At 69.0% G+C, this 115,343-nt stretch carries 103 protein-coding genes, 1 tRNA gene and 1 pseudogene (1 of these 105 running past the window's edge); 62 read left to right on the forward strand and 43 right to left on the reverse strand.

Annotation, left to right across the window (positions count from 1 at the left end; translation table 11 throughout):
• The first annotated feature begins 206 nt into the window (after window positions 1-206).
• The 4 genes from ACYX7E_RS15230 to ACYX7E_RS15245 all read left to right on the forward strand — a co-directional run bounded on the left by ACYX7E_RS15230 (window position 207) and on the right by ACYX7E_RS15245 (window position 4,815).
• Entirely contained in the window at window positions 207-1,334 is a 1,128-nt protein-coding gene (locus tag ACYX7E_RS15230; RefSeq protein ID WP_462081444.1) for an alpha/beta fold hydrolase, read from the forward strand.
• Window positions 1,335-1,448: 114 nt separating this feature from the next.
• A complete protein-coding gene (locus ACYX7E_RS15235; RefSeq protein WP_462081445.1) occupies window positions 1,449-1,904 on the forward strand; it encodes a (2Fe-2S)-binding protein in 456 nt (151 codons plus the stop codon).
• Between the two features lie 56 nt (window positions 1,905-1,960).
• Entirely contained in the window at window positions 1,961-4,147 is a 2,187-nt protein-coding gene (locus tag ACYX7E_RS15240) for a xanthine dehydrogenase family protein molybdopterin-binding subunit (protein ID WP_462081446.1), read from the forward strand.
• Between the two features lie 80 nt (window positions 4,148-4,227).
• Window positions 4,228-4,815, forward strand: a complete 588-nt coding sequence (locus tag ACYX7E_RS15245) for a hypothetical protein (RefSeq protein ID WP_462081447.1) — start codon at window positions 4,228-4,230, stop codon at window positions 4,813-4,815.
• Window positions 4,816-4,933: 118 nt separating this feature from the next.
• On the opposite strand, the gene rarD is transcribed toward ACYX7E_RS15245, so the two are convergent.
• The 6 genes from rarD to ACYX7E_RS15275 all read right to left on the reverse strand — a co-directional run bounded on the left by rarD (window position 4,934) and on the right by ACYX7E_RS15275 (window position 12,808).
• Window positions 4,934-5,872, reverse strand: a complete 939-nt coding sequence (gene rarD / locus ACYX7E_RS15250) for an EamA family transporter RarD (RefSeq protein ID WP_462081448.1) — start codon at window positions 5,870-5,872, stop codon at window positions 4,934-4,936.
• On the reverse strand, window positions 5,869-6,810 hold the full coding sequence (gene yedA / locus ACYX7E_RS15255) for a drug/metabolite exporter YedA (RefSeq protein ID WP_462081449.1): 942 nt from the start codon (window positions 6,808-6,810) through the stop codon (window positions 5,869-5,871). Before yedA ends, rarD begins: the two co-directional genes overlap by 4 nt.
• Before the next feature lie 1,219 nt (window positions 6,811-8,029).
• Window positions 8,030-10,219, reverse strand: a complete 2,190-nt coding sequence (locus tag ACYX7E_RS15260; RefSeq protein ID WP_462081450.1) for a carboxy terminal-processing peptidase — start codon at window positions 10,217-10,219, stop codon at window positions 8,030-8,032.
• A 436-nt stretch (window positions 10,220-10,655) separates the two neighbouring features.
• Window positions 10,656-11,708, reverse strand: coding sequence for a lipoyl synthase (lipA, locus tag ACYX7E_RS15265; protein ID WP_462081451.1), 1,053 nt, complete (start codon window positions 11,706-11,708; stop codon window positions 10,656-10,658).
• Window positions 11,709-11,837: 129 nt separating this feature from the next.
• The gene (gene lipB / locus ACYX7E_RS15270) at window positions 11,838-12,542 is read right to left on the reverse strand and encodes a lipoyl(octanoyl) transferase LipB (protein WP_462081452.1); all 705 of its coding nucleotides are present in this window, start codon (window positions 12,540-12,542) and stop codon (window positions 11,838-11,840) included.
• A complete protein-coding gene (locus ACYX7E_RS15275; RefSeq protein WP_462081453.1) occupies window positions 12,530-12,808 on the reverse strand; it encodes a DUF493 family protein in 279 nt (92 codons plus the stop codon). The genes lipB and ACYX7E_RS15275 overlap by 13 nt, the downstream gene beginning before the upstream one ends.
• A gap of 367 nt (window positions 12,809-13,175) precedes the next feature.
• Between ACYX7E_RS15275 and ACYX7E_RS15280 the strand changes: the two genes are divergently transcribed.
• The 3 genes from ACYX7E_RS15280 (at window position 13,176) to ACYX7E_RS15290 (ending at window position 15,873) form a co-directional block, all read left to right on the forward strand.
• Entirely contained in the window at window positions 13,176-13,862 is a 687-nt protein-coding gene (locus ACYX7E_RS15280; protein ID WP_462081454.1) for a TenA family protein, read from the forward strand.
• A gap of 3 nt (window positions 13,863-13,865) precedes the next feature.
• Window positions 13,866-14,528: a thiaminase II gene (gene tenA, locus ACYX7E_RS15285; RefSeq protein ID WP_462081455.1), complete on the forward strand. Its 663-nt coding sequence runs from the start codon at window positions 13,866-13,868 to the stop codon at window positions 14,526-14,528.
• A 367-nt stretch (window positions 14,529-14,895) separates the two neighbouring features.
• A complete protein-coding gene (locus ACYX7E_RS15290) occupies window positions 14,896-15,873 on the forward strand; it encodes a CsgG/HfaB family protein (protein WP_462081569.1) in 978 nt (325 codons plus the stop codon).
• A gap of 249 nt (window positions 15,874-16,122) precedes the next feature.
• Here ACYX7E_RS15290 and ACYX7E_RS15295 read toward each other — a convergent pair whose 3' ends face one another.
• The 8 genes from ACYX7E_RS15295 to ACYX7E_RS15330 form a co-directional block, all read right to left on the reverse strand.
• Complete coding sequence (locus ACYX7E_RS15295; protein WP_462081456.1) at window positions 16,123-17,352, reverse strand: D-alanyl-D-alanine carboxypeptidase family protein; 1,230 nt, start codon at window positions 17,350-17,352, stop codon at window positions 16,123-16,125.
• Between the two features lie 111 nt (window positions 17,353-17,463).
• Entirely contained in the window at window positions 17,464-18,744 is a 1,281-nt protein-coding gene (locus tag ACYX7E_RS15300; protein WP_462081570.1) for a septal ring lytic transglycosylase RlpA family protein, read from the reverse strand.
• A gap of 35 nt (window positions 18,745-18,779) precedes the next feature.
• Window positions 18,780-19,937 carry a lytic murein transglycosylase B gene (mltB, locus tag ACYX7E_RS15305; RefSeq protein WP_462081457.1) on the reverse strand — a complete coding sequence of 386 codons (1,158 nt, stop codon included), beginning with the start codon at window positions 19,935-19,937 and terminating at the stop codon, window positions 18,780-18,782.
• A gap of 77 nt (window positions 19,938-20,014) precedes the next feature.
• Window positions 20,015-21,127, reverse strand: coding sequence for a rod shape-determining protein RodA (gene rodA, locus ACYX7E_RS15310; RefSeq protein ID WP_462081458.1), 1,113 nt, complete (start codon window positions 21,125-21,127; stop codon window positions 20,015-20,017).
• Entirely contained in the window at window positions 21,124-23,169 is a 2,046-nt protein-coding gene (gene mrdA / locus ACYX7E_RS15315; RefSeq protein WP_462081571.1) for a penicillin-binding protein 2, read from the reverse strand. The genes rodA and mrdA overlap by 4 nt, the downstream gene beginning before the upstream one ends.
• 5 nt (window positions 23,170-23,174) lie before the next feature.
• On the reverse strand, window positions 23,175-23,657 hold the full coding sequence (gene mreD, locus ACYX7E_RS15320; protein WP_462081459.1) for a rod shape-determining protein MreD: 483 nt from the start codon (window positions 23,655-23,657) through the stop codon (window positions 23,175-23,177).
• On the reverse strand, window positions 23,654-24,751 hold the full coding sequence (mreC, locus tag ACYX7E_RS15325; protein WP_462081460.1) for a rod shape-determining protein MreC: 1,098 nt from the start codon (window positions 24,749-24,751) through the stop codon (window positions 23,654-23,656). The genes mreD and mreC overlap by 4 nt, the downstream gene beginning before the upstream one ends.
• Window positions 24,752-25,006: 255 nt before the next feature.
• The gene (locus tag ACYX7E_RS15330) at window positions 25,007-26,050 is read right to left on the reverse strand and encodes a rod shape-determining protein (RefSeq protein WP_462081461.1); all 1,044 of its coding nucleotides are present in this window, start codon (window positions 26,048-26,050) and stop codon (window positions 25,007-25,009) included.
• Between the two features lie 229 nt (window positions 26,051-26,279).
• On the opposite strand from ACYX7E_RS15330, the gene ACYX7E_RS15335 reads away from it, so the two are divergent.
• The 3 genes from ACYX7E_RS15335 to ACYX7E_RS15345 all read left to right on the forward strand — a co-directional run bounded on the left by ACYX7E_RS15335 (window position 26,280) and on the right by ACYX7E_RS15345 (window position 29,373).
• Window positions 26,280-27,212, forward strand: coding sequence for a carbohydrate kinase family protein (locus ACYX7E_RS15335; RefSeq protein WP_462081462.1), 933 nt, complete (start codon window positions 26,280-26,282; stop codon window positions 27,210-27,212).
• 40 nt (window positions 27,213-27,252) lie between these two features.
• On the forward strand, window positions 27,253-28,725 hold the full coding sequence (locus ACYX7E_RS15340) for an MATE family efflux transporter (RefSeq protein WP_462081463.1): 1,473 nt from the start codon (window positions 27,253-27,255) through the stop codon (window positions 28,723-28,725).
• Window positions 28,726-28,860: 135 nt separating this feature from the next.
• Entirely contained in the window at window positions 28,861-29,373 is a 513-nt protein-coding gene (locus tag ACYX7E_RS15345; RefSeq protein WP_462081464.1) for a hypothetical protein, read from the forward strand.
• Window positions 29,374-29,556: 183 nt separating this feature from the next.
• On the opposite strand, the gene ACYX7E_RS15350 is transcribed toward ACYX7E_RS15345, so the two are convergent.
• The 6 genes from ACYX7E_RS15350 to flgA form a co-directional block, all read right to left on the reverse strand.
• Window positions 29,557-30,345, reverse strand: a complete 789-nt coding sequence (locus tag ACYX7E_RS15350) for a hypothetical protein (protein WP_462081465.1) — start codon at window positions 30,343-30,345, stop codon at window positions 29,557-29,559.
• Entirely contained in the window at window positions 30,342-31,295 is a 954-nt protein-coding gene (locus tag ACYX7E_RS15355) for an alpha/beta fold hydrolase (protein WP_462081466.1), read from the reverse strand. The genes ACYX7E_RS15350 and ACYX7E_RS15355 overlap by 4 nt, the downstream gene beginning before the upstream one ends.
• A gap of 194 nt (window positions 31,296-31,489) precedes the next feature.
• Complete coding sequence (locus ACYX7E_RS15360) at window positions 31,490-33,532, reverse strand: M1 family metallopeptidase (RefSeq protein WP_462081467.1); 2,043 nt, start codon at window positions 33,530-33,532, stop codon at window positions 31,490-31,492.
• Window positions 33,533-33,740: 208 nt separating this feature from the next.
• Window positions 33,741-34,097, reverse strand: a complete 357-nt coding sequence (locus tag ACYX7E_RS15365) for a flagellar protein FlgN (RefSeq protein ID WP_462081468.1) — start codon at window positions 34,095-34,097, stop codon at window positions 33,741-33,743.
• Window position 34,098: 1 nt separating this feature from the next.
• The gene (gene flgM / locus ACYX7E_RS15370) at window positions 34,099-34,410 is read right to left on the reverse strand and encodes a flagellar biosynthesis anti-sigma factor FlgM (RefSeq protein ID WP_462081469.1); all 312 of its coding nucleotides are present in this window, start codon (window positions 34,408-34,410) and stop codon (window positions 34,099-34,101) included.
• Between the two features lie 359 nt (window positions 34,411-34,769).
• The gene (gene flgA, locus ACYX7E_RS15375; protein WP_462081470.1) at window positions 34,770-35,411 is read right to left on the reverse strand and encodes a flagellar basal body P-ring formation chaperone FlgA; all 642 of its coding nucleotides are present in this window, start codon (window positions 35,409-35,411) and stop codon (window positions 34,770-34,772) included.
• A 316-nt stretch (window positions 35,412-35,727) separates the two neighbouring features.
• Here flgA and flgB (ACYX7E_RS15380) point away from each other — a divergent pair.
• The 46 genes and pseudogenes from flgB (ACYX7E_RS15380) to ACYX7E_RS15605 all read left to right on the forward strand — a co-directional run.
• A pseudogene (gene flgB, locus ACYX7E_RS15380) lies at window positions 35,728-35,793 on the forward strand (flagellar basal body rod protein FlgB); the annotation flags it as partial.
• Window positions 35,791-36,099, forward strand: a complete 309-nt coding sequence (flgB, locus tag ACYX7E_RS15385) for a flagellar basal body rod protein FlgB (protein ID WP_462081572.1) — start codon at window positions 35,791-35,793, stop codon at window positions 36,097-36,099. The pseudogene flgB (ACYX7E_RS15380) and the gene flgB (ACYX7E_RS15385), both read left to right, overlap by 3 nt.
• A 13-nt stretch (window positions 36,100-36,112) precedes the next feature.
• Complete coding sequence (gene flgC, locus ACYX7E_RS15390; RefSeq protein WP_462081471.1) at window positions 36,113-36,520, forward strand: flagellar basal body rod protein FlgC; 408 nt, start codon at window positions 36,113-36,115, stop codon at window positions 36,518-36,520.
• Window positions 36,521-36,603: 83 nt separating this feature from the next.
• The gene (locus ACYX7E_RS15395; protein WP_462081472.1) at window positions 36,604-37,275 is read left to right on the forward strand and encodes a flagellar hook assembly protein FlgD; all 672 of its coding nucleotides are present in this window, start codon (window positions 36,604-36,606) and stop codon (window positions 37,273-37,275) included.
• A gap of 50 nt (window positions 37,276-37,325) precedes the next feature.
• Window positions 37,326-38,546, forward strand: coding sequence for a flagellar hook protein FlgE (gene flgE / locus ACYX7E_RS15400; RefSeq protein ID WP_462081473.1), 1,221 nt, complete (start codon window positions 37,326-37,328; stop codon window positions 38,544-38,546).
• Window positions 38,547-39,395: 849 nt separating this feature from the next.
• Entirely contained in the window at window positions 39,396-40,142 is a 747-nt protein-coding gene (locus ACYX7E_RS15405) for a flagellar basal body rod protein FlgF (protein WP_462081474.1), read from the forward strand.
• Window positions 40,143-40,171: 29 nt separating this feature from the next.
• The gene (gene flgG, locus ACYX7E_RS15410; protein ID WP_462081475.1) at window positions 40,172-40,960 is read left to right on the forward strand and encodes a flagellar basal-body rod protein FlgG; all 789 of its coding nucleotides are present in this window, start codon (window positions 40,172-40,174) and stop codon (window positions 40,958-40,960) included.
• Complete coding sequence (flgH, locus tag ACYX7E_RS15415) at window positions 40,960-41,703, forward strand: flagellar basal body L-ring protein FlgH (protein ID WP_462081476.1); 744 nt, start codon at window positions 40,960-40,962, stop codon at window positions 41,701-41,703. Before flgG ends, flgH begins: the two co-directional genes overlap by 1 nt.
• Window positions 41,704-41,716: 13 nt before the next feature.
• Complete coding sequence (locus ACYX7E_RS15420; RefSeq protein ID WP_462081477.1) at window positions 41,717-42,841, forward strand: flagellar basal body P-ring protein FlgI; 1,125 nt, start codon at window positions 41,717-41,719, stop codon at window positions 42,839-42,841.
• A gap of 10 nt (window positions 42,842-42,851) precedes the next feature.
• Entirely contained in the window at window positions 42,852-44,090 is a 1,239-nt protein-coding gene (flgJ, locus tag ACYX7E_RS15425; RefSeq protein WP_462081478.1) for a flagellar assembly peptidoglycan hydrolase FlgJ, read from the forward strand.
• Between the two features lie 22 nt (window positions 44,091-44,112).
• On the forward strand, window positions 44,113-46,005 hold the full coding sequence (gene flgK, locus ACYX7E_RS15430; protein ID WP_462081479.1) for a flagellar hook-associated protein FlgK: 1,893 nt from the start codon (window positions 44,113-44,115) through the stop codon (window positions 46,003-46,005).
• A 9-nt stretch (window positions 46,006-46,014) separates the two neighbouring features.
• Window positions 46,015-47,217: a flagellar hook-associated protein FlgL gene (gene flgL, locus ACYX7E_RS15435; RefSeq protein WP_462081480.1), complete on the forward strand. Its 1,203-nt coding sequence runs from the start codon at window positions 46,015-46,017 to the stop codon at window positions 47,215-47,217.
• A 497-nt stretch (window positions 47,218-47,714) separates the two neighbouring features.
• Window positions 47,715-48,884, forward strand: a complete 1,170-nt coding sequence (locus ACYX7E_RS15440; RefSeq protein ID WP_462081481.1) for a flagellin N-terminal helical domain-containing protein — start codon at window positions 47,715-47,717, stop codon at window positions 48,882-48,884.
• Window positions 48,885-49,096: 212 nt separating this feature from the next.
• Window positions 49,097-50,443, forward strand: a complete 1,347-nt coding sequence (fliD, locus tag ACYX7E_RS15445) for a flagellar filament capping protein FliD (protein WP_462081482.1) — start codon at window positions 49,097-49,099, stop codon at window positions 50,441-50,443.
• 8 nt (window positions 50,444-50,451) lie between these two features.
• Window positions 50,452-50,838 (forward strand): flagellar export chaperone FliS, encoded by a 387-nt coding sequence (gene fliS, locus ACYX7E_RS15450; protein WP_462081483.1) that lies wholly within the window; start codon window positions 50,452-50,454, stop codon window positions 50,836-50,838.
• Entirely contained in the window at window positions 50,835-51,194 is a 360-nt protein-coding gene (locus ACYX7E_RS15455; protein ID WP_462081484.1) for a hypothetical protein, read from the forward strand. The genes fliS and ACYX7E_RS15455 overlap by 4 nt, the downstream gene beginning before the upstream one ends.
• Entirely contained in the window at window positions 51,191-51,784 is a 594-nt protein-coding gene (locus ACYX7E_RS15460) for a PilZ domain-containing protein (protein WP_462081485.1), read from the forward strand. The genes ACYX7E_RS15455 and ACYX7E_RS15460 overlap by 4 nt, the downstream gene beginning before the upstream one ends.
• A 98-nt stretch (window positions 51,785-51,882) precedes the next feature.
• Window positions 51,883-52,518, forward strand: a complete 636-nt coding sequence (locus ACYX7E_RS15465; protein WP_462081486.1) for a response regulator — start codon at window positions 51,883-51,885, stop codon at window positions 52,516-52,518.
• Between the two features lie 621 nt (window positions 52,519-53,139).
• Window positions 53,140-54,543 (forward strand): RNA polymerase factor sigma-54, encoded by a 1,404-nt coding sequence (rpoN, locus tag ACYX7E_RS15470; protein ID WP_462081487.1) that lies wholly within the window; start codon window positions 53,140-53,142, stop codon window positions 54,541-54,543.
• Entirely contained in the window at window positions 54,543-56,039 is a 1,497-nt protein-coding gene (locus ACYX7E_RS15475) for a sigma-54 dependent transcriptional regulator (RefSeq protein ID WP_462081488.1), read from the forward strand. Before rpoN ends, ACYX7E_RS15475 begins: the two co-directional genes overlap by 1 nt.
• Window positions 56,040-56,096: 57 nt before the next feature.
• Window positions 56,097-56,468, forward strand: a complete 372-nt coding sequence (fliE, locus tag ACYX7E_RS15480) for a flagellar hook-basal body complex protein FliE (protein ID WP_462081489.1) — start codon at window positions 56,097-56,099, stop codon at window positions 56,466-56,468.
• A 148-nt stretch (window positions 56,469-56,616) separates the two neighbouring features.
• A complete protein-coding gene (gene fliF, locus ACYX7E_RS15485) occupies window positions 56,617-58,341 on the forward strand; it encodes a flagellar basal-body MS-ring/collar protein FliF (RefSeq protein WP_462081490.1) in 1,725 nt (574 codons plus the stop codon).
• Window positions 58,342-58,357: 16 nt separating this feature from the next.
• On the forward strand, window positions 58,358-59,344 hold the full coding sequence (gene fliG / locus ACYX7E_RS15490; protein WP_462081573.1) for a flagellar motor switch protein FliG: 987 nt from the start codon (window positions 58,358-58,360) through the stop codon (window positions 59,342-59,344).
• Complete coding sequence (locus ACYX7E_RS15495) at window positions 59,341-59,964, forward strand: FliH/SctL family protein (protein WP_462081574.1); 624 nt, start codon at window positions 59,341-59,343, stop codon at window positions 59,962-59,964. The genes fliG and ACYX7E_RS15495 overlap by 4 nt, the downstream gene beginning before the upstream one ends.
• A complete protein-coding gene (fliI, locus tag ACYX7E_RS15500) occupies window positions 59,964-61,409 on the forward strand; it encodes a flagellar protein export ATPase FliI (protein WP_462081491.1) in 1,446 nt (481 codons plus the stop codon). Before ACYX7E_RS15495 ends, fliI begins: the two co-directional genes overlap by 1 nt.
• Before the next feature lie 8 nt (window positions 61,410-61,417).
• A complete protein-coding gene (fliJ, locus tag ACYX7E_RS15505; RefSeq protein WP_462081492.1) occupies window positions 61,418-61,879 on the forward strand; it encodes a flagellar export protein FliJ in 462 nt (153 codons plus the stop codon).
• A 146-nt stretch (window positions 61,880-62,025) separates the two neighbouring features.
• Window positions 62,026-63,156 carry a flagellar hook-length control protein FliK gene (locus ACYX7E_RS15510; RefSeq protein WP_462081493.1) on the forward strand — a complete coding sequence of 377 codons (1,131 nt, stop codon included), beginning with the start codon at window positions 62,026-62,028 and terminating at the stop codon, window positions 63,154-63,156.
• A gap of 244 nt (window positions 63,157-63,400) precedes the next feature.
• Window positions 63,401-63,910, forward strand: coding sequence for a flagellar basal body-associated FliL family protein (locus ACYX7E_RS15515; protein WP_462081494.1), 510 nt, complete (start codon window positions 63,401-63,403; stop codon window positions 63,908-63,910).
• Window positions 63,910-64,926, forward strand: coding sequence for a flagellar motor switch protein FliM (gene fliM, locus ACYX7E_RS15520; RefSeq protein WP_462081495.1), 1,017 nt, complete (start codon window positions 63,910-63,912; stop codon window positions 64,924-64,926). The genes ACYX7E_RS15515 and fliM overlap by 1 nt, the downstream gene beginning before the upstream one ends.
• Window positions 64,923-65,258 carry a flagellar motor switch protein FliN gene (fliN, locus tag ACYX7E_RS15525; protein ID WP_462081496.1) on the forward strand — a complete coding sequence of 112 codons (336 nt, stop codon included), beginning with the start codon at window positions 64,923-64,925 and terminating at the stop codon, window positions 65,256-65,258. The genes fliM and fliN overlap by 4 nt, the downstream gene beginning before the upstream one ends.
• A 5-nt stretch (window positions 65,259-65,263) precedes the next feature.
• Window positions 65,264-65,890 (forward strand): flagellar biosynthetic protein FliO, encoded by a 627-nt coding sequence (fliO, locus tag ACYX7E_RS15530; RefSeq protein WP_462081497.1) that lies wholly within the window; start codon window positions 65,264-65,266, stop codon window positions 65,888-65,890.
• Window positions 65,887-66,741: a flagellar type III secretion system pore protein FliP gene (gene fliP, locus ACYX7E_RS15535; RefSeq protein WP_462081498.1), complete on the forward strand. Its 855-nt coding sequence runs from the start codon at window positions 65,887-65,889 to the stop codon at window positions 66,739-66,741. The genes fliO and fliP overlap by 4 nt, the downstream gene beginning before the upstream one ends.
• A gap of 109 nt (window positions 66,742-66,850) precedes the next feature.
• Window positions 66,851-67,120, forward strand: a complete 270-nt coding sequence (locus tag ACYX7E_RS15540) for a flagellar biosynthetic protein FliQ (protein WP_462081499.1) — start codon at window positions 66,851-66,853, stop codon at window positions 67,118-67,120.
• Between the two features lie 374 nt (window positions 67,121-67,494).
• A complete protein-coding gene (locus tag ACYX7E_RS15545; RefSeq protein ID WP_462081500.1) occupies window positions 67,495-67,632 on the forward strand; it encodes a hypothetical protein in 138 nt (45 codons plus the stop codon).
• Window positions 67,633-67,803: 171 nt separating this feature from the next.
• Window positions 67,804-68,592: a flagellar biosynthetic protein FliR gene (gene fliR / locus ACYX7E_RS15550; protein ID WP_462081501.1), complete on the forward strand. Its 789-nt coding sequence runs from the start codon at window positions 67,804-67,806 to the stop codon at window positions 68,590-68,592.
• 7 nt (window positions 68,593-68,599) lie between these two features.
• Complete coding sequence (flhB, locus tag ACYX7E_RS15555; RefSeq protein ID WP_462081502.1) at window positions 68,600-69,766, forward strand: flagellar biosynthesis protein FlhB; 1,167 nt, start codon at window positions 68,600-68,602, stop codon at window positions 69,764-69,766.
• On the forward strand, window positions 69,763-71,847 hold the full coding sequence (gene flhA, locus ACYX7E_RS15560; RefSeq protein ID WP_462081503.1) for a flagellar biosynthesis protein FlhA: 2,085 nt from the start codon (window positions 69,763-69,765) through the stop codon (window positions 71,845-71,847). Before flhB ends, flhA begins: the two co-directional genes overlap by 4 nt.
• 71 nt (window positions 71,848-71,918) lie before the next feature.
• Window positions 71,919-73,649, forward strand: a complete 1,731-nt coding sequence (gene flhF, locus ACYX7E_RS15565; protein ID WP_462081504.1) for a flagellar biosynthesis protein FlhF — start codon at window positions 71,919-71,921, stop codon at window positions 73,647-73,649.
• Window positions 73,639-74,496 carry a MinD/ParA family protein gene (locus tag ACYX7E_RS15570; RefSeq protein WP_462081505.1) on the forward strand — a complete coding sequence of 286 codons (858 nt, stop codon included), beginning with the start codon at window positions 73,639-73,641 and terminating at the stop codon, window positions 74,494-74,496. The genes flhF and ACYX7E_RS15570 overlap by 11 nt, the downstream gene beginning before the upstream one ends.
• On the forward strand, window positions 74,493-75,251 hold the full coding sequence (locus tag ACYX7E_RS15575) for an RNA polymerase sigma factor FliA (protein ID WP_462081506.1): 759 nt from the start codon (window positions 74,493-74,495) through the stop codon (window positions 75,249-75,251). The genes ACYX7E_RS15570 and ACYX7E_RS15575 overlap by 4 nt, the downstream gene beginning before the upstream one ends.
• Window positions 75,252-75,427: 176 nt before the next feature.
• On the forward strand, window positions 75,428-76,168 hold the full coding sequence (locus tag ACYX7E_RS15580) for a flagellar motor protein (RefSeq protein WP_462081507.1): 741 nt from the start codon (window positions 75,428-75,430) through the stop codon (window positions 76,166-76,168).
• A gap of 10 nt (window positions 76,169-76,178) precedes the next feature.
• A complete protein-coding gene (gene motD, locus ACYX7E_RS15585) occupies window positions 76,179-77,159 on the forward strand; it encodes a flagellar motor protein MotD (protein WP_462081508.1) in 981 nt (326 codons plus the stop codon).
• A 1-nt stretch (window position 77,160) separates the two neighbouring features.
• On the forward strand, window positions 77,161-77,934 hold the full coding sequence (locus ACYX7E_RS15590) for a ParA family protein (protein WP_462081509.1): 774 nt from the start codon (window positions 77,161-77,163) through the stop codon (window positions 77,932-77,934).
• Entirely contained in the window at window positions 77,931-79,382 is a 1,452-nt protein-coding gene (locus tag ACYX7E_RS15595) for a putative bifunctional diguanylate cyclase/phosphodiesterase (protein WP_462081510.1), read from the forward strand. Before ACYX7E_RS15590 ends, ACYX7E_RS15595 begins: the two co-directional genes overlap by 4 nt.
• A gap of 15 nt (window positions 79,383-79,397) precedes the next feature.
• A complete protein-coding gene (locus ACYX7E_RS15600) occupies window positions 79,398-80,054 on the forward strand; it encodes a sensor histidine kinase (protein ID WP_462081511.1) in 657 nt (218 codons plus the stop codon).
• 106 nt (window positions 80,055-80,160) lie between these two features.
• Window positions 80,161-81,213, forward strand: coding sequence for an HDOD domain-containing protein (locus ACYX7E_RS15605; protein ID WP_462081512.1), 1,053 nt, complete (start codon window positions 80,161-80,163; stop codon window positions 81,211-81,213).
• A 218-nt stretch (window positions 81,214-81,431) separates the two neighbouring features.
• On the opposite strand, the gene ubiE is transcribed toward ACYX7E_RS15605, so the two are convergent.
• The 16 genes from ubiE to ACYX7E_RS15685 form a co-directional block, all read right to left on the reverse strand.
• The gene (gene ubiE, locus ACYX7E_RS15610) at window positions 81,432-82,193 is read right to left on the reverse strand and encodes a bifunctional demethylmenaquinone methyltransferase/2-methoxy-6-polyprenyl-1,4-benzoquinol methylase UbiE (protein WP_462081513.1); all 762 of its coding nucleotides are present in this window, start codon (window positions 82,191-82,193) and stop codon (window positions 81,432-81,434) included.
• A gap of 7 nt (window positions 82,194-82,200) precedes the next feature.
• Window positions 82,201-83,748, reverse strand: a complete 1,548-nt coding sequence (locus ACYX7E_RS15615; RefSeq protein WP_462081514.1) for a TerC family protein — start codon at window positions 83,746-83,748, stop codon at window positions 82,201-82,203.
• A 100-nt stretch (window positions 83,749-83,848) separates the two neighbouring features.
• Complete coding sequence (locus tag ACYX7E_RS15620; protein ID WP_462081515.1) at window positions 83,849-84,277, reverse strand: hypothetical protein; 429 nt, start codon at window positions 84,275-84,277, stop codon at window positions 83,849-83,851.
• Between the two features lie 90 nt (window positions 84,278-84,367).
• Window positions 84,368-85,759: an ATP-dependent protease ATPase subunit HslU gene (hslU, locus tag ACYX7E_RS15625; RefSeq protein ID WP_462081575.1), complete on the reverse strand. Its 1,392-nt coding sequence runs from the start codon at window positions 85,757-85,759 to the stop codon at window positions 84,368-84,370.
• Window positions 85,760-85,992: 233 nt separating this feature from the next.
• Complete coding sequence (gene hslV, locus ACYX7E_RS15630; protein ID WP_462081516.1) at window positions 85,993-86,544, reverse strand: ATP-dependent protease subunit HslV; 552 nt, start codon at window positions 86,542-86,544, stop codon at window positions 85,993-85,995.
• An 82-nt stretch (window positions 86,545-86,626) separates the two neighbouring features.
• Window positions 86,627-87,805 (reverse strand): hypothetical protein, encoded by a 1,179-nt coding sequence (locus tag ACYX7E_RS15635; RefSeq protein WP_462081517.1) that lies wholly within the window; start codon window positions 87,803-87,805, stop codon window positions 86,627-86,629.
• Window positions 87,806-87,828: 23 nt separating this feature from the next.
• Complete coding sequence (xerC, locus tag ACYX7E_RS15640) at window positions 87,829-88,704, reverse strand: tyrosine recombinase XerC (RefSeq protein ID WP_462081518.1); 876 nt, start codon at window positions 88,702-88,704, stop codon at window positions 87,829-87,831.
• Between the two features lie 100 nt (window positions 88,705-88,804).
• A complete protein-coding gene (locus ACYX7E_RS15645; RefSeq protein WP_462081519.1) occupies window positions 88,805-89,500 on the reverse strand; it encodes a DUF484 family protein in 696 nt (231 codons plus the stop codon).
• Window positions 89,488-90,348, reverse strand: coding sequence for a diaminopimelate epimerase (gene dapF / locus ACYX7E_RS15650; protein WP_462081520.1), 861 nt, complete (start codon window positions 90,346-90,348; stop codon window positions 89,488-89,490). The genes ACYX7E_RS15645 and dapF overlap by 13 nt, the downstream gene beginning before the upstream one ends.
• Window positions 90,349-90,367: 19 nt before the next feature.
• Window positions 90,368-90,712 carry an LPS translocon maturation chaperone LptM gene (gene lptM / locus ACYX7E_RS15655; RefSeq protein ID WP_462081521.1) on the reverse strand — a complete coding sequence of 115 codons (345 nt, stop codon included), beginning with the start codon at window positions 90,710-90,712 and terminating at the stop codon, window positions 90,368-90,370.
• A 109-nt stretch (window positions 90,713-90,821) separates the two neighbouring features.
• A complete protein-coding gene (locus ACYX7E_RS15660; protein WP_462081522.1) occupies window positions 90,822-91,235 on the reverse strand; it encodes a YbaN family protein in 414 nt (137 codons plus the stop codon).
• 63 nt (window positions 91,236-91,298) lie between these two features.
• Window positions 91,299-93,605 (reverse strand): S9 family peptidase, encoded by a 2,307-nt coding sequence (locus ACYX7E_RS15665; protein ID WP_462081523.1) that lies wholly within the window; start codon window positions 93,603-93,605, stop codon window positions 91,299-91,301.
• 298 nt (window positions 93,606-93,903) lie between these two features.
• Entirely contained in the window at window positions 93,904-96,090 is a 2,187-nt protein-coding gene (locus ACYX7E_RS15670) for a prolyl oligopeptidase family serine peptidase (RefSeq protein WP_462081524.1), read from the reverse strand.
• Window positions 96,091-96,476: 386 nt separating this feature from the next.
• Window positions 96,477-96,848: a hypothetical protein gene (locus ACYX7E_RS15675; protein ID WP_462081525.1), complete on the reverse strand. Its 372-nt coding sequence runs from the start codon at window positions 96,846-96,848 to the stop codon at window positions 96,477-96,479.
• Between the two features lie 187 nt (window positions 96,849-97,035).
• Window positions 97,036-97,935, reverse strand: a complete 900-nt coding sequence (locus tag ACYX7E_RS15680; protein WP_462081526.1) for a patatin-like phospholipase family protein — start codon at window positions 97,933-97,935, stop codon at window positions 97,036-97,038.
• 150 nt (window positions 97,936-98,085) lie between these two features.
• Window positions 98,086-99,054, reverse strand: a complete 969-nt coding sequence (locus tag ACYX7E_RS15685) for a helix-turn-helix transcriptional regulator (protein WP_462081527.1) — start codon at window positions 99,052-99,054, stop codon at window positions 98,086-98,088.
• Between the two features lie 191 nt (window positions 99,055-99,245).
• Here ACYX7E_RS15685 and ACYX7E_RS15690 point away from each other — a divergent pair, with 191 nt between their 5' ends.
• The 6 genes from ACYX7E_RS15690 to ACYX7E_RS15715 all read left to right on the forward strand — a co-directional run bounded on the left by ACYX7E_RS15690 (window position 99,246) and on the right by ACYX7E_RS15715 (window position 107,021).
• On the forward strand, window positions 99,246-99,401 hold the full coding sequence (locus ACYX7E_RS15690; protein WP_462081528.1) for a hypothetical protein: 156 nt from the start codon (window positions 99,246-99,248) through the stop codon (window positions 99,399-99,401).
• A gap of 40 nt (window positions 99,402-99,441) precedes the next feature.
• Entirely contained in the window at window positions 99,442-102,366 is a 2,925-nt protein-coding gene (locus tag ACYX7E_RS15695) for a molybdopterin oxidoreductase family protein (protein ID WP_462081529.1), read from the forward strand.
• A 28-nt stretch (window positions 102,367-102,394) separates the two neighbouring features.
• Entirely contained in the window at window positions 102,395-104,209 is a 1,815-nt protein-coding gene (locus ACYX7E_RS15700; protein ID WP_462081530.1) for an SLC13 family permease, read from the forward strand.
• A 51-nt stretch (window positions 104,210-104,260) separates the two neighbouring features.
• Complete coding sequence (locus ACYX7E_RS15705; protein WP_462081531.1) at window positions 104,261-104,995, forward strand: 4Fe-4S dicluster domain-containing protein; 735 nt, start codon at window positions 104,261-104,263, stop codon at window positions 104,993-104,995.
• A gap of 36 nt (window positions 104,996-105,031) precedes the next feature.
• Window positions 105,032-106,006, forward strand: a complete 975-nt coding sequence (locus ACYX7E_RS15710; protein ID WP_462081532.1) for a dimethyl sulfoxide reductase anchor subunit family protein — start codon at window positions 105,032-105,034, stop codon at window positions 106,004-106,006.
• Window positions 106,007-106,316: 310 nt separating this feature from the next.
• Entirely contained in the window at window positions 106,317-107,021 is a 705-nt protein-coding gene (locus ACYX7E_RS15715; RefSeq protein ID WP_462081533.1) for a DUF481 domain-containing protein, read from the forward strand.
• A 282-nt stretch (window positions 107,022-107,303) separates the two neighbouring features.
• Here the strand turns inward: ACYX7E_RS15715 and hemC are convergent, their stop codons facing one another.
• The 7 genes from hemC to rpoD all read right to left on the reverse strand — a co-directional run.
• Complete coding sequence (gene hemC / locus ACYX7E_RS15720; RefSeq protein WP_462081534.1) at window positions 107,304-108,218, reverse strand: hydroxymethylbilane synthase; 915 nt, start codon at window positions 108,216-108,218, stop codon at window positions 107,304-107,306.
• 56 nt (window positions 108,219-108,274) lie between these two features.
• Window positions 108,275-109,015, reverse strand: coding sequence for a LytR/AlgR family response regulator transcription factor (locus ACYX7E_RS15725; protein ID WP_462081535.1), 741 nt, complete (start codon window positions 109,013-109,015; stop codon window positions 108,275-108,277).
• A 224-nt stretch (window positions 109,016-109,239) separates the two neighbouring features.
• Window positions 109,240-109,917, reverse strand: a complete 678-nt coding sequence (locus ACYX7E_RS15730) for an alpha/beta hydrolase (protein WP_462081536.1) — start codon at window positions 109,915-109,917, stop codon at window positions 109,240-109,242.
• A gap of 250 nt (window positions 109,918-110,167) precedes the next feature.
• Complete coding sequence (gene mdoH / locus ACYX7E_RS15735; protein ID WP_462081537.1) at window positions 110,168-112,102, reverse strand: glucans biosynthesis glucosyltransferase MdoH; 1,935 nt, start codon at window positions 112,100-112,102, stop codon at window positions 110,168-110,170.
• The gene (locus tag ACYX7E_RS15740) at window positions 112,099-113,610 is read right to left on the reverse strand and encodes an OpgD/OpgG family glucan biosynthesis protein (RefSeq protein ID WP_462081538.1); all 1,512 of its coding nucleotides are present in this window, start codon (window positions 113,608-113,610) and stop codon (window positions 112,099-112,101) included. The genes mdoH and ACYX7E_RS15740 overlap by 4 nt, the downstream gene beginning before the upstream one ends.
• A 284-nt stretch (window positions 113,611-113,894) precedes the next feature.
• Window positions 113,895-113,970: transfer RNA gene (locus tag ACYX7E_RS15745), tRNA-Ile, on the reverse strand.
• A gap of 77 nt (window positions 113,971-114,047) precedes the next feature.
• Window positions 114,048-115,343, reverse strand: partial view of an RNA polymerase sigma factor RpoD gene (gene rpoD, locus ACYX7E_RS15750; protein ID WP_462081539.1) — the 3' portion only. 561 nt of this gene lie beyond the right edge of the window; only the last 1,296 of its 1,857 coding nucleotides appear in the window; the start codon falls outside the window, past its right edge — the gene reads right to left on this strand; it ends in the stop codon at window positions 114,048-114,050.

Here is a 115,343-nt window from a genome sequence, read left to right on the forward strand (position 1 = left end):
TGACCGGCAAACGGTCATGTCGGCATGCCTGCGCGACGGCGCCAGTACCGAAAGTGAGGCCGATGGTGCCGTTTCCGCATGCTCATGCAGTCGTCGCACGGCCGCTTGATGTCGGTTGTCACCGGATTGTCATGCAGATGCGGTAGTCCCGCGCCGGCCCGCGCCCTACGCTGCGCGACCCTCTTCCTTCCTCCGGACCGCCTCCGATGCTGCGCGTGATGCTGGTGTGCTGTGCCTGCCTGCTGCTGGCCGGCTTTTCGTGGCCCGGTCCGACCGCCTCGCTGAGCGGGCGGCTGGTCGCGCCCGGTGGCGCCTCGCCGTTGCTGCAGGCCGGGCGCGTCGCGCAGGCCTTGACCCAGCTGCCACATCGCGACGGCCAGGTCGTCACCCGCGCCGGCGTGCCGATGTTCTGGCGCGTCATCGATCCCGGCGACTACCGGCTCGACTATCACTACCAGCCCGATGGCACGCCACGCGGCCGCATGGACTTCACGCTCGACTTCGCCGCGCCCGGCGCCCCGGTCAATGCGCCGCGCGGCACCGTGCTGCTGTTGCACGGCTGGATGATGGACGGCAGCTCGCTGCTGCCCTGGGCGCTGCAACTGGCGCAGGCGGGCTATCGCACGGTCAGCATCGACCTGCGCAACCACGGCCGTTCCGGCGCGGCCCCGGCAGGCTATGGCACGCGCGAGTCCGAGGACATCGTCGAGGTCGTGGCGGCACTGCGTGCCCGCGGCGAGATCAGCGGGCCGCTGCATGTCATGGGCGTGTCCTACGGTGCGGCGACCGCGATCTTCAGCGCGCGCGCACTCGGTGACGAGGTCCAGGGCGTGATCGCGATGGAGTCGTTCGAGAATGCCGGGCATGCGATCCGCGACATGGTCCCGCACATGCTCGACAGCGCGCCGGAGACCCTGGTGCAGCAGTTCAGCCTGCGGCTGATGCGCTGGCGCTTCGATGCGCAGGCGCTGGAAACCGCGATCTCCAGCGCCAGCGATACGCTGGCCCTGCCGCTGGACGGCGTCGACGTCGGCGGTGCGCTGGCCCAGGTCCCGGCCTGCGTGCTGCTGATCCACGGCGACCAGGACCGCCACGTGCCGGTCGCACATGGCCGCGCGCTGGCCGCCGCCGCGCCGCGCGCGCATTACCTGGAAGTCCACGGCGAGGACCACATCAGCCTGCCGATGCGACTGGACCTGCTGGGCCCGACGGTCATCGACTGGCTCGACAGCACCGGGCATGGCAGGGTCGGCCATGGCGGCGGCAACCCGGCCGGCGCCATCACGGCGGGCATGCCGCCCACCTACTGCGCCAATCCGCTGGCGATCGCCTGAGCGGCTGGCGCCAGTGTTCCTGCTCGCCGCTGATCAGGTGCCCCGCCCCGCGTCTGGCAATCCCGTAGCGACGCGACTACATTGAAGATCCCCAGCCGCCGCCAGGGAGAGACGATGAAACTGCACGTCAACGGATCCGAGCGCGACATCGACGCGCCACCGGACATGCCGCTGCTCTGGGTCCTGCGCGACCTGATGGGGCTGACCGGCACCAAGTTCGGATGTGGCATCGCCCAGTGCGGCGCCTGCACCGTCCACGTCGATGGCGAGCCGCGCCGCGCCTGCGTGACCCCGGTCTCGGCGGTCGAAGGCAGCAAGATCACCACCATCGAAGGCCTGTCGGCCAACGGCGACCACCCGGTACAGCAGGCCTGGGCCGAACTCGACGTGGTGCAGTGCGGCTATTGCCAGTCCGGGCAGATCATGTCGGCGGTCGCGCTGCTCGCGCAGGTGCCGTCGCCGACCGATGTCGATATCGATCACGCGCTCGCCGGCAACATCTGCCGCTGCGGAACCTACCAGCGCGTGCGTGCCGCCGTGCATCGCGCCGCCGAGCTCGGCAAGGCCTGACCGCCCGCGTCCCGGCGCAGGCCGGGGCACCCTCGCCATTCGACGGAGCCCACCCCGTGACCAGCGCAAGCAAGGTTTCCCGCCGCGACTTCCTCCGCACCAGCGCCCTGGCCGGCGGCGGACTGGTGATCGCGTTCGCCATCCCGGGCATGAAGCGCCTGGCCCACGCGCAAGCGACGCAGGGCGCCGCCGCCGCGGCCTTCGTCCCCAACGCCTTCCTGCGCATCGCCAGCGACGACAGCATCACCGTGCTGCTGGCGCATGCCGAAATGGGCCAGGGCATCTGGACCACGTTGCCGATGCTGATCGCCGAGGAGCTCGATGCCGACTGGTCGCGCATCCGCGTCGAACACGGGCCGGCCGACAAGGCCTACACCAGCCCGGTGTTCGGCATGCAGGGCACCGGCGGCTCGACGACCACCTGGTCGGAGTTCGACCGCTACCGGCAGGCTGGCGCCGTCGCCCGCGCGATGCTGGTGCAGGCGGCCGCGGCCGAGTTCGGCGTGCCCGTCGCCGACATCCGCACCGAACGCGGCGAAGCCATCGCCGGCACGCAGCGCCTGCGTTACGGCGCGCTGGCCGATGCCGCCGGCAAGCTGACGCCGCCCGATCCCGCCACGTTGACGCTGCGCGATCCGCGCGACTGGAAACTGATCGGCAAGAGCACGCAGCGCCTCGACACCCCGGAGAAAATCAGCGGCCGCGCGAAGTTCGGCATGGACGTGCAGTTCGAAGGCCTGATGACCGCGCTGGTCGCGCGCGCGCCGGTGTTCGGCGGCAAGGTCGCCAGTTTCGATCCCGCGGCCGCGCTGAAGATCGCGGGCGTGCGCAAGGTGGTGCAGGTGCCGACGGGCGTGGCCGTGGTCGCCGACCATTACTGGGCCGCCAAGCTCGGCCGCGACGCCCTGGTCGTCGACTGGGCACCGGGCGAACACGCAACGCTCGACAGCGCGACGATGCGCGCCGAATTCGCGCGCCTGGCCGCGACGCCGGGCGCAGCAGCGGTGCAGGCGGGCGACGTGGATGGCGCGATGGCCAAGGCCGTGCGCACGGTCGAGGCCGAATACGCCGTGCCCTACCTGGCGCATGCGGCGATGGAACCTTTGAACTGCACGGTCAGGATCAGCGACGAAGGCTGCGAGATCTGGTGCGGCACGCAGTTCCCGACCCTCGACCAGAACAACGCCGCACGCATCACCGGCCTGCCACCCGAACGCGTCAGCATCCACACGCCATTCCTCGGTGGTGCGTTCGGACGCCGCGCGACGCCGCAGTCGGATGTCGTCAGTGAAGCGGTGGAAGTCGCCAAGGCCGCGGGCCTGCCGGTCAAGACGGTCTGGACGCGTGAGGACGATACCCGCGGCGGCTATTACCGGTCGGCCTTCGTGCAGAAGGCGACGGTCGGGCTCGACGGCAGCGGACTTCCGGTGGCGTGGCGGCAGGTGCTGGTCGGGCAGTCGATCATGGCCGGCACCTTCATGGAAGCGATGATGGTCAAGGGCGGCATCGATACGACCTCGGTCGAGGGCGTCTCCGATTCGCCGTATGTGCTGGGCACGCCTGCGCACCGCGTGGGCCTGCATTCGCCGCAGACCGGGATCCCGGTGCTGTGGTGGCGCTCGGTCGGGCACAGTTACAACGGCTTCGTGATGGAAAGCCTGGTCGACGAGCTCGCGCATGCCGCCGGCCAGGATCCGCTGGCCTACCGGCGCCTGCTGCTGAAGGAACACCCTCGCCATCTGGCCGCGCTGAACCTGGCGGCAGAGAAGTTCGGCTGGGGCACGCCGGCCGCCCAGGGGCGCGGACACGGCATCGCCGTGCATGAGTCATTCGGCAGTTTCGTGGCGCAGGTCGCCGAGGTCTCGGTCGAGGCCGGTGCGATCCGCGTGCATCGCGTGGTCTGCGCGATCGACTGTGGCCCGGCGGTCAATCCGGGCGCGATCGCGGCGCAGATGGAATCGGGCATCGCGTTCGGACTGGCGGCCGCGCTGTATTCCAGGCTGACGCTGAAGGAGGGCCGCGTGCAGGAATCGAACTACCACGACTACCGCGTGCTGCGCCTGCCGGAGATGCCGCGCGTCGAAGTCCATATCGTGCCCAGCACCGGAAAAATGGGCGGCGTCGGCGAACCCGGCACGCCGCCGATCGCGCCAGCGGTGGCCAACGCGGTGTTCGCACTGACCGGACAGCGCCTGCGCGAACTGCCGCTGCAACTCACCGGGACGACGGCGGTGTCGTCATGAGCCGGCAGACAGCGCCCGGCAACAGGAAGCACCCCGAGAAGCACACGATGACCAGCCGGCAGATGGGGACGCAGACGCGCATGAACACCACACGCAAGGCCGCTTCGATCCTCACGCTCGCCACCTGCGGTCTGCTGGCCGCCTGCGGGTCGCGCATTTCGCCGGAACAGCAGGCGCAGGCGCTGACCGCATTCGCCACCGTCGAGCAGGTGCTGCAGCATCCACGCTGCAGCAATTGCCATATTCCCGGCGACAGCCCGCTGCAGTTCGACGCACAGACGCCGCACGCGATGCTGGTCGTGCGCGGAAAGGACGGCAAGGGCGCGCCCGGACAACCCTGCAGCGCCTGCCATGGCGAAGCCAACGCACCGGCCAGCTACGGACCGCATGCCCCACCGGGCGCACCGCATTGGCAGTTGCCGCCGGCCGACCAGAAGATGGCCTGGATCGGTGTGTCGCCGAAGGAGCTGTGCGAGATCCTCCAGGACCGCAAGCGCAACGGCGATCGCGACCTCGACGCCATGCTCAAGCATGTCCGCGAGGATGCCCTGGTCCTGTGGGGCTGGGAGCCGGGCGGCAATCGCACACCGGTGCCGGTCCCGCATGCGCAGTTCGTCGCCGCGTTCGCGCAATGGGCCGATGCCGGCGCGCCCTGCCCGCAATCCTGACCAGCATCGCCGACGGGCTATCCTGATCGGCATCGCCGATGGCGACCGACTGATCCTCGCATCGCGACGCGCCGCATGGCCGTCGCGCATCCGGTAGCGCTGGCCTTGAGCCTGCCGTTCAAGCCTGCTGCGCGACGATCCGCCGGCGCGATGCCAGGATGCCGTCGGCGGCGAATACCGCCAGCCCGGCCCAGATGAAGCCGAAGCCGATCGCGCGATCGGGACCGAAGGCCTCGCCGAAGAAAAACACGCCCAGCAGCAGCTGGATCGTCGGCGACATGTACTGCAGCACGCCGACGACGGTCAGCGACACGCGGCGCACCGCGTACGAGAAGCCGATCAGCGGGATCGCGGTCAACGCGCCGCCCAGCACCAGCATCGCATCGTTCCAGCCGCCCCAGCGCAGCGAGAAGAATCCGCCGCCACCATGGGTTTCGGTCCAGATCAGGAAGCCCAGCGCAGGCAGGAACACGATCAGGTTCTCGACGCCGAGACCGGTCACCGGATCCACGGCGGCAAACTTGCGGATCAGTCCGTAGAACGCGAACGACAGCGCCAGCGACAATGCGATCCACGGGAACGAGCCGTAGCTCAGCGTCAGCCACAGCACGCCGACCGCGGCCATGACCACGGCGACCCATTGCGGACGCGACAGCCGCTCGCGCAGGAACAGCACGCCGATGACGACGTTGAGCAGCGGATTGATGAAGTAGCCTAGGCTGGCCTCGACGACGTGGCCGGTACTGACCGACCAGACGTACAGGCTCCAGTTGAACGCGATCAGGGTGCCGGAGATCGCCAGCATGCCGGCCAGGCGCGGCTGCGACAGCACGGCGCGCAACCAGCCCCGCCCCTTGCTGATCGTGAGCCAGGCGCTAACCAGCAGGGCGCACCAGACGGCGCGATGCAGCACGATCTGCAACGGCGGCACGTCGCCCAGCGCGTGCCAGTACATCGGCATCACGCCCCAGACGATGAAGGTCGCAATGGCGATCCACAGCCCTGCCCTGACTTCGGCCGGTGTTGCCTGCGGTTGCTGGCTCCTGCCGCCGCTCATGGCGTGGTCTCCCCGTCGGCGACGGGGGCCGGCAGCGGTGCCTTCTTGGCCTTTGCCAGCGTGATCGCGACGACACCGAGCAGCACCACCGCCATCGCGCCGAAATCGTGCGCACTGAAGCGTTCGGCAGCCAGCCAGACGCCGAGCACGACTGCGATCACTGGATTGACGTAGGCATAGCTGCTGGCCAGCGTGGGCCGGACGTTGTGCAGCAGCCAGATGTAGGCGGTGAAGCCGATGATCGATCCAAAACTGGCCAGGTAACCCACCGACAGCGTCGCGCGCATCGTGGGCATGTCGTCGATGCGTTCGCCGAAGACAAGACCGGCCACCAGCATGAAGACGCCACCGCACAGCATCTGCGTGGCCGCGGTCATGAACGGTGACGGCAGGTCGCGCCCGCGGCTCCAGATCGAGCCGAACGACCACGCCAGCGGCGCGATCAGCAAGGCCACCAGGCCAACCGGTGTCGCGGTCAGGCTGCTGCCGGCGTTGAGCCACAGCACACCAATGAAGCCGATGCCGAGGCCGATCCATTCGAGCCGGCGCGGATGTTCGCCGCGCATCGCGGAGAACAGCCCCATCCACAGCGGCGCCGACGCGACCGCGACTGCGGCCAGGCCGGACGACACGGTCTGTTCGGCGATGCAGACCATGCCGTTGCCGAAGCCAAGCAGCAGCAGGCCCATGAACGCGACGTTGCGCCACTGCACCGGGGTCGGCGCGGCGATCTTGCGCCAGCGCAGTAAGGCATACATCAGGCCACCGGCAATGAGGAACCGTCCGCCCGCCATCAGCAGCGGCGGGTAGCCACCTTCGAGGGCGAATCGGATCGCGAGATAGGTCGAGCCCCAGATGACATACACCGCAGCCAGCGCGGAGGCGATGGCCAGCGGAGATGCGGAATGCGGAGCGTGCGACGCGTTGGCAGCGCGCATCGTGGGAAACCAGTCAGGGAAATAACGCAGGGCTACAGCGCAGGAAGCGCGACGGCCTGGAACAGCGACGCGGCGCGTGCAGGCATTCTACTCCTGCACCCGACACGCAGGCCACGGTCGCACCGGAACAAAGTGATGCCGATACGTGTGGTTTGACGTGGTTTTTTGCCGACATTGCAGGCGGGTCGTGCGGCCATTGTGATCGGGCCAGCCACGCATGAGGCTGGATCCGACATGTCACCCTGTCCATGGATGGCTGCTCGGCTCTGTCAGCCATGCATGACCGGCTCTCTGCAATCGCCGGCCGAGGCGACGCACTGACGTCGGATGGGCCGAGGTCTTCGATGGGATGCATGCGTAGATACGCCACCGAAGCCGCATTCCTGACACGCGCGGCAGTGGCGGGTCGGGCGGAGGCTGCGTGGAGCACGCCATGGATGGCGTGCGCCCGAGTCAGGGCAGGACGCCCTGACCGAGGGAAGAGCAGCCGCAGCCCGACCCGTCGCTGCAAGTCCGGGCTCAACGAATCTGCTTTTAAGTCCTGCTTTTCTCAGAGGTAAGAGCAAGGGCTTGGCTTCATCGGCTCCGGAGGCCGCGTCGCCCCGTCCAGGGATTACTCCTCGGCTCGGTCAGCCCTCGCCACTACGCGGCCCGGTCCGGCCCGGCGCAGCACGCCGGGCGTTCGCATGGGCTACGCGGCATGCCGCGCAAGCAGTCCCTGCTCACCCATGGCTGACTCGCCGCCGCGGGCCCGCTCTCCGCAATCCCCGGCCGAGGCGGCGCACTGAGGGCGGATAAGCCGAGGTCTTCGATGGAGAGGGCCCGCTAGACCTGCCGAGGCCGCAATCGTGACGCTCGCCGGCAGTGGCGGGTCGGGCGGAGGCTGCGTCGAGCACGCCATGGATGGCGTGCGCCCGAGTCAGGGCAGGATGCCCTGACCGAGGGAAGAGCAACCGCAGCCCGGCACGGTGCTGCAAATCCGGGTTCAGCGGTCTGCTTTTGAGCTCTACCTTTAACGGGACTGAGGGCAAAGGCTTGGCTTCGTCGGCTTCGGAAGCTACATCGCCCTGTCCAGGGATTACTCCCCGGCTCGGTCAGCCATCCATGGCCCGCGCTCCGCAATCAGCAGCGGGCAGATCCGAGATCAACACACTGGGCAAAGGCCAAAAAAACGGGGGCGATAACGCCCCCGTCTGATTGAGTCTGATGGTGCGCGCGCTTACTGCGCCCAGCGCCCCGGACCCGGCGACACCGGCAGCACCTGTGCGGCCAACTGCTTATCGTTGTTGAGCAGGCGCACCGCATCGGCCAGGATCGCCGCCGACTCGCGCAGCAGCGGATCCGGACGCTTCTCTGCCGCCTTCTCGCGTGCCGCATCCAGCGCCACGTTGCGCTCGTTGGCCTGCAGGCCGTCATCGTTGTCCTCGGCCAGAGGATCCAGATCCAGACCCAACTGCTTGCGCTCGGCCTGGCGCGCCGTACGCTTGGCAGCCTGACGGTCGCGCTCGCTGCGGCGCTCGGCCTCGTTCAACGAGACCCACTTGCGCTCGCGCTCGGCACGGAACTCGGCCACGTCCTCGGACCACCACTGGAATTCCTTGTCGCTGGCGATGCGGGTGTCGTGCAGCGCCTCCAGGCGCGGCAGCATCGCCGCGAAATTGCCGTAACGCACGTGCGGCACCGCCGCGATCCGCGTCCACGGCAACGCGTTGTCGTAGGTGCTCTCGCCAAACTCGCTCGCATCCACCGTCACCGGGAAATGGATGTCCGGCACCACGCCCTTGTTCTGCGTACTGCTGCCGCCCGGCAGGAAGAACTGCGCGATCGTCAGCTTGACCTGGCCGAAGCGCTTGCCTTCGTTGGCAGGCCAACGGTCGAGGTCGAACAGGTTCTGCACCGTGCCCTTGCCGAACGTCGTCTCGCCGATGACCAGGCCGCGGCCATAGTCCTGGATCGCGCCGGCAAAGATCTCCGACGCAGACGCCGAACCGCGATTGATCAGCACCGCCAGCGGACCTTCCCAGGCCACGCCCGGGTTGCGGTCGCTTTCCACGCTGACGCGGCCGCCGGATTCGCGCACCTGCACCACCGGGCCCTTGTCGATGAACAGACCGGTCAGTTCGACCGCCTCGTTCAACGAACCGCCGCCGTTGTTGCGCAGGTCCAGCACCACGCCGTCGACCTTGTCGGTCTTGAACTGCTCCAGCAGCTTGGAAATGTCGCGCGTGGCCGAGGCGTACTCGCCATTCTTGCTGCGACGGCCCTCAAAGTCCTGGTAGAACGCCGGCAGCTTGATGACACCGAAACGCTTGACCGCCGCGCCCTCGGTCGGCGCCGGCACGGTGATGATCTCGGACTTGGCGGCCTGCTCCTCGAGGCGCACGCGTGCACGGGTCAGCGTGATCCGCACCGGCTTGCTGTCGAGGGTAGCCTCGCCCGGCACCACGTCCAGCCGCACCAGGGTGCCCTTGGCGCCCTTGATCTTGTCGACGACATCATCGATGCGCCAGCCCACGACGTCTTCCATCGCGCCATCGGCGCCCTGGCCGACGGCGACGATGCGGTCGCCAGGCTTGAACTTCTCGCTGAGCGCAGCGGGGCCGCCGGCGATCAGCTCGCGGATCACGACGACGTCGTCCTGCTTCTGCAGCTGCGCGCCGATGCCTTCCAGCGACAGCGACATGCTCTGGTTGAACAGCTTGGCCGCGCGCGGATTGAAGTAGTCGGTGTGCGGATCGACGGTCGAGGTGTAGGCGTTGAGCACACTGCTGAAGGCGTCCTCGCCATTGAGTGCGCTGACAGTGTTGGACAGGTTCAGATAGCGGCGGTCGAGCGTCCTGCGGATCTCGTCGGGCTTCTTGCCCGCCAGCTGCAGGCGCAGCCAGTCGTTGCGCACCGACTGCCGCCACAGCGCGTCGAGTTCGGCGCCGCTGGCCGCCCACTTGGCGTCCTCGCGGTCGTATTCCCAGCGGTCGTTGCCGGTGAAATCGAAGATGTCCTGCTTCAGCAACTCGCGCGCGAAGGCCACGCGCTGTTCGACGCGCTGCTTGTAGGTCGCGAAGATCGCGTAGGCCGGCTCGAGCTCGCCGCTGCGCAGCGCCTGGCCCATCTGGCCGCTGTAGCGCGTGAAGCCCTCGACGTCGGCGGCCGAGAAGAACAGCTTGCTGCCGTCGAGCGCATCCAGGTACTGCTTGAAGATTTCCTGCGACATCGCCGCGTCCAGTGGCCGGGGCCGATAGGCATAGCGGCTGTCGGACAGCAGGTTGAACACCAGCTTGGACGTGGTCACCTGGTCAGCGCTGGGCGTGGACGGGATGCTGGTCTCGGTTTCCGCCCGCGCCATCAAGCCCAGCGGCACTGCCAGCGCCAGTGCGATCAGGGAGGCGGAAAGGACGCGGTTGGCTTTCATCTTCGATTCGATTCCTGCTGGACGCCCCCGCACGAGGGCCGGATGGATCAGATCAACATGGAGGCTACATGGAGCGGGTCAACATGGAACGGGCAACCTGGATCGGAGCGACCTGGAGCGTATGGTCCCGGGCCCATCATCGCCGACGACAAAACGAACCCGGACCGGGACACATGTCGCCATGGATGATGTCGCCCCGATGTGACGCCGTGACAGTGCTGAAAGTTGCATCACGGCGCACATCCGCGCCACCGGGTCCACTGTAAGGGGCGACCAGCACCGCAAGCTGAACGCGCCTGCAGCCAGAAGCCTGTGCCGGAAGCGCCCGCAAAACGTCCCGCCAACGCCCTGCGAACGCCAATCAACACGTCCCCATCTGCCGACGTCGCGCCGCTGCGCGTCCGTCCTGGGACGTCAGAGGCTCAGCCTACCGCCTTCACGCGGTGGCGACGCCAGCCTCCATCGCCTGGCGGTCGGCGTGGTACGACGAACGTACCAGCGGGCCTGAGGCGACGTGGCTGAAGCCCAGCGACATGCCGTAGATCTCCAGCGCCTTGTATTCCTCGGGCGTCCAGTAACGCAGCACCGGATGGTGGTGGTTGCTGGGCGCCAGGTACTGGCCGATGGTGATCATGTCGACGTCATGCGCGCGCAGGTCGCGCAGCGTGCCCTGGACCTGCTCCATGGTCTCGCCGAGGCCGAGCATGATCCCGGACTTGGTCGGCACGTTGGGGTGCTGGGCCTTGAACTTCTGCAGCAGGGTCAGCGACCACTGGTAGTCGGCGCCGGGACGCACGTTGCGGTACAGGTCCGGCACGGTCTCGACGTTGTGGTTGAACACGTCCGGCGGATTCTGCGCCAGGATCTCCAGCGCGCGCTCCATGCGGCCCTTGCCGCGGAAATCCGGGGTCAGGATCTCGATGCGGGTGGCCGGCGAGGTCTCGCGGATCTTGGCGATGCAGTCGACGAAATGCTGGGCACCGCCGTCGCGCAGGTCGTCCCGGTCGACGCTGGTGACCACGACGTACTTCAGGCCCATGTCGGCGATGGTGTTGGCCAGGCTGACCGGCTCATTGGCATCGGGCGGCTTCGGGCGGCCATGGGCCACGTCGCAGAACGAGCAGCGCCGGGTGCAGACCTCGCCCAGGATCATGAACGTCGCGGTGCCGTGGCTGAAGCACTCGTGGATGTTCGGGCAGCTGGCTTCCTCGCAGACCGTGACCAGGCGGTTCTCGCGCAACTTGGCCTTCAGCGCGGCGACGGCGCCATTGGACGGAATGCGCACGCGGATCCACGACGGCTTGCGCAGGACCGGGGCATCGGCGAACTGCACCGGCGAACGCGCGATCTTGTCGGCCGCGACCTGCTTGACGCCCTCCTGCAGACGCTCCGGCTGCGCCGCGGCGTTCAACGCGGCAACGCTGCTGTTGACGCTGTCGCTCAGCGTGGAAACGACCTGCAACGGAATGGCGCGTGCGGGGGAACTCATGGCGTCGGGCTCTGGAGGCAGGGTGTCATTGTAGACCTGTCGCCGCGGACTGGCCCGGGAATCGTCGAACGGCCCGGATGTCATCGGCAACGTCTCTGGTTTCCCGGACAAGGCCGTCAGGGGCAGCAGTCAGGGGAGAGCCGCATCGGCGGGCGCGAGCCGGAGGCCGAACTGCGCGGCCAGCTCGGCCAGCAGCACCGGCTTGACCGCGTCCAGGCTGGCCGGGCCGCCCAGATCGTCCAGCGCGGTGACCTGCAGGCCGGCGTAGCCACAGGGATTGATGCGCTGGAACGGGCCCAGGTCCATCGCGATGTTGAAGGCCAGGCCATGGAAGGTGCGGCCGTTGCGTACGCGGATGCCGAGCGCGGCGACCTTGGCGTCGCCGACATAGACGCCGGGTGCACCGGCCCGGCGCACGCCGGCGATGTTCCATTCCAGCAGCGTGTCGATGATGGCCTGCTCGATCCGGCAGACGTAGTCGCGCACGCCGACCTTCAGCCGCTTGATGTCCAGCAAGGGGTACACGACGATCTGGCCGGGGCCGTGGTAGGTCACCTGGCCGCCGCGATCGACGTGGATCACCGGGATGTCCCCAGCCATCAGCACGTGCTCGGGCTTGCCGGCCTGGCCCAGCGTGAACACTGGATCGTGTTCGACGACCCAGAGTTCATCGGGGGTGTCGACAGTACGGGCATCGGTGAAGCGCTGCATCGCGCGCCAGACCGGTGCATAGGGCTGCCGTCCGAGATCGCGCACATGCGTGGCACGGTCGACGGTGCCTGCGGGCGCGCCCTGCACGGGGCAGGCCGCATCGGTCGCGGTTACAGCGTCCACTTCACCTCGGGATGGCCACGCAGCGCGACATGGGCCGCGTCGTACTGGGCGCGATCCTCGGCGTGGATATGCAGCTTCACCGAGACATATTTGCCGGCGCTGGAAGGCCGTGCGCTGACGCTCTCGTCGACGACGCGGATGCCCGCCGCAGCGAGCAGGCGCGGGATCTCGCTGTCGAGATTGGCGCTGGCGGGGCCCATGGCGGTGATTTCGAACACGCCCGGGAACTGGAAGCCGTGGTCCGGATTGTCGGAAGTAATGTCCATGGAGGGGATTATCGGGGCGCGCGGCGGGAATCCCAAGCCTCGATCGCAGGCGGGCGCAAAACACTCCATTTCGCCGCCTGCCGTTGCCTGTCGCCCGCGACGGCGTGGACGCCCGTGGCGGCAGCGGGGACAATGCCGGCATCGGCGGGCCGCTCGGATGTCATGGCCGCCGGTGCAGGCATGCAGGCATCGCCGCCGACGTCGCGCTGTCCGCGCGGACAGCGGCGCGCCCGGACCGGCTGACCCCACGCGCCATCGATGTCGCCACCACCATCGCCACCGACGTCCCCCGCTGTCGCCAGGGCCGTGCCGGCATCCCTCCCCTTCGGGCACCCCTGCCCGCGCGTCTCCAGGAACCTTCTCCGCCATGAGCACACATGCTTCCCATGCCGCCCCGGCATCCTCGCCCACCGAGCGCTTCACCGACACGTTGCGCCAGGCCAGCGAGCCGACGTGGTCGCAGGCCGTCGGCCACCGCTTCGTCTCCGAATTGCTGGACGGCAGCATCGCCGACGGGGTCATGGCCGGCTACCTGGTCCAGGACCATCGTTTCCTCGACAGCTTCCTGACCCTGCTCGGCGCCGCGATCGCGACCTCCGACAGCTTCGACGCGCGCCTGCACTTGGGCCGCTTCGTCGGCATGGTCTGTGGCGAGGAGAACACGTATTTCCTGCGCGCGTTCGATGCGCTGGGTGTCAGCGCCACGCAGCGCGCGCAGATCCCCGACAGCGCGCCGACCGCCGGCTTCCAGGCGATCATGCGCGAGGCCGCGGCGACACGTTCGTATGCTGCCGCGCTGGCCGTGCTCAATGTCGCCGAATGGCTGTACCTGGAATGGGCCGTGCGTGCGCCGCAGCCGCTGCCATCCAACTTCGTGCATGCCGAATGGATCACGCTGCACGACAATCCGGACTTCCGCGATTTCGTGGCCTTCCTGCGCGCCGAACTCGATCGCGTCGGTCCGGCCGAAGCGGCATTGGCCGGCGACTTCTTCCAGCGTGCTGTCGCGCTGGAGCTGGCGTTCTTCGACGCCGCCTATGCCGATGCGGACTGAGTCATGAATGATCTCTTCGATCGCCTGAAACAGGCCGCCGCCGACGACTGGACACACTACGTCGATCACGCCTTCGTGCGTGCGATGGGCGACGGCTCGCTGCCGGAGTCCGCGTTCCGCACCTACCTCGTGCAGGACTACCTGTTCCTGATCCAGTTCGCGCGCGCCTACGCGCTGGCGACCTACAAGAGCCGCAACCTGGCCGACATGCGCGCGGCCAAGGCCGGGTTGTCGGCGATCCTGGATGTCGAGATCGACCTGCATGTGCGCCTGTGTGCACGCTGGGGGCTGTCGCCGGCGCAGATCGAAGCGACGCCCGAGCACCAGGCCACGGTCGCCTACACGCGCTTCGTGCTCGATGCCGGCATGTCCGGCGACCTGCTCGACCTGCACGTCGCGCTGGCACCCTGCGTGCTGGGCTATGCCGAGATCGCACGCACGCTGGCACCAAACGGCGTCGAGGCGCTGGCCGGCCACAAGTACCGCGAGTGGATCGGCGAATACGCCGGGCAGCCCTACCAGGACGTGGCGGCCGCCTCGAGCCGGCATCTCGACGACCTGGCCGCACGTGCGATGACCGGACAGCGCTTCGACGAACTCGCCAGGCTGTTCGCACAGGCCTCGCGGCTGGAAGCCGACTTCTGGCAGATGGGACTGACGGCGTAATCGCGAAAGCTCCTTGCACCGCGATACGGGTGCGCGGCCATGCCCGCACCTGTATGGCGTGCACGGAGGGCGATCGCCCGGAGGACGCACGCGCGAACACCCGGTCGCACGTCACAGATCGCCAGGGTCCGAGGCCTCGCCCACTCCACCTGCCAACGGCGCCAGAATCCACGCCGGATCAACAGGTTATGGGCGCGCCATGTGTTATTAAACCCATGTCGCGCATCGGCGGCGGCGCGCGAACTTTGTCTGGTCATCGCCACGCCCTTAGAATCCGCTGCAACAGGTATGGGAGCCTGTTTTTCGCCCTCTTCTACAACCTTCGGCACGGACGCCACCGGCGGCACCGACCGTGAGCATCGGGACCATGCACATGAACTTGAAGATCAACGCCATCACGCTCGGCCTGCTCTGCGGCGCAGCGGCCTCGCTGGCCAGCCCGGCCGCCGACGCACAGCGCCGCCAGACCGCGCAGCAGGAGCGGCAGGAGAAGACCGCCGAGATCCCCACGTGCGCGCAGCCGCTGGGCGCGATCGCGGTGCTCGAACCGGAAAGCACCAACTGGTGGACCGGACAGCAACTGGCCTCCCCGGCAGCGCTGATCAAGATGTACGTGCAGCGTTCGCGCTGCTTCACCCTGGTCGACCGCGGCCGCGGCATGGCCGCGATGCAGGCCGAACGGGAACTCGCCTCCGGTGGCGACCTGCGCCGCGGCTCCAATATCGGACGCGGCCAGGTGCGTGCGGCCGACTACGTGCTGGTGCCCGACCTGGTCTCGCAGAATTCGAACGCGGGCGGCAATGCCGTCGGCGCGATGCTCGGCGGCCTGCTCGGTAGCCGCAACGCCAACCTCGGCCGCCTTGCCGGCGGCATCAACCTGACCAAGAAGACCGCCGATGTGGTGCTGACCGTCACCGACGTGCGCTCGTCGGAGCAGGTCGCGATGACCGAAGGCCATGCCACCAAGACCGACCTCGGCTGGGGCGGCAGCGGCAACTTCTGGGGCGGCAGCGGCTGGGGCGCGGCCGGCGCGTCGGGTTACAGCAACACCGAGATCGGCCAGGTGCTCGCCCTGGCCTACCTGCAGGCCTATACCGACCTGGTCGCCCAACTCGGCGGCCTGCCGGCAGATGCGTCGGCGGCCAACACCCACCAGGCCGTCACCATGACCAAGGCCGGTCGCCTGCTGAAGAACGCCAATGGCAGCGGCGGTGCGGTCCGCGACCTCGACCCGGGGATGATGCTGTACCCGACCGGCAACAAGGAAGGCACGATGTGGGAAGCCGAGGACGAGCTTGGCAACAAGGGCTGGGTGAACTCGACACTGCTGGAACTGTCGCGCTGAGAACCTTTCACGATCTGTCGCGAGCGCAGCCAGGTGGTGCGTGGCGGAGCGCAGAAAGCGCAGTGTACGTGCAGGTACATGAGCAACCGAGCACCGCACGCGCGCCAGATGGCAAGCGCAGCAAGATCGTGGACAGGTTCTGAGGTCCGCCTGACGGCGACCCGACATGCAAAGGGCCGGCATTGCCGGCCCTTCGCTTTTGCATCCAGGGCACCCGCGTTGAGGCAGGGCGCCCGGTGACGGCAAGGCTCAGTCCGATTCCCACCACATCAGGAATTCGTGCCACAGGCGCTTGAAGAAGCCGGCCTGCTCGACCGCCTCCAACGCGACCAGTGGGCGCTCGGCGATGACCTTGCCATCCAGCGTGACGCGCACCGTGCCGATCTCCTGGCCCTTGGTGATCGGCGCTTCCAGCACCTTCGGGATGTCCATCGACGGCTTGAGCTGCTCGTACTTGCCGCGCGGCGTGCTGACCAGCAGCGGCTCGGCGACGCCCAGCTTGATCTCGTTGACCTGGCCCTTCCAGAGTTTCTGCGACGCGACCACGGCACCGACGTCATAGAGCTTGTGGGTTTCGTAGAAGCGGAAGCCCCAGTTCAGCAGCGCCATCGAATCGGTCGCGCGCTGCGCTTCGCTGGTCGACCCCATGACCACCGAGATCAGGCGCTGCTCGCCGCGCAGGGCCGAGGCCAGCAGGCAGTAACCGGCGCCGGAATGGTGGCCGGTCTTGATGCCGTCGACGGCATCGTCGCGCCACAGCAACCGGTTGCGGTTGTGCTGGGTGATCGGGCCGACCGTGAATTCCTTGATCTTGTTGTGCGCGTATTCCTCGGGGTAGTCGCGCACCATCGCGCGCCCCAGCAAAGCCAGGTCGCGCGCGGTCGAGTAATGGTCCGGCGCCGACAGGCCGCTGGCATTGACGAAGTTGCTGTTCTTCATGCCGATGCGCTTGGCATAGGCGTTCATCAGCTGCGCGAACGCTTCCTCGCTGCCGGCGGTGTGCTCGGCCAGTGCGATCGCGGCATCGTTGCCGGACTGCACGACCATGCCGATTTCCATGTCCAGCAGCTTGGCGGTCTGGTTGACCGGGAAGCCGCTGTAGCTGCCATCGGTTCCGGCCCCACCCTTGCGCCAGGCGTTCTCGCTCATCATCACCTGGTCGTCGGGCTTGATCTTGCCGGCGGCCAGTTCAGCGGCGATGACGTAGCTGGTCATGACCTTGGTGATGCTGGCCGGCTCGACGCGCTCGTCGACCTTGTGGCCGGCGATGATCTGACCGGTAGCGTAGTCCATGACCAGCCACGACGTGCCCACGACCTCGGGGGCGCCCGGCACCGGCAACTGATCGCTCAGCGCGGCCGGCGCGGCGGCGGGCTTGGCGGCAGGCGCGGGGGCCGGCTGTTGCGCCAGGGCCATGCCAATGACCGTGGTGGCTGCGGCGGCCAGCAACAGTCGGCTGAGGACAACGGATGGTTTCATCGACGGCGGTACTCCGGTTCGCGGCCGCTCCGGGCCTGCATCAGAAAGAATGGCGGAAAATCCAGCAAAACACGTGCGGGTGGCGCGCTTGCGCCCAGTCTACCCGCGCCTCTACTCGCGCACGATCTGCGGTGTGCCCAGGCCCAGGCCCGCCACGCGCGACGACAGCTCGGCGACGGCATGCGATGCCACCGGCCCCACGCGCAGGCGCCAGACCGGCTTGCCGCCGGACATGCCATCGTGCAGCGACGCCGCCGCGATGCCTGCCGCCTGCAACTGCGCCAGCGCCCGCTCGGCATTGGCACGCACCGAGAACACGCCAACCTGCAACTGCAGGCCGCCTTGCCCGGACGGCAAGGCTGCCGGCGCGGCACGGGTGGCGACGGCGGCAGCCGGGATCGGCTTCGCTGCAGCCGGCGCAGTGGCCGTCGGCGCGGCGCCGTTGCCATGCGCCTGCTGGTAGGCGTCGTAGCGATCGCGGCGCGCCTTCATCCAAGTATCGAACTCGTCGGCGCTGCGCACGCGGCCGTCCTGGACCAGGCGGAAACGGTTTTCCTCGCTGCCGTAGCCCGGCTGGTCGGCGACGCGGGTCGATGCCGCGGCAGCAGGCGCGGCGGCCAAGGCCGCGGCCTGCAGCGTCGGTGTCGCGGCTGCGGGCGCCTGCGCAGGCAGCGAACGCACCAGGCCATCCATGCCGCTCGGCGTGGACGGCGCGGCAGCGGCAGCGACCTGGGGCATCGCCCCGGCATCGCCCGGATGCAGCGCGCGCACTTCGACGCGACCGGTGCCGCGCTGGTGGATGCCCAGTTTGACCGCCGCGGCATAGCTCAGGTCGACGACGCGACCCTCGTGGAATGGACCGCGATCGTTGACGCGCACGATCACCGACTTGCCGTTGTCGAGGTTGGTCACCCGCGCAAAGCTCGGCAGCGGCAGCGACTTGTGCGCGGCGGTGAAGGCGTACATGTCGTACACCTCCTGGTTGGAGGTGCGGCGACCATGGAACTTGCTGCCGTAATACGAGGCGGTGCCGGTCTCGACGAAATCGGCATGGTCGTCGAGCACGTGGTACGAGCGCCCCAGGACCTGGTACGGCGAGCGGTTGCCGTAGGCCGAGCGCGGCAGTTGCACCACCTCGGGCTCGGGGATCGCATCGACGTCGGGGATGTAGCTGGGCACGCTGTCCTTGACGCCCGGCGCGTACAGGCCGCCGGCGACATAGTCGCCGCGCTTGGACAGGTCTTCCTGCGCGGGCGCATACGGCGACACCCGGGGCGTGCCCCTGGCGGGCGTATGCCCGTGGCGTGCGGGTGCCGACGCTGGCGGGCCTGCGCTGGCAGGGGCCTCGCTCTTCCGGGGCTGGCTGCCGCAGGCGGCCAGCAATGACAGCATCGCCAGTGACAGCGCCGCGAGGGCGAGCCGCCGGATCACGGCGAGGCTGCTCCGACCCCTGCACGGATCGACTGCGCCAACTGGTGCACCGACAGCGAATACATCGGCGAGCGGTTGTAGCGGGTGATCACGTAGAAATTGCGGTACGCCAGCCAGTACTCGGTCCCGGAGACGCCTTCGAGCGTCAGCAGGGTCGCGCCCTCAGCCTGCGGCTCGCCGGCCAGCGGGCGATAGCCGCGTGCGGCCAGGTCGGCCAGCGGGTACACCGGATCGACGGTCTCGGGCTTGAATTCGGCGGCGCCTTCGTCGCGCCCGGCACGACCGACCACCGGGCCGCCGCGCTGCCAGCCATGCACGACAAAGTAGTTGGCGATCGAAGCGAACACGTCCGGCAGGTGGGTCAGCAGATCGCGTCGGCCATCGCCGTCGCCGTCCTTCGCCCACAGCCGGTAGCTCGACGGCATGAACTGCCCCAGCCCCATCGCGCCGGCATAACTGCCCTTGAGCGCGACGATGTCGAGCTGCGGCTCGGCCTTCTCCAGCGCGAACAGCTGCGCCAGCTCGCCGGCAAAGAACGGAGCGCGGCGCGGGAAATCGAAGGCCAGCGTGTACAGCGCATCGATGACGCGGTAGTTGCCGGTCACGCGGCCGTAGCTGGTTTCGACACCGATGATCGCGACCATGTACTCGGCCGGCACGCCGGTCTCGGCGGAGACGCGCTCGAGCGCATCGCGGTTCTGCCGGTAGAACGTGCGGCCGCCTTCGATGCGGGCATCGTTGATGAAGATCGGGCGGTACTCATGCCACTGCCTGACCGCCTCGGCGGGCCGGTTCATCGCATCGATGATCGGCTGCTTGTACTGCGCCTGCGCCAGCACCGCACGGATGCGTTGGCGATCGACGCCATAGGTGCTGGCGGTGTATTCGACGAAGGCTTCGATGCGCTGCTCGCGCGGAATGGCCGGATCGGTGACCGCGGCCGGCGCGACCGGGCGTTCCGGCGGCTGCGGCAACTTGGGAAGCAGCGTCGATGGCTGCGCGACGCTCGCGCTGGCGGCGTCCGCCGCCGGCGCCGCGTCGGCCGTGCCGGCAGCTGTCACGGTGTGTTCGGTGGAGGTGGCCTGCGTCGCGCATGCAGTCAGCGCGATCGGCAGCAGGCAGCTCATCAAGCGTGCGTTTGGGCGTCGAATCATCGGGCGCGAGGTTAGCACGCACGTCCGGGGCCCGGTACCCGTTCGCGGTCCGTGGTTATGCCTGCGTTGCAGCGGGCTCAGCGCCTGCGCGTCTCGTTGCCGGCCTGCACCGCCATCACCACGCCCATGCCGGCCAGCAGCGAGACCGCCGCGGTGCCGCCGAAACTCAGCAGCGGCATCGGCACGCCGACCACCGGCAACATGCCCGACACCATGCCGCCATTGACGATGACATAGACGAACAGCGCCAATCCCAGGCTGCCGGCCAGCAATCGCGAGAATCCGTCGCGCGCTTCGCTGGCGATCCACAGGCAGCGACCGATGATGAACAGGTACAGCAGCAGCACCACGGCGACGCCGACCCAGCCGAACTCCTCGCTGAGCACCGCGAAAATGAAGTCGGTAGTGTGCTCGGGCACGTAGTTCAGGTGCGACTGCGTGCCCTTGCCCCAGCCCTGCCCGGTGAAGCCGCCGGAGCCGATCGCGATCTTGGACTGGATGATGTTCCAGCCGGTGCCGAGCGGATCGCGCTCGGGGTCCAGGAACGCCAGCACGCGGTCCTTCTGGTACTGCTGCAAATAGAAGAACCAGCCCAGCGGTGCGCTGACGACCGCAGCGACCGCGCCGCCGATGAACCACCACCACGACAGGCCGGCCAGGTACAGCGCGAACGCCCCGCCCGAGGCCACCAGCATCGCGGTGCCGAAATCGGGCTGCAGCAGGATCAGGCCGGTCGGCAGCGCGATGATCGCGGCGGCACCGAGGATGTTGGGCAGCCGCGGCGGTAGCGCGCCCAGGTTGAGATACCAGGCCGCCATCATCGGCAGGCTCAGCTTCATCAGCTCGGCCGGCTGGAAATAGAACACGCCCAGGTTGATCCAGTGCGCGCCGCTGCGCCCGGTGCCGATGAACAGCACGACGATCAGCGGCAGCAGCGAGACTGCATAGGCCGCCGGCGTGACCCGCCGCAACTGCAGCACGCTCAGTCGCGACAGCACCCACATCGCGCCCAGGCCGACGCCATAGCGCGCGCCCTGCGAGATCACCAGCGCCGGGTTCTGGTTGCCGGCGCTGTGCAGCACGGCCAGGCCGATCGCCATCAGCGCGACCAGCGCCGCCAGCAGCGGCCAGTCGACGGTGCGGGTCAGGCGCCCGAACATGTCGGCGAGCCAGCGCAGGATGATGTTCATCGGCGCGGTTCCGTCGGCGTGGGAGCGGCCGGTGCCGCGGCAGGACCGGTGTCGACCGCAGCGGTGGGTGCCGCAGCGCCGGGGGCAGCACCGGTCACGACGTTGTCGAAGTTGGCGCCCGGGACCGTAGTGCCATTGGCCTCCTCATCGGGCTCGGCGTCCACACCCTGCGGGCCGATGACGGGCTCGCCTTCTTCCTCGCCCGGCACCTTGCCGAGCACCCAGGCATCGAAGATCTTGCGTGCGATCGGCGCGGCGGTGCTACCGCCATAGCCGCCGTGCTCGACGATGACCGCGATCGCGATGGTCGGCTGCTCGGCGGGCGCATACCCGACAAACAGGGCCTGGTGGCGCAGATGGTACGGCAGGCTGCGCGGATCCATGCTGGCATTGCCGCGGCGGCTGACGCGCTGCGCGGTGCCGGTCTTGCCGGCCATGCGGTACTCGGCGCCACGCGCCATCGCCGTGCCGGTGCCACGGCCATGGATGGTGTTGATCATGCCTTCCTGGACGGCCAGCAGATGGTCGGGGCGGTCAGTGATGCGCGGCCCGGTCGGCCGCGCGATCGCCTGCCAGGGCTGGTCGAAGCCATCGCGGCGCTGGGCCGCCAGCGACAGCGGATGCAGGTTGCCGCCATTGGCGATCGCCGCGGTGCCGCGCGCGAGCTGCAGCGCGGTCGCGACCCAGTAGCCCTGGCCGATGCCGGCGATCACGGTTTCGCCCGGATACCAGGGTTCCTTGGTCCGCGATGCCTTGTAGGCCGGCGACGGCACCACGCCTGCGGTCTCGCCGATCAGGTCCAGGCCGGTGGTCTGGCCGAACCCGTACTTTGTCATGTACTCGTCGAAGCGGCGGATGCCCATCTCGTAGGCGAGCTTGTAATAGTAGTAGTTGACCGAACGCGAGATCGAATCGCGCAGGTCGACCCAGCCGCCACCGCGCCCGGCATCACGATAGCCGCGTCGCTGCCCCGGGATGAAGAACTCGCCGGTCGAGAACACCTTGTCCTCGGGCGTGCGCAGGCCGCTGTCGACGCCGGCCAGCGCGACCAGGGGCTTGATCGTCGAACCCGGCGGGCCACCGCCGAGCACGTTGCGGTTGAACAGCGGACGCGCCGGGTCGTCCATCAAGCGACGGTAGTCGGTATGCGAGATGCCGTTGACGAACAGGTTGGCGTCGAAACTGGGCAGGCTGACCATGCCGAGCACGGCGCCGGTGGCGGGATCGACGGCGACCGCCGAGCCATGCATCTCGCCGAAGGCCAGCACCATCGCGCGCTGCAGGTCGATGTCGAGGCTCAGCCGCAGGTCGGTCCCGGCCTGCGCCGGCACCATGCCGACGCTGCGCAGCGCGCGGCCTTCGACATTGGTCTCGACCTGTTCGTAGCCGATGCGCCCGCGCAGGGCCTCGTCGTAATAGCGCTCCAGCCCGGTGCGCCCGGTCTGCGGGTACAGCAGGTGGCCCTGGCCGAAGCGCGCGACGTCGGACTCGTCGGTGCGCCCGACATAGCCGACCACGTGCGCCAGCAGTTCGCCGTACAGATAGCGGCGGTTGAGATAGGGCACGATCTCGACGCCCGGGAAGCGCCAGCGGTCGACGGCGAACCGCGCGACCTCTTCATCGCTGACGCGCAGCTTCAGCGTGATCGCCTTGAAACCGCGGCTGCCCTTGCGCTCGCGCTCGAAGCGCGCGAGTTCGTCGGCCGGCAACGGGATCACCTTGCCCAGCTCGGCTAGCATCGCGGGGACGTTGCCGGCTTCGTCGGGGGTCACGTCGAGCCGGTAGGCCGGCACGTTCTCGGCCAGCAGCCGGCCCTTGCGGTCGTAGATCAGCCCGCGCCCGGGGACCACCGGCCGCGGCTTGATGCGATTGGCCTCGGAACGGCGCGCATAGTCGTCATGGTCGATGACCTGCAGCTTGAAGTACCACAGCGACAACACCGCGAGCGCGCACAGCACCACGCCGAAGCCGATCAGCGCGCGCAGCCGGAACTGCGCGGACTCGGCGGCGGCATTGCGCAGGCGATGCTGGCGCGACCGCATCGCCATCAGCCCGCCTTGCGACGGACGCGCAGGGTGGCCAGCAGCAGGAAGACCGGTGGCCACAGCAGCATGCCCAGCAGCGGCGCCCACCAGAACGTCCACGGCAGCAGCGGCTCACCCAGGGCCAGGTGGATCGCGGCGGTGACGACGCGGTCGTTCAGCAGCAGGCCGCCGATCGCCAGCGCCTGCTGTGCCATCGGGAAGAAGCGCAGCTGCGAGCGGAAGCGCTGCAGGATGAAGCCCATGACCACCAGCCGCAGGGCCTGCTCGCCGAGCAGGCCACCGAAGGCGAGATCCGCCAACAGGCCGACGCCGAACGCGAAGCCGAGTCCGGCGCGCTCGGGTGTCTCGATGATCCAGAACGCGACCACCAGCGCCAGCCAGTAAGGGCGCAAGGGCTGCAGCATCGCCGGCAGCGGCAGCAGGCCGAGCAGCAGGGCGACGAACACGCTGAGCGGCAGCACCCAGTTGCGGCTGCGGCGGATCATGGCTGGCGCTCCTGTGGCGCCGGGGGCGCTTGGGGCGCGGGGCGCGCGGAGGAATCGGGCGTCGGCAATCGGGACGGCGGCGCACTACCGGCGGCCGGTGGCGCCGCGCTGCCCGTGGACGGCGGCGGCGCCGCTTGCTGCACCGGTTGCTGCCCGCTGCCCACCGTCGGCGGAACCGCTCCGGCCGGACTGGCCGGCGCAGGCTGCCCGGCCGCTTGCGCGTCCGTTGGCGGCTCCTGAGGCCCGATGCCCCATGTCCGGCCCTCGCGCAGCAGCAGCACGTCGCGGCCACGATCGAGCTGGGCCGCCGGCTTCAGGTCGCCGAGCAGGAAGGCATGGCTGTCGTCGGGCCGCAGCTCGGCGACGGTGCCGACCGGGAAGCCCGGGGGAAACCGGCCCCCCAGGCCCGATGTCATCACCGTGTCGCCGATCTTGACGTCGCTGGAGACCGGGATGTTGCGCAGTTGCAGCAGATCGCTGCGGCCGCTGCCATAGGCCACCAGGCGCACGCCGCTGCGGCTAACGACCACCGGGACCGCATGGTCGAGGTCGGTCAGCAGCAGTACGGTCGAGGTGCCCGGGGTCACCGAGATGATCTGGCCGACCAGTCCGCCGGCGTCGATGACGCTCTGGCCCTGGTGCACGCCGGCCGCGCGGCCGGCATTGAGGACCAGGCGCTGCCGGGTCGGATCGAGGTCGACGTCGAGGATCGGCGCCAGTTGGACATCGAGGCCGCCGCGCTGCGCGGCGCCCAGCAGTCCGCGCAGGCGGGCGTTCTCTTCGGCCTCCACCTGCAAGCGTGCCTGGCGGGCCGAGGCGACCAGCAACTCGTTGCGCAGCCTGCGGTTGTCGTCGGCCAGCATCGAGCGGGTGGCGGCATCGTTGCGCATGCTCTGGCCCACGCGCGTCGGCATGCCGGCCAGCCACCACAACGGCTGGACCACGACATTGGCGTGCTGGCGGAACTGCGCCAGCCAGTCGGCGCGATGGTCGGCGATGATCAGCGCGACCGAGATCGCCAGATACGCCAGCAGCCGGAGCGTTCCCGCGACGTCACCTGGGCGTTGGCTGGCGGGATTGGCGTAGGAGGACACGGGCTAGCGGCCGGGCATCGGGGGTCGGGAAGGGGGATTCGGACAAGCACGCGACATCAAAACGCTTCCACGACGTGCCAGCGCGCAGGATAACCGGAACGCATCGGCAAAGCCGATGCGGATGCACCGGCGCATGACGGTCGTACAAGGAGGCCGGCGTCGCGGGGCCGGCCTGGTGGCATCAGCGCGAGTCCGGCGGGCAGACGGCGCGTGTCGCTGCACGATGCCGCCCGTCATGGCCCATGCCCTGCGCCCTCACTCGGACGCGAAGAACTCGTTGCCGTGCAGATCCAGCAGTTCGAGCGCGCGGCCACCGCCACGGGCGACGCAGGTCAGCGGGTCTTCGGCGACCTGCACGTGCAGGCCGGTTTCCTCGCTGAGCAGTCGGTCGAGGTCGCGCAACAGCGCGCCGCCACCGGTCAGCACGATGCCGCGCTCAGCGACGTCGGCGCTGAGTTCCGGCGGGGTCTGCTCCAACGCCTGGCGGACCGCGGCGACGATGCCCGACAGCGGCTCGCGCAGCGCGTCGAGCACTTCGCTGGAATTGATCTTGACCATTTTCGGCACGCCTTCGGCCAGGTGGCGGCCGGAGATTTCGATCTCGACGACCTTTTCCTGCGGATAGGCGCAGCCGATCTCGATCTTGATGCGCTCGGCGGTAGCATCGCCGATCAGCATGCCGTGGTTGCGGCGCACGTAATTGATGATGGATTCGTCGAAGCGGTCGCCGCCGATGCGGGCCGACTGCGAGTAGACGATGCCGTTGAGCGCGATGACCGCGACTTCGGTGGTGCCGCCGCCGACGTCGACGACCATCGAGCCACGTGCCTCGGTGACCGGCATGCCGGCGCCGATCGCGGCCGCCATCGGCTCCTCGATCAGCGAGACCTCACGCGCGCCCGCTTCCATCGCCGAGTCGCGGATCGCACGCTTCTCGACCTGGGTCGAGCCGGCCGGCACGCAGATCAGCACGCGCGGGCTGGGGCGCAGGAAACGCGACTTGTGCACCTGCTTGATGAAGTACTTCAGCATCTCCTCGGTGTAGGTGAAGTCGGCGATGACGCCGTCCTTCATCGGTCGATGCGTGGTGATGTTGCCCGGCGTCCGGCCCAGCATCTGCTTGGCAGCCGTACCCACCGCCGCGACCGCCTTCTGGCCGCCGCTGCGGTCGTGGCGGATCGCCACCACCGACGGTTCGTTGAGGACGATGCCCTGGCCGCGGACGAAAATGAGGGTATTGGCCGTGCCCAGGTCAATGGACAGGTCGTTGGAAAACATGCCGCGGAACTTCTTGAACATCGGAGGCAGGGGTCCGTCAGGGGGCGCAACAGGGTCCGCTAGCCTAGCAAAAAAGCGCTAACCGGACGCGTCGGCACGCCGCGCCCCGGCCCCCCACTCAGACCGGGGTCAGCGTGGCCTTTGGCCGTGGCAAAGGAAAGTCGACGCAGGTCCCGGTTTTACCGCGCTGGCCTCACCGGAGTCGCGCCGGTAACCTAGCCGGCCTTGCCTTCACGATGAGCCCCTGCCGATGTCTGCACTGATCTGCGGTTCCCTGGCCTACGACACCATCATGGTGTTCCCCGACCAGTTCAAGAACCACATCCTTCCGGACAAGGTGCACATCCTGAACGTGTCGTTCCTGGTGCCGAGGATGCGCCGCGAGTTCGGCGGCTGCGCCGGCAACATCGCCTACAACCTGAAGCTGCTGGGGGGCGATCCGATCCCGATGGCGACCGTCGGGCAGGACTTCGGTCCGTATCGCGAATGGTTCGAGGAGAACGAGATCACCCTCGACCGGGTCAAGGTCATCGATGAGCTGTTCACTCCGCAGGCCTTCATCACCACCGACCACGACAACAACCAGATCACCGCCTTCCATCCGGGCGCGATGATGCGCAGCTACGAGAACCACGTGAGGGACGTGCCGGGCGTGACCATCGGCATCGTCAGCCCCGACGGCTACGAGGGCATGCTGCAGAACGCCAAGGAGTTCTCCGAGGCCGGCATCCCGTTCGTGTTCGATCCCGGCCAGGCGATGCCGCTGTTCAATGGCGACGAGCTACGCGCATTCATCGACAAGGCCGACTACGTCACCGTCAACGACTACGAGTCCAACCTGCTGCAGGAGCGCACCGGCTGGGACGAGAACGTCATCGCCGGCAAGGTCAAGGCCTATATCGCGACCCGCGGCCCCAAGGGGGCCTGCATCCATGCCGACGGCACGGTCTACGACATCCCGCCCGCGCATGAGCGCCGGGTCACCGATCCCACCGGCTGCGGCGACGCCTTCCGTGCCGGCCTGCTGTTCGGCATCGAGAAGGGCTACGACTGGCTGACCATCGGCCGCATCGGCAACCTGATGGGCGCGCTGAAGGTCGAGCACCCCGGCACCCAGAACCAGCGCTTCGACTACGACGACTTCGCCAGCCAGTTCCGCCAGCAGTTCGGCTACGCGCTGTAAGGCGGGACCGGGGCCGGCAAAACCCGGTTAACCTGCCGCGATGCCCACCCCGCCTGCCCGCCCCGCCACGCGCGATCTGACCCGCGGTCCGATCGCGTCCACCCTGCTGCTGTTCTCGCTGCCGATCCTCGGCGGCAACGTGCTGCAGTCGCTGAACGGGTCGGTCAACGCGGTCTGGATCGGGCGCTACCTCGGCGAGGAGGCGCTGGCGGCGATCGCCAACGCCAACAACATCCTGTTCCTGCTGCTCGGCGCGGTGTTCGGCGTCGGTATGGCCGCGACCATCCTGGTCGCACAGGCGATGGGACGCGGCGATGACGCCCAGGCGCGCAAGGTCATCGGCAGCAGCGCGACCTTCTTCCTGACCGCCTCGGTGCTGGTCGCGCTGGCTGGCCTACCGCTGTCGCGGCTGGTGCTGCAGTGGATGGGCACGCCGGCCGCGGCGCTGCCGTTCGCCGACGCCTACCTGAAGATCATCTTCCTGGCGGTGCCGTTCCTGTACCTGCTGGCGTTCCTGTCGGCGATCCTGCGCGGCGCCGGCGATACCCGCACGCCGTTCCTGTTCCTGCTGCTGGTGGTCGTGCTCGACATCGTGCTGGTGCCGCTGCTGATCTTCGGGCCCGGCCCGCTGCCGGCGATGGGCATGGCCGGCGCCGCCACCGCCAACCTGATCGCCAATGCGCTGGGGCTGGTGGCCATGCTGGGCTGGCTGCGGCACCGCCGGCATCCGCTGTGGATCAGTCGCCACGAACGCGCGCTGTATCGCCCCGACTGGCAGATCATCCGCGCATTGGTCGCCAAGGGCGTGCCGATGGGCCTGCAGATGGTGATGATGTCGGCGGCGATGATCGCGATGATCACCATGGTCAACAGCCACGGCACCGACACCACCGCGGCCTATGGCGCGGCGATGCAGTTGTGGACCTACGTGCAGATGCCGGCGATGGCGATCGGCGCGGCGTGTTCGACGATGGCCGCGCAGAACGTCGGCGCCGGTCGCTGGGAGCGGGTCTCGGCGGTCGCGCGCAATGGCGTGATCTTCAACTTCCTGATGACCGGCCTGCTGATCGCGCCGATCATCCTGCTCGACCGCTTCTCGCTGGCGATGTTCCTGCCCGACGGCAGCGCGGCGCTGGAGATCGCGCGCCACCTGAACCACATCTCGGTATGGTCGTTCCTGTTCTTCGGCGTGACCTTCGTGATGTTCGGCGTGGTGCGCTCGACCGGCGCGGTGATGCCGCCGCTCCTGATCCTGGCGGTCACGCTGTGGGGCATCCGCATCCCGTTCGCGACCCTGCTGCAGCCGACACTGGGCGCCGATGCGATCTGGTGGAGTTTCCCGGTCAGTTCGGTCTGCGCGATGCTGCTGTCGGTGGCCTATTACCGCTGGGGTGGCTGGCGCAAGGCGCGCATGCTGGCGACGCCGGCGGCGTCGGACATCGCGATCCCGGCCGAGATCCCGGCGCAGCCACCGTCACCGCTGGCGGACATGCCGCCGCGCGACCGCGACTGAGCGGGCCGGCTGAACGCGCCGACTGGACAGGCTGGCACGCCCCGCCATGGCACGGGGCAGCGCGACATGAACGTTTGCAGGCCGTCGGATGCAATGTTCACGCGCCTTGATCATGACATCGCGGACGATGGCCACATGGACCTTCCGCTGCCCCTGCATCGCCGCCCGCGCCAGTCCGCGATCCGTCGCACCGCGCTGGCCTCTGCCGCCCTCGCTTCAATCGTGGCGCTGGCGCTGACCGGTGCGAGCTGGGCCCAGGTCCGGAACCCCGCTGACCCCGCGCCAAGGAACGTGCAGAACATGCGTCCGGCAGTCGTTCCCGCCCCTGCCGTCCCGGTGCCACCGATCGCGCCCGTGCAGCCGGTACGCACGCCGCCTGCAGGCACCGCCCAGCAGCGCTGCATCGACAACGCCAACAGCACGATCCGTGCGCCCGCGCAGCCCGGCCTCGCCGCCAGCCAGCGCAGGCTGGCCGACATCGACCAGCAACAGCTGCGCAACAGCGCCACGCCCAACAGCGCCGCGGCACGCAACGCGCAGGCGGCCCAGATCACGCAACAGCGCCAGATCAGCCGCGAGAGCAATCGCGTCGACCAGCAGCTCTCGGTCGCAACCCGCAACTGCAACCCGGTGCCGGGCACGCGCTGAACGCTTGATCCGGAGACTGTGTCTGCGTGTGCCGTGCTTGTGTCGCGTGTGCGTGTTGTACGCGCGTTCTGCGAACGCGGTGTCCTGTGCCGCCGCGCTCGGTGCGAATCGTGTCCTTGATTCCACGTCGCCGCCTGCGCCAGCCATGACGCCGACGCAGGCCTGCCGACGGGCAGCGCGCGGTCAGTCCCAGCCGGGCAGCTTACTGCGATCGAGCCCCGCGACTTCGAACACCGCGGTGCGGGTGCCGCCGGCCTTGACCGGGAACTCGATGCTGATGCGCCTGGCATCGCGGGTCATCCGCCACAGGCTCTTGTTGTCGTCGACGAACATCGCGATGGCTTCGTCGGTCTTGGGTCGATTGGCGGCCATGCGCTTGGGCGCGGCATCGTCGACGACGACATTGACCCGGCAGCTGCCATAGCAATCGAAGTCGCCGGCCTGCAGCACCAGGTAGCTGCTGCGCCCCCACGACGGATGATCGCGGAAGATCAGCCGCACCGGCTTCTTGCCGCTGCCGTCGACATCGAGTTCGTCCCTGGCGTAGATCGCCGCCGACAACTGCTTGCCGCCGGTCACGGTTTCGATGTTGTAGGCCCACAATGACGCCACCCGACGCGCTTCGCGCTCGGCATCGCCCTTGGCCTTGACCTCATCGAACTGCGTACGCACGCGATTGGCCGCGTCGGTATCGGGCCAGTTGGCCAGCAGCACGTCGGCCTGCGCCTTCGCCAGCTGCCAGTTCGACTCGCCGACGGCGGCGTTGAAATTGCGTTCGGCCTCGGCCGCGGACTGCTCGCTGGCGGCGGCCTGCGCGGCCGCCTGCGCCGCGGCTTCGGCTTCGCGGTCCTTGCAGCCCACCAGCAGCGCGGCGGCCAGCCACGTCGACACCAGCAGCACGCGCGTGCCGGCACGAAGGCCACTGGAACGACGGGGGCTGGCGTAGTGGTGGCCGGAATAAGGCATGTTCATGCGACAGGATCCTCTTCGATCAGGGCGACCACGGCATCGGCCAGGGCCGCAGGTTCTTCCATCACGGTCATGTGACCGCTGTGTTCGAGCAACAGGGTACGTGCTTGCGGGATCTGCTGCGCGTACAGCGTCATCGCGCTGGGATCGATGACGCGATCGTGGCGGCCCCAGGCCAGCAAGGTCGGCTGGCGGATCTGCGTGGCCTGCTGCCACGGCAGAAAGCGTTCGTCGCTGCGGCCGATGCGTTCGAGCACGGACTGTTCGAAGTCCGCATCGCGCCGGCGCAGCGTGCACAGCAGCCACGGTCCCGGCCAGGGCATCGCCGGGCGCGCGCCGCGATCATGGAACAGCACGTCGAGATAGCGTTCCAGCGATGCGCGGTCGGAGACCGCGAACGGGTTACGCCCCGCAAGCACGTCAAGCCCGAAGCGGTTCTCGGCGAATTCGACGCCGGCCGCATCGATCAGAGCCAGCCGTGAGACCAGCGCCGGATGGCGCGCCGCGACCAGCGCGGCAATACCACCGCCCATCGAATGGCCGAGCAGTACCACCGGCGTGTCGCCCAGTGCACGCAGGAACGCCGCGACATGTTCGGCCTGCGCACTGAATCCGTAGTCGCGTCCAGCCAGGCGCTGGCTCTGCCCCCAACCGGGCAGGTCGGGCGCGACCAGCCGGTAGCGCATGCCCAGCTGCGCGGCCAGCAGGTACCAGTTTTCCTTGCTGCCGGTGTAGCCATGGATCATGACCACGCAGGGCGCGGCGGCGTGCCCTGCCGCACGTTCGACGTAGGCGATGTCGTGCTCGCCGATACGGGCGCTGCGCAACGTGAAGCCCAGCGCGCGACGCTGGCGCCGGTATTCGAGCCCGATGATGCGGGCCGGCGAACGCCAGCAGCACCATGCGATCGCGACGGCGGCGAGCAGGAGCGCAAATAGCAGCACGACGAGCACGACGGCCAGCGGCGTGCCCGCCTGGATCGACGCGAACGGAGTCGCGCCCGAGGAAGCAGATGAAGCAGACGCGACTGAAGCAGCTCCACATGAGGCGCCCCCACATGAAGCCGCTCCGAACATCGCTGCGGACGCCATCGCCTGCATCGCCTGCATCGCCTGCATCGCCGCCCAGCCGGTCGCGCCGGCGCGGCTCAGGTGGCCGGCTGCGCCGCCGGTGCCGCAGCGGGCGGCTCGGTGGCAGGCGCAGCGCCATCGGCGGCGTCGCTTTCGGCAGTCGGTGCCGCGGCCGGCCCAGGCACCGGCTTGGCTTCGTCGATCAGCTTCTGCACCGAACCGGTGGTGATCGGGTGATAGCCCGGACGCGCGCGCTCGAAGGCCGCCTTCGCCAGCGCCAGGCCGGATTCGGTCTTCACCAGTTCGGTATAGATCGGGATGATCAGCTTGCGGCGCCCGATCTTCTGCACGAACGCCGAGATCGCGTCATTGGCACGGGCATAGCCGCTGCGGATCGCCAGTGGATACCAGCGCATCGCGATCTCGCCATTGGACGTGCCGGTGAAGTGGTAGGCGTCGTCGAGCTGCGTCAGCTGCGCCACGCTCAGCGTGTCGGGCATGCGCTCGAGGAAATGCAGCCACTCCTGCGTGCTCCAGGCCGAGGTGATCGACGACGGCGGCAACTGCGCGCTGCCGCGCCAGGCCAGCCGCGCCGAATCAACGATGCCGAAGCGCTGCGACAGCACCTGCGGCGCATTGGCCGGGATGCCCGGACCATAGACCCACTCATGGATCTCGGCGTCGGTGACCTTGCCCGGCTGCTTGTCGAACAGGTGGGTCTTGGCGTACGCGAGGAACTGCTCGGTGGTGATGCTCTGGAACGCGAAATGATCGAAATAGCCGCGCAGGAACGCATCGAACTCGGCGCGCCCGAAGCGCTCCTCGAGGAACTGCAGGAACCAGGCGCCCTTGTCGTAGGACACCTTGCTCAGCGCGTCGTCGGCATCAAGTTCGGTCCCCGGCTTGACCGCCAGCGCCTGGGTCGCCTCGGGCATGTCCTTGATGCCGTCCTTGAGTTCGTTGCGCGCGATGACGAACTCCATGTCGCTGAAGTCCTTGCCATACAGGGCCTCGACGATGCGGTTCTCGACATAGCTGGTGAAGCCTTCGTTCAACCAGCCATGCTTGGCGCTCGAGAACGTGACCAGGTTGCCCGACCAGCTGTGCGCGAGTTCATGCGCGATCAGCGAGACCAGCGACTTGTCGCCGACGATGACCGTCGGGGTGATGAACGACAACCGCGGATTCTCCATGCCGCCATACGGGAACGACGGCGGCAGCACCAGCAGGTCGTAGCGCTCCCAGCGATACGGGCCGTACAGCTGCTCGGTGGTCGCGATCATCTTCTCGGTGTCGGCGAACTCCAGCAGCGCGGCGTCCATCGTGCCCGGCTCGGCCCAGATGCCGCTGCGCGCCGAGATCGGCTTGAAGACCAGGTCACCGGCGGCGATCGCCATCAGGTACGAGGGGATCTTCTGCGGCATCGAGAAGCGGTAGTCACCGTTGCGCTGGGCATCGGGACGGTTGTCGGCGCTCATCAGCACCATGACGTCGGGACGCGAGGTCACGTGCGCGGTGTAGGTGTAACGCACCGCCGGCGTGTCCTGCAACGGCACCCAGCTGCGCGCATGGATCTGCTGCGACTGGCTGAACATGAAGGGCAGCGTCTTGCCTTCGGTCATCTCCGGGGTCAGCCACTGCAGGCCCGAGGCGGTCGGCGCGCTGCTGTAGTCCACGCGCACCTTGGCATTGCGCTGCGGCACCTGGATCGTCAGCTTGCTGCCCAGCACCGGATCCGCGGGCGCCAGCGCGAACTGCAGCGGCTGCCACTGGCCGTCGGCTTCGCCCTCGACCTTGCGGATCGTCAGCTCTCGGGTGTCGAGCACCAGCGCGGTGGCCGCCTTGTCCTTCCAGTCCAGCGTGTAGGTCGCGGTGCCGGCGATGGTGCGGGCATCGAAATCCAGGGCGACGTCGAGCGCGAGGTCCTCGATGACGACCTTGCCGGGCTCGGCGTAGGAATGCTCGTCGCTGTCACCTGCGGCGGTCGGGGCGGTGGCGGGGGACGGCGTCACGGCAGTCGGGTCTCCGGATTCGCGCTGGCAACCGACGGCCAGCAGGGCGAGCAGCAGTGCGGACACGAATGCACGCAGGCGCCGGCGCGGTTCAACGATGTTTTGCATGGGAATTCAACGGCCAACCAACAGGAACCCTAGTCTAGCGCGCGCCTGAGGGGCCTTGCCGGCAGCCCGGTGGGCCGCCACAAACGGCAATGGCCCGCACGTGGCGGGCCATGGTGAGCGCATCTGGAAGGTCCGGCCGATTGCCGGCGATGCGCTCGGGCGCCCGGACTTGATGGCGCCGTCGGACTTCAGGGAGTCAGACGCCAGATCAGACGACCGCGAGCTGCCGGGCCTGCGGGCGCGTGGCGGTCATGCCGGCAGCGCTGTAGGTGCCGCTGGACTCGGTCCGGCCCAGGTGCCGCAGCGCCCAGTCGACCTCGCGCCGGCGGCGCGACAGCAGCACGCTGTTGGCTTGGTTCAGGATGCGCAGCGCGGCGATGCGGTCGGCGGCCGACAGGTCCGGCGGGGCCGACTCGGCCTGGCGCAGTGCGCGGACCTTGGCCTCGGTCGACGCCAGCAGCGCGACCACGTCGTTGTCGATCAGCGCCTGGCGTTCGGCCTGCAGCGCGCCTTCCAGCGCGTCGAGGACGTTGGCGTCGTGCAGGGCGGGGTTGGCGGTCTGCATGTCAGCGCTCCAGCTCGCGCTCGAGTCCGAGCATGCGGGTGGCGATGGTCTCGGCGTCGATCTTGTAGCTGCCGTCGGCGATCGCCGCCTTCAGCGCGTTGACGCGGGTCATGTCGATGCCTGCCGGTGCCGCGCCCAACGTACGTCCCATGGCCTGGAGTCCTTCGGCGTCGCCGGTCAGGCTGACGCGATCAGCCGCGGCGACCGCCGCGACGGGTACATTGCGGGCGTCCCCGGCACGGCCGGCCGTCGCGACCGCAACGGCATCCGCGGCCCGCAGGCCGGGTGGCAGTCCGTCGATCTTGTAGCTCATGGGACGTTCCTCGTGTGCTCGGTTCCAACACGGTAACGGCCGCGCCCGCCGGAACTTGAGCCCGATGTGACGTCATTCGCACTTCCGGTGTTCAGGTCGCCGGCCACGGGGGGCAGCCCCTGGTCCTGGCCGGTCGCGAGCGCCCGCGCCGCCCGGCAGGAACAGGCCCTCCGAACCTGTTCACAGTCTGGAGCGCAGAAAGCGCAGTGTACGTGGAGGTACACGAGCATTTGTGGCCACCCTCCATGGCGGCCACCCTTGGGGCCAGCGCCATGCGCTGTCAAGAACCGCTCCAGGCGGTTCTTTCGAGCACCGCACGCACGCCAGATGGCAAGCGCAGCAAGAGCGTGAACAGGTTCTCAGGGCAGCACCTCGACCGTCCCGGCCTCGGGCAGCAGCCGGCCGCGGACGACCTTGCGGGAGGCGGTGTTCTGGACCGCGATGCGCTCGCCGACCTGGGCCGCGCCCAGCGCGACGCCGGGCATACGGATCTCGGCGCCGCCAACGCGCGACACCAGCATGACCGGATCGCCCCGGCGCAGCGGCTGGCCCTGCTGGAGGTCGACCTCGGTCGGCACCGCGCCGGTCCCGAGCGCCCGGCTGGGCACGCGCCCGGCCAGTTCGGCCGGATCGCTGAAGACCCGTCCGGCGGCGGCACCGACATCGCGGCGCTGCACGCTGAGCTGGCTGGGGTCGATCGGCACGCCGGCCCGCAGCGGCCCGTTGACGACGACGACGTCGGCCTCGCGGCGCAGCGTCACCGGCACGTACAGGCGCCAGCCCGGGGTGTCGGGACAACGCACCTGGACCATCCTGGCGTTGTTGGCGACCGCGACCAGCGGTTGCGTGCAGGCGGTCAGGCGCAATCGCGAATCCAGCCGGGCCTCGCCCTGCGCGCCCGGGCCGCCGGCCGCTTCCAGGGCGGCGCTCCGGATGCTGTCGAGCGGCTGCGGCGTGGCCGCGGCCAGGAGGCCGGCATGCAGGACGCAAGCAAGCGCCACGACAGCCAGGTGCGGGGGGCGGAGGCGATGGACGGTGACGGCAACGGACCGGGTCATGCCCGCTCCCGGTGCAAGAGACATGCCGCAGACATGCCGCGCCGCGCAGGTCGCGGTGTCGCGGCGGCAGCGCAGGGGCCCGGAGGCCCACTGCGGGCCGGCCGCCGGTTTTTTGGCGGACGTGGGCTATCGGCGCCGGCGCAGGGGGCGTCCCGGCCACCGCCGAAAACCCGTCATCCCCCACCCGGACCGCGCCAGCACGGCGCTGGCACACGACTTGCCTGATCGCTGTCGAACACCACGCCCGCTGGAGGGCAGCATGGCCGACTTCCTAGGCATCCACGGCACCGCCCTGGCGATCCGCGAGCAGCGGCTGCAACTGCTGGCTGCGAACATCGCCAATGCCGACACGCCGAACTACCAGGCGAAGGACCTCGATTTCAACGCGGCACTGAATGCCGCAATGACGTCGCCGCGCGCGAATGCACTGGAGGTCGTCGACCCGTTGAACGCCGCGACCGCGGGCGCGCAATACACGCGCCCGTCGAGCCAGCCGAGCCTGGACGGAAATACCGTCGACGGCGACCGCGAGAACGCCGCGTTCGCGCAGGCGAGCCTGGAATACCGGGCCTCGCTGTCGTTCGTCGAATCCAAGGTCCGCTCGATGCTGACCGCCATCACCGGACAATAGAAGGAACGCGCGCATGAGCAACCTTCCGATCTTCGACGTCGCCGGTTCGGCGATGAACGCGCAGTCGGTGCGATTGAGCACCGTGGCGTCGAACCTGGCCAATGCCGATTCGGTCTCCGGCGATCCCAACGCGGTGTTCCGCGCCAAGCATCCGGTGTTCACGACCGAACAGGTCGGCATGAACCCGGCGCTGGTCGGCGTGCGCGCGACCGAGGTCGTCGACAGTTCGGCCGCGCCGGTCAAGCGCTACGAGCCCGGCCATCCGCTGGCCGACGCCAATGGCTATGTCTATGCGCCCGACATCGATCCGGTCGCGCAGATGGTCGACCTGATCTCGGCCTCGCGCAGCTACCAGGCCAACGTCGAGGTCTTCAACAGCGCCAAGGAAATGGCGATGGCGACCTTGAACATGGGCCGCTGAGCCCGCGCGTTCGCCGCTCACCACCTCCGCACGCTGCCGACGTCTTCTTTTCCTTTCAACGTTCCCACGACCAGGACCGCCGCATGGCTTCCGTCAATACCGATACGCTGGCCTCGCTCGGCCTCACGCCGAAGCAGACGACCACCAATACGTCGACCGGCGCGCTCGGCCAGGCGAACTTCCTGTTGCTGATGACCGAACAGCTCAAGAACCAGGATCCGCTGAAGCCGCTCGACAGCCAGCAGTTCCTCGGCCAGCTGGCGCAGTTCTCGACCGTGCAGGGCATCGACCAGATGCAGTCGGCGATGGGCTCGATGGCCAGCGTCATGGAGTCCGACCAGACGCTGCGAGCGGCCTCGCTGGTCGGCCACGACGCACTGGTGGAAACCTCCAAGGTCACGCTGGCGGCCGGGGCGACCTTGCGCGGCGAGATCGAGGCGACCCGCGCCGGCCCGGTGACCTTCGAGGTCACCGATGCCAGTGGCGCGACCGTGCGCCGGATGACGCTGGAGGCCAAGTCCGCAGGGACGCTGGCGTTCGACTGGGACGGCCTGACCGATGCCGGCACGCCGGCCGCGGCGGGCACGTACAAGATCAAGGCGCTGGCCGGGAATCCCGGCACCAGCGGCGCCGAAGCCCTGTCGACGCGGCTGATGGCGCGCGTGGACAGCGTCTCCATCGAGTCCACCGGACTCACCCTCAACCTCGCCGGCCTCGGCAGCCACACGCTGTCGTCGGTGCGTCGCATCGGCTGAGTCCAGCCAACACCGTCCGTCCTTCCACAGACCACTCCCGGGGATTTCCCATGAGCTTCCGCATTTCCCTGAGCGGCATGAATGCCGCCTCGTCCGATCTCAGCGTCACCTCGCACAACATCGCCAACGCCAACACCACCGGCTTCAAGCAGAGCCGCGCGGAGTTCAGCGACGTGTTCGCGCTGTCGCCGTATGGCCTGGCCAAGAACGCGACCGGTGCCGGTGCGCAGTTGCAGCGCGTCGCCCAGCAGTTCAACCAGGGCAATGTCGACTTCACCGGCCAGGCGCTGGACATGGCCGTCGCCGGCCAGGGGTTCTTCACCCTGTCCAACAATGGTGCGATCGTCTATTCGCGTGCCGGTAACTTCACCACCGACAAGGATGGTTTTGTCGGCAATCCGTCGGGCCAGCGCCTGCAGGTCTACGCGCCCAACGGCGACGGCAAGACCTTCAACACGGGACGTCTGGTCGATCTGCAGCTGGCGACGGGCGATGCTCCGCCGGCACCGAGCACGAAGGTCAATGTCGGCGTGACGCTGCCCGGCAACGCGACGCCACCGACGACGGCAACGTTCGATGCCACCGACCCGACCTCGTACAACCACACGACGTCACTGACGGTCTACGATTCGTTGGGCGCGGCGCACTCGCAGTCGCTGTACTTCACGAAGACGGCCAATCCGAATGAATGGTCGGTACGCACGCAGATCGACGGTGTGGATGTCGGCACACCGCAGACGATGACGTATTCGTCAACGGGTGCGCTGCTCAGCCCGGCCGGCGGCAGCATCACCCTGCCCGCTTATACGCCGCCCGGCGGCGCTGGTGCGATGACGCTGGCGCTGGATCTGGGTAACTCGTCGCAGTACGGCCAGAAGTTCGCGGTCAACGAGATCACCCAGGACGGTTATGCAACCGGCAGCCTGTCGGGCATCTCGGTGTCGCCCGAGGGCGTGGTCCAGGCCAGCTACACCAACGGCGTGACCAAGGCGCTGGGCCAGGTGGCGTTGACGATGTTCTCCAATCCGCAGGGGCTGCAGCAGAACGGTGACAACGCGTTCACCGAGACCTTCGAGTCGGGCCAACCGCTGCGCGGTTCTGCCGGCACGGCGCAGTTCGGCCTGGTGCAGGGCGGCGCGCTGGAAGCATCGAACGTCGACCTGACCGAGCAGTTGGTCAACATGATCACCGCGCAGCGCAACTTCCAGGCCAATGCGCAGATGATCCAGACCCAGGACCAGGTCACGCAGACGATCATCAACCTGCGTTGACGATCACCCACGCGCCCCCGCAGTCGAAGGCACACGCCTTCGTTTGCGGGGGCGTTGTGCTGTGTGAGGTCTGGGTCCGAGAGAGAGCGGACGCTTGCCGGTATGCCGATGCGGGTCCGGAGACAACGAACCTGCTTTGGATTTCAATGCGTTCAGGGAAGTCGAAGCCAAATGCGCTATCGGCTTCGGAAGCCGCGTCATCCCGACCAGGGATTACTCCTCGGCTCGATCAGCCATCCATGGCTGACTCGCCGCCGCAGGCCATCCATGGCCTGCTTTCCGCAATCCCTAGTCTGGATGCCGCCGGACGTCGGATGGTTTGCTGTTTCGATCTTCAGAGACAAGTTCCCCAGACGTATCGACAACGCAATCCGGAAGCGCACGGCAGCGGCGTGGCGGGCGGGGGCCGCGTCGAGCACGCCATGAATGGCGTGCCGCCGTAGGGCGGGTCTCGACCCGCCACAAGGATTCCAGAACGTCCCACACATCAAACACAAACACGCCGGGTAGAGACCCGGCCTACCCAGGCTCCGATTCGGCGACTTGGCGACACCGCAACCGTGACGCTTGCGGCAGCGGCGTGTCGGGCGGAGGCCGCGTCAAGCACGCTATGGATGGCGTGCGCCCGAGTCAGGGCAGGATGCCCTGACCGAGGGAGAGCGGACTCTGCCCGGCGCGCCGATGCGCCTCCGGAGCGAGCAAACCCGCTTTGGGCTTTGGGCTCTGGGCTCTGGGCTTCTCCAACCGAAACCGCGCGCCACCCCGCCCGGGATGTCCCCAAGAAGCCCCGCCCCCGCATCCACAGGGTCAAAGAGGCGTCGCGGCACAGGGCTTGCATGGCAATCGACCATGGACAAAGCCCTCTACATCGCAATGACCGGCGCCAGCGCGACCCTGCGTGCACAGGGGACCGTGGCGCATAACCTGGCCAACGTCGACACCGTCGGATTCCGCGCGACCCTGAGCGCGACGACCGCGATGCCGGTCGCCGGAGCCGGACTGCCCTCGCGCGTGGCGACCAGCGAACGCCTGGTCGGCGTCAGCAATGCCACCGGCGCGATGCGCACCACCGGCAACGCCCTCGACGTCGCCCTCAAGCCCGACCGCTGGTTCGCCGTACGCGACGCCAACGGCGGCACCGCCTATACCCGCGCCGGCGACCTGCAGATAACCCAGAACGGACTGCTGACCACAGCCAGCGACCTGCAACTGCTCGATGCCGGCGGCGAACCCGTCGCCATCCCGCCCAACGATGGCATGGAGATCGGCGCCGACGGCACGATCTCGGTGATCCCGCAGGGCTCGCCGGCGTCCTCGATGACCCAGGTCGGACGCCTGCACGTCGTCGAAACCAACACCCGCGCCCTGGTCCGCGGCGAGGACAGCCTGATGCGGACCGCGCCCGGCGCCGCCGCCCCCCTGCCCGCCTCTGGCGCCGTGCTGTCCACCGGCGTGCTGGAGAACAGCAACGTCGACGCCACCGGCGCACTGGTCTCGATGATCGAGCTGGCGCGCCAGTTCGAAATGCAGGTACGGGTCTTGCAGAGCGGTGACGAATCCGCACGCAGCGCCAACTCCCTGCTGTCCTCACGTTGATTTTCCGACACACCTGACGAGCAACCACCATGACCACACAGGCACTCTGGATCGCCAAGACCGGCCTCGACGCGCAGCAGACGCGCATGGCGGTCATCTCCAACAACCTCGCCAACGTCAACACGACCGGCTTCAAGCGCGACCGTGCGAACTTCGAGGACCTGCTGTACCAGACCCAGCGCCAGCCCGGCGGCGCCTCCTCGGAGCAGACCATGCTGCCCAGCGGCATGGCCACCGGCACCGGCGTGCGCGTGGCGACCACCGCCAAATCGTTCACGCAGGGCAACCTGTCGCAGACCGGCAACGCGCTCGACGTCGCCATCAACGGCCGCGGTTTTTTCGAAGTCCTGATGCCCGACGGCAGCAGCGCCTACAGCCGCGACGGCGCCTTCCAGGTCAACGCCGAGAGCGAACTGGTCACCAACGAAGGGTATCCAGTGCAGCCGGGCCTGCAGATTCCCGAAGGCGCACAGAGCGTCACCATCGCCGCCGACGGCACCGTCAGCGTGCAGATCGCCGGGCAGACCGAATCGGTGCAGGTGGGCGCGCTGACGCTGACCGATTTCGTCAATCCCGCCGGCCTGCATGCGCTGGGCGGCAACCTCTATACCGAGACCAGCGCATCCGGCCCGGCCCAGACCGGCGCGCCCGGCGAGAACGGCGTCGGCCGGCTGGTGCAGGGCTCTCTGGAAAGCTCCAACGTCAACACCGTCGAAGAACTGGTGTCGATGATCGAAACCCAGCGCGCCTACGAGACCAACGCCAAGGCGATCTCGACCGTCGACCAGATGCTCGGCTACCTCAACAACAACCTGTGATGACCGCCATGCGCACCCTCCTTTCCCTTGCCCTGCTGGCCGCGTTGTCGGGCTGCGCCAGCTTCGTCGGCGACGTCGTGCCGTTCCCGCAGCAGGTCGCGCCGGTCGCGCCGCAAGGCGGCAGCTATCCGGGTGCGGCGTCGGGTGACGGCCAGTACGCCACCGCCGAAGCCAGTGGCGGTGGTTCGATCTTCGCCGGTGCCGCCGATGGCAGCGGCAACCCGGGCATCCGCCTGTTCCAGGACAACAAGGCGCGCGAGGTCGGCGACCTGCTGACGATCGTGCTGGTCGAAAGCACCAGCGCGCGCTCCAACGCCAAGACCGGCATCAGCAAGAATGCGTCGATCGGGCTGGAAGCGCCAACACTGTTCGGCCAGTCGGTGACGATGAACGGCAACAACCTGCTGCAGGCCGAAGTCGCCGCGCAGCGTGGCTTCAACGGCGCCGGCGATTCGGCACAGAGCAACGCACTGGCCGGCAACATCACCGTGACCGTCGTGCAGCGACTGGGCAACGGCAACCTGCGCATCGCCGGCGAAAAGCAGATGCGCCTGAACCAGGGCGACGAACTCGTGCAGGTGCAGGGCATCGTGCGCGCGTCCGACATCGGCCCCGACAACCGCGTGACCTCCGACCGCGTCGGCGACGCCCGCATCGTCTATGGCGGTCGCGGCGCGATGGCGCGCTCCAATGCGATGGGCTGGCTCGGCCGGTTCTTCAACTCCGCCGCCGCGCCCTACTGACAGGCCTGCCGACATGTCCCTCCTTCCGTTCCGCGTCCGCATCGCCGCCGCCCTGCTGGGCAGCGTCGCGATCCTGCTGGCCGCGCCTCCGGCACAGGCCGAGCGCGTCAAGGATCTCGCGCAGGTCGCAGGCGTGCGCGGCAACCCGCTGGTCGGCTACGGCCTGGTCGTCGGCCTCGACGGCAGCGGCGACCGCACCTCGCAGACGCCGTTCACCGTGCAGAGCCTGAAGACCATGCTCGACCAGCTCGGCGTGACTCTTCCGCCGGGCGTGAACCCGCAGCTCAAGAACGTCGCCGCGGTCGCGATCCAGGCCGAACTGCCGCCGTACGCCAAGCCCGGCCAGACCATCGACGTCACCGTGTCGTCGATCGGCAACGCCGGGTCGCTGCGTGGCGGCGCCCTGCTGATGGCGCCACTGCGCGGTGCCGACGGACAGATCTACGCCATCGCGCAGGGCTCGCTGGTCGTCAGCGGCTTCGGTGCGTCCGGCCGCGACGGTTCCAAGATCTCGGTCAACGCGCCCAACGGCGGCAGCATTCCCAATGGCGCGATCGTCGAGCGCGCGGTGCCGGGTGTCGGCGCGCGCGGCGAGACGGTTACGCTGAACCTGCACCAGTTCGACTACACCACCGCGTCGCGGATCGTCGAAGCGGTCAACCGCAGCTTCGGCCAGGGCACCGCCCAGGCGATCGATGGCGTGACCATCGAGATCCTGCCGCCGCCCGGCGACCGCATCGGCTTCCTGGCGCAGCTCGAATCGCTGGACGTCAGCCCCGGCGCCGCCGCGGCCAAGGTCGTCGTCAACGCGCGCACCGGCACCGTGGTCATGGGCGGCGCGATCAGCGTGCTGCCGGCGGCGGTCGCGCATGGTTCGCTGACGGTCTCGATCGTCGAAGGCGCGGCGATCAGCCAGCCCGAGGCGTTCTCGCGCGGCGGCCAGACCGTGGTCGTGCCGCAGTCGACGGTCAGCGCGACCGCGGACGGCGGCAAGATGTTCCTGTTCGAGGGCGGCACCACGCTGGAGTCGATCGTGCGCGCGGTCAACGCCGTCGGCGCGGCGCCGGGCGACCTGGTCGCGATCCTCGAAGCACTCAAGCGAGCCGGCGCACTGCGCGCCGAGCTGGAAGTCATCTGACCCGCCGGCCATGTCCATTCCCGGCGCCATCGCGAACCGTGTGAACGGCATCGGCCTGGACCGGGCTGCGACGCCGTCGCAGCCGCGGATCGGCGAGGCCGCGCGTGAACTGGAAACCCAGTTCGCGCACATGCTGATCAAGTCGATGCGCAGCACGACCTCGGGCGATCCGCTGGGCGGCAACAACGCGACCTATCGCGAGATGTACGACCAGCAGCTCGCGCGCGAACTGACCAAGGGCCGTGGCCTCGGCCTGGCCTCGATGATCGAGCGCCAGCTCGAGCGCAGCAGCGGCATCGGCGACGACGCCGCCACACCGCTCGATACCCGCCTGCCCGGCGACGACGGCGCACGCGCGCTGCCGTTGTCGTCCGCGGCGCCGGCGGCCTTGCCGCTGCGCGCACCGGCATCCTCATCCGGCCTGCCGTTCTCGACTGGCGGCGCGCTGTCGCTGGCCGCGCCCAGCGCCGGCGTCTCGATGCAGGCGCTGCCGATGACGGCATGGCCGGTGGCGCCGGTCGCCGACGCGTCCGCGCTGTCCAGCGGCACTCTCACTTTCGATGGCGATTGCGACATCGACTGCAGCAGTCCCGAAGCCTTCGTGCAGTCGATCTGGCCGCATGCGCAGAAAGCCGCCGCCGAACTCGGCGTGCCGGCGAAGGCGCTGGTCGCGCAGGCCGCGCTCGAAACCGGCTGGGGCCGTCGCCTCGCCGGAGAGAAAGGCGTGACCTCCAACAACCTGTTCGGCATCAAGGCCGGCAGCCGCTGGTCCGGCGACAGCGTCAACGCCGCCACCCACGAATACGTCAACGGCGTGCGCCAGAACGAGCGCGCGCGTTTCCGCGCCTATGCCTCGCCGGCCGACAGCTTTGCCGATTACACCCAGCTGCTCGGCAACGACCGCTATGCCGCCGCACGCGGCACCGGCGACGACACGCATCGCTTCGCCAGTGCCCTGCAGCGCGCCGGTTACGCCACCGATCCGCGCTACGCCGCCAAGCTGACGGCGATCGCCAACGGCCCGACCATCGACCGTGCGCTGGCCGGCCTGCCCGGCAACGGCCGCCTGCCGGGCGCCACCGAGCCACGTTATGCCGCGGCTTCCGTGCCCGCGCAGGCCACGCTGGCCCTGGCACCGACGCAGGGCGGCGACGCCGGCCTGCTCGCCGCGCGCTCGGCCGCCGCATTCGCTTCGCCCTTTGCCTCCCCGTCTGCTTCGCAGAGCGCGCCCCATGGCCCGCGTTACTGACGCGCGCTAACCAAGGACTCCCATGACCGGCATGCTTTCCACTGGCAGCTCCGCCCTCCTCGCGTTCCAGCGCGCGCTGGGCACGATCAGCCACAACGTCGCCAACGCCACGACCGACGGCTACAGCCGCCAACGCGTCGAGCTGGCCGCACGCGCCGGCACGCCGCTGCAGGGCGGGGCTTATATCGGACAGGGCGTCGATGTCGCCAAGCTGCAGCGGCTGGCCGATGGCCTGGTGTTCGCGCGCCAGGTCGACAGCAGCGGTGAAGTCGGTCGCCTGACCAGCCTGTCGTCGATGGCCACGCGCGTCGATGCGCTGCTGTCGGACAGCACCACCGGACTGTCGGTGCCGTTCTCGGATTTCTTCAAGGCCGCACGCGGCGTCAGCGCCGACCCGACCTCGACGACCGCGCGCACTGCCCTGTTGGCCGCCGCGCAATCGCTGGCGACGCGCTGGAACTCGCTCGACACCCAGCTGTCGACCATCGAGGACGAGACCGACGCCAGCCTGCTCGGCAAGGTCAACGACGCCAACCAGCTCGCGCGCGAGATCGCCGACCTCAACCGTTCGATCGCTGCCGCCGGCGGCAGCGTGACCCCGGACATGCTCGACGCGCGCGAGACCCGCATCAACAAGCTCGCGGCGATGACCGGTGCGACGATCACCAAGTCCGACGACGGCTCGATGAACGTGTTCACGCTCGGCGGCCAGCCGCTGGTGTTGGGCGCCAAGGCCAATCCGCTGTCGACGATCCAGGATCCGTTCCGTCCCGACCGCCTGCAGCTGGCCATCGACACCGGCCACGGCACTCCGACCCGACTGGCCGACAGCGGCCTGTCCGGCGAGCTCGGCGGACTGCTCGAATTCCGCAGCCGCGTGCTCGATCCCGCGCGCAACGAACTCGGCCGCCTGGCCACGGTCATGGCCACCACGTTCAACGAGGCGCAGCGCGCCGGCGTCGACTACAACGGCAATCCCGGGACCGACCTGTTCGCGCTGCAGCCGCCGACCGTGCAGCAGAACGCCGCCAACACCGGCACCGCCAGCTTCGTCGGCAGCATCGGCAATGCCTCGGCGCTGACCGGCAACGACGTGGTGATGCGTTTCGACGGCAGCGCCTGGAGCGCGCAGCGCGCCGACAACGGCCTGCCGGTCGCGATGACCGGCAGCGGCACCGCGGCCGATCCCTTCGTCGTCGACGGCGTGTCGCTGGTGATGTCCGGCAGCGCCGCCGCGGGCGACCGCTTCAGCCTGCGTCCGACCTCGGGCGCCGCCGGCAGCCTGCGCGTGGCGATCTCCGATCCCGCACACATCGCCGCCGCCGGCCCGATGGTCGCCAGTGCCGACACCGGCAACCTCGGCAACGGCCGCGTCGCGACGACGACGGTGACCAACGCGGCGGCGTTCGCGGCGTTCACCGGCGCCAGCATCGAGTTCATCGACGACACCCAGTACACCGTCAACGGCGCCGGCCCCTTCGCCTGGACGCCGGGCAGCGCGATCGCCGATCCCGGCGGCGCCTGGTCGATCACGCTGTCTGGCACGCCGGGGGCGGGCGACAGCTTCGCGCTCGGGCGCACGCCGGCGCGTTCAAGCGGCAATGCCAACGCGCAGGCGTTCTCGACGCTCGATACCCGTGGCGTGCTCAACGGCGGCAGCGTGTCGCTGACGGTCGGCCTCAGCGAGCTGGTCTCCAAGGCCGGAACCGAGGCCCGCCATGCCGACCTCAGCCTTGAAGCGCAGCAGGCCATCGACCTGCAGGTCGGCGCCGAGCGCGAGTCGATCAGTGGCGTCAACCTCGAAGAGGAAGCCACCAACCTGATGAAGTACCAGCAGGCCTACCAGGCGGCCGCACAGATCCTGAAGACCGCGGACACGATGTTCCAGACCCTGTTGGCGACCGTGAGTCGCTGAGGAACCGCCATGACGCTCCGCCTCTCCACCGCCGCCATGCACCAGCAGGGCGTGACCGCCCTGCTCCGCCAGCAGTCCAATGTCGCGCGCGCGCAGCTGGAACTGACGACGCAGAAGAAACTGATCACCGCCGCCGACAACCCGGCCGGCATGGCGCAGGCGACCCGGCTCGACCATGCACTGGCGACGCTGGAGCAGCAGGACCAGGATTCGGCGCTGCTCGAACACCGCCTGCGCTCGCAGGAGCAGGCGCTGACCGATGTCGGCACCCAGCTCGACCGCGCGCGCGAACTGACGGTCAAGGCCAATACCCCCACGCTGTCGGAAGCCGACCGCAAGTCGATCGCCGAGGAACTGCGCTCGATCCGCAGCGCGATCATCGCCATCGCCAACCGCGACGACGGCACCGGCCATCGCCTGTTCGCCGGTGAGCGCGACGCGGTGCAGCCGTTCGCCGAAGACAGCAATGGCGCGATCACCTACGTCGGCGACGACGGCCGCAACCAGGTCGAGGTCGCACCCGGACTGCGCGTGGCCGGCACCGATCCCGGCAGCGACCTGTTCCTGCGTATCCGCACCGGCGACGGCCTCAGCCGTGGCGCCGCCGACACCGGCAATGCCGGCAGCGGCGTACTCAAGCACAGCGCGGTCACCGACAGCGCGGCCTGGGCCGGTCGCACGCTGACGCTGGAGTTCACCGCCCCCGACACCTATCGTGTCGTCGATGCCGGCGGCACGGTGATCTCGACCGGCGCCTACACCGCCGGCGCGACGATCAGCGCTGGCGGCGTGCAGATGACGCTGACCGGCGCGCCCGCGACCGGCGACAGCTTCCAGGTCGGCAAGGCGCCGACCCAGGACGTGTTCGCGACCCTCGATGCGATCGCGACCGCCCTGGAGACGCCGGCCACCACCGATGCCGAGAAGGCCGCGCGCAACAACGCGGTCAATTCCGCGCTCGGCGACATCAGTCGCACCCAGGACCATTTCCTCAGCGCGCGCGCCAGCACCGGTACCCGCCTGGCCGCACTCGACGATGCCACCGACAGCCGCAGCGCCTATGGCCTGAGCCTGGAGACCACGCTGTCGAACCTGCGCGACATCGATCCCGCCGAAGCCGCCGCCCGGCTGGCCTTGCAGGCGACTGCGCTGGAGGCTGCGCAGAAGACGCTGATCCGCGTGCAGTCGATGTCGATCTTCGACCTGCTTTGAAGATCGCCGCCACCGGCCTCTCTCCGGACCACGCATCCGCCGCCGTCATCCCCGCGGCGGCGGCGGCGACATCGACCGCCGCCCTGCCTCTGTCCGCCCTGCCTCTGTCCGCCCTGCCTCTGTCCGCCCTGCCTCTGCCCGCCCCACGTGCCTGCGTCGTGCGCCGCGACCGCCGCCGCGGGTCGCGCCGTGGTTGCGGGCCGGTGCCGATCCTGCTGCTGGTCGCGTGCCCGACGACGCCTGCGTTGCCCTCGCCCCGCAGGGCCGCCATGCCCGCGCTGGGCGGCCGGTCACAGCGCGCCACGCGACCGCCGACGTACGCTTCAGGCCCGGCCCGGGGACGGCCGTTGGAAGTTTTTTCGCCACGACGCTAAAGGAACCCGGCGCGGCGCCGTTATAGACAGCAGCAGCGGAGAGGACCATTCCCGGCCACACCCTGCGGACCCCGGCCAAGGCCCTCTCGTCGCCGCCGGACCCTACCTTCCAGGAGAGCTTCAATGTCGCAAGTCATCAACACCAACGTGATGTCGCTCAACGCCCAGCGCAACCTGACCGCGTCCAGCACCGACCTCGCTACCTCGTTGCAGCGCCTGTCCTCGGGCCTGCGCATCAACAGCGCCAAGGACGACGCCGCCGGTCTGGCCATCAGCCAGCGTTTCACCACCCAGATCCGTGGCCTCGACCAGGCCGCCCGCAACGCCAACGACGGCATCTCGCTGTCGCAGACCGCCGAAGGCGCGCTGGGCAGCATCGGCGACAACCTGCAGCGCATCCGTGAGCTGGCCGTGCAGAGCCGCAACGCCACCAACTCGGTCACCGACCGCGCTGCGCTGGACGCCGAAGCCCAGGCCCTGAAGTCGGAAATCGACCGCGTCGCGGCGCAGACCAACTTCAACGGCGTCAAGCTGCTCGACGGTTCGTTCACCGCGCAGTCCTTCCAGGTCGGCGCCAATCAGGGCGAGACCATCGACATTGCCGCCATTACCAACGCCTCGTCCGCAGCCTTGGGCAGCTGGACTGGCCTGGGCACGACGGCCTACACCCAGACCCAGACCGCAGCGATCACCGACGCGGCCGCTCCGGGTGCGATCTCGGTCAGCATCAACGGCGTGACCATCAGCCTTGCAGCGGATGCCGCACGCACCACCGGTGCCGCGGCGCTGACCGCCCTGTCGGCGGCCTTCGACACTGCCAAGGCGCTGCCCGCCAACACCGGGCTGGCCAACGTGACCTTCAGCGCCGCTGGCGCCGTGGTGTCGACCGATGCCAACCTGACGATCGCCGGCGCCACCGGCGTGACCGGCCTGGCGACCGCCGCCGGCACCGCGACGACGGTCCCGGGCGCTGCGCAGACCGGCTTCGCCACGCTGAGCCTGGCCACGGTGGCCGGTGCCGACAACGCGTTGCTGGCGATGGACGCCGCGCTGACCGCCGTCAACACCGCGCGCGCCGAGATGGGTGCGATCCAGAACCGCTTCACTTCGGTCGTCGCCAACCTGGGCACCACCTCGGAGAACCTGTCGGCTGCCCGCAGCCGCATCCAGGACGCCGACTTCGCGAAGGAATCGGCGGCGCTGACGCGCAACCAGATCCTGCAGCAGGCCGGTACCGCGATGCTGGCCCAGGCCAACCAGTCCGCCTCCGGCGTGCTGAGCCTGATCCGCTGATCCAGGCCAGGGCGTGGCTTCGGCCACGCCCTGTTCCGCTGCCGCCTCGTGCAAGGCGGCAGCGGAACAGGGCGACACCCGCAACACCCCCCGCTTTCCTTCCATGCACAGGCAGCCGTCATGACCGCCACCGACCACCACGCAGCACCGCCCTTCCGCAGCGCCAGCGCGCGCGCGGGGAGTGGCCGGCTGTCGCAAGGGCAGGTGCGCTGATGGCCGTCGGCACCGTCGGCTCCGGCATCGACCCGGCGACCATCGCCGCCCAGTTGACCGCCTCCGAACGCGCGCCGGCCGATGCCCGCCATGCCAAGACCGAGACCGCCATCAAGGCGCAGGTCTCGGCCATCGGTTCGCTGCGTTCGGCGATGACCAACCTGCAGACCGCGCTGCGCGCACTGAGCGGCAACCAGGCCACGCAGGCGCGCTCGGTCGCGCTGTCGGCCACCACCGGTTTCTCGGCCACGGTCTCGGCCGGCGCACCGACCGGCCAGTACCAGGTCGAAGTGCTGGCCCTGGCCAGCGCGCAGAAGCTGGCCTCGGCGGCCTATGCAGACGACAAGGCGGTCGTCGGACACGGCCAGCTGACGATCACCGCCGGCGAGCACACGTTCACCGTCGACATCGCTGAAGGCGCCGACTCGCTGGCCGAGGTCCGCGACGCGATCAACGCACAGGCTGCCGGCAAGGGTCTGCAGGCGACCATCGTCACCGGCGACGGCGGTGCGCAGCTGGTGCTGGGCGCACTCGACAGCGGCACCGCGAAGACCATCACCGTCAGCGCCAGCGGCGGCAATGGCGGGCTCGCGGCCCTGGCCTACCCGGCCGGCGGCGGCGGCATGAGCCAGCTGGTCGCTGCCAGCGACGCCCAGATCAAGGTCGACGGCATCGTCCGCACCAATGCCAGCAACACCATCACCGACCTGGTGCCGGGCATCAGCTTCACGCTGAAGGAAGCCGAGGCCGGCAAGGTCATCCAGATGACCGTCGGCACCGATACCGCGGCGCAGCTGACCGCGGTCAAGACCTTCGTCACCAACTACAACGCCGCGCTGTACGCGATCGCCAGCACCACCACCTACAACGCCACCACCAAGGTCGCGGCGGCGCTCAACGGCGACGCGATGGTACGCGGCGTCACCCGCGACCTGCGCGACATGGTCGGCGGTGACGTCACCGCGCTGAAGGCGATGGGCATCACCATCGGCAAGGACGGCACGCTGACCCTCAGCGATGCCGACTTCAACGCCGGCATCGCCAAGGATCCGGCGGCGGTATCCAAGCTGTTCGGCAGCGCCGAAGGCAGCCTCGGCGGCAAGCTCGGCGCATCGATGACCGCGCTGCTGTCGACCGATGGCCCGCTGAAGAGCCGCGACGACAGCCTGGCCGAACGCACCAAGCAGCTGACCCGCCAGCGCGACGCCCTCGACCGCCGCATGACGCTGACCGAGGCACGCTACAAGGCGCAGTTCCTGGCGCTGGACACGATGATGACCAAACTGCAGAGCACCAGCACCTTCCTGACTCAACAACTCTCGTCGTCGTCGACGAGCTCTTCCTGAGATACGCCATGTACGCGCGCAGCCTCGCCAACCAGTACAAGCAGACCGGTGCCGACAGCGCCGCGCTGGACGCCAGCCCGCACCAGCTCATCGCGATCATGCTGTCGACCGCGCGCGAGCGCGTCCGCCTGGCGGTCGCCTCGCTCGAGCGTGGCGACGTCCCGCGCAAGGCCGCGGCGATCACCGATGCCTGTGCGATCATCGGTGGCCTCAACAGCTCGTTGAACATGGACGCCGGCGGCGAGATCGCCGATGGCCTGGCCGCACTGTACGATTACTGCCAGCGCCGCCTGCTCGACGCCAACCTCAACAACGACGTGGCCCCGCTGCGCGAGATCGACGACATCCTCGGCGACATCGAGGCCGCCTGGCGCCAGATCGCGCCGAAGGAATGAACATGCTCGCCGCTGTCGCCGATCGCGCCGACGCTCGCCCTGCCGACGACGCCGTCGCGGACGTCGCGCTTGCCCGGGTGCCGGCACTGCCGGTCTACGCGGTGCACGACGCGATCGCCGACGAGGACTGGGACACCGCGATGCAGCTGCTCGACAGGCACCATGCCGAGATCGTCTTCGCCCTGTCCAGGGTCGACCTGAAGACCGCGCCGCGGCAGCCCTGGCTCGACTTGCTTGACGAACACCGACACCTGCTCGACGCGCTGCGCATCGCACGCGATGCCGCCTCCGCCGAACTCGCCTCCTTCAGCCGCGATCGCCGCGGCACCAACGCCTGGCTGCGGGAACTGGCATGAGCGCCGATGCGGCCATCACCGTTGCCGCCAGCCCCGCCGCCGCGCGCGAGCGCCTGTTCGGCGACATCCTGGCGCTGCAGGAGATCCGCGCCGCCGCGTTCCTGCCCGGCCCGCTCGACCACGCAACGCTGGACCGCATGGCCCTGCAGGGCGAATCGCTGCTGCACGCACTGGCCGTGGTCGACGACAGCGCGCCCCGCAGCGAGGACAGCGACCAGCCTGCCGACGCCGCGCTGCAGCGGCTGGAAGCCAAGCTCGACGTGCTGACGCTGCTGATTGCCGGCATCGCCGCGACCCAGGGCACGCAGGATTCCTTGCTTGCGCTGCACTGGTCGGCGCATGGCGCCGAGCTTGAAACCCGCGGCGAGATCGCGACCGGATCGACCGGACGCTTCCGCGTGAGCGCGTCCGACTGGCTGCCGACGCCGCTGCTGTTGCCGGCCACCGTCATCGCAACCGCGCCGGAGCACGAAAATGTGACGCGCATCTGGTTGCAATTCGGACCCCTTTCACCTTCCTTCACCGAAGCGCTGGAACGGCACGTGTTCCGCATCCATCGCCGCGAGGTCGCCGAGCGCCGTCGTCGCTAGGGCCTGTCATCTATTGCCACCTGCTGTCCATGGCTGTCGCGCCCCGGTGATCTTGGTTAAGGTAGCGCCGGGGGAACGACGAAGGGAGAGGCGGTCACGTGGTGGCACGAGTGCTGATTTGCGACGACCATGCGCTGGTTCGCGCAGGGATCCGGCGTCTGCTGGAAGCGATGGACAGTGTCGAAGTGGTCGGGGAAGCGGCCAATGCCGACGATGTCGTCATTCGCGCGGGCCAGCTTCTGCCCAACATCGTCGTACTGGACCTGTCGTTGAAGGGCCGCAGCGGCTTTGACGCCCTCGCCGAACTGCGGCGCACCGTGCCCGAGAGCGCGGTCGTGGTGCTGTCGATGCACGAGGACGTGCTGCATGTGCGCGAAGCGCTGTCGCGCGGCGCGCTGTGCTACGTGGTCAAGGACGCGCCCCCGGCCGAGCTGGAGATCGCGCTGCGCGCGGCCTCGGCCGGTCGCACCTTCCTGAGCCCGCAGGTCTCCGCGCCGCAGTTGCGTAGCTATCGCGCCGAACGCGCGACCGGCGATGTCGAGAACCTGCCACGCCGCCAGCGCGAGATCCTCGACGCCCTCGGCGCCGGGCGCACGACCAAGCAGATCGCCGCGGACCTGGACATCAGCGTCAAGACCGTCGAGACGCACCGCTCGCGGATGATGGAAGCCCTGGGCTGCCGCAATGCCAGCGAACTGCTGCGCATCGCGATGCGTCACCACGACCGTCCCTGATCGCGCCCCGACGCCCTGATCAGTACTCCCTGATAGTTACTGCCTGATCGGTGCCGCCGACCGGCTCGCAGGCCGCTGACGTCACCACGACGGCCCGGGATGCCGCGCGCGGGCACAGCTGCGTCCGTCTGCTGCCGGCCTTCCGTCGCCCGTCGCCCGTCGCCCGTCGCCATCGCCCGTCGCCATCGCCCGTCGCCATCGCCTGCGGCACGCCGCTTGCCCCTGTCGGGACGGGGGAATGGCTGCGATCGCCCGGAGCGTCGGAACTCCGACGCGAATACGCCAGGCCCCTCCGTAAAGGTCGAAAACAGGGGGCGGCAAGGCCCACAACCGGCACCGCCGCCGTCGACTTCCGGACGCGTCAATGTTCCGGCCGGCCGAAACCACGCAAAAACCCCTTGAAAATGGCTTTGTGACGGGCATCACACGTGACGCAGCAGGTCATTTCATGCCAATCACACTCTGTTCACGTCATATTAACGACGCAAAGTCAGGGACTCCCTGACATGCCTACAGGATTGCCCTGAATACGGTCAGGGTTTGCCCTGATCTGAACGCCGGCTTCCCGACATCACGATATTTCCAAGGCGCCGATGGGGATCGGCCACACAGGCTTGGAACATGAAAGGCTCACTCCGTACCGGCATGGCACAGGGCGTCAACCTGACGCCGCAACTCCTGCAGTCGATCCGACTGCTGCAGCTGACTTCGGTCCAGATGCAGCAGGAACTCCAGCAGGCACTGGAGCGCAACCCGCTGCTGGAGCAGGACGAGCCCGAACTCGAGACCGAAGCGCCGGAAGCCGACATCGCCGACCTTGAAGCCGCGGCCTGGGACGAACTGCCGGAACCGGCCTTCCTGTCGGGCCTGGGCGCCAATGGCAGCTTCGGCGATCTCGACGACGCCACCTCGCGCATCGCCGATGGCGAGTCCAGCGACATGCGCCTGCGCCTGCTGAAGGCCCTGGCGCTGGACTGGAACGACGCCGACCTCGCGATGGCCGCCTGGTGGCTGGACCGCTGCGACGACCGCGGCTATCTGGAACCGGCGCTGGTCGACGCCCTGGCCGAAGGCGCCACCGCGTTCCCAGGCCAGCGCGATGAACTGCGCGTGGTGCGCCAGCGCCTGCTGCATGGCGAGTGGCCCGGTATCGCCGCCGCCGACCCTACCGAATGCCTGACCGCGCAGCTGCGCGTGCTGCCCGCCTCCGGGACCCGCACGCTGGCGCTGCGCATCCTGGCCGGGCACGTCGGCCTGCTGGCCTCGCACGACGACGCCGCGCTGGCCACCGCACTGGCCGTGCCCGCCGATGAGGTCCGCGCCGCGATCGCCCTGATCCTGTCGCTACGCGCGCACCCGGTCGAAGCCCCGGCCAGCGTCGAAGACAGCCATATCGTCCCCGACGTCGTCACCTGGTTCGCCGGTGGCAGCTGGCGCGTCGCGCTCGGCCGCCACTCGACGCCGCGCGTGCGCATCGCCGCGCATTGCGAGCGGGCCCTGTCGGGCAATGGCGGCGACCATGCCGTGCTGCGCGGCCTGCTCGACGAGGCGCGCTGGCTGGTCCGCGGCCTGGCGATGCGCAACGACACCCTGATGCGCACCGCGCAGTTGCTGGTCGAGCGCCAGCGCGGTTTCCTGGAGCGTGGCGAAGAGGCGATCCTGCCGCTGACGCTGCGCGAAGTCGCCGACGCGATCGGCGTGCACGAGTCCACGGTCTCGCGCATCGTCGCCGGCAAGTACATGCAGACCCCGCGCGGCACGATCGAACTCAAGCGCCTGTTCGCGGTGCGCCTGGATGGCGCCGACGTCGCCGGCAGCGCCGTGCGCGCGATGGTCAAGCGCCTGATCGACGACGAGCCGCGCACCGCGCCGCTGGCCGACGATGTCATCGCCGGGCTGCTGGCCCGCCAGGGCGTGCGCATCGCGCGCCGCACCGTCGCCAAGTACCGCGAACAACTGTCGATCGGACCCGCCAAGGCCCGCCACGTCTCCCGTCCGTCCCGCCTTGCCACGGTCGCCGCCTGATGAACACCGCCCGCATCCTCGTCATCGACCAGGACATGGAACGCGCCGAGCGCGTCGCCACGCTGCTGGAGTTCATGGAATACGCGCCGCGCATCGCCGCCAGCCTCGACGACCTCGACCTGTCGCGCGCGCGCCGCGCCGGCGACTGGCTGGCGGTGATCGTCGGCGATGTCGATGATGGCGACATGACCGCGTTCGCCGGCTGGTTGTCCAAGCAGGCGCTGCATCCGCCAGTGCTCGAACTGCCGGGGCACGCCCCGGACGCCGCCTGGCGCGGCCAGTTGCACCGCCAGTCGGTGTGGCCGCTGGACTTCCCGCTGCGCCGCAGCCAGTTGCAGGATTGCCTGCAGCGCGCGTCGATCCAGCATGCCGAAGTCCAGGCCCGCGCCGCCCATTCGCAGAGCGGACCGACCGGCCGCAGCGCCGGCATCGTCGCGCTCGACCGCATGATCGACCAGGTCGCCCCGCACGACACCACCGTGCTGATCCTCGGCGAATCGGGCACCGGCAAGGAAGTCGCCGCGCGCGCCGTGCACCAGCGTTCGGCGCGCCGCGAGCGCCCGTTCGTGGCCGTCAACTGCGGCGCGATCCCGGCCGACCTGCTCGAGAGCGAGCTGTTCGGCCATGAGAAAGGCGCCTTCACCGGCGCGCTGACCCAGCGCAAGGGCCGCTTCGAGATGGCCGAGGGCGGCACCCTGCTGCTCGACGAGATCGGCGACATGAGCCTGCCGATGCAGGTCAAGCTGCTGCGCGTGCTGCAGGAACGCTGCTTCGAGCGCGTCGGCGGCACCACCACCCTCAAGTGCGACGTCCGCGTGATCGCCGCGACCCATCGCGACCTCGAAGCGCGGATCGACGCCGGACAGTTCCGCGAAGACCTGTTCTACCGCCTCAACGTGTTCCCGATCGAGATGCCGGCGCTTCGCGACCGCATCGAGGACCTGCCGGAACTGATCGCCGCGATCGGCCGCCAGCAGGCCGAACAGGGCCGCGGCCAGGTCGCGCTGTCGGACGAGGCCATCGCCACGCTCCAACAGCACCGCTGGCCCGGCAACGTGCGCGAACTGTCCAACCTGCTCGAGCGCCTGGCCGTGCTGCAGCCCAACGGCGTCGTGCGCGCCGCCGACCTGCCGGCCCGCTATCGCGCGGCGGGCAGCGCCGACGGCCTCGACACCGCGCCGGCGATCCGCCAGATCGCCGCGCCCGAACGCCCCGTCGTGCAGTTGATCGCCGAGACGCCGGCCCGCCAGGAGGCCGTCGCCGACGACGCCGGCCAGGAGGAGGCCGCCCTGCCGAGCGCAGGCATCGACCTGCGCGACCACATCGCCGGCATCGAGCTGCGGCTGATCCGCGCCGCGCTGGCACAGACCGGCGGCGTGGTCGCGCATGCCGCGCCGCTGCTGGGCCTGCGCCGCACGACCCTGGTCGAAAAGCTGCGCAAGTACGGCATCGACCGCGAGACCGACCCGGCAACGGCAGCGGCGGCAGGTTTCTGACAGCGCGCTGGCACGCCTCTTGCCTGACCCGTATCAAGTCCCTGTGCAGCAGCCGCGATGACCGACGCCATCTCCTCGATCCTGTCCCAGATCCGCGCGCATGAAATGCGCACGCGCGGCGACGTGGCGCAGGGCAATGCGATCGACGTCAATCCGGGCGGACGCCTGCTCGATGGCGTCAACGGCGCGAAGGGCACGGCCCAGGCGCCGGGCTTTGGCGACCTGCTGTCGAACGCGATCGACAAGGTCAGCGCGACCCAGGCCAATGCCGCCTCGATGCAGACCGCGTTCGAACTCGGCGACCCGCGTGCCGACCTCGCGCGGACGATGGTCGCGATGCAACAGTCGTCGGTGGCGTTCCGCGCGACCGTCGAAGTGCGCAACCGCCTGGTGCAGGCCTACCAGGACGTCATGAACATGCCTGTCTAGAAGCGAGGCCTGTCTAGAAGCGAGCCCTGCCTAGAAGCGAGGTCGGTCCAGAAGCGAGGCCGGTTTGACGACAGGCCCGACCCGACCCCAGCCCACACGCCCCACACCACCGTCCGCCCCCTCTCCTGCAGACCTTCGAATCCCGCCCATGAGCGCCGTTTCCCTTCCCAACTCAGGACTTCCCAAGGCCGCCGCCGCGCTGCGCGACCTGGGCCGCCTGCAGGACATCCCGGTCGTGCGCCAGCTCGGCCTGTTCCTGCTGGTCGCGGCGACGATCGCCCTCGGGCTGTGGCTGTTCTTCTGGACGCAGAAGCCGGACTTCGTGCCGCTGCAGGGCGGCCTAGACGCCAAGTCCACCAGCCAGGCCGCCGACACCCTGCGCACCGCGCAGATCCCGTTCAAGCTCGACGCCGCCAGCGGCGCGCTGTCGGTGCCCGCCGACCAGGCCGGCGCCGCGCGCATGGCGCTGGCCTCGGCCGGCATCGCCAGCACCGGACCGGCCGGCTTCGAATCGCTGCAGGGCGACCAGGGCTTCGGCACCAGCCAGTTCGTCGAGAACGCGCGCTACCAGCACGCGATGGAAATCGAACTGGCACGCACGATCGCCAACCTGCGCCCGGTCCGCGAAGCCCGCGTGCACCTGGCGATTCCCAAGCCCAGCGCGTTCACCCGCCAGAACGAACCGGCCAGCGCGTCGGTCGTGCTGCAGCTGCATGGCGGCCAGTCGCTGGAGCAGAACCAGATCGACGCGATCGAGCGCCTGGTCGCGTCCAGCGTGCCCGACCTGTCGCCCGAGCGCGTCACCGTGGTCGACCAGTTCGGTCGCCTGCTGTCCAACACCGACCCCAACAGCGAAGAAGCCATCAGCGGCAAGCAGTTCGAACAGCAGCGCCGCCAGGAAGCGTTGTACGTGCAGCGCATCGAGGAACTGCTGGCACCGATGACCGGCCCCGGCCGCGTCAGCGCGAAGGTCAGCGTCGACATGGACTTCGCGCAGACCGAACAGGCCAGCGAACGCTACGGCCCTGAGCCGGCGATCGTACGCAGCGAGCAGCTGTCCGAAAGCGGCAACCTGTCCGCCGCAGGTCCCGCGCAGGGCGTGCCCGGCAGCGCCAGCAACACCCCGACCGCCGCCAACACCACGGCACCGGCCGATGCCGCCGCAGGCGCAGCCCCGGCCGCCGCCACCGCCACCGCGCAGGCCACCGCGAGCGGCCCCGGCAGCCGCACCTCGGTGCGCAACTACGAGATCGACCGCACGCTGACGCATACCCGCCAGGCCGCGCCGCGCATCCGCCGCGTCACCGCCGCGGTGCTGGTCGACAACATGGCCGGCGCGCCCGGTGCCGATGGCGCGGCGCCGACCGAACGCGCCCTCAACGAAGGCGAAATCCAGCGCATCGAGACCCTGGTGCAGCAGGCGATCGGCTTCGACGCCCAGCGCGGCGACGTGGTCTCGGTGGTCAACGCGCCGTTCGCGCGGCCGACCATCGACGCTCCCGACGGTCCGCCAATCTGGCAGAACCCGATGGCGCGCGACCTGCTGCGCATGCTGCTCGGCGGACTGGCCGTGCTGCTGGTGATCGTGTTCGTGCTGCGCCCGGCGTTCCGGCAACTGATCGGCACGCGCAACCAGGCGACCGGCAATGCCCTGGTGCCGACCGGCGCCAGCGGCAACATGGGCACGGTCACCGCCGAGATGGTCGACGACGACGACGTGCCGGTGAAGCTGTCGCCGGCGTATTCGCCGAAGCCCGCGCTGCCGCCGGCGCCGGGCTTCGACCAGAACCTGCAGGCCGCGCGCGGCGCGGCCAGCGCCGATCCCAAGCGCGTGGCCCAGGTCGTGCGCGACATGGTGGCCGCCGATGGCTGATCAAACCGAAGAGGCCCTGACCGGCACCCAGCGCGCGGCCGTCGTCTTGCTGTCGCTGGGCGAAGCGCAGGCCGCCGAAGTGCTGCGCCACATGGGCGCCAAGGAAGTCCAGAAGCTCGGCGTGGCGATGGCCAGCGTGGGCGACATCCCGCACCGCACCGTCGAACGCGTCATCGGCGATTTCGTCGGCGTGCTCGAGCAGCCGGCCAAGATCGGCGACGGTGCCGACGAATACGTGCGCGCGGTGCTGATGCAGGCGTTGGGCGAGGAACGCGCCAGCGGCCTGATCGACCGCATCCTGCAGGGCCAGAACACGCCCGGCCTGGACGCGCTGAAGTGGATGGAACCCAAGGCCATCGCCGACTTGGTGCGCCATGAGCACCCGCAGATCATCGCGATCGTCATGGCCCACCTCGAAGGCGACCAGGCCGCCGAAGTGCTGCGCTGCCTGCCCGAGGAAGCGCGCGGCGACGTGCTGCTGCGCGTGGCCACGCTCGACGGCATCCCCGCGCACGCGCTGACCGAACTCAACGACGTCATGGCGCGCCAGTTCTCCGGCAGCCAGACCGCCAAGCCGACCGTCGTCGGTGGCGCCAAGGTCGCCGCCAACATCCTCAACTTCGTCGAAGCCGGCGCCGACGAGAAGCTGCTCGAGGCGATCAGCGAAATGGACGGCTCGCTCGGCAACGAGATCCGCGACCTGATGTTCGTGTTCGACAACCTGGCGACAATGGAAGACCGCACGATGCAGACCATCCTGCGCGAAGTCTCCACCGACACCCTGGCGCTGGCGCTGCGTGGCGCCGATGCCCGCGTGCGCGACAAGGTCACCTCCAACATGTCGCAGCGCGCGGCCGAGATCCTGCTCGACGACATGGAAGCCCGCGGCCCGGTCCGCCTGGCCGAAGTCGAGACCGCGCAGAAGGAAATCCTGGGCCAGGTCCGGCGCATGGCCGAGGCCGGTGACATCACGCTGTCGACGCGTTCGGAGGCCTTCGTCTGAACGCCTTCGCACCCGCGCACGATGCCGTCCGCTGGACCGCACCGGGGTTCGGTGCGCCGTCGCGCGCCGCCGCCCATGCGGCCGCGCCGACAGTGCCCAAGCCGCCGACCGCCGCCGAGATCGACGCGCTGCGCCAGGCCGCGCACGACGAAGGCCGCGCCGCCGGCCATGCCGAAGGGCTGGCCGCGGGCCAACTCGAAATCCAGCGCCGGATCGCGCAGCTGCAAGGGGTGCTCGATGGCTTCACCCAGCCGCTGGCACGGCTCGATGCCGAAGTCACCGACGCGCTGTCCGACCTCGCCGTGCGCATCGCCGGCGTGCTGGTCGGCCGCGCCTATGCCGCCGACCCGACCCTGCTGGCCGACCTCGTGCGCGAGGCGCTGGACGCCGTCGGTAGCGGCAGCCGCGAGATCGAACTGCGACTGCACCCCGACGACTACAACGTGCTCGCACCGCACCTGTCCGGCCTGACCGGCGTGCGCGTGACGCCCGACGGCAACCTCGCGCGCGGCGAACTGCGCCTGCACAGCGAAGGCGTACGCATCGACGGCACGCTGGCCGCGCGCCTGCAATCGGTGCTCGAAGCCACGCTGGCCGCCAACGCCGAGGACGCCGGCTGATGAATCCCGCGATGCAGGCGATCGCGATCGCCGCCCATGACGACACCCTGGCCGGCTGGCACGGCGCACGCAGCCTGCGCCTGGCCGAGCGCCTGCGCAGCGGCGATCCCGCGACCGCCAACCTCGGACTGGTCCGCGAAGGCGTGCTGCGGCGCGCGGTCGGACTGACGCTGGAAGCCTCCGGCTGCAGTGCGCCGCTGGGCGCACGTTGCCGCGTGGCGACCTCGGGCGACCGCTGGGTCGACGCCGAAGTGGTGGGCTTCTCCGGCGACCGCACCTTCCTGATGCCGACCGCCGACCTGCAGGGCCTGCTGCCGAACGCGCGCGTCATCGCGACCCGGCGCAAGGGCGAAGTCGCCGTCGGCGACGGCCTGCTCGGGCGCGTCATCGACAGCGACGGTGCGCCGCTGGACGGGCGCGGCCCGATCCGCGCCGAACACTGGGTGCCGCTGGCCGGCACGCCGATCAATCCGCTGACGCGCGAGCCGATCACGCGCTCGCTCGACGTCGGCGTGCGCTCGATCAACGCCATGCTGCCGATCGGGCGCGGCCAGCGCGTCGGCCTGTTCGCCGGCTCCGGCGTTGGCAAATCGACGCTGCTGGGCATGATGACCAAGTACACCGAGGCCGACGTCATCGTCGTCGGCCTGATCGGCGAGCGTGGCCGCGAAGTGCGCGATTTCGTCGAGGCCACGCTGGGCGAAGCCGGGCTGCGCCGCAGCGTCGTCGTCGCCACCCCGGCCGACCGGCCGCCGCTGGCACGCCTGCACGGCGCGTTGCGCGCGACCGCGATCGCCGAGTGGTATCGCGACCAGGGCCTGCACGTACTGTTGCTGATGGATTCGCTGACCCGCTTCGCGCATGCGCAACGCGAGATTGGCCTGTCGGTCGGCGAACCGCCGACGACCCGCGGCTATCCGCCGTCGGTGTTCGCCAAGCTGCCGGCGCTGGTCGAACGCGCCGGCAACGGTGCCGACGGCTGCGGCTCGATCACCGCGTTCTACACCGTGCTGACCGAAGGCGACGACCAGCAGGAACCGATCGCCGACGCCTCGCGCGCGATCCTCGACGGCCACATCGTGCTGACCCGCCGCATCGCCGACGCCGGACAGTACCCGGCCATCGACGTCGAGGCCTCGGTCAGCCGCGTCATGCAGGACATCACCGACGCCCCGTGGCGCGAACGCATCCGCAGGCTCAAGCGCCTGATGGCGGCGCACTCCGCGCAGCGCGACCTGATCGCGATCGGCGCCTACCAGCGCGGCAGCGACCCGGCCGTCGACGAAGCCATCGCACGCTGGCCGGCCATCCAGAACTTCCTGGGCCAGGACGTGCACGAGGCCGCCAACGTCACCGCCAGCCGCGAGGCCCTGGCACGCCTGCTCGACGATGGCGGCAACCACGCATTCCCGCTTCCCCCCACGCCCCCACACGCTGAAGGCTGATGACCGCCATGCGATCCCAACGACTCGATCCGCTGATCCAGGTCGTGCAACAGCGTCAGGACGAGGCCGCGCGCAAGGTCGCCGACCGCGAACGCGTGGTCCGCGAGCAGCAGGAACGCCTCGATGCGCTGCGCCGCTACGCCGAGGAATACGCCGCCTCCCCGGCCACCGCGACGATCTCGCCGGCGCTGCTGGTCAACCGCATGGCCTTCCGCGAGCGCCTCAACGCCGCGGTGCTGCAGCAGGCCGGCATCGTCGACCACAACCGTCAGGTCAGCGACGTCGAGCGTGCGCGCCTGATGCTGGCCAGCCGCGAGACCAAGGTGCTCGAGAAGCTGGCCGACAGCTATCGCGCCCAGGAAGCCCACGCCGAACAGCAGAAGACCCAGCGCGAACTCGACGAAATCGGTGGCCGCCAGGCGCGCAGCGCCAGTACCGCCGACGTCGACGACAGCGGGACTACCTGGTGATCGGCGCCGGTCCGCCACTGCCCGCAGCGCGTGCCACCGGCGCCGCCGCCAACAACGGCGGCGCGCCACCACGCGGCGACGACGCCTCCGCACCCACCAGTTTTGCTGGTGCCCTGGCCGCGTCTGGTCCCTCAGGAAACGATGGCATGCAGACCCAGGCAACGACCGCAGGTGCGCCGAAAGCGAATGCGGCCACGGCCGCGCAGTCCAACGCATCCGCGCAGGAACGCGCGGCCGATCCACGCAGCTGGCATGCGTCGTCGATCGATCCGCTGCGCGATGTCGCGCTGGCGTCGACCACCGGCGGCGACGCCGCGCTGGCCGCGCGCGATGCCCTGGCTGCCACCGGATTGCCGGGCACCGTCGCGACCGCGCAGGAACACGACGGCGACGGCCTGCCGATCGCACCGGATGCCATCCTGTCGCAACAGATGTTCGCCCTGCTGATGGCCACGCCGGCCACGCCGACGCCCGATGCGGCCGCGGGTACAGCGGTTGCCGACGCTGGCGCCGATGCCGCCACGCCGCTGCCGCTGGCCGCGGTGCCGGTCGATCCCGCGCAGACGGCGGCCGCCGACGATGCGGCGTTGTCCGCCCTGCTTGCGCGCTTGCCGGCCGCCACCCATCTTCCCGCCGCGACCACCGCGACTGCGGCCAGCACGGCGTTCGCGCTGGCGGCACCGGCCATGGCCGCCGCGCAGGCCGCACAGGCGCTGGCGACGCGCGAGGACGGCGATACCGCCAGTCGCGCCGCGCTCGAACTGCCCGACGGCGCGCTGACGTCGATCTCCGCACCGCAGGCCGCCAACCGCCCGTTGACGCCGCAGGCCGTCGCCGCCACGCCGCTGGCGATGCCGGCACGCGCCGACGACGGTTTCGATGACAGCCTGGGCGCGCGCATCGCCTGGATGGCCGAACAGAAACTCGGCCATGCCGAGATCCGACTCAACCCCGAACATGTCGGCCGCATCGACGTCCGCATCCAGCTGGATGGCAACCGTCTGGCCGCCGAGTTCAGCAGTGCCCATGCCGATGTCCGCCAGGCCCTGGAAGCCAGCCTGCCGCGCCTGCGCGACATGCTCGGCCAGCACGGCATGCAACTCGGCCAGGCCGACGTCGGCCACCGCCAGTCGCAGGGCCAACCCGGCCAGCCGGCACCGACCGCGTCGGCATCGGGCCACGACGGCAACCGCGACGGTGGCATCGCCGCCGACCTCGCCGCCCGCCCGCCGGCGGCCAGCACGCACAGCCGCGGCCTGCTCGACGAATACGCCTGACGGGCATCGCGCCCATCGGCGCTCCCACAGGCATGGGCTTTGGTGGGATGGACTGTCGTGGGATGCGCTGCTGTAGGAGCGGCCATGTCCGCGAAACCGCCCCCCCACCGACACCACTCGCCTTCGCGCCCATGGGCGCTCCCACAAGGCGCACTTGTGGCGTCAAGCTTCCGCCACGGCGACGCGTTGACGCCGCGGCACACCGCTTGCATCCCTCCGGCATCGCCTACCGGAGTTGCCGCACGTGTCCGCTGACAACAAGCCCGCCACCGAAAAGAAGAAGAGCAAACTGCCGCTGATCCTCGGCGCGGTCGTGCTGCTTGCCGGCGGTGCCGGCGGCGGCTGGTGGTGGACCACGCAGAAGAGCCCCGCCGCGCATGCAGCCGAAGCCGGCGCTGCCGGCGAAGGCGCGCCCGGTGCGACCGCCGCCAAGGCCGTCGCGACCTATTTCGCGCTCGACCCGGCCTTCGTCGTCAATCTTGCCGACCCCGACATCAGCCGTTACTTCCAGGCCGACGTCCAGGTCATGACCCGCGACCCGAAGACGCTGGCAGCCATCGAGGCGCAGGCGCCGGCCATCCGCAACCGCCTGCTGCTGCTGTTCGGCCAGCAGACCGCCGCCCAGCTCGCCCAGCGCAGCGGCAAGGAACGCCTGCAGGAAGACGCGCTGGCCGAAGTACGCAAGGTGCTGACCGAAGAAGGCCAGCCCGCCGCCGCCGAAGCCGTGATCTTCACCAGCCTGGTCGTGCAGTGATGAGCAACGACCTGCTGTCACAGGACGAGATCGACGCGCTGCTGCACGGCGTCGACAGCGGCAGTGTCGGCACGTCGCCGCCGGCCGCGCCGGGCGAGGTCCGCGTCTACGACTTCGCGTCGCAGGGCCGCGTCGTGCGCGGCAAGCTGCCCGGGCTGGATGCGATCAACGAACGCTTCGCGCGCGCGTTCCGCGTCGGCCTGTTCAACCTGCTGCGGCGCTCGGCGGAACTGACGTTCCGCGGCGTCGACGTGATCCGCTTCGACGAATACATGCACTCGATGCCGCAGCCGGCCAACCTCAACCTGGTCCAGCTCAAGCCGCTGCGCGGCACCGGCCTGGTGGTGTTCGAACCGCGCCTGGTGTTCACCGTCGTCGACAGCTTCTTCGGCGGCGGCGGCCGGTTCCCGGCCAAGCTCGAAGGCCGCGAGTTCACGCCAACCGAGATGCGCATCGTGCAGCTGATGCTGCGCCAGGTCTTCAACGACCTCGGCGACGCCTGGGCGCCGCTGCAGCCGATCGAATGCCAGTTCCAGCGCACCGAGGCCAACCCACTGCAGGCCGACGTGCTGGACCCGCGCGACCACATCGTCGTCAGCCGCTTCAGCATCGGCCTCGATGGCGGCGGCGGCGACCTGCACATCGCGATCCCGTACAAGGCGCTCGAACCGCTGCGCGACCACCTCGAGGCCACGACCACGCGCAAGCAGCGCGTCGACAGCGACGAGACCTGGTCGCGCCACCTGCGCGCCGGCATCGAAGCGGCCGACCTCGAACTGCGCGTGTCGATCGCCCATCGCCAGATCAGCCTGCGCGAACTGTCACGGCTGCGCGTGGGCGACATCATCCCGATCGAGCTGGCACGCGTCGTGCAGCTGGAAGTCGAAAGCACGCCGATGTTCGATGGCGAGTTCGGCATCCACAACGGCTTCAACGCCATCAAGGTCACGCAGGAGCGCTTTCCGCGCGTGCCCGCCTCCAACGACTCCAACGAACTGCTGACGGCCACCCCATGACCCAGGACACCAATCCCGCCCCCGCGGCCTTCGATCCGCTGACCGCGGAACCCGCGGCCGCCGCGACCGGCGACCTCAACCTCGACGTGATCCTCGACGTCCCGGTCCAGCTGTCGCTGGAAGTCGGGCGCACGCGCATCCCGATCCGCAACCTGTTGCAGCTGACCCAGGGCTCGGTCGTCGAACTCGAACGCGCGGCCGGCGAGCCGCTCGACGTCTACGTCAACGGCACCCTGATCGCACAGGGCGAAGTGGTGGTGGTCAACGAACGCTTCGGCGTGCGCCTGACCGACGTGGTCAGCCCCGCCGAACGCATCAAGCGCCTGAAGTGACCGCAATGACGACCGCGCTGACGACCGCCAACGACGCGGCGATCGCCGCCGCGCAGGCGTCGGTTGCGGTCGGGGCCGACGTTGCGGTTCCGCAGCGTCCGCCGGTGGCCGGCGATACGCCCGCGGTCGCGATCGGTTCCGATGCCTTCGTCATCGATGCCCCCGCCGCCGCACTCGATAGCGCCAGCCACCAGACTCCGCTGGCAGCGCAGTCGGTCGGCCATCTCGGGACCGCCGCCGCCACGCAGACCGCGCAGCTCGGCGTCGCCTCCCCGCAGGCCACGGCCGCAGGGACCGCACCGACCGGCGCCGGCAGCATCGGGGGCGCATTGCTGGCCCTGGTGCTGGTGGTCGGCCTGATCGTGCTGCTGGGCTGGTTGGCCAAGCGCCTGCCCGGTGTCGGCGGCGGCACCGCCAATCCCGCACTGCGCGTGCTCGGCTCGCTGTCGCTGGGCCCACGCGAACGCGTGGTCGTTATCGCCGTCGGCGACACCCAATTGCTGGTCGGCACCGGTGCCACCGGCACCCGCGTCCTGCACACCCTGGACACCCCGCTGCCCACGCCCGTCGACACACCGTCACCGGCATTCGCGCAGGTCCTGGCCCAACATTTCGGAAAGAAGCGTCCATGATCCGCACGCCCCTGCGCCGCCCTGTCGCTGCGCTGCTGATGAGCCTGCTGTTGACGCTGCTGGTACTGGCCGGCAGCGCCTCTGCCCAGACCGCGCCTGCCCCGGTGCAGGCGCCGGCGCCCCTGGCCCCGGCCGCCCCTGCGCAGGGCGTGCCCGGCTTTGCCGAACTCAGCGCGCAGTCGATGCCGGCGGTGACCGTCGGCAAGGTCGGCGGCGAGACCGTCAGCATGCCGCTGCAGGTGCTGGCGCTGATGACCAGCATCACCCTGCTGCCGGCCGCGCTGCTGGGCATGACCGCGTTCACCCGCATCATCATCGTGCTCGGCCTGCTTCGGCAGGCGCTCGGCACCGGCCAGACCCCCAGCAACCAGGTCCTGCTCGCGCTGGCGCTGTTCCTGACGATGATGGTGATGACCCCGGTGTTCGACGCCGCCTGGAGCAGCGGCATCGCGCCCTACCTCGACGGCACCCTGGATTTCCGCGCCGCCTGGGCCGCAGCCAGTGAACCCTTCCGCGGCTTCATGCTGGCGCAGGTCCGCGAGAACGACCTGATGACCTTCGCCGGCCTGTCCAACTCCGGCCCATACAACACTCCGGCCGACGTGCCCTTCGGCGTGCTGGCGGCCTCGTTCCTGACCAGCGAACTCAAGACCGCGTTCGAGATCGCATTCCTGATCTACATCCCGTTCGTGATCATCGACCTGGTGGTGGCCAGCGTGCTGATGTCGATGGGCATGATGATGATGTCGCCGATGCTGATCTCGGCGCCGTTCAAGATCCTGCTGTTCGTGCTGGTCGACGGCTGGGTGCTGGTGGTGGGCTCGCTGGCCGCCAGCTTCAACGCGGTCTAGCCATGACGACGTTCGACATGCCCCCCTTCGACGTCGGCACCGCTGATGTCGGCACCCTTGACGGCAGCGTCCTCGACGGCAGCCCCATCGACGGCAGCAGACCAACGCCATGAGTCCAGAAACCGCACTGTCCGAAATCGCCCGCGGCATGCAGATGGCATTGCTGCTCGGCGGCCCGCCGCTGATCGCGGTGCTGGCGATCGGCGTGGTCGTCGGCATCCTGCAGGCGGCCACGCAGATCAACGAGCCGACGATCGCGTTCGTGGTCAAGGCGATCACGCTGGTGGCGACGTTCGCATTGACAGGGCATTTCCTGTTGGGCCGGTTGGTGGCGTTCACGACGGACCTGTTCCATCGGATTCCGCATTTGATCGGGTGAGTGGCCTGCGCGGGGTCTCTCTTGCCGAGCTAAGAGCGAGAGCTTCCGTCCGCTGGCGCGGCCGGGTTCATTTCTTTTTTTAAGGCCAAAAAGAAACGAACCAAAGAAAAGGGCCTTCCCCGAGCAAGCAACCCCACCTTTCATTCGTTCCGGGATTTTTCGACTCGCCATCCATGGCTCGATCGAAAAACGCCGCACATCCATGTGCGGCGCCCTGCGGGTCTGCAAGCAATGCGGGGGTGGCACGGAATTCCCGAAGCAAAAGCTTGAGCGATTCATTGATCCCAACGGGTCGAAGGCCCACTCGGCTTCTGCCTTGCTTCTTCGCGGCAGAGACTGACGGATGTCATTTGCAGACCCGGAGGGCGGCGGGCATGGACGCCCGCCGTTTTCCGACCGAGCCATGGATGGCGAGTCGAAAAATCCCGGAACGAACAACGCGTGAGGCTGCTGTTGTCGAGGAAGCGTTTTTCTTTGGTTCCGTTTCTTTTGGCGCTTACCAAAAGAAATGAACCCGCTCGCCGCAGGCGAGTGGAAGCCCTTGCTGCTCGGCTCTTCAGAAGCCCTTGCTCTTCTGCTTCTCAATGAGCCCCGCCCGAAAGCCCCTCCCCAACACCCACGGCACAAATCCTGCATCCACCCTCGCGCCCCTCGCCGCGCCCCAGGATCGCAGCCCCCGCACCATGGACACCGTCACCCTCACCACGTCCACCGGCGTCGACCTGTTCGCGCTGTTCGCCGCCGTGCTCTGGCACGCCGTGCGCATCGGTGCCGCGTTCCAGGTGCTGCCGGTCGTCGGCGGACGGACCATGCCCGCGCGTGCGCGGCTGATCCTGGTGCTGGCGCTGTCCGCCGCGATGACCAGCGTCCTGCCGGCACCACCGCCGATGGCGGTCGATTCGGCCACCGTACTCGGCGTGCTGCGCGAGTTCACCGTCGGCATCGCTATCGGCCTGGTGCTGCGGATGGCCTTCGAGGCCGGGCAACTGGCCGGCGAACTGGTGTCGCAAGGCATGGGCCTGTCGTTCGCGACCATGGCCGACCCGCTCAGCGGGGCCTCGTCGCCGGTGCTGTCGCAATGGTTCTTCATCGTGTTCGCGCTGATGTTCTTCACGCTCGACGGCCACCTCGCGCTGATCAACCTGCTGGCCGACAGCTACGCCAGCCTGCCCATCGGCACCGCCCTGCCCGATCGCGACGCCCTGCTGTCGGCGGTGCCGGCGTTCTTCTCGACCGCGCTGCGCGCCGGGGTGCTGCTGGCACTGCCGGTGGTCATGGCGCTGCTGTCGGTCAACATCGCGTTCGGCGTGCTGTCGCGCGCGGCCTCGCAGCTCAACCCGATGGCGATCGGCCTGCCGGTATCGCTGCTGACCGGTCTGGTGCTGCTGATGCTGTTGATGCGCAACCTGCAGGCGCCGGTGCAGGCCTTGTTCGACCAGGCGTTCCTGGCCGCACGCGGACTGCTTGGCTGAGGCCGCGATGAGCGAGAGCGACCAGGAAGACAAGACCGAACTTCCCACCGAAAAACGGTTGCGGGAAGCGCGCGAGAAAGGCAACGTGCCGCGCTCGCGCGAGCTGGCCAACGTCGCCGTGCTGGGCTGCGCGGTGCTGGCACTGAAAGCCACCGGCGGCCATATCGGCGAGTCCAGCCGGACCTGGATGCGCAATGCGCTGACCGTCGACCCGGCGATGCTGGATGCACCGGGTCAGTTGATCCCGCACGCGGTCGGGCTATTCGGCGGCCTGCTGGTAGTGATGCTGCCGCTGCTGCTGGCGGCGCTGGCGGCCTGCTTCATCGCCCCGGCGGTGATGGGCAGCCTGCAGTTCGCCAGCCAGTCGCTGAAGGTCGACTTCAACCGGCTCAATCCCAAGAACGGGCTGTCGCGGATCTACGGCAAGGAGGGCGCGGCCGAGCTGGTGCGCTCGCTGCTGCGGGTGCTGCTGATCGGCGGGGTCGGCACGCTGATGGTCTACCACGCGTTCTCGTCGCTGCTGGGCATGCCGCTGGCGTCGCTGGAGCAGGCGGTCGCCGGCGGCGTCGGCATCGCGATGAACGCGCTGCTGGCGATGGTCGGCGCGCTGGCCGCGCTGGCGCTGATCGACGTGCCCTGGCAGCACTACCAGTATCGCGCCAGGCTGAAGATGACCAAGCAGGAGATCCGCGACGAGCACAAGGAGTCCGAGGGCAACCCCGAACTCAAGGCGCGCGTGCGCCAGGTGCAGATGCAGATGTCGCGCCGGCGGATGATGGAGGCGGTCCCCGAGGCCGACCTGGTGCTGGTCAACCCGACCCACTACGCGGTCGCGCTCAAGTACAAGGCCGACAGCGGCATGCAGGCGCCGGTCGTGGTCGCCAAGGGCGTGGACGAAATGGCCCTGGCGATCCGTGCGCTGGCCGACCAGCACCGCATCGCGATCGTCGAGGCACCGCCGCTGGCACGATCCTTGTACAGACAGGCGCAGGTCGATCAGGAAATCCCGGTGAAGCTCTACGCCGCAGTCGCTCAAGTCCTCTCGTATGTGTACCAGCTGCGCGCCTGGGCGCCCGGCCGTGGGCCGATGCCGGCGCTGGCCGACATCGATGCCGGCCCCGAGGGCGCGGTCGACTACGACGCCGGCGGCGGCGTCAACGGGCCGTCGCGATGAGTGCGCAGCCGGGACGGTTATCCGTCGGCGGGGTCATGGGATCGATCAAGGGCGGCGCCGCGGCGCCGGTCGTGGTGCTCGCGCTGCTGGCGATGATCCTCGTGCCGCTGGCGCCGCCGGTGCTCGATGCGCTGTTCACGATCAACATCGCGCTGTCGCTGGTGGTGCTGCTGGCGGTGGTCTACGTGCGCAAGCCGCTGGACTTCTCGATCTTCCCCAGCGTGCTGCTGCTGGTCACGCTGCTGCGGCTGGCGCTGAACGTGGCCTCGACCCGTGTCGTGCTGCTGCACGGCCACAAGGGCCCGGGCGCCGCCGGCCACGTCATCGAATCCTTCGGCCAGTTCGTCATCGGCGGCAGCTTCGCGGTCGGCATCGTGGTATTCGCGATCCTGACCATCGTCAACTTCGTCGTCGTCACCAAGGGCGCCGGCCGCATCTCCGAGGTGTCGGCGCGCTTCATCCTCGACGCCCTGCCCGGCAAGCAGATGGCCATCGACGCCGACCTCAACGCTGGCCTGCTGACGCGCGAGGACGCCAAGCTGCGCCGCCAGGAGGTCCGCGACGAGGCCGACTTCTACGGATCGATGGACGGCGCCAGCAAGTTCATCCGCGGCGACGCCATCGCCGGCATCCTGATCCTGGTCATCAACATCGTCGGCGGCCTGCTGATCGGCATGCTGTCGCACGACATGGGCTTCGCCGAGGCCTCGCGCACCTACGTGCTGCTGGCGATCGGCGACGGCCTGGTCGCGCAGTTGCCGGCGCTGCTGATCGCCACCGCGGTCGCGATGCTGGTCACGCGCTCGACCGGCGAACAGGAAATGGGCGCCGCGGTCTCCAAACAGGTCTTCGGTCACCAGCGTGCGCTGACGGTGTCGGCACTGCTGATGGGCCTGATCGGCATCATCCCGGGCATGCCCAACCTGCCGTTCCTGATCCTGGCGGCCATCCTCGGCTTCGCCGCGTGGAAACTGCAGGCGCGCGAAGCCGCCGCGCCGCAGGCCGAAGCCGAAGCGGCCGCGGCCGCCGCCAGTGCCGCGACCTCGCCGATGGCCGAACTGAGCTGGGACGAGATCCGCCCGGTCGAACCGCTGGCGCTCGAGGTCGGCTACAAGCTGATCGCGCTGGTCGACAAGCAGCAGGGCGGCGAACTGCTGGCCCGGCTCAAGGGCGTGCGCCGCAAGCTGACCCAGGACATCGGCTTCCTGATCCCGGCCGTGCACGTGCGCGACAACCTCGAACTGGCGCCCGGCGAATACCGCGTGCTGGTGCATGGCGTGCCGCTGGCCGGCGGCGAGATCCATCCCGACCGCGAACTCGCGCTCGACCCCGGTCGCGTGTTCGGACCGCTCGACGGCATCTCCGGCAAGGACCCGGCGTTCGGCCTGGATTCGACCTGGATCCTGCCGAGCCAGCGCGCCCATGCCGAATCGCTGGGCTACACCGTCGTCGATGCCGCGACCGTCGTCGCCACCCACTTGTCGCACCTGGTGCGTGAGCGCAGCGCCGAACTGCTGGGCCACGACGAGGTGCAGCAACTGCTGGCAACCGTCGGCCGCAGCGCGCCGAAGCTGGTCGAGGACCTGACGCCCAAGCTGCTGCCGCTGTCGGTGGTGGTCAAGGTGCTGCAGTCGCTGCTGGCTGACCGCGTGCCGGTGCGCCAGATCCGCCAGATCGTCGAGGCCCTGCTCGAGCACGGCGCGCATACCCAGGACCCGTCGGTACTGACCGCCGCCGTCCGCGTCGCCCTGGGTCGCTTCATCGTGCAGGAGCTCAACGGCATGGCCGAGGAACTGCCCGTCTATACCCTGGCGCCGCAACTGGAACGTGTCTTGCAGGACTCCGTCAACGGCCAGGGCGCAGCGCTCGAACCGGGACTCGCAGAGCGGATGCACCAGAACCTCAGCGAGTGCGTCACCCGTCAGGAGAGCAAGGGCGAACCCGCCGTCCTACTCGTCCCCGGCGGGGTCCGTGCCTCGGTGGCGCGGCTGGTGCGGCACAGCGTTCCGTCGCTGTCCGTACTGGCCTACGCCGAGGTTCCCGAAGACAAGCGGCTGAGACTGGTCGGAGCGGTCGGTTAAGGCAGCGGCATCGCCGCACACATTAGCGCAGGGGTCGCGCCGGATATCCGGCGCCCCAAAGGAAGCAGCAGATGAAGATCAAGAGTTTCGTTGCCCCCGACATGCGGACCGCGCTGCGGAAGATCCGCGAGACGCTCGGCGCCGACGCGGTGATCCTGTCGACCAGGAGCACGCCCGAGGGCATCGAGGTCGTCGCCTCGCTGGGCTACGACGAAGCCGCGCTGGCCCGCGTGCTGCGCGCCGCCGAAGCCGATGAAGCCAGCGAAGCGCTAGCCGTCACTGCCCCTGCCGCCGCGCTCGCAACGCCGGTCCAGGTCGCACCGGCCTACGTCGCGTCGTCGCCTGTCGCACCCGTCTCGATCCCCGCCGCCGCGCAAGCGCCGGCCGGTCTGGCAGCCTCGCCGAACGCATCTGTCGGAACAGTCGCACCGCTCGCCGCCCCCGCGCCGGCAGCGCCGCCGCAGCGCACCGATCCGGCCGCCGCCTTCGCCGCCGCGCTCGACCACGGACGCCAGACCGCCGACGCCCAGGCCAACCTGCGTAACCGCGCGCTGGCCCGCCTGCGCGACAGCGACGGCCCGACACTGGACGAACTGACCGCCTCGATGCGCCCGGCCGCCGTCATCGCCGATGTCGCACGCTCGCTGCCGCTGCAGGCCACCGTCAACCTCGCGCCCGCCCTCGATGTCGACGACAGCAACAGCGACGACCTGCATGCCCTGCTCGACCAGGACACCGTGTCGTTCGCATCGCTGATCAACGCCGCCGCACCGGTGCCGGCGCCGACCGCCATCGTCCGCAAGCCGGTCGCGCATGCCGGCGTCTCGCCGCCCGCGCTGTCGTTGGTGCCGGCGATCGCCGACGACATCGAAGCGCCTGCGATCGTCGCGATGCGCGAAGAAATGGCGCAGATGCGCCAGCTGATGGAAATCCAGATGGCGCAGCTCGAGCGCGAGCGCCTGCGCGGCTCGCCCGCGCGCACCGCCGCGTTCGAAGCCATGCTCGGCTTCGGCTGCGACGAAGCGCTGGCACAGGCCGTCGCCGCCCAACTCGATCCGACGCTGCCGGTCGACGCGATCCATACGCCGATGATCGAAGCGCTGGCGCGCATGCTCGAGATCGCCGCGGCCGAACCGGTCGACGACGGCGGCGTCATCGCCCTGGTCGGGCCGACCGGCGCCGGCAAGACCACGACCGCGGCCAAGCTCGCGGCCCGTTTCGCCGCACGCCACCGCGCCCGCGACGTCGCCCTGATCACCACCGACTGCGAGCGCCCCGGCGCGCACGAGCAGTTGCAGGCGCACGGCCGCAAACTCGGCATCACCGTCTGCGAGGCCCGCGGAATGACCGGCCTGCAGCATGCGCTGGCGCAACTGGCGGACTACCCGCTGGTGCTGGTCGACACCACCGGCTACGCGCCCAACGATCGCGCCCTGTTCAACCAGATCCTCTGGCTGCGATCCACGCGCCGCGTCCGCAGCCTGCTGGTGCTGCCGGCCAACGGCAATCCGCAGGACATGCATGCGGTGATCCGCCGCTATCGTCCGTGCTCGCCGGAAGGCCTGATCCTGACCAAGCTCGACGAGACCGGCTATCTCGGCGCGGCCCTGTCGGTGACGGTGCGCAACGAGATGCCGATCGCCTACGTCACCAACGGCCAGCGCGCCGACCGCGATCTGGAATCGGGCAACCGCATGCGCATCGCCGAAGCGATGGCCAATGCCGGCCGTCCCGACCATGCCACAGCCCCTTCCCACCACGCCGACCTGCCGGCCCACAACGAGATCCGCAATGCCGTCTGATGCCGCCACCACGTCGATGCCACGCGTGATTGCCGTTGCCTCCGGCAAGGGCGGGGTCGGCAAGACCACGACCTCGGTGAACCTCGCCGCGGCGATGGTCAATGCCGGCCAGCGCACGCTGCTGCTCGACACCGACCTGGGTCTGGCCAACGTCGACGTCATGCTCGGGTTGTCGCCGCGCTTCACGCTGGCCGACGTCTTCGCCGGCCGCTGCGACCTCGCCGACACCATCCTCGAAGGCCCCAACGGGCTGATGGTCGTGCCGGCCGCGTCGGGCAAGCAGCACATGGCGCAACTGACCCCGCAGGAGCATGTCGGCCTGGTGCATGCGTTCTCCGAACTGGGCACGCCGATCGACACGATGATCGTCGACAACGCCGCCGGCATCGCCGATGGCGTGCTGACGTTCTGCCAGGCCGCGCACGACGTCATCGTGGTGGTCTGCGACGAGCCGGCATCGATCACCGATGCCTACGCGCTGATCAAGGTCCTCAACCGCGACCGCGGCGTGCAGCGCGTGCAGGTGCTGGCCAACCAGGTCCACGACGCCGCTGAAGGCCCGGCGCTGTTCGAGAAGCTCGAACGCGTGACCACCCGTTTCCTCGACGTGACCCTGCACCACCTGGGTTCGATCCCGCGCGACGAATGGCTGCGTCGCGCAGTGCAGCGCCAGGAAGCCGTCGTCGATGCGTTCCCGTCGGCACCGGCGGCCATCGCCTATCGCGACATCGCACGTCGCGCCCGTACCTGGCAATCGCCGGCGGGTCCGCGCGGACATGTCGAATTCTTCCTCGAGCGCCTGGTCTCCCCGGCCGTGGCGGCTGTCCCCGGGAGCGCCACCTCATGAACCCTGCCGCCGCCTGCTACCGGGCGCAACAGAACGGCTCGGCGGCCGACATCGTCGAACGCCATGGCGAACTGGTCCGGCGCATCGCCCACCACCTTGCCGCGCGGCTGCCGCCGAGCGTCGAGATCGACGACCTGGTGCAGGCCGGCATGCTCGGCCTGATCGATGCCGCGCGCAATTTCCAGGCCGACCAGGGCGCGACCTTCGAGACCTACGCCTCGATCCGCATCCGCGGCGCGATGATCGACGAGATGCGGCGCGGCGACTGGACCCCGCGTTCGGTGCACCGCAACTACCGCGAGATGATCGCGGCGGTCCGGCGGGTCGAACAGGAGACCGGGCACACCGCCACCCCGGCCCAGGTCGCCGCCGCGATGCAGATCCCGCTGGACGAATACCACCGCCTCGTCGAGGACGCCGCGCGCGGCCAGCTGGCAAGCCTGGACGCGCACATCGAAGCGCATGACGGCGAGCCGCGGCTGGCGACGCGCGACAACGCGACCCCGGCACGCAGCTTCGAGGACGAGGCCTTCCGCGTCGCCCTGGCCGAGGCCATCGAGGGCCTGCCCGAACGCGAGGGACTGGTGCTGTCGCTGTATTACGAGCAGGAACTCAACCTGCGCGAGATCGGCGCGGTGCTGTCGGTCAGCGAATCGCGGGTCTCGCAGATCCATGGTCAGGCCATGGTGCGCCTGCGCGCCCGGCTGGCGGAATGGAAGCCCGATCCGCCGCGCGACGACGCCTGGCCGACCTGAGGGCCGCATCGATCCCGTCACGGACCGGCGGCTGATCGCGGACCGGCCGTCCCTGCAAGCGCCCGCCCCCTGCCCCGGCCGGCGCCGGAATCCCGTCGCCCCCCGCCGGGGCGACGGCCTCGGGTCCACGTGAAGAAACCGCTTCAGAAATCCGAATCCCGACCGATAACGATTGCATGGACAAGCTCAGTGTCATTGGTGTCATTCTCGCGCTGGTCGCGCTGCTCATCGGCAGCGTGCTCAAGGGCGCGGGCTTGGCCAGCCTGTGGTCACCGGCCGCGTTCGTCATCGTGATCTGCGGCACCATCGCCTCGATCCTGATCCAGACCAGCCTGGTCACCTTCAAGCGCGCGATGAAGATCGCCCGATGGGTCTTCCAGCCGCCGTCGCAGGACCGCGCCGCGATCCTGGCGCGGATCGTCGAATGGTCCAACACCGCACGCAAGCAGGGCCTGCTCGGCCTGGAGGCGCAGGTCGCCACCCAGGACGACGAGTTCACCAAGAAGGGCCTGCAGATGGTCGTCGACGGCATCGCCCCGGACGCGATCCGCGCCGTGCTCGAGACCGACATGCACCACCAGAGCCAGAAGGACCTCGCCGCGGCCAAGGTCTTCGAAGGCATGGGCATCTACTCGCCAACGCTGGGCATCATCGGCGCCGTGCTCGGCCTGATCGCGGTCATGAAGAACCTCGCCGACCCGAGCAAGCTCGGCGGCGGCATCGCGGCCGCCTTTACCGCGACCATCTACGGCATCGGTGCGGCCAACCTGCTGTTGTTGCCGATGGCCAACAAGCTCAAGGCCCTGATCAACGCCCAGACCGAGGAACGCGAGATGATCGTCGAGGGGTTGATCGCGATCGCCCAGGGCGAGAACCCGCGCAACATCGAATCGCGCCTCAGCGGCTACGTGCACTGAGTCGCCGCCGATGGCCCGCAAGCACGTCCACGAAGAACACGCCAACCACGAAGCCTGGGCGATCCCCTATGGCGATCTGGTGACGCTGCTGCTGGCGTTCTTCGTGGTCATGTACGCGATCTCCTCGGTCAACGAAGGCAAGTATCGCGCGGTCTCGGACTCGCTCAATGCCGCGTTCGGCGGTCCGCCGCGCTCGGTCTCGCCGCTGCAGCTGGGCAAGAGCCAGCGCCTGGGGTCTTCGTTCGACCGCCCCTCGGTGGTCACCTCGGCCGCCAAGACCGGCCCGGCGCCGGCCAGCATGCTGATCCAGCAGCGCATGCAGCAGGCGCTCGACATGCCGCGCTACGCCGCCGGCGTCAACGGCCATGGCGCGACCCTGCTCGACAAGCAGGGCAAGGGCGAGCGCGACGGCGAAGGTGGGCTGGTCTCGCTGGGCAAGGACATCCAGGCCGCACTGTCGGAGTTGGTCGAGAAGAAGCTGGTCACCCTGCGCCGCGGCCAGAGCTACCTGGAAGTCGAGATCCAGAGCGACATCCTGTTTTCCAGCGGCGTCGCCGCGCCGAGCACGACCGCCGCCGAGACGATCCGCAAGATCGCCGCGGTGCTGCGCGATGTCCCCAACGCGGTCCGCGTCGAGGGCTACACCGACGACCAGCCGATCCGGACCGTGCAGTACCCGTCCAACTGGGAACTGTCGGCGGCGCGCGCGGCCAGCGTGGTCCATGTGCTTGCCGCCGAAGGCATTGCGCAGCCACGGATGGCCGCGATAGGGTATGGTGAATTCCAACCCATCGCCGACAATGCGACCGTGGATGGACGTAACGCCAATCGTCGCGTGATGCTGGTGATCCTTGCGGCCCCGCAAGGCCCCGATGCCGTGCCGTCGGCGGCCCCCGCCATTGCAATCTCCGGCACCCACGACGCGTCCGACACCCCAGACACCCCCAGCCCGAACGCACCGGCAACCGTCGCCGCCGCAGGGGAGCGCTGACATGGAAGTCTGGGCGATCGCGAACCAGAAGGGTGGCGTCGGCAAGACCACCAGTTCCTTGTGCCTGGCTCGCGGGTTGGCCGCCGATGGCAGCCGCGTGCTGCTGATCGACCTCGATCCGCATGCCTCGTTGACGCGCGCGTTCGGCATCGCCCGGCAACCGGCGCCGCAGGGCACCCACGAACTGTTCGTCCCGCAGCCGCCCCCGCTCGACAGCCTGGCGCGCAGTACCGCCGTCGAACGCCTGCGCCTGGTCGCCGCACAGTCCGCCCTGGCCACGCTGGAACGGCGCAGCGCGACCCAGCCCGGCCTCGGCATGGCGCTGCAGCGCGCCCTGCAGGGCGTGACCCCGCTGTACGACCATGTGCTGCTCGACTGCCCGCCGACGCTGGGGCTGTTGATGGTGAACGCCCTGGCCGCGGCCGACCTGCTGGTCTGCCCGACCCAGACCGACCCGCTGGCGCTGCATGGCCTGGCCGACATGCTGCGCACCGCCGACATGGTGCAGTCGTCGCGGCGGCGTCCGCTGCCGCGCTGCGTGCTGCCCACGCTGTTCGACCGCCGTACCAGCAGCAGCCAGCAAAGCCTCGAACACCTGCGCGGCCTGTACGATGCCCACGTCTGCCCGGGCCCGATCCCGATGGACACGCGCCTGCGCGACGCCCGCGCGATCGCCGCCAACGCAACGCTGGCCGGACAGGGCGCCGACGCCTATCGCGCCGCGCTCGACTGGATGCTCGCGCTGACCGGCGTCACCCAGAGTCGCGCCGCGTGACCCCGGCGCCGCACGACGAGATGATGGCCGACTATGTCGGCACCCTGCTCGAAGGACATCGCACCGACGAGGACGGGCTGACCGGCCTGCCGAACCGTGCCGGACTGCTGCGCGCGCTCGATGCGCGCCGCGAGGCCGGCATCGCGACCACCGTCGCCGTGCTGGGCATGGACAACTTCCGCTCGATCAGCGTGACCCTCGGGCCAGATACCGCCGACACCATGCTGCAGGTCGTCGCCGCCCGCCTGATGGCACGCCTGCCCGACGACGCCTTCCTCGCCCGCCTCGACGGCGACGAGTTCGCGATCGCGCTGCATACCCGCGGCCAGAAGCCCAAGGCCATCGAAGCGCTGTTGAACGCGATTTTGCTCGACCTCGCCCAACCCTGTGAAGTCGACATGCACCGCGTGCACCTGGATGCCTGCATCGGCCTGCTGCTCGATGGCAATGGCGAAGGCGACAGCGAGGGCGTCGTTGCCGATGGCGCGCTGGCCCCGCTGGTGCCGGCCAGCACCGATGTCGACGTACACGCCGACAGCCTGGAAATGGTCGCGCGCGCGCAACTGGCGATGCACTACGCCAAGCGCAGCCGCGGACAGTCGCTGCGCCGCTTCGAACCGAGCATGCGCACCGAGGCGATCGATCGCCGCAAGCTCGACCTCGAACTGCGCCGGGCGGTCAGCGAAGGCGAGTTCGAACTGTTCTACCAGCCGCAGATCGACCTCGAAAGCGGACGCCCGACCGGGGCCGAAGCCCTGCTGCGCTGGCGCCATCCCGAGCGCGGCCTGCTGATGCCCGCCGCCTTCATCGAAGCGCTTGCGATCAGCGGCATCGCGCCGACGATCGGCTGGTGGATCCTCGAACGCGCCTGCCACGACGCGGTCACCTGGCCGGCGGTCGATGGCCGGCACCTGACCGTCAGCGTCAACCTGTTCCCGTCGCAGTTCGGCCACGAGGATTTCCTGCACGAAGTCGATGCCGCGCTGCGCGGCAGCGGCCTGCCGCCGGAATGCCTGGAGCTGGAACTGACCGAGACCATCGCGCTGCGCGATGACGACGTCGCCGCGGCCACGCTACAGGCGCTGCGCCAGCGCGGCGTGCGCGCGGCCTACGACGACTTCGGCACCGGCTACGCCTCGCTGTCGATGCTGCACCACCTGGCGGTCGATCGCGTCAAGATCGACCACAGCTTCGTGCGCGATGTCATGGACGACCGCGGCGACGCGGCGATCGTGCGCTCGATCCTGCTGATCGCGCACAACTTCGACATGCAGGTCACCGCCGAGGGCGTCGAATCGGTGCAGCAGGCCGATTTCCTGCGTTCGCTGGGTTGCAACGAAGTGCAGGGCTACCTGTATTCCGAAGCGCTGCCGGTGCTCGACTTCGGCGCCTGGCTCGAGACCTACCAACGCGCCCGCGCGGCACCGCCGATGCGGTCCGTGGCGTAGACGCGACAGCGCGCCATGCCGACCCCGGACCGCCCCGATGTCGCACCCTCCGCCGCCACGGCCGCCCTGCTCGATGCGCTGGAGAACGACCGCCGTGCGCTCGCGCGCGACCTCCACGACGACCTCGGACAGATCCTGGCCGCGCTGCGCCTGAGCGCGCACGCCCTGGCGGCACAGCTGCAATCCCCGATCCAGCAATCGCTGACCGACGACATCCTGGTGCTGGCCGACGAAGCGGTGGTGCGCGTGCGCGCGATCGCGCATGGACTGCATCCGCCACAGCTCGACACGCTGGGACTGGCGGCGGCGCTCGAAGCCTTGTGCACGCTGCAGTCGCGCGGCGCGGTCGAGGTCGCGCTGCAGGCGCAGGCCACACTGCCGCGCGCGACACCGGCACGGGAACTGGCGCTGTACCGCATTGCCCAGGAAGCCATCGGCAACGCCCTGCGGCACGCCGGCGCGCGTCGCGTCCAGGTCGATCTCCATGCCGATGCCGATGCGCTGCGCCTCCGCATCAGCGACGACGGGCGAGGTTTCGATGTCGATGCTGCCCCCGGATTCGGCCGGCGCTCGATGCGCGAGCGCGCTACGCTGGCCGGCGGCCGGCTCGAGGAAACATCGTCAGGCAGCGGCACGCAGGTCGCCGCCCGCGTACCGTTGGGCGACGCTTGAACGCGCGCACGCGGCATGGCCGACGCCAACGCATGCAATGCCGCGTTGCATGCCCGCCTGCGTTGCTATCATGGCGACCTTCATCCGCATTCGCCGAGGAGTGGTCGTGCATCTGGTAGTGGCATGGGAGCACGACGACGAAATCGCGGCCTTGCAGGCGGATATCGCCCGCGATGGCCTCGACTGGCAGGTGACATGGATGCCGCTCGGCGATGCCGCGACCGGCTCGGCGGCGGACCTCGAACCCGACGTCTTCATCTGCGACGCCGACAGCGGCTGGAGCCGCTGCCAGTGGCTGCTCGACCAGGTGCGCCAGCGCCAGCCGCATGCGATCCGCATTGCGCTGATGGAGCCCGGCGACAACCGTCGCGCCGTCGCCGCGCTCGAACATGCCCACCGCGTGCTGCCCAAGCCGATGACCTCGCATGAAGTCGTCGACGCCATCCAGAGCGTGCTCGACCTGCAGGTGCTGCTGTCGGATCCGGCGCTGAAGGCGGCACTCGAACGCGTCGGCGCGCTGCCGTCGGCGCCGACCCAGTACCTCGCGCTGACCCGTCTGCTGCGCGACCCCGATGTCGCCGCCCCGGCGATCAGCGACGTCATCGCACAGGACCCGGCGCTGACCGCGCGCGTGCTGCGGCTCAGCAACTCGGCCTATTACGCGACCGGCCGCGAGATCGGCGACCTGCGCACGGCCGTGGTCCGGCTGGGCAACGACACCCTGCGCCGGCTGGTGCTGGCCTGCGAAGTGTTTTCGTCAGGTGCCGAGGCCGAGGCCATGCGCGACCGCGCGCTGCGGATCTCGTGGCTGGCCGCGCAACTGCTGCCCGGCAGCGGTTCGGGCCTGGCCGCGACCGCCGGCCTGCTGTCCGAAGTGGGCCTGCTGATGCCGCCGGAAGTCCGCTCGGCCGACGTCCCGCACGGCATCGCCGGCGCCTACCTGCTGGGCATGTGGGGACTGCCCGAGCCGATCGTCGCCGCCGTCGCCTACCACGCCGCCCCGGGCCGCGCGCCCGGCGCGTTCTGGCTGGCCGGTGCCGTGCACGTCGCCGCCGGACTGGTCAACGGCACCGAGGTCGACACCGAATACCTGCGCCGTACCGGCCGCCTGCAGGAGCTGCAGCACTGGCGCGCGCTCGCCGCGGGCGAGCCCGGCTGACGCTACCGGGCCCGCAGAAGCGCGGCCCGGCACTTCGCTGCTGGAGTACCCGTGAGTTCGAATGAGCTCGCATGCGCTTGCATGGGCTTCGATGGGCGCGAACCGCGGTCCGTCTAGAAGCGCCGATGTGTTGATCGCCGATGCGCGGGTCACCGCCGCGCCGCGCGGACAGCACGACGCATGGCGGGCGCAATGCGCCCATGGGCAATCGGGTGCGATCAGGCCTTGTAACCGTCGTGGATCGCGACGATGCCGCCCGACAGGTTGCGGTAACGGCAGCGCGCGAAGCCCGCGCCCTCCATCATCGACTTCAGCGCATCCTGCGGCGGATGCTTGCGGATGCTCTCCGACAGGTACTGGTAGCTGTCGGCATCGCCGGCGAACAGCTTGCCCAGCCGCGGCAGCACCTTGAACGAATGGAAGTCGTAGATCGGCTTGAACCAGTCCGAGGTCACTTCCGAGAACTCCAGCACCCTCGCCTGCCCGCCGACCTTCAGTACTCGCAGCATTTCGGCCAGCGCGGCATCCTTGTCGGTGACGTTGCGCAGGCCGAACGCGATCGTCACCAGGTCGAAGCTGGCATCGGGGAATGGCAATTGCTGGGCGTTGCACTGCACGTAGTCGAAGCCGTTGACGTTGCCGCGGTTGATCATGCGGTCGCGGCCGACGCGCAGCATCGCGCCGTTGATGTCGCCCAGCACCAGCTCGCCGGTCGTGCCGACGCGATCCTTCAGCAGGGCCGCGATGTCGCCGGTGCCACCGGCCAGGTCGAGCACGCGGTCGCCGCGCTTGACCTGTGCGGTGGACACGAAATAGCGCTTCCAGAGCCGGTGGATACCCAGGCTCATCAGGTCGTTCATCAGGTCGTAGTTGCCGGCGACCGAGGAGAACACCTCGCCGACCAGCTTCTGCTTGTCGCCGACCGGGACATCGCGGAAACCGAAATGGGTGGTACCGGATTTGGGGGATTCGTCGCTCATGCCCGGATTATCCCTCATTCGCGCCCGCGGCGAGCCGCAGCTTGCCGACCCGGCGCCGTTCCAGCGACAGCACCTCCAGCACATGGCCGTGCCGCTCGATGCGGTCGCCCTGGGCCGGCATCCTGTCCAGCGCGTGCAGCAGCAGCCCGGACAGCGTGACGTAGGTCGATTCCCGGAGCAGCGCGATCCCGGTGGCCTGCTGGACGTCCTCCATCGACATCGACCCGTCGACCGTCCAGCTGCCGTCGTCGTTCAGCACCGCGCCATAGTCGGCGTCGCGGGTGTCGGCCAGGTCGCCGGCGATGGTCGCCAGGAGGTCGTTGGCCGTGACCATGCCCTCGATGCTGCCGTACTCGTCGACAACCACGGCCAGCGGGATCGGATGCGCGCGGATCTGCTCGAGCACCCGCAACGTCGAGGTGCCCTCCTGCACCACCAGCGGTTCGCGGACGAAATCGGTGACCTCCAGCGCCGCGCCCTGCAGCACGCTCGACAGCAGGTCGCTGCTCTGCACGATGCCGAGCAGCTGATCCAGCTCGCCATCGCAGACCAGCAGGCGGGTATGCGGCGACGCGACCAGGCGCTCGGTCGCATGCGCGATGCCACGCGTCGCGTCGATCCACGCGATGTCGCTGCGGACCGTCATCACGCTGGTCACCGGGCGCTCGGCCAGGCTCAGCACGCTGCGGATCATGTCGTGCTCGGAGGCTTCCAGCCGATCGCCGCCGCCGTCCTGCGCATGCTCGGCCGCCGCGTCCTCGCCTTCCACGCTGTCGGGACGCGCACCGAGCAGCCGCGACACCGCCTCGACCGTGCGCTGGCGGAACGGCAGCTGCCGGGCATTGCGCTCGCGCCGGAAACGCGACCACTGGTTGAACGCCTCGATCAGGATCGAGAACACGATCGCCGCGTACAGGTAGCCCTTCGGGATCTTGAATCCCAACCCCTCGGCGACCAGGCTGAAGCCGATCATCAGCAGGAAGCCCAGGCACAGCACGACCACTGTCGGATGCTTGTTGACGAAGCTCGTCAGCGGCTTGCTGGCCAGCAGCATCACCGCCATCGCGATCGTCACCGCGGCGTACATCACGCCCAGGTTGTCGACCATGCCGACCGCGGTGATCACCGAGTCCAGCGAGAACACCGCGTCGAGCACGACGATCTGCGCGACAACGACGCCGAATGCCGCGTACGCCTTCCTGCCGCCGCTGTCGTGGGCACGCCCTTCGAGCCGCTCGTGCAGCTCCATCGTCGCCTTGAACAACAGGAACAGGCCGCCGACCAGCAGGATCAGGTCGCGCCCCGAGAACGCATGGCCGAACACCGCGAACAGCGGCTCGGTCAGCTTCATGATCCAGGCCAGCAGCGCCAGCAGCACCAGCCGCATCAGCAGCGCCAGCGACAATCCGATGATGCGTGCGCGATCGCGCTGCTCAGGTGGCAGCTTGTCGGCGAGGATCGCGATGAACACCAGATTGTCGATGCCCAGGATGATCTCGAGGACCACCAGGGTCGTCAGACCCATCCATATCGTCGGGTCGGACAGCCATTCCATAGGTGTTCTTGCATCGGGTTACGGGGGACACTGATTCTGCCACGCCCGCGTTATCGGCATGTGCAGCGGCGCCCGGCAGGCCGGGACGCGCGCTATTCCGTCAGCGCCGGCTCCACAGCACCAGCCACAGCACCAGCGCCAGCACGTTGACGCCGATGACGGCCGTGGCCGGGCCGCCTGCGGCCAGCCGCAGGCCCTGCGACGGCAGCGACCAGTCGATGTCGGCCGTCACCGAACGACCGAAGCGCAGGAACAGCGGCACGCTGGCCCCGGTGTGCCACGCATAGCTGAACCACGACGTGGCGACCAGCGGCACCTGCAGGCCCTGCGCGATCCGCGACATGCGCTCACCCTGGGCATGGCCTTCGATCAGCAGCACGCCAGCGACCAGCGCTAAGCCCGACAGCAGCATGCCGATCAACAGGACCACGCTGGCACGCCCGTCCAGCAAGGCCGGCAACGCGGAAAACAGGCCGTAGAAACCGCCGGCGATCTGCAGGATCGCGACGATCCGGAGCAACAGGTTCATGGACGGTGTCTCCAACAGGGCCGGCGATTATGGCAATCGCCGGCCCTGTCGCTCAAGGCGTGACCATTCCTGCGGGCAGACAGCAAAGGCTTACAGGATGTAGCGGCTCAGGTCCGGATCCTGCACCAGCTCGCCCAGGTGCGCATCGACGTAGGCGCGATCGATGACGACCGTGCTGCCGTCCTTGTCGGGCGCCTCGTAGCTCAGCGTATCGAGCAGGCGTTCGAGCACGGTGTGCAGCCGGCGTGCGCCGATGTTCTCCTGTCGCTCATTGACCTGCGCGGCGATCTCCGCCAGCCGGTCGACGGCATCGTCGGCGAACGTCAGGCCGACACCTTCGGTCTTCAGCAGCTCGACGTACTGCTTGGTCAGCGCTGCCTTGGGCTCGGTCAGGATGCGTACAAAATCCTGCTTGCTCAGCGCCGTCAGTTCGACCCGGATCGGGAAGCGGCCCTGCATTTCCGGAATCAGGTCGCTGGGCTTGGCCAGATGGAACGCACCCGATGCGATGAACAGGATGTGGTCGGTCTTCACCGAGCCGTACTTGGTGCTGACGGTACTGCCCTCGACCAGCGGCAGCAGGTCGCGCTGCACGCCTTCGCGGCTGACATCGCCGCCACCGATGTTCTCTCCGCGCTTGGCGACCTTGTCGATCTCGTCGATGAACACGATGCCATGCTGCTCGCAGGCCTCGATCGCGGCTTCGCGGACTTCGTCCTCGTTGACCAGCTTGCCGGCCTCTTCCTCGATCAGCTGCGGGCGTGCGGCCTTGATCGTCAGCGAGCGCTTGTGGGTCTTGCCGCCACCGAGGTTGCTGAACATCTGCCGCAACTGCTGGCCCATCTCCTCCATGCCCGGCGGGGTCATGATGTCGACGCCGGCGCTGGCGGCGATCTCCAGTTCGATCTCGCGCTGGTCGAGCTCACCTGCGCGCAATTGCCGGCGCAGCTTCTGCCGGGTTTCCGACTCCTTGCTCGACGGCTCCGCACCGATGTCGACCGTGGCGGTGTTGGTGAAGCCGAAGCCGCTCGACGGCGCTTCGCGACGCGGCAGCAGCGCATCGATGATCCTGTCCTCGGCGCGCTCCTCGGCCTGCGTGCGCACGCGCTGCTTGGCCTGCTCGCGGTAGAGCTTGACCGCGGTGTCGGCAAGATCGCGGATGATCTGCTCCACGTCCTTGCCCACGTAGCCGACCTCGGTGAAGCGCGTGGCCTCGACCTTGACGAACGGCGCATTGGCCAGCGTCGCCAGGCGACGCGCGATCTCGGTCTTGCCGACGCCGGTCGGCCCGATCATCAGGATGTTCTTGGGCATCACCTCGTTGCGCAGGTCGTCCGGCAACTGCGCGCGGCGCCAGCGGTTGCGCAGCGCGATCGCGACCGCGCGCTTGGCCGAGGACTGGCCGACGATGTGGCGGTCGAGTTCCTGCACGATCTCGCGCGGCGTCATGGTGGAGTTGGATGTATCGGGCTTGTTCGGCATGGGGGCGTCCGTGGTGGCCTGCAGGGCGTGTCTGGCGTACATCAGGGTACGTGGGGGGTACATGGGGAGTCCGGCCTGCGGTGCCGCTTGGGCGCGCAGGACGGATGGCGCGGAAGGTCTTGTCGTTGGCTTGGCTGGTTGGGGCGTCGGCACGGTCGTACGCGCTGCCTCGCGCGCGCCACCTGTGTCGTCAGCGTCCTCTCAAGCTGCGCTGCAAACGCAACCGACCGCCATCAGAGTTCTTCGACGACGACGTTGCGGTTGGTGTAGATGCAGATGTCCCCGGCGATGTGCAGCGCTTCCGTCGCGATCGCGCGCGCATCGAGCTCGGTGTGCGCCAGCAGCGCGCGTGCCGCCGACAGCGCATAGGAACCGCCGGAACCGATCGCGATGATGCCGTCCTCGGGCTCGATGACATCGCCGGTGCCGCTGATGATCAACGAGGTGTCCTTGTCGGCCACCGCCAGCAGCGCCTCGAGCTTTCCGAAGCGGCGTTCGGTGCGCCAGTCCTTGGCCATCTCGACCGCGGCACGCTGCAACTGGCCGTGCTTGCCGAGCTTGGACTCGAACAGCTCGAACAAGGTAAAGGCATCGGCTGCCGCACCCGCGAAACCGGCCAGCACCTGACCGTCGGCACCGAGCCGTCGCACCTTGCGCGCATTGCCCTTCATCACGGTGTGGCCAAGCGTGACCTGACCGTCACCGGCCACGGCGACCTTGCCGTTGCGGCGCACCGACAGGATCGTCGTGGCGTGGAACACATTGGGGTTCTGGCTGGGGTCCATGCGGCCTCCGGGGATCGAATTCCTTGGATGGGGACAACCGCGGACGGTTCAAGGCTGGCACGGCAATCGGCGCCCGGACGGCTCAGCGTTTTGGCAGGTCTATGGCCGCGCGATCCGCCACGAGGCAGTCACCCGGTGGCAAAGCGGAGACATCGACATCTCCGATGACCTCTCGTGAACCGACGCGCTCGCGCTCCATCCGGCACCGCCCTGGCGCCAGCCTCAGGTTGCCGCCCCCCTCTCCCGCTTTCACGATCACCTGCGCTCGCGGAATGGCCGACGCGGCATCGCCCTGGGCGAACGCGCGTAGCAACGTATCTTCCTGAACACGCTCCACACAGATCGGGATCAGCCCACCGTTCATCGCCTCGACGGCCGCGATGGCGGCAGGAGGATGCATCACGACGATGTCAGCGTTTCCTCTTCCCCTGACAGGTTGCCCATCCCGCATCGCAACCACGGGCGCTCTGGAATCGACCGGCCATGCTTGCTCCTTGTCGGGGCAAGCGGTTGCGCCCTGCGCAATCGTGATCGGCTCGATGCCCGTCAGCGCGATGAAACGCGACGCCATCCACCCGTCCTCGGGAACCTTGGAAATATGCGACGCGCCTGCGTAGACCAGCAACTTGCGCCCGGGATTGGATTCGATCCAGGCCGCAAGATGGCTGGCCTGCCCGGACTCGCGCGCCTCCTTGTTCCCCATCGCTTCGTAGTGGACGAAATCCCAGCCCAGCGCATGCGCCTTCCGCAGCGCAGCCGCGAAGGTGGGATCCGCCACGTAAAAGCCGGTATCGACATCGACGATGCCGTTCCCCAGCCGACCCGGCGCCTGCGAGCCGAATGTTTCTGCAGCCAACACGCTGAATCCCCGCGCATGCAACACGTCCAGCAAACGCGACAGGAATGCCCGGTGCGCGCTCCTGAAGTGCGACTCGTTGAGCATCACGATCCGATGATCCGCCACGCGCTCCGCAATGACGTCAACCGCATCGCGGTATTCGACACCATCGGCAAATTCCACGTGCCCGAACAATGCGCAGGCCGGCGCTTCATCCCCCGCGAAGACTGCGACCTGCGCGGCAATCTGCGCCAGCTCCGGACGCTGCCGAAGTTCATGCAAGGCCGCCCACGGACGATTTGCCTTCAGCAGCGTCGACCAGTCGGGTGGAGATTGCGCACCCGCGTTCAAGGCCAGGACTGCAAGCAACAGCCCGATCATCACAGGTATCCAGCGCGCATCGGGCCGGGGCTTTTCACTCATGGGAATTCCTTTCCTTGGGGCGATCAATCCTTTTGCCGCTTCGCGCGCGGATGCGCGGCGTCGTAGACCTTGGCCAGATGCTGGAAATCGAGATGGGTATAGATCTGGGTCGTCGCGATGTCGGCGTGGCCGAGCAGTTCCTGCACGCCGCGCAGGTCGCCGGACGACTCCAGCACATGGCTGGCGAAGGAATGCCGCAACAGGTGTGGATGCACGCGCTTGAACAGGCCCTGGCGCTGCGCGAGCTGGCGCATGCGGATCTGGATCGCGCGCGGACTGATCGGCCTGCCGCCACGACCGGGAAACACCGGCGTATCGTTGCCGGCGCCCGTTTCGCTGCGCCACTGCGCCAGCGCCTCGCGCGCATGCGAGCCCACGGGCACGATGCGCTGCTTGCTGCCCTTGCCGAGCACGCTGACCAGCCCGTCGTCGAGGTGCAGGTCGCGCCAGTGCAGTTGGCACAGCTCGCTCAGGCGCAGGCCCGAGGAATAGAACAGCTCCAGCATCGCGCGATCGCGCAGGCCTAACGGGCCGTCGGTCGGGACTTCGACCAGGGCCTTGGCTTCATCGGGATCGAGCACCTGCGGCAACTTGCGCGGCGCCTTCGGCGCGCGGATGCCGCTGGCCGGATTGGCCGCGATGCGACCGTGCTTGAGCTGCCACGAAAAGAAACTGCGGCAGGCCGACAGGCGGCGTTGCAGGCTCTTGGGCGACAGGCCTCGCCGATGCTCGGCGGCGATGAACATCCGCAACTGCTCGGTCTGCAGTTGCAGCACATCGGTCACGCCCTGGGCGCGGCTCCAGTCCTGCAAGGCCAGCAGGTCGCGCTGGTAGCCATCGAGCGTATGCGGAGACATCCGCCGCTCGACCTGCAGATGCGACAGGAATGCTTCGATCATCGCAGCCTCCCGGCCCGAGGGCGCGCCTGCGTGCCGCCGCCCATGCCTGCCGCTGCGGAGCGAGCCGCGCGGCTACGCGCTGCGGGCCCGCGCGCGACCATCAGCCATCGAACCTGCGCAGCGCGATCTCGAACGCTTCGCCCATCATGCGCAGGAACAGGGTGCCCATGCCGGGATAGAAGCGGTTGCCGTCGCGACTGCCGACCGCGATCATGCCGACGCCTTCCAGCGGCAGCAGCGCGCTCGACTGCACTTCGTCGACGCGCGGGCCATACAGCAGTGCCTGCTTGTCCGGGTGCAGGCGGCCGCACAGCGGCTCGCCATCCTTCAAAGCATCGTGGAACGGCGCCAACGCACGATCGTCGCGCGCGATGACCTGCAGCCAGCTGTCATCCTGGTCTGCTTCGCCGGTCAGGCCCTCGGGGGCGTGGAACAGCACGATCCGCACCAGGTCGCCGTTGAAATCCTCGGCCAGCGTCGCCGCCATCGCGCGCACCACGCCGGCCGCGCTGCCCTGCCGCATCAACGCCAGCGTCAGCTGGTGGGTGCGCACGGCCAGACGCTCGTTGTCCTGCGACACCGCGTACAGGTCATGCAGCCTGCGGCTCAGTTCGCGGTTCTTGTCGCGCAGCACTTCCAGCTGGTAACTGGCCAGCGACGCCGCCGGGCCATCCTCGCGCGGCACCACCAGGCTCAGGGCCAGGTCCGGGAACTGCTGCAGGAACTTCGGCTGGCGTCGCAGCCAGGCCGCGACTTCGTGCGCGCCCATTTTTTCGGTGTTGCTCATCCGATCCATTCCCCTTCGAAAACAAAAGCCGTCGGCCCCGACATGATGACGCTGGCCTCGTCATGCGGCCACGCGATCTGCAGGTCGCCGCCGGGCAGCGACACCGTGACCTCGCGCGCGATGCGGCCACGGCGCATCAGCACCGCGGCGGCCGCGCAGGCGCCACTACCACAGGCCAGCGTCTCGCCGACGCCGCGCTCGAACACGCGCAGGCGCACATGGCCGGCATCGATCACCTGGACGAAACCGACGTTCGCCGATTCCGGAAAATTCGCCAGCCGCTGCACCGCCGGTCCCCAGTGCGCGACCGGCGCGACATCGACCGACGTCACCTCGATGACCGCGTGCGGGTTGCCCATCGAGACCGCGCCCAACTCGATCGGCGGTTGCCCCAGGCCATCGCCAAGCGTCAGCGCATAGGTGTCCTGCGACACCGCGAAGCCAGCCAGCGGAATCCGTGCGGGCTCGAACTCGGGGCGACCCATCGCGATCCGGAAGCGGCCCTCGCCCAGATCCTCGGCCAGATGGCTGCCGGCCGGGCTGTCGAGCACGAAACGCGACGCGGCCGCCGCACCTTCGCGGACCAGCCACGCGGCGACGCAGCGCGCGCCATTGCCGCATTGCTGCGACGGCGAGCCGTCGGAATTCCAGATGCCATAAGCAGCCACCGCGTCCGCCGAGCGCGGCGGTGCGATCGTCAGGATCTGGTCGTAGCCGACACCGGTATGGCGGTCGGCGAGCGCGCGACACAGCGCGGGCGACGGTTCGGGCTGGCCATGACGCAGGTCCAGCACGATGAAGTCGTTGCCGGCGCCATGCATCTTGGAGAAGCGCAGAGATGGGCGGGGTGCGCTCATCGCGATCGCACCGGGCGCATCACGGCTTGTCGGTCGGGACGACGGGCGCCACCGGGGCGACGGGCGTCTGCGCGGCACCGGTCGCATCGGCAGCAGGCTCGTCGATGGCGTCCTGCGCGTCCTGCACGTCCTGCTCGCGGTCCTGCTCGCGGTCCTGCTCGCGGTCCTGCAGCGGCGCGTCCTGCGTCCGGTTCTGGTCGACGTTCTGGTCCGCGTCCTGCTGCGGCGGCAGCTTGGGCTTGATCAGGTAACGGCCCGCATCTTCCGGCGGCACGCGCGAGGGGTGCATCAGCGGCCCCTTGTTGCCGCAGGCGGACAGGACGGGGATCAGGGCGGCGAGCAGCCAGACAGGACGAATGTTCATGCCCGCAAGTGTAGCCCGGAGCCCCGGACCGGCGGAAACCCGGCGGGACCGGGGATGCGGCATATTCAGGCCGGGCCCGGCCTGCGATGCGCGCCGGGAGACGCTGTCCTCAGCCGCCCGGCGGTTCCGGCCGCTGCCACAGCCAGGTCGCGACGATCACCATGATCGCGGTCCCGCTGGCGGCCATCCACCAGCGCGGCGCGGTCAGGAACATGATCACCGCGCACAGCGACATCATCGTCACCGCCAGGCGCTTGGCGCGCCGGCTGACCGCACCATGCTGCTGCCAGTCGCGGATCATCGGACCGAACCGGGGATCGTCGAGCAGCCTGCGGTGCAGGCGCTCCGACCCCCGTGCCGCCGCGAATGCCGACAACAGGATGAACGGCACCGTCGGCAGCCCCGGCAGGAAGATGCCGACCACGCCGAGCCCGAGCGCCGCATAGGCCAGCAGCCACCAGGCCCAGCGGAAGCGGACCTTGCGGACGGGAGCGGCGGGCGGAAGCGGATCGGACGCGGTCATGCCGGCATTCTAGGCAGGCCCAACGGGAACCGGCGACACCGGCCCGATTCCACCAGGCGCGCCTCAGCCGCCCTTGACGCCCAACTGGTCCAGCGAGAACGCCATCGCTTCGGCGGTTTCGCGGAAGCGGCGGAAGCGGCCGGACTTGCCGCCGTGGCCGGCTTCCATGTTGGTGCGGAAGATCACCGGGTACTTGCTGGTGTTCAGATCGCGTAGTCGCGCCACGTACTTCGCCGGCTCCCAGTACTGCACTTGAGAATCCCACAGGCCGGTGCCGACATACATCGCCGGGTAGGCCTTCGCGGCCAGGTTGTCGTACGGGGAGTACGTCAGCATGTAGTCGTAGTACGGCTTCTGCTCCGGATTGCCCCACTCGTCGTACTCGTTGGTGGTCAGCGGGATGCTGGCATCGAGCATCGTCGTCACCACGTCGACGAACGGCACCTGCGAGATGATCACGCGATAGCTCTCGGGCGAGAGGTTGGACACCGCGCCCATCAGCAGGCCGCCGGCACTGCCGCCCATCGCCGCAACGCGGTCCTTGGCCGCATAGCCTTCATCGACCAGGAACTTGGTGACGTCGATGAAATCGGTGAACGTGTTCATCTTGTGCAGCAGCTTGCCGTCGTCGTACCACTGCCGGCCCATCTCCTGGCCGCCGCGGATGTGCGCGATCGCATAGACCATGCCGCGATCGAGCAGGCTGACCGTGGTCGCGCTGAAACCCGGATCGGTCGAGGCGCCATAGCTGCCATAGGCGTACTGCAGCAGCGCGGCCTTGCCGTTCTTCTCGAAGCCCTTGCGGTAGACCACCGACACCGGCACCTTGCGGCCATCGCGCGCGGGCGCCCAGAGACGCTCGGTCACGTACTGCGAGGGGTCGTAGCCGAGTACGGGCTGCTGCTTGAGCTGGCGGCGTTCGCCGGTCCTGATGTTGAGCTCGTAGGTCGTGGCCGGCGTGGTCATCGACGTGTACGCGTAGCGCAGCCAGTCGGTATCGGTCTCGGCATTGACCGACAGGCCCATCGAATAGGCCGGCTCGTCGGCCTTGACGTACTCGCTGCTGCCGTCGGCCTTGATCACGCGCACGCGCTCGAGGGCATCGGAGCGCTCGGCGACCGCCATGAAGCCGTCGAACACCTCATAGCCTTCGATGAAGACCTTGTCGTCATGTGCGACCAGGTCCTTCCAGTCCTTGCGCGAGGTCGACGCGCTGGGCGCGGTGACCAGCTTAAAGTTGGTCGCCGGCTTGCCGTCGCTGCCGGGCGCATTGGTCAGGATGACCCAGCGGCCGCCGGCATGGTCGGCGCTGTATTCGACATCGCGCTGGCGCGGCGCCAGCACCTTGAAGTCGACCGGGTTGGCGGCCGGCGCATAACGCAGTTCATCGGCCACCGTGCTCGACGAGTGGATCACGATGTACCTGTCGTCGCGGGTGCGGTCGATGCCCATGTAGTAGCTGTCGTCGGGCTCTTCGTAGACCAGGGTGTCGGCATTGACCGGTGTGCCCAGCACGTGGCGCTTGACGCGCTTGCTGAGCAGGGTCTCGGGATCGTTCTCGATGTACAGCAGGCTCTTGTTGTCGTCGGTCCAGACGATGTCGCCCGAGGTGCCGGTGATCTGGTCGGCATGGACCTCGCCGGTGTCGAGGTTGCGGACGCGGATCGTGTACTGGCGGCGGCCGTTGGTGTCGTCGGCGTAGGCCAGCAGGCGGTTGTCCTGGCTGACCGCGTAGTTGCCGACGTTGTAGTAGTCCTTGCCGGCGGCCAGCGCGTTGACGTCCAGCAGCACCTGCTCGCTGGCGAAATCCGCGCCTTCGTTGCGCCTCTGGATCGACAGCGCGTCCAGGCCCTCGGCATCGGCACGGCGCGCGTGCACGGGATAGTCCTTGCCGGTCTCGAAGCGCGAGTAGTACCAGTACCCACGCTCGCGATACGGCACCGAGCTGTCGTCCTGCTTGATGCGGGCGATGTACTCGGCGTACAGCGTGTCCTCGTTGGCCTTCAGCGGCGCCATCACCGCATCGGCGTAGGCGTTCTCGGCATTGAGGTAGGCCAGCATCGCCTTGTCCTCGCGCTTGTCGTCGCGCAGCCAGTAATACTCGTCGTTGCGCTCGGCGCCATGTGGCGCCTTGACCACGTGCGGGCGCTGCTCGACATCGGGCGGCACCGCGGTGACCGTCTGCGCGGGCGCCTGCGCGGATGCGGCGGCGGTATCGGGGGAACCGGCATCGTTGCCGGGGCTGCAGGCGGACATCATGGTCATCAGCAGGGAGGTCGCGATCAGGAGGGGGACGGGCTTGGCGAGCCGGGACGTGCGCGGCCGGGTGGTGGACAGCGCGGCGGCGGGCTTGCGGGAAGCAGGTGTCATGGATGGGGTCCGATGGAGGCGGATGCAACATCCGCCGATGGAAGATCGGGACGGCGCTGGCGGCGGGATCGCTCCCGCCGCCGGCCGCAAGCCTTTGCACATCAGAACCTGCTCAAAGTCTTGCTGCGCTTGCCATCTGGCGCGCGTGCGGTGCTCGGTTGCTCATGTACCTCCACGTACATTGCGCTTTCTGCCCGCTCTCATTGGTATGCACACCACGCGCCACCTGGCTGCGCTCGCGACAGACTTTGAACAGGTTCTCAGGACGGGGCTCCCGGCACGCCGGGACGCAATCGCCCTACTTTCCCAGTTGCTGCCACAGGAAACTGTAGTAGAGCGCATCCATGTGCGCAGCCTGCTGGTTGTTCGCAGCGCCGCCATGGCCACCCTCGATGTTCTCGTAGTAGCGCACGTCCTTGCCGGCGTCGAGCATCTTGGCGTGCATCTTGCGCGCATGCCCCGGATGCACGCGGTCGTCGCGAGTCGAGGTCAGCAGCAGCGTCGGCGGATAGGTGCGGGCCGGATCGAGCAGGTGGTACGGCGAGAACGTGCGGATGAACTCCCAGTCGGCGGTATCGGGATTGCCGTACTCGGCCATCCACGACGCGCCCGCCAGCAGCTTGTGGTAACGCTGCATGTCCAGCAACGGCACCTGGATCACGACCGCGCCGAACAACTCCGGGTACTGCGTCAGCATGTTGCCGGTCAGCAGGCCGCCGTTGCTGCCCCCGCGCACGCCCAGGTGCGCCGGCGAGGTGATCTTGCGTGCGATCAGGTCCTGCGCGACCGCGGCGAAATCCTCGTAGGCCTTGTGCCGGTTGGCCTTCAGCGCGGCCTGGTGCCAGCGCGGCCCGTACTCGCCACCGCCGCGGATGTTGGCGACCGCGTAGACACCGTGGCGGCCATTGCGCGAACGCTCCAGCCAGCCCTTGCCGACACTGCCCGAGTAACCCGGCGTCAGCGAGATTTCGAAACCGCCATAGCCGTACAGCAGCGTCGGGTTGCCGCCGTCGAGCGGCATGTCCTTCGGGCGCACCAGGAAGTACGGCACGCGCGTGCCGTCCTTGGAGGTCGCGAAATGCTGCTCGGCTTCATGGGTGTCGCTGTTGAAGAACTCGGGCTGGGTCTTCAGCACCACGATCGCGCCGGCACCGGCACCGGCTTCGGCCAGCATCAGCCGGGTCGGGGTCAGGTAGTCGGTCACCGTCAGCCAGACCGCATCGTCCTCGTCGCTGTCGACCGCACCGACGCTGACCGTGCCCAGCGCGGGCACGCCGTCGAACGCGTTGCGCGTCCAGCCGTTGTCACCGTGGGTCAGCACCGTCAGCGTGTTCTTGACGTTGTCGAGCACGTTGAGCACGACATGGTTGCGGGTGAAGGTGACGCCGGCCAGCGAGCTGGTGTCGGTCGGCTCGAACAGCACGTCGAACTCGCGCTTGCCGGCCATGAAGTCGTCGAACTTCGCGACCAGGTACGAGCCGGCCTGGTAGGTCTTTCCGCCCACGGTCCACGGCTCGCGCAGTTCGAAAGTCAGCCATTCCCGGTGGAAGCCCTTGTTGACCGAGTTGGGCGCGTCGATCTTGACCAGCGTGCCGTCGGTGCCGCGCAGGTACAGCTCGTCGTTGTAGAACGCCAGTGTGCGCGACACGTAGTCGCGGACGAAGCCCGGCGTATCGTCGCGGCCGCCGGAGATGTACATGTCGTCCGGCTTGCCTTCGTAGACCACGCTGGCCGAGGCCAGCGGCGTGCCGCGCTTCCAGTGCTTGAGGATGCGCGGATAGCCGGAGCTGGTCAGGCTGCCGTCGCCGAAGTCGCTGAAGACGTAGACGTTGTCCTGGTCGATCCACTGCAGCCCGCCCTTGGCCTCCGGGCGCGAGAAGCCGCCGTCGACGAAGGTCCTGCTGTCGAGGTCGAATTCGCGGGTCACGGTGGCATCGGCGCCGCCGCGCGACAGCGCGATCAGGCAGCGACGGTAGGGCTCGCCGTCCTGGCTCGGGCGCAGGCAGTTCGCGCCGCCCCAGACCCAGTTGGTGCCCTCGGCCTTGTTCAGCGCGTCGAGGTCGAGCACGGTCTCCCACTTGGGCTGCGGCTTGCGGTATTCCTCCAGCGTGGTGCGCCGCCACAGGCCGCGCTCGTTGTGCTTGTCGCGCCAGAAGTTGTAGTACCACTCGCCCTGCTTGTAGATGCCGGGAATCTTGTCGGTAGAGTCATAGACCGCCAGCAGATCCGCTTCCAGCGCCTTGAATTCGGGGCTGGCGGCAAGCTCGGCCTCGGCCTTGGCGTTCTGCGCCTTGACCCAGTCCAGCGCCTTGGGATCCTCGACCACCTCCAGCCACTGGTAGGGATCGCCCTGCTGGGGATTGTCCTGCTTGGTGCCGCTCACGTTGGCCTCCGGTGCGTTCGCCTGTTGGGCCTGCAGCGGACCCGCAGCGGCCAGTCCGATGGCCACGCCTGCGGCCATGCAGGCCTGCGTCAATATCGACATGCAACGTCTCCGTTCAATGGAACCGGGGACGCTAGCACAGCGGCGCAAGCACCCCGAGTGCCGGAAGTGGGCTTGTGGCCATCGAGGGGCCGCGGATAAGCCAGTGCTGGTAAGCCACTGGAGAGCCCCTCGCCGGTCACGGACGGAGGCGCGACCACATGGAACGGCGGGAGGCCTGCGCAACGTGGGCGGGGGCCCAGCGCGGCGGCGACACGAGGCGCCCCACGGTTGTGCGCCTGCCCCAAGGCCCTGTCGTCCCGGAAGGGGCCGAGCCGGGCAGTCTGCCTACGCAGGGTGGCCGGGGAGACCAGGAACCACCCCGTCCAGGGACCGTGACATTCCGGTACCTCCCCAAACGACAGGAGGAGACCGGGGCCCGACGGTCCTCAGCCGTGGCGCGCGACGGGCGTTGCGACGGTCCGCGCCGGGATCGCCCGCGCCGGGATAGCCCGTGCCGGCATCCGGGCACTGCCGCGGGCCGGATGCCAGGCACGGACGGACACGGCCTGCCGGCGTCGCCGCACCCGGACTGACGAGGCCCCAGGGTGACGGCGACGCGACAGCCGAAGAAGAAACGCAGTCAGCAGGCTTGCCAGCGGCAGCACCACCAGCCAGCCGAGGCCGGCCGCGGCACCGGGCAGCGCCGACAGCGACGACCATGCGACCGCCCCCACGACGACCGCGCCGATCAGGCACTGTTCGAGCAGCGGCAGGGACGTACGTGGGGAAACCGGGGAAGAAGCGGTGATTGCGGACATCGGGGCGACCTCGCTGACAGGAAGGCCAGCTTGCGACGGGCCCATCTCAGAAGCTGCGACCCCGCGTCGCGACCAGAACGGCGCTGGTCCTGGGCCCGTCTACCGGCCTCTCCATGGCGACGGCGCCCGGACGTCGGGCCTCGGGGTGTCCCTCGCCCGCGCCACCGACGGAACCGGGACTCGCCGCCTAGTAGCCGGCGGCGTCCAGCGCGGCGGTGGCTTCCCGGCGCCCGACCTCGACCAGCTCGGCGGCACGCCAGAACTCGTAGAACTGGCAGACGTCGCGCGGGATGCGGATCACCAGCTCGGGCGGATCCAGCGCCAGTTGCACGCGCGAGATCTGCGCCTGCATCGTGTCCAGCGAGCGCGACATGATCTCGACCAGCCCCATCTGTGAGGCGTTGCCGTCATCGCTGCCACCAAGACGACGGTCGAACCAGTCGCCGATGCGTTCGCCAATGGAGTCTTCGCCGTCGTCGTCCGCCGCGGGTCGCGTCGGCTGTGCCAGCCGCCCCGGTGGTCGCGCCGGCCAGCCATGCATGTCGACCGCGATCAGGCGATGCGCGTCCGACAACCGCGTCGCCGCGATCGGCAGCGGCGCCAGCAGGCCGCCATCGACCAGCGAGCGGCCATTGACCACATGCGGCGTGAACAATCCGGGGATCGCGAACGAGGCCCGCAGCGCATCCCACAACGGGCCATCCTGCAGCCAGACCTCGCGCTGGCGCTGCAGGTCGACCGCGACCGCGGTGAACTGCACCGGCAGGGATTCGATCAGCGGATTGCCGACGACTTCGCGCATCGCATCGACCAGCCGCGTCCCGCGCAGCACGCCGGGGCGTCGCCAGCCGGGATCGAGCAGACGCACGAAATCGCGGCGCGTCATCGCGGCCAGCCGCGCATGGAACTCGCGCAACTTGCCGGCCGCATGGATGCCGCCGACCAGGGCGCCACTGGACGCGCCGGAAATCGTGACGATCTCGAAGCCGCGTTCCTCCAGCACTTCGATGACGCCGATCTGCGCCAGCCCGCGCGCGCCGCCGGCGCCGAGCACCAGTGCGACCTGTTCGCGGACCGGTGGGAGCACGACGGGCGCAACCTCGCCCGATGGCGGGCGATGCCCGGGGACCGCAGGCGTCATCGGCGCCGCCATGTCGCGGTCATCGCCACATCGGGCACGCGGCACCGCAGCGACGGCACGGCAGGTGTCGGCAAGGGGGTCGACATCTGGGTCTGATCAACTGTCGTAATTGGACAGCGCCAGTGCCAGCAGCGAACGCGCCTGTTCGCGCAGCGATGCCGGCTCGACGATCTCGGCGTCGGACCCGTAATGCAGCACGTCCATCAACAGCTCGCGCGCGGCGCTGTAGGGCACTTTCAGCTCATAGCGGCCATCGGGCAGATGGCGACCCTGCTGCTGGGAATGCCAGTGCTCGTCGGCCACCCAGCGCGCGGCCTTGGCGGTGAAGCGGATCGTCGCGATGCCCTTCGGCGGGCCCGAGAAGATGCCGTAGCTGCCGGCCAGGTGGGTATCGAGCTCGGCCTCGTCGATGTCGCGGGCGTCAGCGTCGAGCACGCGCGCGGCGACGACGCGATCCACCGAAAAGCTGCGCAGCGCATCGCGCTCGTGGTCCCAGGCGTCGAGATACCAGTTGTCGCGGTAATGGGTGATGCGCTGCGGCGACACCGTGCGACGGGTCTTCTCGTCGGTCGAGCGCGCGCGGTATTCGAACGACAGCTGCTTGCGCTGCAGCACCGCCGAGCAGACATTGCGGAACGCATGCTCGTCCATGCGCCGGCCGCGATGCGGAATGACGCGGACGCGTTCGACCGGCCACTGCTTGCCGGCGGAGTGCTCGTCCAGCAGCTTGTCGATGCGCGACTGCAAAGGCGCCAGCGCGCTCGACAGCACGCCGCCGCCACTGCGCGACAGCAACTGCTGCGCGGCCAGCAGGGCATGCAATTCATCGGAGTTCAACCACAGGCCGGGCAACTCGAAACGCCCGCCATCCTCGGCGTCGTAGCGGAAGCCGGACTCGCCATCGCCGGTCACCGGCGCCATCAGCGCATCGCGCAGGAAGGCCAGGTCGCGATAGACCGTCGCCCGCGAGCATTCGAGTTCGTCCTGCAACCGCACCACCGTCACCGGATAGCGCGAAGTCTTGAGGATGCGGTGCAGCGAGAGAATGCGTTCGTATCGGTCCATGGGGAGATTATGCCCACTCGCGGTGACGAACGGATGCCGGCGCCCGCGCAACAGGATGGTCGGGCGCAACCGCAGCTGGCGCGAGGCCTTGACCCGCGCCCCTCGGGACGGCCCGCCCCCTCCCGACGGGCCCGGCATGGACGCCGCGCCGGGAGCGGTTCCGCGAACGGCCACCGCCGCCCCCCGCGGCCGTGGTCGCATCGATCGGCGAATTCTTCGGCGGCCCCGGCTACAGCGCCGGCCCCTGCCCACGGATCCGCAACCACATCGCCCGGCTGTCTCCCGGCGGCGACAGCGGGCGGTTGCAGGAAGCGCTGCACCGCGAGCGCGAAGCCTGTCGTCCGTGAATATCTGACGTCGACAGCGCGACACAGGCACAATAGCGGCATGACGTCGCCCGCTCCAAAAGAGCCAGCCATCGATCTCTCGCCGTCGCCCGGCGACGAGGTGAAGACCACCACCTGCTACATGTGCGCCTGCCGCTGCGGCATCAAGGTGTGGCTGAGCGATGGCCCCGATGGCAGCAGGATCCGCTACATCCAGGGCAATCCCGCGCATCCGGTCAACCAGGGCGTGCTGTGCGCGAAGGGTGCATCGGGGATCATGCAGCACTATTCGCCGGCCCGGCTCGACAAGCCCCTGCTGCGCGTCGGCGAACGCGGCAGCGGCGAGTTCCGCGAGATCGAGTGGGACGAGGCGATGGCGATCGCCACCGGCTGGCTGGCACCGATCCGCGCACGCAACCCCGATGAACTTGCGTTCTTCACCGGCCGCGACCAGTCGCAGGCGCTGACCGGCTGGTGGGCGCAGCAGTTCGGCACCGTCAACTACGCCGCGCATGGCGGCTTCTGCTCGGTCAACATGGCGACCGGCGGCATCTACACCCTCGGCGGGAGCTTCTGGGAATTCGGTGAGCCCGACTGGGAACACACGCGCTACCTGATGCTGTGGGGCGTCGCCGAGGACCACGACTCCAACCCGCTCAAGCTCGGGCTCGGCAAGCTCAAGGGGCGCGGCGCCAAGATCGTCGTGATCAATCCGGTACGCAGCGGCTATGGCGCGATCGCCGACGAATGGATCGGCATCCGTCCCGGCAGCGATGGCCTGTTCGCGTTCGCGCTGATCCACGAACTGCTGCGCATGGACCGTATCGACCTCGATTACCTGGTCCGCTATGCCAACGCGCACTGGCTGGTGATCCGGCAGCCCGGTGGCGCGCAGGACGGCCTGTTCGCGCGCGACGCCGATGGCCATGCGCTGTGCTGGGATCGCGACGCCGGCGCCCTCGCGCGCGCCGACGCGATCGACATCACACCTGCGGTCGTCGGCGAATTCGCGCTGCCCGATGGCGGCCTCGCGGTGCCGGTGTTCCAGCTGATCGTCGAACGCTACCTCGATCCGCAATATTCGCCCGATGGCGTCAGCGATCGCTGCGGCATTCCCGCCGCGACGATCCGCCGGATCGCGCGCGAACTCGCCGCGGCCGCCTTCGACGATCCGCTGACGTTGCCGATCGCGTGGACCGATGCCTGGGGCCGCGAGCATGCCGAGATGGTCGGGCGGCCGGTCTCGATGCATGCGATGCGCGGCATCAGCGCGCACAGCAACGGCTTCCATACCTGCCGCGCGCTGCACCTGCTGCAGCTGCTGCTGGGCGCGGTCGATGCGCCCGGCTCGTTCCGCTACCAGCCGCCGTATCCCAAGCCCATCCCGCTGCCGAACCGTCCGGGCAAGCTGCGCCGCGACAACGGCACGCTGGACGCGCCGCCGCTGGGCTTCGTGCATGGCCCGCAAGACCTGGTCGTCGATGCCGACGGACAGCCGCGACGCATCGACCATGCGTTCTCGTGGGCCTACCCACTGTCGGCGCACGGCATGATGCATACCGTGATCCGCAACGCCTGGGCCGGCGATCCCTACCGCATCGACACGCTGATGATGTTCATGGCCAACATGAGCTGGAACTCGGCGATGAACACCACCGAGACGATGCACTGGCTGACCGACAAGGACGAGGCCGGTGAGTACCGCATCCCGCACATCATCTATGCCGACGCCTACGCCAGCGAGATGGTCGCCTACGCCGACCTGGTACTGCCCGACACCACCTACCTGGAGCGCTTCGACGCGATCAGCCTGCTCGACCGCCCGATCTCCGATGCCGATGGCGCCAGCGACGCGATCCGGCACCCGGTGCTGGACGCGGCCACGCAATCGCCCGGCCGCGACGTGCGCGGCTTCCAGTCGGTGCTGCTCGACCTCGGTGCACGTCTGCAACTGCCCGGCATGGTCGACGACGACGGTAAGCCGGTCTATCGCGACTATGCCGACTATATCGTCCACCACCAGCGCGCGCCCGGCGTCGGCCTGCTCGCGGGCTGGCGCGGCGATGGCAGCCAGCATGGCAAGGGGTCGCCGAATCCCGGCCAGTTGCAGCGCTACATCGACAACGGCGGCTTCTGGCGCGAAGAGTTGCCGACCAGCGCGCGCTATTTCAAGATGGCCAACCGCGACTACCTCGCGTGGGCGCAGCGCTTCGGCTTTCTTGGCAGCACCGAAGCGATCGTGTTGCAGCTGTACGCCGAACCCCTGCAGCGCTTCCGCCTCGCCGCGCAGGGACATGGACCACAGCAGCCGCCGGAGGCGCATCGCGAACGCGTGGCGACCTACTTCGATCCATTGCCGCTGTGGTACGAGCCGTTCGAGCACGACCAGACCTCGCGCGAGACGTTCCCGCTGAACGCCGTGACCCAGCGACCGATGTTCATGTACCACGCCTGGGGATCGCAGAACGCCTGGCTGCGCCAGATCGCGACGCGCAACTGGCTGTACCTGCATCCGCAGACCGGCGCCCGCCACGGCATCGCCGACGAGGACTGGCTGGAGGTCAGCTCGCACAACGGCAGCATCACTGTGCAGGCGAAGTTCGCCAGCAACGTGCAGCCCGACACCGTCTGGACCTGGAACGCGATCGGCAAGCGCCGCGGTGCCTGGCGACTGGCGAAGGATGCACCCGAGGGCGATACCGGCTTCCTGATGAACCACCTGATTTCCGACCGGACACCGCGCGGCGACTACGCCAATGCCGACCCGGTCACCGGCCAGGCGGCCTGGTTCGACCTGCGCGTCGCGATCCGCAAGGCACCCGCGCAGGAGACGGCAACCTCACAACCGCAGTTCCCGGCACTGTCGCTGGGGCAGGCGCCGACGCAGCCGCTGCGCTATGGCGCAGGCCTGCGCGCGCAGCGCACGGCCAACGCGTTGCACAAGGCCTCGCACGACAAGGCCGCACAGGACAAGGACGACGCCTGATGGAAGCAGGGCCTGATGGAAACAGGGCATGGATGGACCACGGATCATGGAGCCCGGATTGATGGGGCAGGGACTGATGGAGCATGGCCTGGATCTGTGGTTGACGCTGGCGATGATGGGCTTGGCGGTCTACCTGTTCATCACCGAGAAGCTGCGCGTCGATGTCGTGGCCTTGCTGGTCATGACCGGCCTGCTGGTGATGGGCGTGCTGACGCTGCCCGAGGCGCTATCGGGTTTCAGCAACCAGGCCACGGTGATGGTCGCGGCGATGTTCGTGCTCAGCGGCGCATTGCAGCGCAATGGCGCCCTGGTGGCGATCGGCGACCTGCTGGCACGCATCCGCCTGCAGTGGCTGTTCCTGCTGGTGATGATGTGCTTAGTGCTGTGCGTGGCCGCGTTCGTCAACAACACCGCGACCGTGGCGGTATTCCTGCCGCTGGTGCTGGCCGCCAGCACCGCCAACCGCTGGGCGCCGTCTCGGTTCCTGATCCCGCTGTCGTACATGTCGCAGACCGCGGGCGTGTGCACGCTGATCGGCACCTCGACGAACCTGCTGGTGGACTCGATGGCGCGCGAGACCGCCGGCATCGGCTTCACGCTGTTCGAATTCGCGCCGCTGGGCATCGTGTTCGTCGGCATCGCGATGGCCTACCTGATGACGGTCGGCCGCTGGCTGCTGCCGGACCGCGGCATTCCCGGCGGGGACGATACCGACCACGTCGGTCAGTACGTCGCCGAACTGCTGGTGACCGATGCCTCGACTGCGATCGGCACCCATCGCGACGACCTGCTACCCGACGGCATCGATGGCGTCGACGTGCTGCAGGTGCTGCGCAAGGGACAGGCGATGCATGGCGGCAACGCCGTCGTCCAGACCGGCGACCGCCTGCTGCTGCGCGGCGAATGGAAGCAAATCGCCGCGACCCGCAAGGCGCTGAAGCTGGCATTCGACCATGTCGCGCGCGACCTCGACGGCGATCCCAATGCCGAGCGCCTGCATGTCGAGGCGATGGTGTCGCCGGGCTCGCACCTGATCGGCCACACGCTGGCCGGGATGCGCTTCGGACATACCTATCGCGCGCGCGTGCATGGCCTGCATCGCCGCCAGCTCGACATCCGCCAGCCGCTGGACCATGTGCAGCTCTCGGTCGGCGACGTGCTGCTGATCGATGCGCCGGCCAAGGCCATCGACGAGTTGCGCAGCGATCGCGGGCTGATCGTGCTGGGCCAGCGCGCGCAACGCAAGGTCGACAGCCTACGCGCGACGCTGTCGGTGCTGATCATGGCGCTGGCGATCGGCGCGGCCGCGCTGGGACTGCTGCCGATCGTCGCATCGGCACTGCTGGGCTGCGTCGCGCTGGTGGTGTTCGGGCTGATCGATCCCGACGAGGCCTATCGCGCGATCGACTGGCGGGTGATCCTGCTGCTGGCCGGCATCATCCCGCTGGGCGTGGCGCTGCAGAAGACCGGCGGCGCGGGCATCGCGGCGGAGTTCCTGATCAGCGCGCTCGGCCCCTACGGCCCCGTGGCCGCCCTGGCGGCGATCTACCTGATGACCTCGGCCCTGACCGAATTCATGAGCAACAACGCCTCCGCGGTGCTGGTCGTGCCGATCGCGCTGGCCACCGCCGAATCGATGGGCATCGACCCCAAGCCATTGCTGATCGCGGTCGCGTTCGCGGCATCGACCAGCTTCGCCACGCCGATCAGCTACCAGACCAACACGATGGTCTACACCGCCGGCGGGTATCGTTTCAGCGACTTCGTCAAGATCGGCATGCCGTTGAACGTGATCTTCTGGCTGTCGGCCATCGCCCTGATTCCCCGGTTCTTCCCGTTCTGAGCCTCCCTGACACACCGATCCTCCCAAGCCGATCCTCCCGAGCACCCTGCCATGACGTCACTGCCGCCACCGTCGAAGAAGAAACTGGGCCTGGTCATCGACCTTGATACCTGCGTCGGCTGCCATGCCTGCGCGACCAGTTGCAAGGAATGGAACGCAGGCGGCATCGCCGGCCCGCTGACCGACGAGCAGCCCTACGGCAAGGACCCGGTCGGCGTCTGGTTCAACCGCGTGCACAGCTACGAGGTCGCGCCGAGCGAACAGCAGCCGGCGATGACACTGCACTTCCCGCGCAGTTGCCTGCATTGCGAAACGCCGGCCTGCGTGACCGTCTGCCCGACCGGCGCCAGCTACAAGCGCGCCGAAGACGGCATCGTGCTGGTCGACGAGGACAAGTGCATCGGCTGCAAGCTGTGCTCCTGGGCCTGCCCGTACGGCGCGCGCGAGTACTCGCCGGTCGAAGGCGTCATGAAGAAGTGCACGCTGTGCGTCGACCGCATCTACAACCAGAACCTCGACGAAAGCGAGCGCGTGCCCGCCTGCGTACAGGCCTGCCCGACCAAGGCGCGGCATTTCGGCGATCTGGGCGATCCCGATTCCGCAGTCTCGCAACTGGTCGCCGATCGCGGCGGCGTCGCCTTGATGCCGGAACTGGGCTACCAGCCGGTCAACCGCTACCTGCCGCAGCGGCCGCGCCGTGACCAGGACGACGGCGATGTCGCCGTCGAAGCGACGCCCCCTGCTCCGTCGCTGCTGCGCTGGCTGGACAGGCTGGTGCGGCGATGAGCGCAACATCCCCACGCATCCGGAGCCACTGACCCCATGCATCCCGCGTTGTCGGTGATCCTGTTCACGACGCTGTCCGGCGCCGGCTTCGGCCTGCTGTGCTGGTCGGGCCTGGCGATGCTGTGGCTGGCGCTGCGCGGCGATGCGATGCGCGGCCTGCAGGCCCTGCCGCCGTGGGCGCTCGGTATCGGCGCCACCCTGGCGGTGATCGGACTACTGAGTTCGCTGGCCCATCTCGGCAAGCCGCAGCGCGCGTGGCGGGCATTATCGCAATGGCGCACGTCGTGGCTGTCGCGCGAAGGCGTACTGGCGATCGCGACCCTGGTCGTCGCCACCGGCCTGTTCGCGCTGCTGGTGCTGCCCGCCATGGACGCGGGCATCGGCGTGGCCCCCGCACGGGCGATCGCCGTCGGTATCGGCGCGGTCGTACTGGCCGCGCTGGCGCTGGCCACGGTCGCCAGCACCGCGATGATCTACGCCTCCCTGAAGCCGATCCCCGCGTGGACGCAGCCACTGGTGGTGCCGGTCTACCTGCTGTTCGCGCTGCTGACCGGACTTGGCCTGCTGGCCGTGCTGGCGGCGCTGCTGCGGCCACACGCGATGACCGGCCACCTGCTGGCGGTCGCACTGGCGGTGCTCGCGCTGATGCTGGCGGCGCTGAAGGCGCGCTACTGGCAGGCGATCTCCGCGCCGCTGCCGGGGTCGCGGGGCGCAGCCGTCGGATTGCCGGAGCGCAAGGTCGAGGTGTTCGAACGCCCGCATACGCAGGACAGCTTCGTCACCCGCGAGATGGTCTTCGTCGTCGCGCGCCGGCATGCCCGCCGCCTGCGCATCGCCAGCGTGCTGCTGTTCGCGGGCCTGCCGCTGCTGGCCTGCGGCCTGGACCTGCTGTGGCCGGCGCAGCCGGCCGCATGGCTGGCGCTGGCCACACTCGGCGCGCTGGCCGGCGCCTTCGTCGAGCGCTGGCTGTTCTTCGCCGAAGCCAGGCATGTGGTGAGCCTGTATTACTGAGCCAGCGCGGCTGGACCTGCCCTACTGAGGCTGCCCTACCAAAGCCGGTCCTGCTGAGCCGGCGCGACCGGGCGGCGGCTGGGCGGGCCCTTCCCTCCGGCTGTCCATCCGGCAAGCCAGCGTCCGACAGCCCCCGGCTTGCCCGTGATGGCCCAGCCAGGCCGGTTGAATGGCCATTGGCGGCGCCAGGGGACACCCGGCGACCCGGCCAGGATCGCCCCATCCCGCACTCCCCGTTCAGCTGGCAGCCTTGGGCCGGTCACGGGAACGCGCGATAATCCATGGTCAGCCGCCCAACGATGGACATCAGATGCTCACGGGCCTCTGGCTGGCTGTGGCCGGCCTCCCGATCTTCGTGCAACCGCTCCCGGAGGCGCCTTCGCAGCCTGCGGTGATCGCGCTTGCCGCGGGACAGGTCTCGCTGCGGCAGCGCTGCTATGCCATCAGCTGCCCCGGCGCCGAGTGGGCCGCGGCCAAGCAGACCGCATCGCCAGTGCTCGACCGCCGCATCGTCGCCCCCAGCAAGGCCCCCGGCACGGCCGACCGGATCGCCGCGATCCGTTCGCCAAAGCTGGCGACCCGGCGCTTCATCTCGCTGTATTCGCCGGCCACCCGGCGCGACTGGTTCAGCACGCGCGGCGACCATGTGCGCGTCGACACCACCTACAGCTACCACGCCGTGCGCACGCCGGGCACCGACCTGCGGCTGGACTTCGGCACCGGTTACCGGATCGAGCCCTATTCCGATTACGGCACGCGCGCGGCGGGCCCGATCGCGCGTGGCGGCATGCAGCTGTCGCAGCGCATCGGCGACCGCGCCCACCTGAGCCAGCGCGTGCAGGTCGAGACCGGTCGCGAGAACACCTACCTGCGCCAGATCATCGGCTTCGATCTCGAACTCGATCCGCAGTGGTCGTTGCTCAGCGACTTCGAACTGCGTCACGACAGTGGCGGCAACGGCGGCACCGGCCAGACCGACAAGGAAGGTTCGGTGCGGCTGCGCTTCGCGTTCTGACGGAGCTCGCGCTGATCAGACTCGCCAACCAAGCTCGCTGACCAGGCTCAGAGCCTGTTCACGATCTGTCGCGAGCGCACTCAGGTGGCGCGTGGCGTGCATACCAGTGAAGAGCAGACAGAAAGCGCAATGTACATGCAGGTACATGAGCATTTGTGGCCACCCTCCATGGCGGCCACCCTTCGGGCCAGCGCCATGCGCTGTCAAGAACCGCTCCAGGCGGTTCTTTCGAGCACCGCACGCGCGCCAGATGGCAAGCGCAGCAAGATCGTGAACAGGTTCTCAGCGCGGCCGCAGGAACTCGCCGGCACCGGCCTCGATCAACTGGCGCGCGACCGCGATGCCAAGCGTCTCGCCTTCGCGCGCGGACGCCTCTGCCGACGCCCGCACCTGACGACCATCCTCGGCGCAGCCGACCAGGCCCTGCAGCGTGATGCGGTCGCCGTCCAGCAGCGCATGCGCCGCGACCGGCACATGGCAACTGCCGTGCAGCGCGCGGTTCATCGCACGCTCGGCTTCCACGCACAGCCGCGTCGGCGCATCGTCGAGCACCGACAACAGCGCCCATGCGGCCGGATCACGATCGCGACATTCGATCGCGATCGCACCCTGCGCCGGCGCCGGCAACCAGTCCGGCGACTGCAGCCGCGTGCGGATGCGCGCGTCCAGGCCCAGGCGCTGCAGGCCGGCGCAGGCCAGGATGATCGCGTCGTACTCGCCGGCATCGAGCTTGGCCAAGCGCGTATTGACGTTGCCGCGCAGGTCGATGATGCGCAGGTCCGGGCGACGGGCGCGCAACTGGGCTTGGCGGCGCAGCGACGAGGTACCGACGCAGGCGCCTTCGGGCAGGTCGTCAATGTCCTGGTAGCGCCCGCTGATGAAGGCATCGGCGGCATCGTCGCGCGGCAGGATCGCCGGCATCACGAAGCCGGGCTCGAGCTCCATCGGCACGTCCTTCAGCGAATGCACCGCGCAGTCGGCCTCCTGCCGCTCCATCGCCAGCTCCAGCTCCTTCAGGAACAGGCCCTTGCCGCCGATGGCCGCCAGCGAACGGTCCAGGACTTCGTCGCCGCGCGTGCTCAGCGGCACCAGTGAGATCTCGAGACCGGGGTGGGCCGCGCGCAGGCGCTCGGCGACGTGCTCGGTCTGCCACAGGGCGAGCGGGCTCTTGCGGGTGGCGATGCGGATGCGGTTCATGCGCGCATTATCCCAAACCCGGGCACGGATTCGGGATTCGCCGGCCAGATCGGCGTTTAAAGGTGGCGGATGGTCTCGCGCAGCTGGGCAACACAGCGCCGGCTGACTTCCAGCGGCTGCTTGCCATGGCGCAGCAGCGCCTGGACATGGCCATCGACGCCGCGCTTCAGCTCGAGCAGCTCATGGCGCGCGACCAGGCAGTTGCGGTGGATGCGTACGAAGCGCTCGCCGAACTCGTCCTCCAGCGATTTCAGCGATTCCTCGATCAGGTCCTCGCCGCGGGCGTGGTGGACCACGACGTACTTCTCCTCGGCCTGCAGGTAATGCACGTCTTCGATCGGAATCAGCCGAAGGTTGCCGCGCATGCGTGCGCACAGATGGGTCCGCGAATGCCGCTTGCCCTGCTCGCCGTCATCGTCGGCCGCGCGTTCGCGACCTGCGGTGAACGTGCGCGCGCGCTCCAGCGCCGCCTGCAGCCGCTCGGGCCGTACCGGCTTGACCAGGTAATCGACCGCGGCCGCCTCGAACGCCGACAGCGCATGCGCGTCATAGGCGGTGCAGAACACCACCGCGGGACGCGACTCGAACGCCGCCAGGTGGCGCGCCACTTCGAGGCCATCCATTCCGGGCATCGCGATGTCGAGCAGGATCAGGTCGGGCGCGTGTTCGTCGCAGGCCTGCAGCGCAGCGCGGCCGTCGCCGACCTCGGCCACCACGTCGGCACCGGGCTGCGCGAGCAGCAGCGCCCGCAGGCGCTCACGGGCCAGCGGCTCATCGTCGGCAATGATGATCCTCACATCGGCTCCCCTGCTGGACAGTGCACCCTGGCGTCGACCGCGCCCCGGACGTGGGACGCCGTTCGGTCCGCATGGTAGCCGCGGTTCCGACAGGGTGTCATCGCGGCGCCCGGGCACAGTCTGTCGTGTCCAGGCGGGCCTGACAGCAGGGTTAACGCAAAATCCCCCGGGAAGCGGCCGCCGCGACGGCGACCGTCAGCAGCAGGCCGGCACCCGGTCGGCCCTCAACCGGCGGCAAACCGCTGCGACAGCCACTGCCCGAGATCGGCGATCTCTTCGGCGCAAACCGAATGCGGCATCGGGTAACGATGGAAACTGACGTCGAATCCGAAGCGCTGCATCAGCGCCGCGCTCTGCTCGCCGGCGGCGAACGGCACCACCGGATCCTGGGTGCCGTGTGCGAAGAACAGCGGCTGGCTGGCGGCGCCCTCGACCAGCCACCCCTCGGCCTTGTGCGCGGCCGGCAGGTAGGTCGACAGGCCGATCAGCCCGGCCAGCGGTGTGCTGCGCCGCAGGCCTGCTGCCAGCGTGATCGCGCCACCCTGCGAGAAGCCCGCCAGGATCACCCGCGACGCCGGCACGCCACGCTGCCGCTCGCGCTCGATCAGCGCGTCCACCTGCACGATTGACTCCTCGACGCCCTGCTCGTCGGCACGGTTGGCGAGATCGAAATCCTTGATGTCGTACCAGGCCCGCATGCGCGCACCGTTGTTGATCGTCACCGCGCGCAGCGGCGCGTTCGGGAACACGAAGCGCAGCGCCGGCCACTCCGGCCGCAGCAGTTCCGGCACGATCGGCACGAAGTCGTTGCCGTCCGCGCCGAGGCCATGCAGCCAGATCACGCTCCATTGCGGGTCGGCGCCGGTCTCGCGTTCGATGGTGTCCAGCAATGCGTCGGTCATGGGGCAAGGCAGCCAGGTCTAGGGGCCGTGCAGCATAACAACCGGCGGCAACCTGCTGGCAGCCCGCCGCGCGACCGGTCAGTGCGAAGCAATGCCGACAAGGCCTCGAACCCTGCTCACGATCTGTCGCGAGCGCAGTCAGAGGTCGGGTGGCGGAACGTAGAAAGCGCCATGCAGGTGCAGATACATCAGCAGCTCAAGCACCGCACGCGCGCCAGCTGGCAAGCGCAGCAGGCGCGTCAGCAGGTGCTCAGATCGCGCCCGGCTTCAGCGGCGCATCGGTGGCGGGAGGCAGCGCCGCGCGCGCGTCGTCCGCCGCACGCGCACGCAGTTCGGCGGCGCGCTGCAGGACCTTCGGCGGCGCGAGCTCTTCCGGGGTCGAAAACAGCCCGTGCCGGCGCATCCATCCCCCGATCGCGCGCGACGAGGTCAGCATGACGATCGGGATCGACCCGACCAGGCCCAGGATCACCGGCGACATCCACAGCGCCAGGCCCGGCGACATCGACCACGCCGCGACGCCCATGACCAGGCCCAGCACGGTCGTACCGCGATAGCTGCGCCACAGGTCGCCCAGGGTCTGGCGGCCATCGTCGCGCTGCTGCGCATCCCAGCCAGAGTCGCGGCCGGCCAGCACTTCGGCGACGCCGCGCGACTGCACGTACATCGTCACCGGCGCCATCAGCGCGGCCAGCACGTTCTCGATCAGCACGCTGACCAGGCTGCGCAGCGCGCCACCGCACCCACGGCGCATGCGCGCATCGCACAGCGTGGCCACGTAACCCATGACCTTGGGCGCGAACAGCATTCCCATCGTCAGCAGGAACACGCCCAGGAAGCGGTCTTCATCGAGCGCCATCCAGTAACCGGCGACCGAGAAACCATCCTGGCCGGGAATGCCGTGCTGCAGAGGAATGCCCAGGCCGATCAGGATCAGCATCGCCCACAACGGCGCGGTCAGGTAATGGCCGATACCGATCAGCAGGTGCCAGCGGCTGACCCAATGCAGGCCACGGGTCGCCAGCACGCCGCCATGCTGCAGGTTGCCCTGGCACCAGCGACGGTCGCGCACCAGCATGTCGGTCAGCGACGGCGGGCCTTCCTCGTAGCTGCCTTCCAGTGACGGGATCATGTGCAGCGCCCAACCGCCGCGCCGCAGCAACGCGGCCTCGACGAAGTCGTGGCTCAGCACATGCCCGCGGAACGGCACCGTGCCGCCCAGTGCCGGCAGGCCGCCATGCGCGGCGAACGCGGCGGTGCGGATGATCGCGTTGTGGCCCCAGTAATTACTTTCCGCGCCATGCCACCAGGCCACGCCATGGGCGATCACCGGGCCGTACATGCGTCCGGCGAACTGCTGCATGCGCGCGAACATCGACGCGCCGTTGACGATCACCGGCAGCGTCTGCACCAGTGCGACGTCGTCGTTGCGCGTCATCGCATCAGCCAGCCGGACCAGCGTGTCGCCGGTCATCAGGCTGTCGGCGTCGAGGATCAGGAACTGCGGATACGCGCCGCCCCAGCCGCGCACCCAGTCGGAGATGTTGCCGGCCTTGCGCTCGGTGTTGTCGTCGCGACGACGGTAATGCAGGTTCACCGCGCCGTTGTGCTGGCGTAACCGCGCGAACGCATTCAACTCGCGCGCATGGATGCCGGGATCGCGGGTATCGCTGAGCACGAAGACGTCGAACCACGCACCCTGCCCGGTCTCGTCCAGCGACTCCAGGATCGCCTGCAGGCCCGCCATCAGGCGTTCGGGATCCTCGTTGTAGGTCGGCATCAGCAGGGCGGTACGCGTCCGCAGCGCCGGTAATGGCGCCGCCGGATCGATGCCCAGCCGCGCCGGCTGGCGCAGCAGCACCAGCACGAAGCCGGCCAGCGAACTGGTGAACGACTGCACGATCCACGCGAACAAAGGCACGAACACCAGCAGCAGCAGGCCTTCGAGCACATCGATGCCGCCGATCCGCAGCAGCCACCAGATCTGGTAGGTCGCAAACAGTGTCAGCACCGCCGCCATGCTGACGATCAGCGCGCGTCGCCAGGCCATGCCATGGGGCGAGGAGGGCCGCGAGCGCTGTACCAGGGCGCCTTCGCGCAGCGACTGCACCGGCATCGTCAACGGCGCTTCGGCCGGCATCCAGCCGGCGATCGCCGCCGGATCGACCACGGGACGCGGGCTCATGCCGTCCACCGGTACAACCAGGTTTCAGAGTACGGCTGGCCGGCATGCATCAGCCGCATGCGCAACTCGGCGACATCGGCGCGCCCCGGGACCAGCTCGAAGCCTACGCGCCAGCCGCCGCCGGGGCGGCGGTGCACGACCACGTTGCGCAGTTCGCCGGCCGACGCGCGCGTCTCGATCGTCGGCAGCGTTTCGCCCGGCAACGCGGCACCGCCGGCCAGGTCGATGACGAACAGGCGAGAGGGCTCCTTCTGCCGTGGCGCGGCGCCGCTGCGCGTCGCCTGCACGATCGCCAGCGCCGGCAGCCAGACATGGCCGGCCGTCCAGTGCAGGCGATAGCGCCAGCGGCTCTCGACGCCGGCCTGCAACGGTGCAGACGGCCGCCAGAACGCGACGATGTTGTCGTGGTACTCGTCGGCCGTCGGGATCTCGACCAGGTGCACCTCGCCGGCGCCCCAGTCGCCCAGCGGCTCAACCCAGGCGCCCGGTCGCTTCTCGTACCCGGCTTCGGCATCCTCGTAGGCGCTGAAGTCGCGCTTGCGCTGCATCAGGCCGAAGCCGCGCGGATGGCGATCCTGGAACCCGCTGTGCTGCAACCGCGTCGGATTGCGCAGCGCGCGCCAGGCCTGCTCGCCCGTGCCGGTCATCAGCACCAAGCCGTCGGAATCGTGGACCGCCGGCCGGTAGTCGTCGATACGCAGGCGATCGGCGGCATCGAAGTGGTACATGCTGGTCAGCGCGGCGATGCCGGCGTCGGCCAGTGCCACGCGCGGGAACAGCCGCGCGTCGACGTCGAACACCGTCTCGTCGCCCGGCGTGATGACGAAGCGGAACGCACCGGCGACCCGCGGGCTGTCGAGCAGCGCATCGACGGTGATGGTATTAGCGCCCGCCGCCGGCCGGTGCAGCCAGAACGCGGTGAAGCGCGGAAATTCTTCCGGCCCCGGATCGCCCGTGCCCAGCGCCAGCCCGCGCGCCGACAGCCCATAGGCCAGGCCCTTGGCGACCGCGCGGAAATAGCTGGCGCCGAGGAAGACCGCGATCTCGTCGAAATACTCGGTGCTGTTGAGCGGCGCATGCAGGCGGAAGCCCGCAAAGCCGACGTCGTCGACCTGCGGCGGCGATCCCGGCGCGTAATCGAACTGGGCCGTCGAGAACGGCAAGCGACGCGCCTGCCCGTCCTCGACCGCATGCAGTTCCACGCGTGGCTTGAACAGGAAACCGCGATGAAAGAACTGCGCCTCGAAGCGACGCCCCTGCCCGCGCCACAGCGCCTGGTCGGGACGGAAGCGCAGGTCGCGGTACTGGTCGTAGCTGGCGCCATCGAGGACCGGCGGCAGCGAATCGTCGGGGGCCGCATAGGGTTTGGCGGCCAATGCGCGCGCCAACTGGGCGACGGTGTCGTCGTTGAAAACGGTTCCAGCCCCGGCCTGCGCGGCCAGTGCCTGCCAGCCCACTCCCAGCCATGGCATCGCCATCGCCGCTGCCAATACATCGCGTCGTCGCACCAGAAACCCGCCAGACCCAATCAAGCGCAGGACTCTAGCGGGAAAGTTGTAAGCGCAGTGCGAAGCCGCGCGCGGCAGTCATGCACACGTCATGAAACGATGCCGCCATGTGATGCGCACGCAGCGCTGTCTCGACATCGAGGAGGAGTGACAAGCCTCGAACGGATCGCCCCGGATGGGTTATTGATGGACATCAAGCTGTTGCCGATGGATGCCCACGACAAGACATGCGTGCCCTGCCTGGTGCACGCAGGATGGGCTTGCCGCAACCCGCTGATCTGAAGTGGTGGGCCCACCAGGACTCGAACCTGGAACCAAAGGATTATGAGTCCTCTGCTCTAACCATTGAGCTATAGGCCCGTCGGGCTGGAATTCTACCCGCGAAAACAGCGAACCCGCCGGGTGGCGGGTTCGCGGGTGCGACAGGCCGTGCCGGCTTACTCGATATCGAGGAAGCTGCGCAGCTGCTCGGAGCGGCTCGGGTGACGCAGCTTGCGCAGCGCCTTGGCCTCTATCTGACGGATGCGCTCGCGGGTGACGTCGAACTGCTTGCCGACTTCCTCGAGGGTGTGGTCGGTGTTCATGTCGATGCCGAAGCGCATGCGCAGCACCTTGGCTTCCCTCGGGGTCAGGCCGGCGAGCACGTCGCGGACGGTTTCCGACAGGTTGATGTTGACGGTGTTCTCGATCGGGGACTCGACGTTGGTGTCCTCGATGAAGTCGCCCAGGTGCGAGTCCTCATCGTCGCCGATCGGGGTCTCCATCGAGATCGGCTCCTTGGCGATCTTCATGACCTTGCGGATCTTGTCCTCGGGCATGTCCATTTCCTTGGCCAGCTCCTCCGGCGTGGCCTCGCGGCCGTACTGCTGGAGCATCTGGCGGGAAATGCGGTTGAGCTTGTTGATCGTCTCGATCATGTGGACCGGGATGCGGATCGTACGCGCCTGGTCGGCGATCGAGCGCGTGATCGCCTGGCGGATCCACCAGGTGGCATAGGTCGAGAACTTGAAGCCGCGGCGGTGCTCAAACTTGTCGACGGCCTTCATCAGGCCGATGTTGCCTTCCTGGATCAGGTCGAGGAACTGCAGGCCGCGGTTGGTGTACTTCTTGGCGATCGAGATCACCAGGCGCAGGTTGGCCTCGACCATTTCCTTCTTGGCCTTGCGTGCCTTGGCTTCGCCATAGGCCATCGCGCGGTTGATCTCCTTGAGATCAGCCAGGGTCACCATCATCGCCTTCTCGATGGCGAGGGTGGCTTCCTGCTCGGCGACGATCTGGTCCTTGACCTCGCGCAGGCCCGACGACCACTTCTGCTTGCGCTTGAGCGCGTCGTCGACCCAGCCCAGGTTGGTCTGGTTGCCTTCCCAGGCGCGGATGAAGTCCTTGCGCGGCATTTTGGCGGTGCGCGTGGCCAGGCCCAGGATGCGGCGCTCGTGGTCCTTGATCTCGCCGACGACGTCGCGCAGCTTGCGCACGAGAGTATCGGTCAGCGGCAGCGGCAGCTTCAGGGTGACGAAGACCTCCGCCATCTCCTCGCGCAGCTTCAGCACCGGCTTGGCGTCGGCGCCGTTCTTGGCGTAGGACTTCTGGAACTTGGCGTAGCCGTCGGCCAGCGCTTCCATGCGGCGCGCGACCTCGGCCGGGTCCGGACCGGTCGGACCGGCTTCCTCGGCATCGCCGGTGTCGTCGTCGTCGCCATCCTCGTCGGCCTCGGCATCGCTGTCGTCATCGCT

This window comes from Luteimonas sp. RIT-PG2_3, assembly GCF_054902115.1.

Coding starts and splice junctions, on each gene's coding strand:
- ACYX7E_RS15230 (WP_462081444.1), top strand. CDS start 207: ATGCTGCGCGTGATGCTGGTGTGCTGTGCCTGCCTGCTGCTGGCCGGC.
- ACYX7E_RS15235 (WP_462081445.1), top strand. CDS start 1,449: ATGAAACTGCACGTCAACGGATCCGAGCGCGACATCGACGCGCCACCG.
- ACYX7E_RS15245 (WP_462081447.1), top strand. CDS start 4,228: ATGAACACCACACGCAAGGCCGCTTCGATCCTCACGCTCGCCACCTGC.
- rarD (WP_462081448.1), bottom strand. CDS start 5,872: ATGAGCGGCGGCAGGAGCCAGCAACCGCAGGCAACACCGGCCGAAGTC.
- yedA (WP_462081449.1), bottom strand. CDS start 6,810: ATGCGCGCTGCCAACGCGTCGCACGCTCCGCATTCCGCATCTCCGCTG.
- ACYX7E_RS15260 (WP_462081450.1), bottom strand. CDS start 10,219: ATGAAAGCCAACCGCGTCCTTTCCGCCTCCCTGATCGCACTGGCGCTG.
- lipA (WP_462081451.1), bottom strand. CDS start 11,708: ATGAGTTCCCCCGCACGCGCCATTCCGTTGCAGGTCGTTTCCACGCTG.
- ACYX7E_RS15275 (WP_462081453.1), bottom strand. CDS start 12,808: ATGGACATTACTTCCGACAATCCGGACCACGGCTTCCAGTTCCCGGGC.
- ACYX7E_RS15280 (WP_462081454.1), top strand. CDS start 13,176: ATGAGCACACATGCTTCCCATGCCGCCCCGGCATCCTCGCCCACCGAG.
- tenA (WP_462081455.1), top strand. CDS start 13,866: ATGAATGATCTCTTCGATCGCCTGAAACAGGCCGCCGCCGACGACTGG.
- ACYX7E_RS15290 (WP_462081569.1), top strand. CDS start 14,896: ATGCACATGAACTTGAAGATCAACGCCATCACGCTCGGCCTGCTCTGC.
- ACYX7E_RS15295 (WP_462081456.1), bottom strand. CDS start 17,352: ATGAAACCATCCGTTGTCCTCAGCCGACTGTTGCTGGCCGCCGCAGCC.
- ACYX7E_RS15300 (WP_462081570.1), bottom strand. CDS start 18,744: ATGCTGTCATTGCTGGCCGCCTGCGGCAGCCAGCCCCGGAAGAGCGAG.
- mltB (WP_462081457.1), bottom strand. CDS start 19,937: ATGATTCGACGCCCAAACGCACGCTTGATGAGCTGCCTGCTGCCGATC.
- rodA (WP_462081458.1), bottom strand. CDS start 21,127: ATGAACATCATCCTGCGCTGGCTCGCCGACATGTTCGGGCGCCTGACC.
- mrdA (WP_462081571.1), bottom strand. CDS start 23,169: ATGCGGTCGCGCCAGCATCGCCTGCGCAATGCCGCCGCCGAGTCCGCG.
- mreD (WP_462081459.1), bottom strand. CDS start 23,657: ATGATCCGCCGCAGCCGCAACTGGGTGCTGCCGCTCAGCGTGTTCGTC.
- ACYX7E_RS15330 (WP_462081461.1), bottom strand. CDS start 26,050: ATGTTCAAGAAGTTCCGCGGCATGTTTTCCAACGACCTGTCCATTGAC.
- ACYX7E_RS15335 (WP_462081462.1), top strand. CDS start 26,280: ATGTCTGCACTGATCTGCGGTTCCCTGGCCTACGACACCATCATGGTG.
- ACYX7E_RS15340 (WP_462081463.1), top strand. CDS start 27,253: ATGCCCACCCCGCCTGCCCGCCCCGCCACGCGCGATCTGACCCGCGGT.
- ACYX7E_RS15345 (WP_462081464.1), top strand. CDS start 28,861: ATGGACCTTCCGCTGCCCCTGCATCGCCGCCCGCGCCAGTCCGCGATC.
- ACYX7E_RS15350 (WP_462081465.1), bottom strand. CDS start 30,345: ATGAACATGCCTTATTCCGGCCACCACTACGCCAGCCCCCGTCGTTCC.
- ACYX7E_RS15360 (WP_462081467.1), bottom strand. CDS start 33,532: ATGCAAAACATCGTTGAACCGCGCCGGCGCCTGCGTGCATTCGTGTCC.
- ACYX7E_RS15365 (WP_462081468.1), bottom strand. CDS start 34,097: ATGCAGACCGCCAACCCCGCCCTGCACGACGCCAACGTCCTCGACGCG.
- flgM (WP_462081469.1), bottom strand. CDS start 34,410: ATGAGCTACAAGATCGACGGACTGCCACCCGGCCTGCGGGCCGCGGAT.
- flgC (WP_462081471.1), top strand. CDS start 36,113: ATGAGCAACCTTCCGATCTTCGACGTCGCCGGTTCGGCGATGAACGCG.
- ACYX7E_RS15395 (WP_462081472.1), top strand. CDS start 36,604: ATGGCTTCCGTCAATACCGATACGCTGGCCTCGCTCGGCCTCACGCCG.
- flgE (WP_462081473.1), top strand. CDS start 37,326: ATGAGCTTCCGCATTTCCCTGAGCGGCATGAATGCCGCCTCGTCCGAT.
- ACYX7E_RS15405 (WP_462081474.1), top strand. CDS start 39,396: ATGGACAAAGCCCTCTACATCGCAATGACCGGCGCCAGCGCGACCCTG.
- flgG (WP_462081475.1), top strand. CDS start 40,172: ATGACCACACAGGCACTCTGGATCGCCAAGACCGGCCTCGACGCGCAG.
- flgH (WP_462081476.1), top strand. CDS start 40,960: ATGACCGCCATGCGCACCCTCCTTTCCCTTGCCCTGCTGGCCGCGTTG.
- ACYX7E_RS15420 (WP_462081477.1), top strand. CDS start 41,717: ATGTCCCTCCTTCCGTTCCGCGTCCGCATCGCCGCCGCCCTGCTGGGC.
- flgJ (WP_462081478.1), top strand. CDS start 42,852: ATGTCCATTCCCGGCGCCATCGCGAACCGTGTGAACGGCATCGGCCTG.
- flgK (WP_462081479.1), top strand. CDS start 44,113: ATGACCGGCATGCTTTCCACTGGCAGCTCCGCCCTCCTCGCGTTCCAG.
- flgL (WP_462081480.1), top strand. CDS start 46,015: ATGACGCTCCGCCTCTCCACCGCCGCCATGCACCAGCAGGGCGTGACC.
- ACYX7E_RS15440 (WP_462081481.1), top strand. CDS start 47,715: ATGTCGCAAGTCATCAACACCAACGTGATGTCGCTCAACGCCCAGCGC.
- fliD (WP_462081482.1), top strand. CDS start 49,097: ATGGCCGTCGGCACCGTCGGCTCCGGCATCGACCCGGCGACCATCGCC.
- fliS (WP_462081483.1), top strand. CDS start 50,452: ATGTACGCGCGCAGCCTCGCCAACCAGTACAAGCAGACCGGTGCCGAC.
- ACYX7E_RS15455 (WP_462081484.1), top strand. CDS start 50,835: ATGAACATGCTCGCCGCTGTCGCCGATCGCGCCGACGCTCGCCCTGCC.
- ACYX7E_RS15460 (WP_462081485.1), top strand. CDS start 51,191: ATGAGCGCCGATGCGGCCATCACCGTTGCCGCCAGCCCCGCCGCCGCG.
- rpoN (WP_462081487.1), top strand. CDS start 53,140: ATGAAAGGCTCACTCCGTACCGGCATGGCACAGGGCGTCAACCTGACG.
- ACYX7E_RS15475 (WP_462081488.1), top strand. CDS start 54,543: ATGAACACCGCCCGCATCCTCGTCATCGACCAGGACATGGAACGCGCC.
- fliE (WP_462081489.1), top strand. CDS start 56,097: ATGACCGACGCCATCTCCTCGATCCTGTCCCAGATCCGCGCGCATGAA.
- fliF (WP_462081490.1), top strand. CDS start 56,617: ATGAGCGCCGTTTCCCTTCCCAACTCAGGACTTCCCAAGGCCGCCGCC.
- fliI (WP_462081491.1), top strand. CDS start 59,964: ATGAATCCCGCGATGCAGGCGATCGCGATCGCCGCCCATGACGACACC.
- fliJ (WP_462081492.1), top strand. CDS start 61,418: ATGCGATCCCAACGACTCGATCCGCTGATCCAGGTCGTGCAACAGCGT.
- ACYX7E_RS15510 (WP_462081493.1), top strand. CDS start 62,026: ATGCAGACCCAGGCAACGACCGCAGGTGCGCCGAAAGCGAATGCGGCC.
- fliM (WP_462081495.1), top strand. CDS start 63,910: ATGAGCAACGACCTGCTGTCACAGGACGAGATCGACGCGCTGCTGCAC.
- fliN (WP_462081496.1), top strand. CDS start 64,923: ATGACCCAGGACACCAATCCCGCCCCCGCGGCCTTCGATCCGCTGACC.
- fliO (WP_462081497.1), top strand. CDS start 65,264: ATGACGACCGCGCTGACGACCGCCAACGACGCGGCGATCGCCGCCGCG.
- fliP (WP_462081498.1), top strand. CDS start 65,887: ATGATCCGCACGCCCCTGCGCCGCCCTGTCGCTGCGCTGCTGATGAGC.
- ACYX7E_RS15540 (WP_462081499.1), top strand. CDS start 66,851: ATGAGTCCAGAAACCGCACTGTCCGAAATCGCCCGCGGCATGCAGATG.
- ACYX7E_RS15545 (WP_462081500.1), top strand. CDS start 67,495: ATGGACGCCCGCCGTTTTCCGACCGAGCCATGGATGGCGAGTCGAAAA.
- fliR (WP_462081501.1), top strand. CDS start 67,804: ATGGACACCGTCACCCTCACCACGTCCACCGGCGTCGACCTGTTCGCG.
- flhB (WP_462081502.1), top strand. CDS start 68,600: ATGAGCGAGAGCGACCAGGAAGACAAGACCGAACTTCCCACCGAAAAA.
- flhA (WP_462081503.1), top strand. CDS start 69,763: ATGAGTGCGCAGCCGGGACGGTTATCCGTCGGCGGGGTCATGGGATCG.
- flhF (WP_462081504.1), top strand. CDS start 71,919: ATGAAGATCAAGAGTTTCGTTGCCCCCGACATGCGGACCGCGCTGCGG.
- ACYX7E_RS15570 (WP_462081505.1), top strand. CDS start 73,639: ATGCCGTCTGATGCCGCCACCACGTCGATGCCACGCGTGATTGCCGTT.
- ACYX7E_RS15575 (WP_462081506.1), top strand. CDS start 74,493: ATGAACCCTGCCGCCGCCTGCTACCGGGCGCAACAGAACGGCTCGGCG.
- ACYX7E_RS15580 (WP_462081507.1), top strand. CDS start 75,428: ATGGACAAGCTCAGTGTCATTGGTGTCATTCTCGCGCTGGTCGCGCTG.
- motD (WP_462081508.1), top strand. CDS start 76,179: ATGGCCCGCAAGCACGTCCACGAAGAACACGCCAACCACGAAGCCTGG.
- ACYX7E_RS15590 (WP_462081509.1), top strand. CDS start 77,161: ATGGAAGTCTGGGCGATCGCGAACCAGAAGGGTGGCGTCGGCAAGACC.
- ACYX7E_RS15600 (WP_462081511.1), top strand. CDS start 79,398: ATGCCGACCCCGGACCGCCCCGATGTCGCACCCTCCGCCGCCACGGCC.
- ubiE (WP_462081513.1), bottom strand. CDS start 82,193: ATGAGCGACGAATCCCCCAAATCCGGTACCACCCATTTCGGTTTCCGC.
- ACYX7E_RS15615 (WP_462081514.1), bottom strand. CDS start 83,748: ATGGAATGGCTGTCCGACCCGACGATATGGATGGGTCTGACGACCCTG.
- ACYX7E_RS15620 (WP_462081515.1), bottom strand. CDS start 84,277: ATGAACCTGTTGCTCCGGATCGTCGCGATCCTGCAGATCGCCGGCGGT.
- hslU (WP_462081575.1), bottom strand. CDS start 85,759: ATGCCGAACAAGCCCGATACATCCAACTCCACCATGACGCCGCGCGAG.
- hslV (WP_462081516.1), bottom strand. CDS start 86,544: ATGGACCCCAGCCAGAACCCCAATGTGTTCCACGCCACGACGATCCTG.
- ACYX7E_RS15635 (WP_462081517.1), bottom strand. CDS start 87,805: ATGAGTGAAAAGCCCCGGCCCGATGCGCGCTGGATACCTGTGATGATC.
- xerC (WP_462081518.1), bottom strand. CDS start 88,704: ATGATCGAAGCATTCCTGTCGCATCTGCAGGTCGAGCGGCGGATGTCT.
- ACYX7E_RS15645 (WP_462081519.1), bottom strand. CDS start 89,500: ATGGATCGGATGAGCAACACCGAAAAAATGGGCGCGCACGAAGTCGCG.
- dapF (WP_462081520.1), bottom strand. CDS start 90,348: ATGAGCGCACCCCGCCCATCTCTGCGCTTCTCCAAGATGCATGGCGCC.
- lptM (WP_462081521.1), bottom strand. CDS start 90,712: ATGAACATTCGTCCTGTCTGGCTGCTCGCCGCCCTGATCCCCGTCCTG.
- ACYX7E_RS15660 (WP_462081522.1), bottom strand. CDS start 91,235: ATGACCGCGTCCGATCCGCTTCCGCCCGCCGCTCCCGTCCGCAAGGTC.
- ACYX7E_RS15665 (WP_462081523.1), bottom strand. CDS start 93,605: ATGACACCTGCTTCCCGCAAGCCCGCCGCCGCGCTGTCCACCACCCGG.
- ACYX7E_RS15670 (WP_462081524.1), bottom strand. CDS start 96,090: ATGTCGATATTGACGCAGGCCTGCATGGCCGCAGGCGTGGCCATCGGA.
- ACYX7E_RS15675 (WP_462081525.1), bottom strand. CDS start 96,848: ATGTCCGCAATCACCGCTTCTTCCCCGGTTTCCCCACGTACGTCCCTG.
- ACYX7E_RS15685 (WP_462081527.1), bottom strand. CDS start 99,054: ATGGACCGATACGAACGCATTCTCTCGCTGCACCGCATCCTCAAGACT.
- ACYX7E_RS15695 (WP_462081529.1), top strand. CDS start 99,442: ATGACGTCGCCCGCTCCAAAAGAGCCAGCCATCGATCTCTCGCCGTCG.
- ACYX7E_RS15700 (WP_462081530.1), top strand. CDS start 102,395: ATGGATGGACCACGGATCATGGAGCCCGGATTGATGGGGCAGGGACTG.
- ACYX7E_RS15705 (WP_462081531.1), top strand. CDS start 104,261: ATGACGTCACTGCCGCCACCGTCGAAGAAGAAACTGGGCCTGGTCATC.
- ACYX7E_RS15710 (WP_462081532.1), top strand. CDS start 105,032: ATGCATCCCGCGTTGTCGGTGATCCTGTTCACGACGCTGTCCGGCGCC.
- ACYX7E_RS15715 (WP_462081533.1), top strand. CDS start 106,317: ATGCTCACGGGCCTCTGGCTGGCTGTGGCCGGCCTCCCGATCTTCGTG.
- hemC (WP_462081534.1), bottom strand. CDS start 108,218: ATGAACCGCATCCGCATCGCCACCCGCAAGAGCCCGCTCGCCCTGTGG.
- ACYX7E_RS15730 (WP_462081536.1), bottom strand. CDS start 109,917: ATGACCGACGCATTGCTGGACACCATCGAACGCGAGACCGGCGCCGAC.
- mdoH (WP_462081537.1), bottom strand. CDS start 112,102: ATGAGCCCGCGTCCCGTGGTCGATCCGGCGGCGATCGCCGGCTGGATG.